Source organism: Chitinophaga sp. RCC_12, assembly GCF_041360695.1.
Taxonomy (GTDB): Bacteria; Bacteroidota; Bacteroidia; order Chitinophagales; family Chitinophagaceae; genus Chitinophaga.
This window is the reverse complement of record NZ_JBFUPS010000002.1, coordinates 807401-922743: the sequence shown is the minus strand read 5'-3', so window position 1 is coordinate 922743 and position 115343 is coordinate 807401. Positions and strand designations below refer to the sequence as shown.

Here is a 115343-nt window from a genome sequence, read left to right as displayed (position 1 = left end):
GTCTAACCCTTACAACTGTATGAAAAAGACACTGCTGTTAATATGGTTATCCTGTTCGTTTATTTTATCATCCTCTGCCCAGGATGGTAAAACACAATTGAGCAAAAACACCTTTCTTAAAGTAAATCCCACCACCTTAATTAATGAACTCGATATTTACCTGGAACAGGAAATAACTGATAAATTCAGCCTGGAGGTAGGTATCAGTGGTATCTATACCGATTATCCGGATTATGTGCTGGCGAAAAAGATTGATATCGGCCAGAAAAAACCAGACATCAGTACGGAACAATTTGTGGACGGCCGGGGCCTCGGCTTCCGCGTGGGTGCACGCCTGTACCTTATTTCACAGGAAATGTCGCCCTCCCGCGCAGCCGGCACTTACTTTGAACCTGTATTATTCGTTAAAAAGGTGTTCTATCCTAATGAAGACAATACCTTCAGTAATATTACCTACACCAACTCCGGAGATAAAACCGTAATTGGCCTGCAGCTTTTAATAGGCCGGCAGTTCAAAAAAGACCGCTTTATCCTGGATCCCTTCATCGGCGTAGGTATCCGCAGTAAAATCTATAAATACAGTACCTATCATTTCGACGACGACAAAGTATCACTGAACGATGGTAAAATGGTCAGCATACTGCCAAGTCTCCAGATAGGTATTAAAATGGGACTTAAACTATGGTAATCTTCCCTAAAACGGTACAATCACTTTAGCGCTGAAATTTCTGCCCATGTTATATATGCCCAGCCGCCCATTGGGGGAGGAGCTGTAGTATTCAAAATATTTCAACCGGTTCATATTGGCCTGGTAGGCTACGTTGGCCACATTATCCAGCTGCAGGAATACTTCACACACCGTTTTCCCTTTTTTGTTAAGAATACCCGAACCGGCGCCTATATTGAAAAGAGTATATCCCGGCGTAAATGTTTCAGTATCATCCACCCCGTAAAAATGGGGCTGGTCAGCGATAATATCAGCCTCCACACGGGCATAGGCTTTGGTGAATATCCCATAATTGCGTTGGGTGGTTGCCTTCAGCTCGCTGCGTATATGCGTGGGGGGTATAAACGGCAGATACCGTGCCTCGTCGCCATGCGTACTAATCAGTTCCATATTCCGGTTACGCCCCTGCGTGTAGGCGATACTGTTATTCATAGTCAGCCAGGCAATACTCCGCGGATGGAGATTCACACTCACTTCCGCTCCAAATAACCTCGCGGCAGATTGCTGGTACTTGTAAGTAGCGTTACCTGGCACAATTACCACCGGGTTGCCGGTATTATCATATAGCTTTGCCTGGTAGATATAGTTCTCAATATTATTGTTAAACAACTCCACACTGATATCCGCATCCGGCAACCAGGCCTGAATGCCAATATCTTCCTGCAAACTGAACTCCGGCTTAAATCCACGGTTTCCCAGGTATACAATATGCGCCCCCGGATCAAGACCGTTGGAGCCAATCTCTGTGATATTCGGCGCACGGTAGCCCCGTGCAATGTTAGCCTTTACCAGCACCCGCTCGCTGATGTTCCAGGTAGCGCCCAGGCTGCCGGAAATACCGGTATACTGATGACTGAAAGAAGGGAACTGCAGATGGGCTCCCGCGGTATCCGGCAACTGCGCATGCTGCTCAAAGCCATTCTGTTTATTGGGTCCCACGTAGAAATCATTCCAGCGGATAGAGCGGTTATCGTAGCGGATACCACCCGATACATCTACCTTACCAAAAGACTTCCTGGCAAAAATAAATCCGCCTATGTCAAACAGGTTATAATCCGGAATGGGGAAATCGGTGCCGTTCTTACTTTTATTCGACTGGTACATACCGTTTACCCCTATGGTTGTTTCCAATCCGTTCATTACCGGCAAATTGTAGCGCACATCATAGTTCAATGTATTCAGTACCACGTACAGCCCAGGCTGCTCAGGCATCTCCGGGTGATTATACTCCCGCCGGATACTTTGCTGCACGCCAATCATAGTATTAATATCGCCGGTACCCACATTCCATTTGGAATGGTTATACACGCGGTAATGCTGGATACGCTGATGCAACGGGTTAATGGTGTAAGTGCGCAGCTCATTTTCCGGCACCAGTGGCCGGTCTTTTATATCATCCCCACTGTCTTTCACCTGCTTTGTAAACTTGCGGGTCAGGGAATCACGGCTGCCATCAGGAATTTCCTGTGTATTGTCATAAAGTGTAGCGCCGAACTGGGAATGCCCCCACGATTTATCTACCCTTGCCAATGCCGTGAGATTATACTCCCGGAAGGCGGTGCCGTATACAAACCCATCCACGCTGTTGCGGTAATTATGCGCTGCCTTTACAGTGCCCCGCAATACATATTTCCAGTCGTTTTGCCGGTAAGCCAATCCAAGTGAAGAACCTATCATCCCGTTATTACTGTGGTAATCAGTGAGAAAGCTGCCCTGTAATTTTCCGGGTGTCAGTTCCGGGATGTCGGGGATCATGTTGATCACGCCGGCCAGGGCATCGGAGCCATAGGTAAGACTGGCAGGGCCTTTCACCACTTCCGCCCGTGCAATGCCGTATTGGTCTATTTCAATGCCATGTTCATCCCCCCATTGTTGTCCTTCCTGCCGTACGCCATCGAACAGCGTCAGTACACGGTTGTAGCCCAGCCCACGGATAAATGGTTTTGAAATATTAGGGCCGGTTGTTACCGCGCTTACACCCGGTACTCCTTTAATAATAGCATCGATGATGTTATTATTTACGTTCATATTCATTTCCCTCTTACCAATAACGGCAATGGGTATAGGATTTTTCCGGACAGCCGTGGCGCGGGATACACCGGTTACTACTACTTCATCTAACTTCGACAGATCTTCTTCCAGTGAAACATTCAATACCGTTGTCTGACCTGCGGTAATTTGTTTCTTCAGCTTAACCGTTTGGTATCCTACCATTGATATTTTGATATCATAAGTACCTGCTGCCAGGTTTTTTATATTGAAAATACCCTGCTGGTCGGCTGTAGCGCCGGTACGCAGGGCAGGAATGGCAATGTTGGCAAATTGCACCGGCTTCCCCTCTTTATTCACCACCGAGCCTTTCACCATGCCTTGCTGGGCATATGCTGTAGTAATGATTAATAAGAAGAATAGTAATGTAGATACTTGTTTCATGCGTATAAGTAATGTAGGTTTTAAACTTTAGTACAGTGTTTTCACGGATAGTAACAATGGATCACACTTCCAATTTAATTTTCAACAAAACTATCTTCTATTTTTATACTTGTCTTAATTATTTTTTAGATTAGCCTAAATACCAGGAAAAGGATCTTTAAAAAGATGACCATCCCGGAAGTTTGTAATCTCGGATTCTGTGCACAGGCAGCTGTCGAGATCAATGATGATATCATGCGTATCCAGCTCCTGGCCTATGATTACCAGTTCATTATACCTGTCTGCAAAGCGGGTATCCCAGCGGTTGGTGATGAGTTCATAGGTTTCGGGATCCATTTGCCATTGCGCCCGGGGAATGGCACACCACCAGTAGCCCGCCTTTTCTGCGCGCAGTGATCCGCCGGCCTGGCTCCAGTTCACCGCTATATCCGGCCGCGAAGCCAGCCAAAACAATCCTTTACTGCGGATAATATTGCCAGGCCAGCGTTCATTGATATACTGCCAGAAGCGTTCCGGGTGAAAGGGTTTGCGACTGCGGTATACAAAAGAAGAGATGCCGTATTCTTCTGTTTCAGGGGTATGCTCATTTTCCAGTTCGGCCTGCCAACCGGCACTTTGGGAAGTGGTGTCAAAGTCAAAAAGACCGGTGTGCAGTATTTCTTTCAACGGTACCTGGCCTTTGATTGATTCCACGATGCGGGCAGTGGCATTTAGTTTACGCAGTACGGCTTTCAGGTTGCCCAGTTGGTCTTTTGTTACCAGGTCGCATTTATTCAACACAATCACATTGGCAAACTCCACCTGGTCGGTCAGCAGGTTCACAATAGTGCGCCGGTCAGCCGCATCATCCGTTAAGCTTCTGTCCTGCAGTAACGACATGCTACTGTAGTCGCCGATAAAATTATACGCATCCACTACCGTCACCATTGTATCCAGCTGGCTTACCGTAGTAAGGTCAATGTTGTTGGCTTCATCCTGGTAGCAAAAAGTTTGCGCCACAGGTATTGGTTCCGAGATGCCGGTGGATTCTATCAGCAGGTAATCAAACCGTTTCTCTGCGGCTAGTGCAGCTACTTCCTTCAGCAGGTCTTCCCGCAGGGTACAACAAATACAGCCATTGCTCATTTCCACCAGGCGCTCTTCTGTTTTGTGCAGTATATTTTCATTCTTTACCAGTTGCGCGTCGATATTCACTTCGCTCATGTCGTTAACAATAACGGCTACACGAAGATTTTCGCGGTTGTGCAGCACGTGATTAAGCAGCGTAGTTTTCCCCGCGCCGAGAAAACCACTCAGCACCGTAACAGGTAATTTTTCCATATGTGATAAGTTATATTGCTATAGGACTATGTATTTTAGTTGTGGCACTGTTATAAGTCCCTTGTGATACGACCCTGCTGTTTTACAATCAAACTGCTATAATCCCTCTGCTGTCAAATGCTGTTTGCCGTGTGATGCCCCCAGGTGATTATGAACCCGGTGTTTCCCGTTGGTGCATTGCTTACAACGCTTCAGGTTTAATATATGCGCAGTCGTTACTCCTGCCGCGCCGGTAAAGATGATAGCGGGTGTCCAGAAACCACCAGCCACTCCGAAGTGTCCTCCCACTAACAAGGCAAACCCCGCGGTGAAGATCAGCAGTGGTGTTATCCGCCGGTGAAGTCTGAAATACCCGCGCCCCAGTGATAAACAACCCACGCCAAAGGAGAAAGACAACAAGCCATACTCCAGCATTTCATTTTCCAGTACATGCGATCCTACCAGTGGTAATACCGTGAGCAGCAAAGGGAGTAAGGCACAGTGCACGGCACACAACAGGGAAGCCCCTATTCCAATAGTGTCCAAACTCATCTTCTTTAAAATATTCACTTCCATGTTCCCATTTTTCTATCCGGACAAAACTACGTAAATTTGCAACAATGTTGCAAATTAAAATATCTCTTATCTTCAGATAATTTATTTTTTCAACTGTAAAATGTTGCAGGTGTGTTAAAATAATAAGAGATGGGTAGCACTGATGGGCATCTGTCAACTATGTGCTACCTTTGTATATCGAATAAAACAAGGAATCATACCTATGTCGAAGAAAGCAATTATACTGATTTCGTTTTTTGTGTTGCTGAGCGCAGGCTTCCTGACCTATGCGGGTTATATTATTAAGGGAGAAACAGGCACCTTCTTTGGAAAAGATAAATTGCCTCACCTGGGGGCGCCTGGACATACCATTCCCGGATTTTCCTTTACCGACCAGGACGGCCGCACAAAAGCGAAGGCAGATGTTGAAGGCAAGATCTATGTATCTGAGTTCTTTTTTACCACCTGCACCGGTATTTGTCCGAAGATGAATGCCAACATGGATAGGGTATATGCGAAGTATAAAAACAATCCCAACTTCCTGATCCTTTCCCATACGGTAGATCCCGAACACGACAGTGTACCGGTACTAAAGGCATATGCTGCCAAACATGGCGCTGATTCCAAAAACTGGTGGTTCCTTACCGGCGATAAGAAACAGCTTTACCGGTTGGCCAGGCAGGGCTACCTGGTAGACGATGGCGTATATACCGGGGAAGAAGATTTTGTACACACCCAGTGGTTCGCGTTGGTCGACAAAGCAGGACAAATCCGCGGTTTGTATGAAGGCACTAAAAAACAGGATGTAGATAAATTGATTGAAGACATAGACCGTTTAATGGAAGAATAAAGTTTTTTTTCATCATGGGCACCAAACAACAAATAACAGAACGAATTGGCAGTATACTGCGCGAAAGCAAGCTGAGTGTAACAGAAACCCGGACAAGGATCCTGGAACTGTTCATGAAAAGCAACGGTGCACTGGAACATAGCGATTTCGAAAAGCTGGCCGGTCAGTCGTTCGACCGTGTAACCGTATACCGTACATTACAAACATTCCTCGACAAAGGAATCATTCATAAAATACCCACTACGGATACATCTGTACGCTACGCTTTATGTAAGTCGGAGTGTTCAGAGCACCATCATCACGATCATCATATTCATTTCAAGTGCGAAGAGTGTGGCAATACCATTTGTTTAGATGAAACTGATGTGCCGCAGATACAGCTTCCCAAAGGTTATGCAGCGCATAATGTGGAAGTAGTGGTGAGTGGGGTTTGTAAATCCTGTAAATAAAAAAATGCCTTTGCTAATGCCGTTATACGGAACATTAACAAAGGCATCCTTACTATATTTTTTCTATTTCTTCTTTCACGAAATCGGCCAGTTCCTTCACATAGGCCGGAGAAAAATCAAATTTAATTCCCGCGGCTTTATACAATTCAGGCAACGTTTTGGTGTTACCTAAACTTAACGCCTGTACGTAGTTATCCAGCGCCTGCGCTTTGTTTTCCTTGAATTGCTTCCACATGGCAATTGCGCCTAGCTGTGCAATACCGTATTCTATATAATAGAAAGGTACTTCAAACAGGTGGAGTTGCTTTTGCCAGGTGATGGCGCGGTAATCTTCATGACCACTCCAGTCAACCACGGCAGGGGAGAACTCATTCAGTATTTCGAGCCATTTGGCGGTACGTTCTTCTGTAGTGTGCTGCGGATGTTCGTAGATCCAGTGCTGGAACTTATCGATGGTGGCAATCCATGGGAAAATGGTGATAGCCCTTTCCAGTTGCTGCAAACGTGCACGGCGGAGCTGTGTTTCATCATCAAAGAAAATGTTCCAGTAGTCCATGGTAAATAATTCCATGCTCATGCTCGCAACTTCCGCAATCTCCATCGGGTATTCCTTGAAGGCGCTGAGTGCGAGGTGATGACTGAGGAAAGAGTGTACCGCGTGCCCACCTTCGTGAACCATGGTGGTGAGGTCTTTCATTTGCCCGGCGGCATTCATAAAAATGAAAGGCACGCCTGTTTCTGCCAGCGGGCAGTTATAGCCTCCCGGCGCTTTACCGTTGCGGCTTTCCAGGTCGAAGCGGCCCATTTGTTTCATCACCCGGAGGCAATTGCCAAAGAAGGGGCCCAGTTTATCAAAAGTAGCAATGGCTTTATTCACCAGCTCTTCGCCTGTGTGGAATGGCTCCAGTGGCTTCACGCCCGCTGGTTCTGCTTCTGTGTCCCAGGGGCGCAGGGTGTCCAATTGCAGTTTGGCTTTTTGCTTTTCCAGGATCTGTTGTACCAGCGGAACAATGTGCGCTTTGATGGCTTCATGGAACTGGAAGGCATCTTCTTTTGTATAGTCGAAGCGACCGAGTTCTTCGAATTTATAATCACGGTAATTAGCGAAGCCGGCATTCTTTGCTACCTGGTCGCGTTTTAAAATCAATCCGGTGTACAGGTCATCCAGTGCTTTCCTGTCTTCCAGGCGGCGGGCGCCGGTTTTGGTGAACACTTCTTCCCGCAGGGAGCGGTCGCTGTTTTCCAGGAATTTAGCAGCCTGTTGCAGCGTATATTCCTGGTCTTTTACTTTGATGGTCATTTTACCTGCAATAACGCCGTACTGTTGCGCCATTACGCTCAGTTCCGCCTGGATAGGAATGTTTTCCTCCCGGAACAGTTTCACCTGTTTCTCTACATTGCGGAGATAGGTTTTATACAGGTCGGGGTCCAGTTCCTTTACAAACGGGCTTTCCAGCAGTTTTTTATTGAGCGCATCTGCATAGGGTTGCAGTTTGGGCTGAATTTCCATGCAGAAGTAGGCAAAGGCTTCTTCGAGCGATTTATCGGTGATGTCGCAGGTCATGCGGATTTGGCGCCAGCAAGCGTCTTCACTGATCACTGCTTCCAGTTCACTCATATCTTTCAGCCATTTTTCCAGGTCCTGCACGCTGCTGATTTTTCTTTCCTTCAGCGCTTCAAAGTAAGGCTGCAAGGTATCCCAGGTGGTTACTTTAAAATCTTCCGGGAGAAATGTACGCGGTAGTTTCTTTATATCTGCACTTAGTTTATCCATGCTATCTGTTATTTTTAAATTTTCGGATGTAGAAATTTAGGCAATTTTACGCTAATGCCCGGTGTTTCCGGCTAAAAGAATCGTTAAATATCGGGAGCTAAAACGATTCAGGCTTCTATTTACAGAAAATGATCTCTGTAAATAGAAGCCTGAAATATTTTGCCGGCAGATGATTGTTTCGATCATCAAACCGCCTGGATCCTTACTATTCTTCTGTTTTCTTCTTGCGTGGCTTAGCAGCTTTTTTAGGCTCTTCGCCTTCTGCAGCCGGTGCGTCATCTTTCTTGGCTTTGGCTTTCTTAGGTGCTTTTTCTTCAGCGCCTGTTTCGCCTTCTTCTTTTTCAGCGGCCTTTTTAGCACGTGGCTTCTTAGGCTTTTCTTCTGTAGCTGCTTCTTCAGAAGCTTCAGGAGCTGCTTTCTTCTTTTTCTCCGGAGCAGCGGTTTCTTCTACTGCCACTTCTTCCACTTCTCCTTCACCTTCGGCGAGGATCTCATCAAATTTCAACAGATCATTTGCTTTGAGGATACCAAACCATTTTACCATCTTCTTCATATCACTCACATACACTCTGTCTTCATCGAATTCAGGGAATACGCTTTTGAAATAAGCTTTGATAGCATTGTTGTCTGCTTTACCGGCTACAGGCGGGTGCGCCGCTGCCTTTTCCTCCATGGCTTTGAATACCTCAGCCAGGTTTACGTTTTCGCCGGTAGTGAATACTTCAATACTTTCCAGTGGAGTAAAATTATGCACGCGGGAAGATACAAACCTTGTACTTTTATCTTCCAGTGACCTTACGATGGCGCCATCTTGTTTACTGGCTACTAACTGAAACAAACCGCCCAATCCGGTTACTGCAACAATTTCTCTGTACTGCATGTTCAAATTTTTAGGAAGCGCAAATATAAATAATTATAATAGATTGCCCGCGGCTATTTTTAGCTTACAAAAAGCGGGCAACGGGGGCGTGCGTCAATTCAACTTTCGTGCCATGACCACCGTGCGTTTACAGCGTTTCACGTAGCCCTGAAGATTAAATATCTCTATAAAAAATATATAAATCCCTGACGGTAAAACTACTGCATTTTCTCCAATTCCATCCCACGGCAAATATCCGGTATTTCCCATCAAAATATTGCGGGCCAGGTATCTCACCGGTTTGCCCTGCAAATCATACACGGTAACATTGCCCATGAAGCCCGGGCCGGGCAGTTGCCAGGAAAGCTGTGTTACATCCGCTGTTCCGTCGTGATCGGGTGAAAACACTTCCGGCAACAATACAATATTCAACGAATCGCCTGCATTGCCCCGGCGCTGGGAATTGGGCCATCCCGGGGTGCCATATCCTGCTGAAGCAGCGGCAGAGTGCCAGTTAGCCGCATCGGAAGCGGGAAGCTGGTACGCCAGCCGCTCCAGCGAAACACCCTGCAACTCACTGGCCAGCGGAAAGTGTTGTCCGCTGGTATATGGCAATTCATCAATCACTGTACTATCGGCCCACAGCAGCACAACATCCCCACCGTCAAGCGGCATGGAGGGCAGGCTGCTTACTTCCTGGATATTTTCCGGCGACCGGCAATTATAATAACTGCAAAGCAAATCCTTGTTGGTGGTAAATGCCAGCAGTTGCCCGGGCATCAGCAGACGGCCACTGGTGGTTATCTTTTTAAAAGTACCTAATCCGCCACTGGCGGTACGTGCGCAAAGGCGTAGCTCATTTAAGTTCACCACTTTGTGGCCGGCGTTATACAGTTCAATAAATTCGGGGATACCGGTGGGCGGGTAAAACAATACTTCATTAATTAATACGTCGTTGCCGGCCGGTGGTTGTGATATGCCAAGTGTTGCACTGTTGTAGATACTGCCGGTAGTCCCATTGCAATCTGCCAGTCCGCTGGTATTAATAGTATATACCTCTCCTGGGCGGATGACAGCATCCAGTTGCAGTTCCACGCTGCTAAACAGCGGAGGCAGCACCCGGCAAACCGTTATGTGTATCCCACCGGTAATCTGATAGCGCGCAGGATCTGCTGCCAGCACACTATCCAGCGTTTTACTGAACTGTAACAACACCCGCATGCTATCTGCAATGGCAGCAAACAGCAGGTCTGGTTTGGAAAGATCCGGGGTGTTCGCGGCCACAGCATTTACGGAACCGGGCGTGCCGCCGGCAGGGGCAGTACTGGCCATCCAGTTTACTTTTCCGCTGCATGGAAATGCCGTATTGATCATTTCCAGGCTGATTCCGCCCTTGCCGGCCTTTCCGCCTGCGTACCATCCTTGATGATAATCTACCGCATGTATCACCCTTTTGAATGCGTCATATAAAATAATCAGCGCGCTGTCGTCTGCCACTGCCGGAAAACGGTCTATTCCTCTGATATTGGGAATGTTATAACTGCTCACTGCTGCCTGAGCGCATAGCACCAGCAAACTGTCGGGTTGCAGCAAATACGCCGGCAGCAACACTTCCCGCTTATTTACCGCTAAACGCCAATTGCTAAGTTGCACAGGCGCAGTGCTGATATTCCGCAGTTCTATGTATTCATACGGTGGCAAGCCTGCTACAGGAGTGGGCTTGGGCATCACTTCGTGGATAATCACGTCATAAATAGCCGGCGCCTGGGTAAAACCGGTGAGGGCCTGCAGTAGCAGCAGGCAAGAACAAACAATGGGTAACCGCATTTACAATTATTTTATAGCTTTCAAACTTAGCATTATGTTGATCGTCTGGTGTTAATGCCATGTAAATGGTAAAAAAAAATCTTAATGTTATGAAAAGCGGGGGCTATATGTTAATTTTGGGCTTCCAAAATTAAAAATGTAAAACAAAATGAAAGTTGCCGTAGTTGGAGCGACCGGACTGGTAGGCTCAAAAATGTTACAGGTGTTAACGGAAAGGAATTTTCCCGTTACTGAATTGATTCCCGTGGCTTCTGAGAAGTCCGTTGGTAAGGAAGTAACATTTAAGGGCAAGACCTGGAAGGTGGTGAGTGCGGATACGGCGATTTCAATGCAACCAAATGTGGCTATCTTTTCTGCCGGTGGCAGTACCTCCCTGGAGTGGGCGCCTAAATTTGCAGCGGCAGGTATTACCGTAATTGATAATTCCAGCGCGTGGAGAATGGACCCTACCAAGAAACTGGTAGTACCGGAAGTAAATGGCGATGCTATTACGCAGGAAGATAAAATTATTGCCAATCCTAACTGTTCTACGATTCAGATGGTGCTGGTATTGAAACCCCTCCACGAAAAATATAAAATCAAAAGGGTAGTGGTATCTACCTACCAGTCGGTAACCGGCACCGGTGTAAAGGCAGTGACGCAGTTAATGAATGAAAGACAAGGTATTACCGGTGAAATGGCGTATGCTTACCCGATAGATCTGAATGTTATTCCGCAGATAGACGTGTTTCTCGATAACGGCTATACGAAAGAAGAGATGAAGATGGTAAATGAAACCAAAAAGATTATGAGGGACGACAGCATCCTGGTAACGGCTACGACTGTACGTATTCCGGTAATGGGTGGTCATAGTGAAGCGGTGAACATAGAGTTTGAAAATGAATACGATGTGGCGGAACTGAGGGCATTGCTTGAAAAAACGCCTGGAGTAATCGTTGTAGACGATCCATCGAAGGCTTTATACCCGATGCCAAAGGATGCACACGATAAGGACGAAGTGTTTGTGGGCCGTATCCGCAGGGATGAAACTCAGCCTAAAACAGTGAATATGTGGATAGTAGCAGACAACCTTCGCAAGGGGGCCGCTACCAATGCCGTGCAGATAGCAGAATACCTTACCGGTAAAAACTGGCTGTAATCATACTGTTGTGCTATGTAATTTAGGAGTATACCACTCTTAATAGCACCTCCCGTATATGACTATACGAAAATATATTTATAACTCGTTAAGAGCAAGCATTTTACCGCTTGCTCTTTTTTACGCGTGTTACAAAAGCATAACACACAAACCTTAAAAATTACACGGAAGTAGTATTGATTTGTGCGGGATAAAATCCAATTTTGGTAGTAATAATCCTATGCCAACTTAACTCTTTGAAAAAGAAGAGAAGTCCAATTTTAGAGATGCCGGTATTTTTCGTTATTTTCTAATCAGAAAACACCCTTAAGTCCTATGAAAACCAACACCAATCGAGAGCTTCTGTTAATGCACAAGTTCACCGAAGAGTGGAGCACTAATTTCTCTTCACAAGTATCCAGGATCATGAACATCGTTGATCAGCAGGATACGCTTGACGGAATTATACCGATTATTGAAGTGGCCAATGTTTACAATCAACGTTTTGCTCACGCGCGCACGGACAAGGAAAATCTTTTAAAGAATCGCAAAGCGCGGCCGTTCGAATTCCTGATTCACAAGAATTAAACCGGGGTAAGCCGGAGAAGTATTTATTAGTTTATCAGGTAGTCCGCTATCATGAAATTACCAGGAGAACATAAAGAACCATTTGCATATCTGTTGGTTTGGATACTGGGTATTGGCTGTGGTGCACTTTTTTTAATGATGTTTGCAGCCACTGTTTACATGTTAGTAACAGGCAACTATTAAAAGGTTAACTACCTGATAAGCTAATAAACTACTTTACATTAGTCCATGGCGCGGTTAATGAACTGCAATAAGGGTTGCATCAGTGCAAATGTCTTCAGAATTTCCTTTACCATAGCAGGTTGTATACACGCCTCATCCGTAAACGGGTGAGACACAATCACACTTTTCAGTTTTAGATACGCGATAGCCGGGTTATCTGGCTGATATCCCTGCGGAGCTGTTTTAAGGGCATCGCCCTCTACCTTCCCAAAGTGTTTGATAAATTCCTTATTAGAGATGATTTGTTCAAATTCCCGGAAATTATAGTCGATTTCCTGGCGGAGCTTTTTCAGTTCGGGCGCTGCCGGCATCCAGATACCGCCGCCGGCAAAACTGTTGCCTCCCGGTTCAAGCTGAAAATAATAACCGGCAAACGCCGATTTTTTGCCACCTGCCTGGAAAGAAGCACCGAGATTGGTTTTATAAGGAGTTTTGTCTTTTGAAAATCTGACATCTTTGTAAATACGAAACACACAGTCTTTCACCTGGAGCCCCTGCATGGTGGCATCCTGTCTTGCCAAACCATCTATCAGCTGCTGTACCATGCTTTCAAAATCGGCCTTGGCCGCTATGTACTCGGGTTTGTGTTCATCGAACCAGACTTTATTATTATTCAGCCTGAGTGACTTAAGAAATTTTAACGTGGACGGCTGCAACATTACTTCTTTTTGCCAGCAAGATAATACAAATCATTTATGGTTTTTTGAATTTTGAGGGGCCATTGGGAGGGGTTTTAAAAAAACAGATGCAGGATGTATGCCGGAAGGCGATCTCTTCCCGTGGCAAACTCCTGCACCTGTTTGAATGCAACTTTTAGAAGTGGTAGGTGGCGGCTAATAAAACATTGGATGTGATATCAGCAGGTTTACCATCCGACTTGCTGAAAATATCTGCGGAGGCCTTATCCAGCCTGAACTCCGGCATAATAGTAAGGTTTCCTACCTTATAGTTAAAGGTGAGTGTACCAGCAACTACATTACCTCCATCCGGTACGGCTCCAAAAACTTTAAGCCCGTCTTTATCACTGAAATATTCTCCACGAACTGTTAATCCGATCTTGTCAGTGAAATCGAGGTTCACGTACAGTGCATTGCCCCACCATTTTGCGTTTTCGCGGGTGCTTTTAGGTGCACGTGTGTCGGTATAGGTGCTGTAGGTAGCGTTATATCCCAAACCGAATACAGTGTTGATCTGGTAAGTGGCTACCAGGTCTACCTGGTGATTCTGGATACCGAAAGTATCTTTTCCTTCCAGGTAATTCAGGTATAATTTGATGGGTGTTTCTGCCGGAGCAAAGCCCAGCTGGGCACCAATATATTTGTGGCTGTTAAGGGTAACTGATTTCAGATCGGTAGGATTAAATACGCCTACCATAGCGCTTAAAGAAGAGGTGATGGCAATGTCGGCCTTCACACCTGTATTAAAGAAAGGGCCGTAGCTGAACATATAGCTCATGCTATAGTTCCTGTTGGCGTAGGCATCTACCAGTTCGTAACCAATGTGGGTGGCGAAGCTACCGAGACTTACTTTTACTTTCTCAGCTACCTGGTAAGATACATACAATTGTTTGATAGCCATTGACAGGCCATTAGCGGAGCCGGGTACATCGTTATAGGAAAACTCTCCGGCTCTTTTACCGAAGCCGAGGTCGGCAACGATGCTACCATTTTTAAATCCGTGTTCTACTTTCAGCGATACCATTCCCAATTCGAAAGAGTTGTGGGAGTTGGTAAAACTGGTTTTATTATCAGTATAATTTCCGTTGAGATTGTATTTATAATACACATCTGCAGATCCTGATAATTTAAACGCGGGAGCAGATGTACTATCTGTCGTGGATTGTGCCATGGCAACGAGGGTGCTGCCCATGGCAAATAAGGTCGTTAACATTCTTTTCATACTTATAAATTTGGTTGATAAAATGGTAAGTACTAATGCGGCCTTTTCTCACGGATTGTTTCGGGGGTGCGTGCTACAGTATCTTCTGATGCTACATTCAGAAAAATAGAAGGAATGGATAATCAGTAATCAATGATTGGTGCGAGTTTCACTTATTTACAGCAAGTTTAACTACCAATTATCCATTCCAGGTTCTTACAACGTAAAGTATATGCGTTTAATAAAGTTGATAAAGATCGTACTCAAAGAACTGTAACTCATTTTTGATACCTCTGAAAGGAATTGTTTTTCAGGAGTGAATCAGTTCGTCTTCTTCTTTCAGTGAACCGTTGTCGGAGATACTGATCATAGAAGGATGATAGTTCTCGTTGTGCTGTGTAACATCCAGACCCAGTTCTTCTTCTTCTTCAGATACACGCAGCGGGTGAATCAGGTTGATGAGTTTGAAGATACCGTAAGATACGGTGAAGCTGTAACCTACTACCAGTAACAGACCGAGTACCTGGTTTTTGAACAGCTCAAAGTTGCCGTAAAACCAGCCATCAGTACCAGCTGAATTCACAGCCTTGGTAGCGAAGATACCGGTGAGCAGCATACCTACCATACCACCTAAACCATGGCAAGGGAATACATCGAGTGTATCATCAATGCTGGTTTTAGATTTCCAGTGTACTGCAACGTTAGAAATGAGAGAGGCAATGAAACCGATGAATATACTTTGTGGAATAGCAACAAAACCGGCAGCAGGAGTGATGGCCACCAGACCAACTACCGCACCGATGCAGAAGCCGAGGGCAGATGGTTTGCGTCCGCGGATTACATCGAAGAACACCCATGCTAAACCGGCAGCAGCAGTAGCTGTGTTAGTAGTAGCAAAAGCGGAAGCTGCGAGGGCGTTGGCGCTCAAAGCAGAACCTGCGTTGAAACCGAACCAGCCGAACCAGAGTAAACCGGTACCCAGTAATACAAAAGGAATATTTGCAGGTTGTAATTCTTTCTTTTCGATATGATCCTTTCTTCTTTTCAGTACCAGGGCGCCTGCCAATGCAGCGCAACCTGCAGAAATATGTACCACTGTACCACCGGCAAAATCCAGTACGCCTAATTTAAACAGGATACCATCAGGATGCCAGGTCCAGTGTGCAATTGGTGCATATATCAGCAAACTGAATAACACCATGAACAATACATAGGAAGTGAAACGGATCCTTCCCGCTACTGCTCCAACCACCAGTGCAGGAGTGATGATTGCAAACTTCATCTGGAAAAGTGCAAACAGTAACAGCGGAATAGTAGGCGCCAGGCTCCATGGAGCTCCTGAACCTACATTCTGAAACATAAAGAATGTACTGGGATCTCCAATAATGCCATTAACAGATTTACCAAACGCCAGGCTAAATCCAACTACTAACCAAACGATGCTGATTAAGCCGGTAGCAATGAAACTTTGCATCATGGTAGAAATCACGTTCTTCTTATTTACCATGCCTCCATAAAAGAAGGACAAACCGGGAGTCATCAAAAATACCAGGGACGATGCTACAAGAATCCAGGCGATATCAGCGGAATTATATTTGCTGGCATCAGCAAAACTTGGGAGGGCAGGCATAAAAATTCCAACTATTGCGATGAGCGCAAGGAAAATGAAGGGGAGATAGTCCTGAAAAGATATTTTCTTCATAGCGTTTGATTTTTAAATTTCTTAAATAAAAGTAGGTCCGAAATTTAAAACATCAAATAGAAGGGTCTAAAAATAGAAATATTTGAATAAGAGGTACGATAATTAGGATTAAATCAATGATATTATAATTTATAATAATATTAATTATTATTTTTTAGGATATAGTGGCTTTCAGAGAGATAAAATAGTGATCTAAATTATTGAATATCAATAGTATTAGAAGAATATTAAGGAAAGGTTAACAATTTTCAAATTTGCCAGGTGCACGCGCTACTGTAATAAGGGAACAAGCCACGCAAGCACCTGGTAAACAAAACTATATAAATTAGTAATTTATCACTTTAATTGCTGGAACAACTAATTTATATTATAAATAATTGCATATAATGTTCTGAATTTGCGAAGCCGATTATTGTTTCATTTCTAGTAATTCGCGCTCCATTGCAAACATCTGATCCCTCAAACGGGCGGCTTCCATGAAATCAAGATCGCGGGCAGCCTTCTCCATATCCTTCTTCACTTTGGCAATCGACTTCTCCATCTGTGGGATGGTTTTTACACTGGCTGCAGAGGATTTTGCATAAGCCATCGCATCTTCCGCTACCAACAGCACTTCATCATGGATAGCCATCGGTGAGTTTTCGTCGAAGTGCTTGATTTCCAACACGGAAGTTTGTCCCATGATCTGTTCCTTGCTTTTACGGACAGTGCGGGGCGTAATATTATGTTCTATATTAAATGCCACCTGCTTCTCACGGCGGCGATCCGTTTCATCAATAGTCCGCTGCATACTCTCTGTGATCTTATCAGCATAAAAGATCACCAGCCCGTCCACATTACGTGCCGCACGACCCGCCGTTTGCGTAAGAGAGCGCTCATCGCGCAGAAACCCTTCCTTATCGGCATCCAGGATAGCCACCAATGATACTTCCGGCAAATCCAATCCCTCCCTCAGCAGGTTTACCCCAACCAATACATCTATATTACCTAACCGCAGGTCACGCAATATTTCAATACGCTCCAGGGTATCTACCTCAGAATGGATATAACGCGACTTAATATTAATACGTCCAAGATATTTGTCCATTTCTTCGGCCATGCGCTTTGTCAGGGTAGTTACCAGCACGCGGTCGCCTTTTTGCACCCGCTTGTCTATTTCTTCCAGCAGATCATCCACCTGGTTCACACTGGGTCTCACTTCAATAGGAGGTTCCAGCAAGCCTGTAGGCCGCACTACCTGTTCTACCACTACCCCTTCTGTTTTCTTCAGCTCATAATCACCGGGGGTAGCGCTCACAAATATGGCCTGGTTCACCATATTCTCAAATTCATAAAAGTTAAGCGGGCGGTTGTCCAGTGCGGAAGGCAACCGGAAGCCAAATTCCACCAGGTTCAGTTTACGGGATCTGTCGCCGCCGTACATCGCCCCGATCTGCGGAATGGTCACATGGCTTTCATCCACTACCAGCAGGAAATCTTTCGGGAAATAATCCAGCAGGCAGAAAGGCCGGGCACCGGGCTTACGACGGTCCAGGAACCTGGAATAGTTTTCAATACCACTGCAATAACCCAGTTCACGGATCATTTCCACATCATAGTTTACCCGGTCCGACAGGCGCTGTGCTTCTATCAGCTTTCCGTTAGCTTTAAAATATTCCACCTGTGCTTTCAGCTCATCCTGTATTTCATATATGATCTGCTGCATCATATCCTTTGGAGCCAGGTACATGTTCGCCGGGAAAATGGCCGCGTTGTCTACCACTGTGATCCGCTTACTGTTTTGCACATCAATGGTTTCTATCTCTTCTATCTCATCTCCAAAAAAAGTAATCCGGTAACCATAATCCACATAAGGGAGGTTAATATCAAGGGTATCGCCCTTTACCCGGAAGTTACCCCGGTTAAAATCGCCGGTAGTACGGCTGTACAGGGAGTTTACCAGGCTATGCAGCAAGGTATTGCGACTCACCGTTTGTCCTTTCTGAATGCGGATAATACCATTTTCATAGTCCGTAGGATTACCGATACCATAAATACAGGAAACGCTGGCTACCACAATAATATCCCGTCTGCCAGAAAGCAGGTTGGACGTAGCCTTCAGCCGGAGCTTATCCAGTTCCTCGTTAATGGCCAGGTCCTTTTCTATATAGGTATCACTTACCGGCATATACGCCTCTGGCTGGTAATAATCGTAATAGGAAACATAATATTCTACGGCATTTTCCGGGAAAAACTGTCTGAGTTCGCCGTAAAGTTGCGCCACCAGCGTTTTGTTATGGGTCAGCACCAGGGTAGGGCGCTGCACCTGCTGGATAACATTAGCGACTGTAAAAGTTTTACCCGAACCCGTTACCCCGAGCAGCGTCTGAAACGGTTCGCCCTCTTCGATTCCTTTTGTTAATTGTTTGATCGCTTCCGGCTGATCACCAGCTGGAGCGTATGGAGCATGTATATTAAAAGACATATTGAAATTGTATTTGAGCAGTATCTGTAAAAATACTAAAGAATATGGAAGTGAAAGTGTTAAAAAAGAAGCTTTAATTTGCTGCCACAATCAAGAAAGGACTTATGAGAAAAAAATTTTTAACAGGGCTGATACTGGCCTTCCTGTTACCCATTGCCACCTTTGCCTGGGGCCCCAACGGGCACCGTATTACCGCCGAAATAGCCTGGCTTCATCTTACCCCCAAGGCCCGTAAAGCCATTACGAATATCCTGGGCCGTGAAAGCCTGGCGATGATTGCCAACTGGCCTGATTTTATCAAATCAGACACCACACACCAGTACGATCATACCAGTAAGTGGCACTACCTCGATTTTCCCGGTAATATTGACCGGGCAAAATTTGATCAGCTACTGAGCGCAGCCAGCGGCGAAAACCTGTACACGGAAACACAGGCCATGATAAAGGATCTGAAAAACCGTAACCTGCCGAAAGACAAACAACGGTTTGCACTCACCTTCCTGGTTCATATGATGGGCGATATGCATCAGCCACTCCACGTAGGCCGTGATGAAGATTTAGGCGGCAACAAAATCGCAGTTATGTGGTTTGATAAACCTTCCAATCTGCATAAGGTATGGGATGAACAACTGATCGATTTCCAACAACTGAGTTATACAGAATACACCAAAGCGCTGGACATTGCGTCTGCTGCGGAAATTAAGGCCATACAGCAGGGTTCTATCGCCGACTGGATGTTTGACTCACACCAGCTTTCCGACAGGGTATATGCCTATACGCAACCCGATGCCAAGCTCAGCTACCGGTACAATTACGTTTTTGTAAATGACTTGAATCAGCAGCTGCTGAAGGGGGGGCTACGGTTGGCGGCTGTTCTTAATAGTATTTACAAGTAGGCGCGCCTTCGGCGCTTATAAATTGTCTTGGGCGCTGATTACGCTGATTATACTGATTTTTTGGATTTTATTATAATTAATAAGGGAGATATAAGCGGATAAGTCCTCATATATCTCCCTTAATCTTATAAAATCAAAACTGATCAAATCCAAAAAATCAGTATAATCAGCGTAATCAGCGCCCAAGACAATTTCCATCGCCGAAGGCGATCCTCCACTACACCAGGTCGATATCGAAGTTCACCAGCTGAACAAACTGCTCCAGGCGGGCCGCAATATCTTCATGGGTAATTTCGCGGATGCGTTCTGTTCCGAACTTTTCCACGCAGAAAGAGGCCATAGCAGAACCTACGATGATAGCGGTTTTCATGTTTTCAAAGGAGATGTCCTTTGTTTTAGCGAGGTGGCCAATGAAACCTCCTGCGAAAGTATCGCCTGCGCCGGTTGGATCATATACATCATCCAGTGGCATCGCAGGAGCGAAGAACACATGATTTTCGTAAAACAACAATGCGCCATGTTCGCCTTTCTTGATGATCAGGTAACGGGGACCCATAGACATAATTTTACGGGCAGCCTTTACAAGAGAGTATTCACCACTCAACTGGCGGGCTTCTCCATCGTTTACCATCAGCACATCCACTCTTTTCAGTACTTTCAATAAATCGTCCAGTGCAACCTCCATCCAGAAGTTCATGGTGTCCATCACGATCAGCTTAGGACGTTCCTTCAACTGATCCAGTACACTCATCTGCACCTGTGGGGTAAGGTTACCAAGAATGAGGAACTCACTTCCCTGGTAGCTTTCCGGGATAACAGGCTGGAAATCGGCCAGTACATTCAGTTCTGTTGCCAGTGAATCGCGGGTATTCATATCCATATGGTACTTGCCGGACCAGTAGAACGACTTTTCACCCTTCTTCACCTGCACGCCATCCAAAGCCACGCCTTTAGCAGTCAACGCATCCAGCTCTGAAGCGGGAAAGTCTTCGCCTATTACAGACACCTGGTTAATAGGCTGCACGAAATTAGACGCTGCCCATGCGATGTAGGTGGCAGACCCACCAATGATTTTACCTGACTTTCCAAAGGGGGTTTCGATTTCATCGAACGCCATAGTGCCTACGACTGTGAGTGACATGCTTATTGAGTTATTTTTATTATGTAAAAATTTAATGCAAACCTCGCAAAGGTAACTACTTATACAGAAAGCAGGAAGCTAAATCTTCACCTGCTTCCAGGTACCCCGGCGAAACAGCCATATAGCCACCAAAGCGGAAGTAGACTCCGATATGGCCATAGCCCAGAAAACCCCTACAGGACCCATTTTAAGCCATATAGCCAGTGTATAGGCCAACGGCATCTGGAATAACCACATAATAAACATATTGATCAACATAGGCGTGCGCGTATCACCGGCGCCATTGAAAGATTGGGTAAGCACCATACCATAGGCAAAGAAGACATAACCGGCGCTCATTAACCGGATACACTGCACGCCATAGTTGATTACCACCGGATCGGTGGTAAAGAAACCAATAATAGCAGGCGCCCATGCCATAAATACTACTGCCACCACACCCAGGAAGATCATATTGAAGAAGGCAGCCCTCCAGGCAGATTTTTCGGCACGCTCCGGCTGCTGTGCCCCCAGGTTTTGCCCCACCAATGCAGCAGCAGCATTCGCCATTCCCCAGGCTGGCAATATGGTAAAGATCACCACCCTGATAGCAATCGTATATCCAGCTACCGCATCTTTCCCAAAATATGAAATGATCCGCACCAGGAAAATCCAGCTTGCAGAAGCAATCAGCATTTGCGCAGTAGCACCGGCGGCAATTTTAAGAATGGCGCCAATCAATGGAAATGCCGGAGCCAGGTGTTTTTTCGTAATGCGGATCAGGTCTTTTCCTTTTACCAGGTGATATAACTGGTACATCACGCCTGTTCCCCTTCCAATAAAGGTGGCTATAGCTGCACCTTTCAGGCCTAATGCAGGAACCGGACCCCATCCCGAAATTAACAGCGGGCATAATATAATATTCAGGCCATTCGCAATCCATAAAGAGCGCATCGCCAGCGCCGCATCACCCGCACCACGAAAAATACCATTGATCAGGAATAATAAAATGATGACGATATTACCACCGAGTATTATCTGCGTATACTCGTAGCCGTAGTCAGCCACTTCTTTGGCGGCCCCCATTACCAGCAATATATCTTTCGCAAAAAATATTCCTGCTACACTGATGAGTACAGAAACAAGCAATCCCGGGTATAAGGATTGCATGGCTGCATGCGCTGCGGCATCAGGATCCTTCTCACCGGTTCTGCGGGCAATCATGGCGGTTGCCGCCATACTCAATCCCATAGCGCCGGTATATACCAGCGTGAGCACAGATTCCGTAAGTCCTACCGTGGTAATAGCATTCACACCCAAATGACTTACGAAATAAATATCGACTACCGCAAACAATGACTCCATGGCCATTTCAAGGATCATCGGAATCGAGAGCAGGAATATTGCACGGTCTATACTTCCAGTGGTGAATTCCTTTTCACTACCGGTAACGGCTATCTTAAATAACTGAAAAAAACGACGTATACGCTGCGGTGCGTTCGTTAAAAGAGGCATAACTTACTTTTGAAAAATAACAATGAGGAACAGTGCGCCATTGGCACTGCAAACTAAAACAGGAAAAGTGGGAGGGCGACAAACGGAAGTACCGTGGTCTGATTAAATTTTCATATGCTATCAGTTCTGGCATCTTATGATGCTTCGCAAATGTAATTTAATTTTTCAATCATCAAAAACCATCTTTTCAAATAGGCGGATCAACATCAGTTATAACAGGTATTTTCTTCCAAAGGAAAAATGCGATCGCTACGATCCACAATAGGTAAAGGTTACAGGCAGGCGAAAAAAAATATTTAAAAAATACTTTACCTATAGCTGTAACTTTTTATTTCCACCTCCGTTTAACATTCCTAGTAAGCGCTGAAGACCTATATTAAAACAAGATCACAAATCACAAACATTACAATTACAAAACCACAATCGTAAAACCTTCATAAAAACTGAAATCATGCTTATGTTCAACAAAAACACACTCCTGACGGGAGTAGTGATCGCTACTGTATTGGGTATTACTGTAAGTTCCTGCAAAGATGATGATAATCCAACGCCACCTCCACCAACACCACGTTCCAAGACGTTTGAACTGAAAGGAGCCGGCGCAGACAGAGATAAAAAGGTAGGTGATATTACCATCACCGAGAACACAGATAGCAGTGTGAATGTTGTACTGAATCTCACCAAAAATGTTAAGGATGCGGATCACGGCGTTTACCTGATAGCCGGTACTGCTGCGGCTCCCAAAACAGATACCCTGCTGAAAGGAACGTTCAAAGGAACTGGTGCTGCACTGAAAATAGATCTTTTAACGAAAGTGAAATCTATCAAGGTTTCAAAACCAGGCGGTATTCAGAAAGATACTGCATTCAAGTATAACAATGCGATAGAACTGAGTTCTCATCTGAAAGTGATGAAAGCTGCTGATACCATTGCTATTGGTCTCTTTGGCAAAAGCAACTAATCCTGAAGTTAAAAATTTACATTAAAACTATTGAAAGCATGTTCATTTTGTGAACATGCTTTCTCCTGTGTTATATTTAAGAAGGAGTCCTAATAATAATAAAATACTGCAACATCATCAAACAAAAAGCCGACCATGGAGGCCGGCTTTCTAAATGGTTATTACAGGATATGGAAGGATCCGGCTACCAACAGCCGGTTTAAGGGAAAACTTTATTGACTACTACTGTTACCATCTTCCACCTTTACCTGGACCTGTCTTTTTAACACCTTGAATTCAGTTCTGCGGTTAAGCTGACGTCCTTCAGGGTTGTCTTTGTGATTAGGCAGGGAGTTTGGTGCAATTGGCCTGGATTTACCGTAGCCTTTAGCAATGAGCCTTTCCGCGGAAATACCTTTACTGATCAGGTAATCCACACAGGATTGGGCCCTTGCCTGCGACAGTTTCTCATTGAATTTCACGGAGCCTACGCTATCGGTATGTGCGCTCATCTCGATAGTTAACTTCGGATTGTCGTTCAGCATATCAACCACGGTATCCAATACTACTTTAGATTCTTCACGGAGGGTTGCCTTTCCGAAATCGTAGTAGATATTATTAAGAACAATTGGTTTTTCTATTTCGTAATGCTTGAGGCAAAGTGTGGGATTATCCATTGAATCTATCCGCACTAAAGAATCTGTATTAAAATAGAGTGCTTTGGTGAAGTAGTTATCTTTTTCAGCAATTACCTTGTAAAAGCGCTGTGGGTCTACTTCAAAAGTATACCTTCCGGTGGCGTCCAGGGTAACTTTACGGATTGTTTTCTTCCTCACAGTATCAAGCAGGGTAACAGTAGCCCCTTCCAGCGGAAGATGGGTATCGCAGTCGATGATCAACCCGCTTGCTATTTTACGGATGCGGTTAATACTGAATACTTCCAGGCAGCAGATAGATTCCCTGTCGGAGCTGATGAAGCCGGCTGCAAAGGGATGTGTATTATCCAATGCCGTATAATAGATATCGTCCTTAGGGGAGTTCAATGGCTTGCCCATATTAACAGGAGCAGACCAGGTACCGAAATCGCCCTCGCTCTGAAAGAAATCGAGTCCTCCCAAACCTACGCGGCCATCGCTGCTAAACACGAGCAGGTTTTTCTCTGCATCGTAAAATGGCGCCTGTTCTTCATCTTTCGTATTGATGGCAGTGCCCATGTTGCGCGCGCCACCGGGTGTGCCATTGGTCATGATGCAATACCACAAATCATTTTTACCCATGCCTCCGGGCCTGTTGGATGCAAACAGCAGGTACTTCCCATCGGCGGTGATATAAGGCTGCATAGAATTATACCCAGCAACATTCACGTTCTCGCCTAATATTTTCGGTTCCGACCATACTCCGTTCTGGCGACTGCTAAAATAGATAGCGGATTGTTTCACGCCATCTTTCACAGACCAACGGGTGATATAAAGTGAATTACCATCTGGGGTAATGGCAGATACTCCCTGGTCGAGTCCTTTGGCGACAGGGATTTTTACCTTCTGGCTGTTGTCGAAAGTATTGCCGCTTCCGGTGGCTGTGTAAAGGTCATTTACATATGGGGTTCCTTTTTTTGCTTGTTTTTTTGTTGTGGGTTGCTTAACGGTGGTTGGCAACGGTGGATTCTCAGCACGGGAAGAGGTAAACATTAAAGTGCCGGGATCCAGGATCACCGGCGCGTAGTTTGCTCCGCCTTCATTAACATTGCCGGCAGTTTTCACGATCGTAAATCTCGGTTCCTTATTGGATTCGGAAAGTGCGAATTCGCAGCAGGCAATTTCAAGCGGGGTTCTTACAGACAGTTCATCAGCGACGGTGTAGCTTTGTTTGAATTTTTTAAATTCATCCAGTGCTTCCTGGTACTTTCCATTGTACCGGAGGCAGATGGCATACCAGTATCGTGCCTGGGGATATGCCGGGTTATTAAACCCAACCAGCTGTGCATACCAGGTTTCAGCATTTCCATAGTCGTAGAAGAGACGGTAGGATTCGGCCAACCGGGCTACTACCTGTTGATAATCTTTTAGTTTACCACTGGGAGGAGCGCCTGCAACTGTATAGGGCAATACCTGTTCTGGCTTGATTTTGAAAGTGCCCAGTGCCTTATTGTAGTACTGTGCAGCGGAATAATAATCCCGTGAGCTATAAAAAACATCCGCAGTATGTTTAAAATCATAAACATATTGCGCTTGTATAGAGCTAATTATTCCTGCAAAAATCACCAGCCAACAGAGAGTAATTTTTTTCATGAGGGTTCCATTTCTTTTTTCTGTATAAGTTTTTGCCTCCATTCTGATCCGGTTTTTGATAGATTATAACCTGGGACAAATAAAGTATTCTTCGTTAAGCATTCTTCTTTTGCGGCTGATAAAAGAAAGTGATATTTCAAAGCTCTGGCTGCCATTTACGAGGCGGCGCATGTTGGAGGTATTGGCATCATAGCTTAATCCCAGTACAAAGCTTTTGAAATGGAAACCGGCAAAAGGAATCACCGCATCATTGAAGCGGTAGTTACCTCCTACCAGGAAGTCGAATTCAGGATTTACCATTAGCTGCGCATACATACCTGCCACGATTTCCTCGGCATTGCCTTGTCTCATGTAAAGACCGGTAGGAGTCAGGGTCACGGCGTCATTCAACCTGATCTTGGTACCACCGTGAACAAGATATCTCACTGGCAGTTTTCTTTCAGTGCCATCGGAGGAAAACGGATCTTTCGGTTGTGTGAGGTGTTGCGCTGCAAATCCTGCGAATGGGTTCAGGATATGATTTGGATTACCATCAAAAAACACAACCCCTGCGCCGGCGTCAAATTGATTGGAGGTTGTATTACTTACATTTTCTCCGTTAAATATGCTTGGATCGAAACCGGTTACCGGCTGATACTGGCTGCCTGTCTGGAATTTGGCAGGGTCGAGTCTTCTGTTGATCAATCCCGCATTAATCCCAAACACCAGCTGACTGGTTTTGGTACGGCCAAATTTCACACCGGTATAAGAAACGCTGGCCATTGCATTAAAAAAGTTATAGCCTGCGTCACCTGCCGACATGTTCATTACATTGATACCTACACCGATGTTCTTATCTGTGGCGGCATCTGCAGAAATGCCCACTGTTGAGAATGGCTTCCCATAATTGGCCCACTGATTACGGTAATCAGCGCTAATCCGGTAGTCGCCATCTATTACACCTGTCAGAGCAGGGTTAAGCCATAACGGGTACGCATAGTACTGCGAAAAGTGCGGATCAACCTGGGCAACAGTAGTGCGGGGCAATAGGCTGCTCCATAAAATCATTGCAACTATAAAAATCCTTTTCATAGGAACATTTTTAAGTATTTCTGGATAAACCGGGATGCCTTGAAGCACCCCGGTTTTATTTTTGATTTGATCTTGCTGATGAATCATCATTATCTCATGAGGGTTACGTTACCTTTCTTCGTGATCACGGTGCCATCCTGCATAGTAGCCTTCACTATCCATACATACACACCTACAGGTTGTTTCTGTCCGCTCATGGTACCATCCCATCCCTGGCGCTGGTCTTTCGATGTGAATACCAACTGACCCCACTGGTTGTAGATCCTGAATTCAAGTTGTGCAATGGCGGTTCCATATACATACTCGATATCATTTATACCGTCACCATTCGGGCTGAAGAGGTTTGGTACATAGATGTTGTTGCCTTGCGGGTTCTTCGTTTTGTCCGTAACTGCGGCAGACAGTGCACTGTTCTGGCAGGTGGATGCCCCGATGGCACGTACCTGGATCGTAGCACTCTGGTTCGGCTGCAGGCCGGAGATAGTATGTGTGGTACCTGTTGCTCCTGAGCTTGGCGCTGTGAATGTGACGCCGTTGTCTACTGTTACTTCGTAGCGTTGTGCTCCTGTAACCGGTGACCAGCGGAAGGTGATAGCGGTAGCCGTCGTGTTATCCACTGTTACAACTGGTGCAGGCAGCGGTTGTGCCAGGCTGACATCCACCCTTGTTCTGGCGGAGCTGGTGCAACCACCCGCTGTAAATGCTTCTACATAATAAGTAGTATTGGCATTCAGCGCCGGTGTAACAAATGTTGCACCTGTGGTTATCGGCGTGCCGCCAGTGGCCACTGAGTACCAGCGGAAATCAACATCCGTAGTGGTGGAAGTAGCCATCAGTATGGCTGTGCTGCCCGGGCATACCGGATCGTTTCCGGTTACACGTGGTCCGGCTGGCGGAAGTGTTACTTCAACGCTTACCGCGGTGCGTGTTGGACTTGAACAACCATTATTGCTGGACGCTTCCAGGTAGTACATCTGATTTGCGGTTACCGCAGGTGTTGTATAAGAAGCACCTGTGGAGATAGCTGTACCACCACTTGGGACAGTATACCATTTGTAAGTGAGCGTATTATCCGGATTCAGCGCATTCAGCGTAGCTGTGAGGCCGGTACAAACTTTAATGCTTGCACTGGCTACTGCAGGAGCAGCTGGCGACGGATTCACGGTTACTTCCACCCTGGTTCTGCTTGCACTGATGCAACCGCCACTGGTAGATGCTTCCAGGTAGTATACGGTACTTACTGTTGGTGTGATAGTGAAATCTGCACCGGTAAATACTTCTATTCCGCCACGTAATACGGTGAACCATTTGTAAATGACGCCCGGCTGTCTGCCTTTCACAGAAAGTACCGCTGTGTGTCCGCTACATACTGTCAGCGGATCTGCCAATGGTGCGTCTATATCGTTGCGGACATTTGCTGTTACGGCTTTGCGTCCGCTGCTGCAACCCTGGCTGTTCAATGCTTCCACATAGAATGTGGTATTTGCGGCCAGCGGTTTGGTTGCGTATGAAGTACCGCTTGCGAGGAATACGCCGTTATTCTGCGCATCATACCAGCGATAAGTCAATGAAGCGTCTGCACCCTTGATACTGAATGTTACGGTACCGCCTATGCAGGTTGTCAGGTTATCCGCATTTACTTCCGGTATTGGCGGAGTTGGATCAACGGTTACTACTACCGCTGTTCTGCTGCTGGAGCAGCTTCCCAAATTCGCCTGTACATAGAAGGTAGTATTCTGGGTAACCACCGGTACGCTGTATACTGCATCAGAAGAAAGCAGGTTGCCACCCGTTGCAGCATCGTACCACTGATAGGTAACTCCTGGTTTGATAGTTTTCACTGATACAGTGATACCTGTGCCGGCGCATGTTTTAAGTGCGGAGGCTACTACATCCGGAGCTGTTGGCGGAGCCACTACTGTTACAGTAGCTTTCACCCTCGCAGATGGATTACCGCATTGACCCGTAGTTCCGGTTGCTCCCACATAATAATCCATGCTGGCATTGAGCGGTCCTGTCTGGAATACCGGTCCTACACCTACAGAATCATTACCTGCGGCAGAAGTATACCATTTATAGATTATTCCGTTGGTAGCTGAGGTTACACGGAGTGTTCCGGAAGTTCCCATACAGATAGTGAGTGCGTTGCTTTCCAGGATTGGCGTTGGTGCTTGTCCTACGCCTACGGAAACTTTCGCTCTTACACTATTGCTGCAATTACCATTATTCGCTTCTGCATAGAAATCAGTACTTGTATTTAATGCACCGGTTGTGTAGCTGTTGCCTGTAGCAAGCAACGTACCACCAGATGCGGCGCTGTACCAACGGTAGGTAACACCAGCCACAGGATTCTGGATAGAAAGTGTTACGCTGCCACCCTGACAAACGAACAGGGAAGTGGATGCAATTACAGGTGTTGCCGGTACGCTCTTCACGGTGATGGTGGCCTTCGTTCTGCTTGCGCTTGGGCAGCCTCCATTTACCAGTGCCTGTACGTAGTAGCTCACTGTAGAATCCAGTGCTGTGATATTAAACGTTGGTCCTTCGTTCACTTTATTGCCGCCTGTTGCTGCATCAAACCATTCGTAGGTAACTCCCGCTGCAGGACTTTGTATCTGCAGTGTTACATCCTGGCCTTTACAAACTTCCGCACTGTTGCTTACCAGTACAGGAGCCGGTGGTACCGGTACTACGTTGATCTTCGCGGCTGCTCTTACAGAAGGTTTACCACAATTTGAAGTGTCACCGGTTGCTTCCACATAATAGGTTGCATTAGCGGTCACATTATTCACGGTAAAGATTGGACCTGTAAACACAGCTACTCCGCCGGTTAATGTGGTGTACCACCTGTATGTGATATTATTCACAGAAGAGGTCACTTTCAGTACGGCTGTTCCGCCCTGACATGCTGTTACATTATTACTTTCCAGTATTGGCGTTGGAGCAACACCCACACCGATGGACACCTTCGTTCTGGCAGCACTGCTACATCCACCCAGAGAAGCTTCTGCATAGAAGTCTTTCGAAGCGGTAAGGCCTGTTACCTTGTACACCGGACCGGTGAACAGTAATGTGCCGCCTGTTGCTGCACTATACCAGCGGTAGGTCAATGTATTATCCACATTCTGAATGCTCAGTGTTGCGGTGTCGCCTACACAGATGCTGATGGCAGATGCGGTAATAATCGGAGCCGGTATATCACTTACTGTCACTTTCACTTCTTTCGCGCTGCCGGCTGCATTTGCGCATCTGTTGCTTCCTTCTACTGTTACATAGTAAGAAGTGGTTGCGCTCAATGCACTGGTAGTATATGTTGCGCCTGATGCAAGGAATGTGGTCAGGGCAGCATCTGCATACCATTTAAATATTGGGTTTGTTACGGTAGTTGAAGCAGCTGTGAGTTTAACCGTAGTGTTTGCACAGATAGTTGTATCTGCCGCTACAATGTCTGACGGTGTGGCGGTATTATTCACGGTTACTTTTACTGCTTTCAAATCACCTGCTTTATTCTCACACTTGCCGGCGTTGCTTACACTTACATAGTAGGTGTATGTTCCCGGCATTAATCCTGTGATACTTAATACACCAGTGCTGCTTACACCCTGCGTGATCGGACCGGTTCTGTCGGCATTAGCGTACCATTTGAATACAGGGTTCTGTACGGTAGTGGTAGTTGGTGTTAATACCGCAGTATCACCGGCACAGATTACTTTATCTGTGATCTGAATGTCGGCCGCTGTTGAGGCGCTGTCTACAGTGAGTGTAATTCTGGTGCGGCCGCTGTCGTTAGCGCAGTTACCTGCATTCACGGCTTCCACATAGAAGTTATAGGTACCTGCCTGCAGACTGGCCGGCGTAGTATATTCATTACTGTTAGTTACCAATGTTGCTCCGCCTGTTGCTGCGTCGTACCAGTTGTAGCGAACACCTGCCACAGCTTTTACCCTGAGGGTAGTTGGTGTATTCAGACAGGTAGATACATTATTGGCTTCCGGAACCGGAGCTGATGGTGATCCCTGAACGGTTACTGTTATCGCTGCAGATGCGGCGCCCGGACAACCGTTCCTGGTTGGTACTACTGTATAAGTATGTACTCCGGAATCGAGTGTGGTTGGCGTTACATAAGCAATGCTATCCAGCAAATGATTACCCTGACTGTTGTACCAGCTGTAAGTGATACCTGGTGCAGGATTTATTACGCTGAGAGTAGCTTGATTACCCTTACAGATAGTAGCGTTGTTCACCTGTACTTTCGGTTGGGCAATAGCGCGTTGTGCGTAGTTGAAGTCAACATCGAGTAAGGCTCCCAGGATACCTGATCTGAGTTTCACTTGCACACCGTCAAACTGCTTGGTTGGTACAAGCCACAGAATAGCGCTTCTGCTACCGCTCAGCAGATCCAGGTGCAGGATCGGATTGGATGTTAATACGGAATCACCTGGTGTGTTACCGTTATAGGTAGTGAGTTGTATACTGCCGAGCACCGCTGCAGAAAGGATCTGGCTTGGGTTAGACAGTTTCACTCTTACAGTATCACCCGGGGTAGATAGTCCGTTAAAGGTTGCTTTCTGGAATACCGTTGCATTGATGGCTCCGAGGTTTATCACCAGGGAAGATCCTGTGCTTGTAAAGGCATCCACAGCCAGTTGCGGGTTATATACGTTACCCAGCACCAGCAAGCCGGATCCGCCAATTGTTTGTCCGGTAGCGGCTTCACATGGCACCTGACCTGAAGGAGTTACGGTAATTGCATTCACCGCTATCCTTGCAGACTTACAGGTTGCTGCACCCGGCAGGGCTGCTTCCACCCAGTAGGTAACGGTTCCCAGGGCGGTAGACGCAGGACCTTCGAAGGAAGCACCTTTAAATAAGGTGTCTGTTGCTGTTTGTGTTCTGAACCAATAGAATTCTGCGTTAGCTGCATCTGCTTTGGCAATGAACAGCGGACGCTGGCCAATCACAACGGTGTCGTTTACAGGTGTTACTGTTGGCGGCGCCAATGATGTACCTGTTTTAACGGTAACCGCTGTTCTAGTGGCAGATATGGTATTACAGCTATCATTGATCGCTTCTACATAATAGATTGCCTGTGCAGTTACGTTGGTCACAGTAAATGTTAAGCCGCTGTCCGGAACCGGATTCAGTCTGGTTCCACCAGTAGCCACATTGTACCATGCGTAGCTGTATCCACTTACCGGGTTGTTAATGGCAAGTTGGGCATCAGATCCGGCACATACTTCCACATTCGCGGAACGTACTACCGGAGGCGCAGGTGCTGCCACCACTTTTACATCCACCCTTGTGCGACCACTGCTGGCGCAATTGTTCCTGAATGCTTCTACCAGGAAGGCAGTATCTGTAGTCAGGATGCCGGTGGTGAAGGATACACCATCTTTACCTGTGAGATAAACACCTTTGCTGGTGTACCAGCGATAAGTAACGCCTGCTGCAGGATTCTGTACATCCAGTTTAGCAGTACCGCCTGCGCATACTGTTACCTGTGCTGACTGAACTTTCGGAGCTGCCAGTGCACGTTGCGCGTAATTGAAGTCTACGGTCGTTAATGCACCGAGTATGCCTGATTTCAGTTTTACTTCCACTGCATCAAATGCTTTGGTCGGTACAAATTCGAGGATAGCTTGTCTCTTGCTGCTCAGTATAATGAGTTTAATGAGCGGGTTATTTACCAGGAGAGAATCTCCGGGAGTGGTACCATTATAAGTGGTTAACTGCACACCACCCAGCAGTGCTGCAGAAAGCACCTGGCTTGGGTTCGACAGCCATACCCTTACGGTATCTCCAGGAGCAGATACTCCGTTGAATTTAGTTCTTTGCCATACCTGTGCGTTCAATGCGCCCAGGTTAATTACCAGTGAAGATCCGGTGCTTAAGCTGCCATCTACTGCCAGGGCAGGATTGTATACATTACCCAGTATGAGTAATCCGCTGCCGCCAATTGTTTGCGTAGAAGCGCCTTCACATGGACCAGGATCCGGACCTGGTTCAGGTCCGTAAACTATTACTGCAGGTACCCTGATAGATTTGCAGGAAGCACCGCCTGTTAACCTGGCTTCCACCCAATAGGTAACGGTTCCTATTACATTGGATACAGGAGGAGTGTATACTGGTCCTGTAAACAGACTATCATTACCGGCCTGACTTGCATACCATACAAACTGAACATTTGCTGTATTGGAAGTTGCTGTCAGTGCAGTTTGTCTGCCTACTACAGTTGAATCAGGATTTGGCGTTACCACCGGTGCGCTCAATGAAGCAGATATCACAATGCTGATAGCTTGTCTGCCTGATGCAGCACCACAACTGCTAACCGCTTCTACATAGAAGGTAGTATCCCTGTTAACCGCTGTTACATTAAATACAAAGCCGCTGTCGGTATTCAGTTTGGTACCGCCGGTTGGCACATTGTACCAGTTGTAGGTCAGTTGATGATCCGGGTTAGAAACCTGCAGAGACGCATTTGAACCAGGGCAAATATTCACGGTAGCCGGAGCGCCTGGTACAGGAGGAGCAGGTGTAACGGTAACGGTTACAGGTATACGATCCGGGTTAGGACAATTGTCTGGTCCGCCCAGTACCGCTACATAGTAGGTTACTTTACCTGCTACTTTCAGCGTATCAGTAGTGTAACTGTTTTGTGTGCTTAATACGGTGCTGCTGGTTGAATCAGCATACCACCGAACAGATGTGCCGGCCGCAGGAGTTACAGAAAGCGTAGCCTTGCTGTTGATACAAGCGGTAGCATTTGTAGTATTTACAGTTGGTTTAGGATATATGATCCTTGCACCATAAATATCAATTGAATTCAGGAGATTCAGTACACCTTTCATTCTTACTTCTACCCGGTTGTAAGTAGCAGGAGCTACTACGGTAGCCAGGAATTGCTGGCCATTGAGTAACCGCAGAGTAAGCAATCTTGACAGGGTGTCTGTTTTAACCAGTACGTTATTGTTATAGAGAGAAATCAGTGTACCTCCCAGCAGACTTACATCCGCCAGTCCTACTGAATTACCAAGGCGTACCTGAACACTGTCTGCTGCAGATCCTGCATGCGGGAAGATCAGCTGTTGATATACTGAGCCTCCGAGCGCACCAACAGGTACTGACAGCGTAGTGAAGTTGGTTTTGCTACTGTCTATATCATTAGTAGGATTATTTACACTACACAGGATACAACCCAGGGTAGTACCTGAGGTCTGACTGGTTGGAACATTACAATCCGGAGAAGGAATCACAACTCCTGTTACTTTTACATTTACAGTTGCACGGGCAGATTCACAGGCGCCTGAAATTCTTACCGCCGCATAATAAGTATAAGTGCCTGGTGTGTTAAATGGTCCTACCTGGATGGTGTCGCCCATACCTTGAACAGTAGTCGCATCTCTATACCATACGATAGTAGCCCCTGGTACCGGTTGAGCGCTTAATACCGCTTTTACACCGGTGGTTACCACCACATCGCCGGTTACAACCGGAGCAGCTGGAGCTGGCACCACACGTACTGTTGCTGCCTTCAATGTACCGGCTGCATTTTCACACTGACTGGTTCCGGACACACTTACATAGTAAGTATAGGCGCCGGCAGTCAAGCCAGTAATGGTCAGATTGCCCGTACTATCCAGTGCATAGCTTACCGCGCCTTCTACCAGGCCGTTGGTAATCGGAGATGTTTTGTTTGCATTTTTATACCACTTGAATACAGGAGCGGTAACACCTGCTGCAGTTGGAGTTAATACTGCTGGTCCGCTGGTGCAGGCAGTAGTAGTATCTGCGATAGTGATATCACCTGACTGGCTGATCGGGTTAACGGTTACCCTAACCGGCACCCGGTTTGGATTCGCGCAACCATTTGCACCAACTGCCTGAACATAGTAGGTAAATGTACCTGCTGTTTTCAGCGTGTCGGTGATGTATGTATTTAAAGTGCTCTTTATAATAGTGGTAGTAGAATCGGTATACCAGCGTACAGTTGTACCTGCTGCCGGTGTTACTGTTAATGTGGCAGGTTGACCAGCACATACCACCACGTTTTGTGTGGTAACTGTGGGATCCGGAACAACTGCACGTACATCATAGATGTCCAGTGAATTGAGCAGATTAGCAACACCTGTCAGTTTTACTTCCACGCGATCATAAGCGCCGCCTGCCGGAACAGTGGCAAAGTAGCGGGTACCGCTCAATATTCTCAGCGTGAGCAGCTGGGATAATGTTTGAGTGCTTACAACGGTTGATCCGTTATAAACAGTTACTACTGCACCACCGAGCAGGCTAACATCTGCCAGTCCGCCTGGTGAAGCCAGTTCAAAGCGGATACTGTCTGATGCCGCACGCACTGCAGGGAAGATGAGGCGTTGGTAAACAGAACCTCCCAATAAACCTACCGGTATATTGAGGCGGGTGAAATTAGTAGGAATAGAATCAATGTCGTTGTTTGGATCAACAACGCTACACAGCACGCAACCAAGCGTAGTTCCGGTTACCTGGCTGGTAGGCACGTTACAGCTGGCAGGTATAACCGGACCAGTTACTGTAATCACGATTGGCAAACGGTTGGATAAACAACCACCTGCCAGGCTATCGCCTACATAATAAGTATATACTCCCGGACTTGCGAACGGAGGCAAAGTAATAGAATTGCCGGTAGCAATTGGCGCCAGCGTGGTATCGCTATACCACAGCACAGTAGTGCCCGGAGCAGGCGTTGCGGTGATGGTTAACGGCAACCCGGTGCTGATAGTATAATTCTGTACCACTGTTGGCGGAGCCGGAGCGCTGACAACTTTGATGGTAGCAGCCTTCAAAGTTCCGGCTGCATTTTCACAACGGTTAGCACCGGATACACTTACATAATAAGTGTGGTTACCTGGTGTAAGGCCGCTAACACTAAGCTGACCGCCCGCCGTGATAGTAAAGGTAGCGCCGCCAATAACAGCACCATTTACAATCGGTGTAGTTTTATTGGCATCTGTATACCATGTAAATACAGGTGTAGTAACACCGGCTGCAGTTGGTGTCAACACTGCCGGTCCGCTACCACAACTGGTTGTGGTATCTGCTATGGTAATATCTGCCGCAGTAGCCAATGGATTTACAGTGGCAGTAACCGGGATACGGTTTGGATTAGGGCAGGTGCCGTCCATTACCTGTACATAGTAGGTATAGGTACCGGCAGTTCTCAGCGTGTCTGTTGTGAATGTAGGTTGATTACCCAGGGAAACACCGCCGGTTGAATCAGCATACCACTGAACGGTGGTACCAGCGGCCGGAGTGGCGGTGAATACGGCACGCTGACCAGCACATACTGCCACATTTTTGGCGGTAATAACCGGATCCGGAACAACAGAACGCACGCCATAGATATCCAGGGAGTTAAGCAGGTTCGCTAACCCGGTTAATTTTATTTCAACGCGGTCATATACGCCACCAGCAGGTACTGTAGCATAGTAACGGTTACCGCTTAATAATCTTAAAGTAAGTAATTGTGATAAATTCTGAGTACTTACCACAGTAGTGCCATTATACACAGTAACTACTGCGCCACCCAGCAAACTTACATCTGCCAATCCGCCTGGTGAAGCCAGGTCGAAGCGGATGCTGTCGGTTGCATCGCCAGCAGCAGGGAAGATGAGCTGTTGATAAACAGCGCCTCCCAACAAACCTACCGGTATATTGAGGCGGGTGAAATTAGTACTAACGGTGTCGATGTCGTTGGTTGGGTTTACAACACTACACAGCACGCAGCCAAAAGTTGTTCCGGTTACCTGGCTGGTAGGCACGTTACAACTGGTGGTAGTAACAGGACCTGTTACCGTGATGGTGATCAGCACGCGGCTGGAAACACAACCACCTGGCAGACTGTCGCCGGCGAAGTAGCTATATACACCAGGCGTAGTAAATGGCGGCAAGGTAATAGAGTTGCCGCTGCCGATGGATGCCTGCGTTGTATCGCGGTACCAAACTATCGTTGATCCCGGAGCCGGTGAAGCTACCAGGGTTAATGGTAAGCCGGTGGATACTGTGTATGACTGAACCAGGGTAGGAGGTGCAGGAGGGGTAGTTACTTTTATAGTAGCAGATTTCAGGCTGCCGGCTGCATTTTCGCAACGGTTGGCACCTGATACGCTTACATAATAAGTATGATTACCCAGTGAAAGGCCAGTGACAGACAGGCTGCCGGCTGCATTTATAGTAAAGGTGGCGCCACCAATAACAGTGCCGTTGGTAATGGGCGTTGTTTTATTGGCGTCTGCATACCATTTAAATACGGGAGTTGTTACGCCTGCGGCTGTTGGTGTGAGTGTGGCAGCACCACTTCCGCAAACGTTGGTAGTATCTGCAACGGTAATATCAGCTGCAGTGCCCAATGCGTTCACGGTAACGGTAACCGGTATACGATTTGGATTCGCGCAGGTACCATCCATTGCCTGTACATAATAAGTAAAGGTACCGGCGGTTCTTAACGTATCGGTCGTAAATGTCGGCTGATTGCCCAGGGAGATATTGGTGGTTGAATCAGCATACCACTGAACAGTAGTACCAGCAGCCGGAGTGACTGTAAATACAGCGCGCTCGCCGACGCATACGGTCGCGTTGCCGGCTGTAATAACAGGATCCGGTACAAGAGAGCGTACACCATAAATATCCAGGGAAGTAAGCAGATTGGCTACGCCTGTAAGTTTCACTTCCACACGGTCGTATACACCACCAGCGGCCACTGTAGCATAGTAGCGGGTTCCGCTCAGTAATCTTAAAGTGAGCAACTGGGATAAAGTGTGTGTACTTACAACCGTTGTTCCATTATAAATGGTAACTACAGCGCCACCAAGTAAGCTTACATCTGCCAGTCCGCCTGGTGAAGCCAGATCAAGACGAATGCTGTCTGTTGCATCGCCTGCAGCAGGGAAGATAAGTTGTTGATAAACGGATCCTCCTAATAAACCTACCGGTATATTGAGACGGGTGAAATTCGTAGAAACCGTATCTATATCAAATCCAGGATTTACAACACTACACAACACACAACCCAGTGTGGTTCCGGTTACCTGGCTGGTGGGCACGTTACAACTGGTAGTGGTAACAGGGCCGGTTACGGTAATGACCACAGGAACACGGAAGGACGTACAACCGCCGGTAGTTTTTACACCTGCGTAATAAGTAAATACACCAGGACTGGTAAACGGAGGCAGGGTGATGGAGTTGCCTACTGCAACCGGCGCCTGCGTGGTATCGCTGTACCATTCAATAGTAGCGCCGGATACCGGTGTGGCTGTTAACACCAATGGTATTCCGGTTGTTACCGCGTACGTTTGGGAAAGTACCGGTGGCGCAATTTGCGCGGATACAGTTACCGGAGCCGCCTTCAGGGCGTTAGCTGCATTTTCACAATGATCGCTGTCCGATACGCTTACATAATAGGTGTATGATCCTGCAGCAAGACCGGTAATACTTAATTTTCCGGTAGTATCGATGCTGTATTTAACGGCTCCTTCTATCAGGCCATTTGTAATAGGACCGGTTTTATCAGCATTTTTATACCAGCTGAATACCGGTTTATTATTAACAGTTGCAGAAGTAGGGGTAATTGTTACGGTATCCGCGATGCAGCCCTGCGTAGTGGCAGGAACAGTAATATCTGCAGCGGTAGAGAAATTATTAACCTTTACAGTCACCAAAGTTTTAGCTGATTCGGTTGAACAGCCGATCCTGGTGGCGGAAACATAATAACGGAAACTTCCGGCAACACCTACAGGAGGACTGTAACTGGTGCTGTTGGAAGCTACCACAGTGGTTTGGGTAGAGTCGTACCAGGTATAAGTTAACCCTGCTTCCGGACTACTTACATTCAATGTAAGCGGTGAATTCAGGCAGGTAGTTCTCAATATCCCACCCGCTGTTGACGGACCCGCCGGGAAACGTTGTATTTCATGTACTCTCAGGGAGGCGAGTGCGCCTGCCAGCCCGGAGCCTATCTGCACTGTTACATGATCGAAAGGTGCTGTAGGCTTGAAAGTTAACGCCTGTAAATTTCCTCCACCTGAAAGAAGATTGAGGCGTAATAAATTGCCATCGGCCTGAATATTATCAACTACAGTACCACCATTATAAGTAATAATTCTAACAGAACTAAATAGCTGTAGGGTAAGCAGCGAAGCAGGATCTGACACTACCACACGGATAGAATCACCTGCTTTAGAGAGACCAGGGAATACTGCAGTCACCTGGGCACTGCTGCCTAACGCACCAACAACGCTGCTCAGCGTTGCATAATTGGCTGCAGTAACAATACCATCACCTGCAGCAGCAGGATTGGTTACCACTCCGAGTGAAGCTGCCTGCCCGGTAACGCCGTACAACACATCTATTGCAGCGCCACAGTTTATTGTACCTGAAGCAGGTATATCATAATATGCTGAGAATACCTGTATGCTACCGGCTACTCCTGCTAATCCGCCATCTACTGTTACTCTTACACGGTCGTATGTGCCGCCCGGAGCAGGTAAAAATATTTCCGCCTGGTTGCCGCTTGCCAACAGGGTCAATACTGAGTTATTGGCAAAGACAGTACCACCTACCGGCGTACTGCCATTGTAGGCCTGTACATAAACGCCGCCAAGCAGGTTTAAATTTACCAGCGTGCCGAGTGTGCCGGCAGTACCTATTTTAACTACCGCAGGGGTATTATTGGTAACGGCTGCCGGAAAAATCAGGTCCTGTGAGGCCGTAGCGCCCAGTAATGTAACCAACGTAGAAATAGTGGAGGCTGTAGTAAGGGAGCCATCCACTGCCTGTGTACCATTTGTTACACCACAACCAATGCAAAGTCCGGAGGCTCTGCCTACTTGTGTATTGGCATATACCCTCGTGGTATAGGTTTGCGCCTGGCTGTCCCGCGCGCCTATACCGAATAGTAATAATAGTAGCAGAAGACTTTTCCAAGCTATTGACCCGGCTTTATGAAAAAAGTGGGCAACGCTGGTTTTCACAGCTTCCTTCCCTGCAGAGCGAGGGAAACAGAAAAGGGCAGTAAAAGGGCTATTAGGAGTAGCTTTTGAATGCATAGCATCAAATATTTGAATAAAAATTGTTCAGTTTCATTGCATTACAACAAAACTCTAAGGGCGGCAGGCAGGTTAGGAATAGCTCGGGGAAGGGATACCGGTTGATAAAAAAGTATACTTCCTTGCGGTCATTTGTTAAAATAATGTTACAAGAACGCTACGAATGTATACTGAAGGGCTGATTTCTGGATGTGTCTTTCTTGTTCATTTCCGGCTGACAATTCAGTTTGTTCAATTTTCATTTTTACTGTTCATTTTGTTCATTCAGAAGGTAGGATTTGGAGAAAAACAGGCAGGAAAATAAGGGATCATTCCATTTAAAACAGGGAAAAGAAAAATTTCGGGGCCGGTCAATAAAGTTATTTGGACGTTTTCATTATGGTTGGAATAGTGAAAAATAATATATAATATATCCTCATATAGAGACATTAGGCTGTACTTCATCATATTTATATATGATATCCAGATGACAACTAATAATAAAGTTAATTTTATTACTTATTTTCATATATATAATTCAATTTAATATTTTCTGTTCATTTTGTTCATTCGGTCTTCCGAAAATCTAAACGCAAATACGATACGTAATTAAACAGGTACCGACAATTCGAAAATCCATTTATTGTCCCCTATGATTGATCTATCCTATGACTTTATCATTACCCTGCAGAATGAAGTTCTCCGCAGGTTCGGTGTTGAAGTCATGTTGCCAGGAGATTGCAAACATCTCTCTCAGTCCATATTGGATAACACCACGAAACTGGTAAGCGAAACTACGCTTAAAAGGGTGTTCGGATTTGCTGTTGCTCAACACAGCTTCTCCAGATATACCCTGAATACCCTTTCGCAATATTGTCAATATAAAGACTGGGAAGATTTTCAGCAACATCACTACCGGAAGATGAACACCGCTTCCACTGCCACCAATGCGTCTACTTCGGCCGTAGCATTGGATAATGGAAAATGGTCTGACCTGAAAAACAAGGCAGACGCAGTTTCCCATTACACGATGTTAACCCTTAAAAACCGCTCTGGCATTGCTTTTCCGTATACCGTTCACCGGCCCTTCTGTAATGCCCACATCGAAAAATTCCTGGAAAGCGACTACGCCGCTACCGCGTTAATAGCGCCATCAGGATGGGGTAAGTCGCTGGCATTGGTACACCTCGCAGAACATTGCTGGTTTGGCAAAGAAGCCCGTTATAAACAAGACGTTTGCTGGTTCATCCATGCTCATGCGGCCGGCAGCCTCCTGCTGAAAGGATTCTCCCTTTCCTCCTGGCTCGATAACCAGATGAACCTCGGTAATGGTGAAAACTTCCGCGAATATTTCTCCAGCCACTTCGATAAAAAAGGCGGACGCCTTATATTAATAATAGACGGCTTCGATGAAATCGCCGTAGCCGGCGAGAAACTCCGCCTACTATATTCCAAACTGGAAGACTTTGTGTATTCCAACGACTTATACCCCTGGGTGAAAGTGATCCTTTCCATCCGGAGCAGTACCTGGGCCGAAATATTCCAGCACTCCCAGCAATACCCCGCCTTCCGGCGCTATTGGTACCTGGGCGCTGAAATGGATGAGGAAACCAATATCAATATGCCCCGGCTTACGGAACAGGAAGTGAAGTCTATTCTTTATAACCACCAGTTTGATCCCGCTACCGTACGGCTGTTTTCTGAAAACTTCCTGCAAAAACTGCGTTATCCTTATTACCTGCAACTATTTTGTCAGCTCAACAGCGGCCCGGATCAAACCTTTGTAGATGAACACCTTAGCCTGTTCGAAATTGTATCGCGCTTTATTCAGAACCGCGTGTTCAATTCGCAAAGCAATTCTTTCAAAATAAAAATTATTGAAAAATTACTTACCCTTCTCGACCTCGGCAGAACAGGTATCTACGCAGATAAAAATTTGCTGCTCACCCAGAATGCCGATCTGTTCCCTGCCTACAAAGAATTGCTGGCCGATAATATATTGGTGGAAGAAAACCTGAGCCAGGAAATTATGTTCAATGTGAAGGTGCGCTTTGCCCATACCATGTTGCTCGAATATTTTGTGGCCATGCACTACCTGAAAGAAAACGGCCAGGAAATAAACGAGCCCCTGCTGATGGCAATACTCGAACACCTGCCACAGTCGCCTTACCGCATCGGCGTATTCAGATGGCTGCTCCGCTACGCTATCAACCATGCGCAGATCGATGGCATCATCAAAATGTTGCATTTACCATTATCCAACATAGAAAAATCCCACCTGCTGGAATACCTCGTATTACACTACCAGCATGATGGCAACAACCAGGGTGAACTCAAATCCATCTTCCCCGCGGGCTTCTTCAAGAAGAACCCTATTGGCCCTTTTATCAGTGACGAATTTATTCATTTCAGGAAACGCAAAGTACTTAACGCTTTGCTGGGACTTGCTGAAGCCCGGGAAGACAAGCTCAAAATCAGGAGCAAATTATTTACAATGGCCCTGCTGCAACTCGATGCAGAACAGTGCGAAATAGAACTCAATAATATTAAGAAAATCTACGCAGCCGATGAATTCGAAGATGAACTTTGGGTAACACCTTATGAAATCCAGCTCTTCATCTATGAATTCCTCAAATTTGGTATTATAAACGAAGATATCCGGGAGAAGATTTATAACTATTTCCGCTACTGGACCGGCACCAGCGGTGGCAAGAAACCCATCAGTGAACCCCAGGAAATCGTATTCCGTAATATGGGGATCGTGTTCACCCTGCTGGGAGATAACGAACACCTCCTCAGCTTTACTACCCGGATTTTTGAAACATATCCTTCTTTACAACACCGTAAAACAGATTCACTGCGCCTCATGCTGCTCTGCTGGCAGGCACAAGCCTACCTCGGCCTGGGCCAAACAGCTTCCGCTGCACGGATCTGCCGGCACACCGACCAGGTGATCAAGAAATATTCAGCTGATTATTTCGGCGGAAAATACCTGGAGTCTGTGCAGAAATTACTATACGCGGGCGTATATTTTAATGAACACGAATTCAATAAAGCTATCCGCACCGCAGAAACAGCTGTGGAAAACGCACAAAAACTGGATTTCAAAGTATTAGCGCTGATGAATTTCGGATTGCTGAACAAAATCTATCAGCAACTGCAAATGGATAAACAGAAAAATGATACCGTTCAGCAAATAGAACTCATCCGGAAAAGTACTTCCTTTAAACAGGCCGTTTCAAACTTTGCGAGGTGATTATGGCATAATTTTGCTTTATTGCGTAGCATAATGGCCATAGACGAAAGCAAATATACCGTAGCACAGAATATATTGTTCAACACATTGAGTTTGTTGACCTTATTATTGCTGGCACCCTATATCAACAGCTTTACGCCTCCGATCGTGGCGAATGGCTGGCACATCGATCTGTTATTGGCCGTGGTAGCGGGTTTCATAGTTGTCTATTTGCTCCGCTGGGTGTTCAGACCGCTGATTATTCCCATCTTCTTACTGGTATGCAGTGTAATGGTCATCAATAAAGTTACTGACCGCTATACCTTTTATAATGTGCTCAACGATTATAAAGGTATGGTACAGGGCAACCTCAATACCAAAGGCAGCAAACAACTGGATATCCTCAGTCTTTATCCGAGGAGGGTAGAGAGCTACCGCGATAAAACCGTACGTGGCATGCGGGAAAAGATCAACTTCCAGGACTCGGTGGTCCGCAACTTCTCCGTAAAACACTCCCTCGATTATTACGACGAATATTTTTATAAATACGGGAAAATAACCCGGTTCCTTTCCCTGTTCCGTTATATCAATGGCCAGTTTAAATATGTGCTGGATTCCCGCCGCGACGAATACTTCGCCACTGCACAGGAAACCATTCAAAATGGTTTGGGGGGCGATTGCGACGACCACTCCATCCTCATGACTTCCTGCCTGCAATCGATCGGGGCACGATGCCGTATTGTACTGGTGAAAGGCCATGCCTACCCCGAGCTTTACTGCGGTGATAAACAAGAGTTTGAAATCATGAAGCAGGCTATCATCACACTTTTTCCGAAGCCAGCCGTGAAAGAAATATACTATCACGAGCTGAAAGGAGAGTACTGGATTAACCTGGATTACACGGCCCGTCGCCCTGGCGGTCCTTATATGAATGATAAAGTTTATGCACTGATTGAGCTTTGATCCTTAAATTTGCCGCATGAGTCAATTTAACCGCCTGCGGAAATACCATAGCTTTTTTCGATTCAAAAAGGATTTTGAACAATACAGTTTAAAGAGTGCCAAAAGCTATGAGCTCATATTACATTGGTTACACAGCAAAATGAGCCGCAGCCAGTTCCTCCTGCTTTCAGGTATACTGGTAGGCTGTTCGGCAGGGTTAGCAGGCGTTGTCTTAAAAAGCCTCGTCCATTACATCCATTATGTAATCACCTATAAAGTACATTTCAGCACACAGGTTATTTTTTATGTAGTGTTCCCGTTCCTCGGAATTGTGCTCACTACCCTCATGGTCATCTGGTTTTTCAAGGGACAATCGAGGAAAGGGATTCCCGCTATCCTGCACGAAATAGCCCGGAACTCCAGCCTGATCCCGCCCGTAAAAATGTATTCACAGATATTACAGAGCGCTATCACCGTGGGGCTTGGCGGATCGGCCGGATTGGAAAGTCCCATTGCGGTTACCGGTGCGGCACTTGGCTCCAATTATGCACGTACCTATAAATTAGGTTATAAAGAACGCACGCTGTTACTGGCCGCCGGCGCAACTGCCGGGATAGCGGCAGCATTCAATGCACCGATTGCCGGGATGATGTTTGCTTTTGAAATATTACTCACGGGCGTGGTGTTTTCTGATTTCATGCCACTCATTGTGGCAGCCGTTTGCGGCAGCTTGCTCTCTAAAATTATTTTACAGGAAGAAGCGCTGTTTCATTTCGAGTCAAGGGTTGCCTTTAACTATCATAACGTACCTTATTATATAGCCCTGGGCATACTCAGCGGATTTTATGCAAGATATTACGTGGTCATCTCACAAAAAATAGAACATTTTTTCCACTCGCTCAACTGGACAGCGATACAACGCGCGCTCCTGGGCGGTGTGTTGGTATCTGCCCTCTGCGTGGCGCTGCCTCCTTTATTCGGCGAAGGCTATTCCAGCGTGAAATCACTTGCCTCGGGCAATGGCGAAGCCATTCTTCAAAACAGTTTCTTCCGGTATCTTCCCCTGCAAAGCTGGATGATAGTGGTGTTTACCGGCTGCGTGTGCCTGCTGAAAGCATTGGCGGCTTCTGTCACCATACAAAGCGGTGGTAACGGCGGGAACTTCGCACCATCACTGTTTGCCGGCGGATTCCTGGGATTTTTTTATGCCATGGTTTGTCAGCAGATGGGATTCACCGATATCCCGGTTACCAACCTCGTGATTGTTGGTATGGCCGGCGTAATGGCCGGTGTGATGTATGCCCCGCTGACAGCCATCTTCCTGATTGCCGAATCCAGCTCCGGGTACGATCTTTTTATTCCGCTGATGATTGTTTCTACCATCTCTTTCCTGATGGCAAAATGGTTTTCACCTATCTCGCCGGAAATCAAAGAACTGGCAAAAGATGGCAAAGTATTTACGCATGCCCATGATAAAAACATCCTGCTGCTCCTGAAAATGGAGGACCTTCTTGAAAAAGATGTGCAAACAATTTCTATTGACGCCACCCTGCGGGATATTATAGAACTGGTAAAAGAAGGCAGCCGGAATATTATTGCGGTAGTGAACCACGAACAACTGTTTGAAGGCGTTATTACGCTGGATGAAATCCGGCCGATTATGTTTAATCCTGAACTGTACGATACGGTTACCGTAAAGAAGCTGATGCACGCCCCGCCGGCGGTGGTTAATTTAAAAGATAACATTAACGTGGTGATCAAAAAATTTGATACCGCCCAGGCCTGGAACCTGCCGGTAATACAGGATCAACAACTGGTGGGCTTTATCTCCAAATCCAGTATCCTCAATAAATACCGGCTGCTTTTACAGGAGTATTCGGAAGGCTGATACGGAATTGGTTATCACAGAAGGACTATGTTTGAAACAAAATACCTAAATTCCTTTATACGAAAATCCAATAATGGCGAGAGTTCTGATAAATTTTGCACATCCCGCCCTGGAGAAATCCAGGGTACATTCCCAGTTGCTGCGGGTGGTTAAAAATATCCCGGGGATTACTTTCAACGACCTGTATGAACAATACCCTGATCTGGATGTGGATGTAGCCCGTGAGCAAAAGTTGCTGGAGCAGCATGATATTATTTTTATGCAGCATCCTTTTTACTGGTACAGTGCACCAGCTATTGTAAAGCAGTGGATCGACCTGGTGCTGGAGCACGGCTGGGCATATGGACATACCGGCAAAGCCTTACAGGGAAAGTATTTCAGCAATATTATCACAGCTGGAGGCGCCGAACAGTCCTATCAACCGGATGGTCACCATGGCCATACCGTGCATGAATTCCTGCTGCCTTTTATACAAACCGCCAAATTATGCAATATGCATTATGCGGCTCCTTTTGTGATATACGGTGTTCACCGGCAGGATATTTCAGATATCCAGGAAGATACGGTCCAGCTGAAACAGGTGCTGGAACGTCTCCGCGACGATAAGTTTGATCTTACTCCTTTGCCTGGCCTGGAAAACCTCCGTCAAATACTTCAACTACCCGCTCAAACCAGATAATATGGACCAACATTCTTTACTATTTCAGTCGATGGTATACCTGGCTGCCGCCATTGTGTTTGTGCCGCTGGCCAAAAAGATGGGACTGGGAGCTGTTTTAGGCTACCTGATCGCAGGTATTATCATAGGCCCTTCTTTACTGGGTTTTATAGGAAGAGAGGGAGAAGATATTATGCATTTTGCGGAATTCGGTGTAGTGATGATGCTGTTCCTCATAGGGATAGAGCTGGAACCGGCGCTGTTGTGGCGGCTGCGGTCCTCCATTCTCGGGCTGGGAGGGTTGCAGGTGATAATCAGTGCAGCCGCCATTGCGGGCATTGCCTACCTGGTAGGACAACCCATCAACACATCGCTGGCACTGGGCATGATCCTTTCGCTATCGTCCACCGCCATTGTGTTGCAAACGCTGAATGAAAAAGGGTGGATGGGCACATCTGCCGGGCAGAGCGCCTTTTCGGTGTTGCTGTTCCAGGATATTGCCGTAATTCCGATGCTGGCCATATTTCCATTGCTGGCGGGTAACGCCGCAGCAGATGCCGCTCCGCACAGCGCTTCCCTGAGGGATAATTTACCCGGATGGGCGCAAACACTGGTAGTGCTGGGCGCTGTAGCCATCATCATTATTGCAGGCAGGTACCTGGTGCGGCCGCTGATGCGTATCATTGCCCGCACCCGTGTACGCGAATTATTTACCGCCACAGCCTTGCTGATGGTGGTTGGCATTGCTGTGCTGATGAACCTGGTGGGACTCAGCTCTGCGCTGGGAGCATTTTTGGGCGGCGTGGTACTTGCCAACAGTGAATACCGTCATGAACTGGAAAGTGATATTGAACCTTTCAAGGGATTGTTACTCGGCTTATTTTTTATCGCTGTTGGAGCATCTATTGATTTCAGGCTGATAATGGAACAGCCCTGGCTGATCATGGGTTTAGTAGTGGGTATCATGGCCCTGAAAGGTATTGTGTTGTTGCTGCTGGGAAAAATATTCAGGCTGAGCACCGACCAGAACCTGCTGTTTGCTTTTGCCCTCGCAGACATCGGGGAGTTTGCATTTGTGTTGTTGTCGTTCACCAGTCAAACGCGGCTGATGAGTAAGGAAATGACCGCCATGATAACAGCGGTAGTAGCCATCAGCATGGCGCTTACCCCGCTGATTATGCTGCTATATGAAAAAGTGATTCAACCGTATTATACCCGCTCAGAAGTAAAAGCGGAAAGGGAAGCGGATGAGATCAATGAAAAGAACCCGGTGATCATTGCGGGCTTTGGCCGCTTTGGCAGCATGACCGGGCGTTTCCTGCGGGCCAATGGTATTAATGCTACTATCCTGGACCTGGATTCCGACCGGGTAGATGCACTGCACAACCTGGGTATTAAGGTATATTATGGAGATGCATCCCGTTATGACCTGCTGGTTGCCGCTGGCGCTAAAGATGCAAAAATGCTGATCATTGCTACTGATCATGCGGAACAAACACTGGAAATAGTGAGAATGGCCCAACGGTATTTTCCTCATCTGCAATTATTGGTAAGAGCAGAAAATAATGAAGATACTTTTGAACTGATGGACCTCGGCGTACTGCATATTTACCGCGAAACGGTAGACACTTCCCTGCGTGTTGGCGTGGATGCCCTTCGCATGCTGGGCGGAAGGGCTTACCGGAGTGAACGTGCCGCACGGACTTTCTTCCGCCAGGATGAGCGCACCCTGAAAGGCTTATCCGCATTGCGCGATGATAAAAAACAATACATCAGTTCCATGAAGGAACGTATCGATGAAATGGAAAAACTCATTTCATCCGACCGTGTAAAAACCTGGCTGGATGAAGGGCAGGGATGGGACCCTGAATCATTGCGTGACGAGATCCGGGGAGAAAAAATTGATGAGGAATAATTTATTGCTGAATATGCTGGATAATGAGTTCTGCCACATGGTGTAACAATCCTACGTCTACAGGATTTAAATGATCGTGCATAGGCTTGCTGGAAACAGCGCGTACGTAGCCTTCTTCATCAGGCTCAAAAGTAATTTCATGTTCCTGAACGGCTACCTTATAAACCGTTTTGAATTGCTGATGAGCGGTTTGCACATCCAGGATGTGCGGATGCCCGTTGTATTCAAATTTAAGTGTGAAGAAGTCAGACATATCGTTATTACCGTTGTGCAGTATTCACTTCGCTTTCATCGTGCTGGCGATGATAGTAACGTTTTATCCTGTTTTTTTCATCACGGGAAAACTGATGAATCAACCACAGGCAAAAACAAGCAAGACCGCTGATGATCAATATGTAGCCTATAAATCCCAGGGTGTGGAACACTTTGAACCACATCCAGTCGTTGACTAAGGCGTACTGCGCTAAGATAGCTAAAATCAATCCTGCTGACGCTAATACAATTGCAATTTTTTTCATGGGGGGAACTTTGGGATGCAAAATCTGTTTACATGAATGAAAGGGGCAAACGAAATGCCACAACTATTTACGCGCTATACCCGTTTACGGATGTATTTCACGTAGATATTTTTCTACATTACGAGAGTTATAACGAAGCAGTGTGTAAGATTGTTACAGTTGCAGGCGAATTCCCAGCTTGTTTAATCCCTTTACGAGGAAGAGCATGATTACTGCAAAAAAAGCGCACCAGGCAATACCCAGAAGTCCTTCTCCCAATACAGCCGGCAGGCTGATCCCCGCGAGCAACATGCCATAAAAAACAATGTCCGGCAGGATATAAGTGAGCAAAGGATTGGAACCCGCCGGGCGAAAGAAAGCCGTCCACTTACTGACCTGTTTTACATCTATCAGAAAATACAATAGGGAAAATACAGCCACACATATAGCACTGCAATAGAGGCACCAGCTGGGTGTAGCCTGGATCTTGGATAGTTTATAAGCAGGTCTTAACAAAACACCGGCTATCAACAGTAAAATAAGGTATCCCGTTACCCGCGATACCAGCTTACTTCCTTTCAGGCCCAGGTCTTCATCAAAATAAAATAATGTCAGCAACATTCCCGACAACACAATGGAAGTATGTGCAGCATGGCCCGCCTGCGAAGTAAGCCAGCTCCATTCTCCCATAAACGGCTGTTTACATAAAATATAATACCCGATACATACCGCTATCATCAGCATAATGGCGCCGGCCGCACCTTTAAACACCTGGTAAATGATACATGCATACAGGTATGCCCAGCCTATCAACCCCAAAATACCCCACCAATCCGGGGTTAATCGCTCCGTTCCATCTTCACCTCCACGGAAAATGAATGCCAGGATGATCAATCCTATCATGCCCGCGCCCTTGAAGCACCATGCGAGCCACGCGTTTTTAAACTTATAAACATTCCAAACCAGTATAGCGCATACATAAAATAAAAGTGACCACGCAGCGCCACTCATACCGGTAGCAGCTGCATTCACCTTCTCGGCATTTACCATAAAAATACCCAGCACCCACAAACCCAATGTACGCCAGGCAATATGCCGCTGCAACTGCCAGAAAGTATCTCCCTTTGCCAGCCGGCTATTGATGGCAAAAGGTACCGACATACCCACTATAAACAGGAAAGCCGGGAACACCACATCTACAAAGGTCATCCGGTCTTCATTACCATGCGCATGCTGCATCCAGGAAGGAATACCGCTCACTCCCGCCACACTGTTAACGAAAATCATGACAAGAATAGTAATCCCGCGGAAAGCATCGATAGATAAAATGCGGCCAGTCTTTAAATTGTTAATCATAAGCGTTGCAGGTAAGGAAATGACTTTGTACCAAAATACATTATTTACTTTATATTCTCCTGCTGCCGTTAAGCCCATTTTAATAATCAGGGTGATAAAAAATAATTACCTTTCTTCCGATAACAAAATCTCAACAGCTTATGATAAAATCCATCCTCACCGGAACCGGTCTGGCTGCCATTACCTGCTTCGCTGCATGTAACCAGGGACAGAAACAACCCGGCGCCGGCGCATCTTCCACCCCCGACGCAGTAGCCGCCAATGTAGACAGCACCGTAAATCCCACTCAAGACTTTTTTGATTATGCCAACGGCGGCTGGATAAAACGCAATCCCATACCAGCAGAATACAGTTCATGGGGCATCGGTAACCTGGTACAGGAAGAACTGTACAAACGCCTGCGTATCATCAATGAAAAAGCGGTGGAAAATCCTACCGATCCTATCTCAAAAAAAATTGCCGCCTTCTGGACCAGCGGAATGGATTCCGTGCGCATCAACCAGGAAGGTATAAAGCCTATTGAAGCGGAGCTGAAAGCCATTGATGCCATTACCAGCATCCCGCAGCTGGTGCAAATGGCCTCCAAGCTGAACGTCAACACCGGCGCCTTCTGCAGCCTGTACATCGGGCAGGACGCCAAAAACAGTGACGTCATTGCTGTGCAGCTGGGACAAGGCGGGCTGGGTCTTCCCAACCGCGACTACTACTTCAACACCGACGCACGCACCACCAACATCCGGAACGCCTATCCCGGTCACGTTGCTAAAATGCTGCAATTTGTTGGCTACGACAGCACCGCCGCTAAAAAGGCCGCTGCCGGCATCGTACAACTGGAAACAAACCTGGCTAAGAACAGCCGCAAACTGGAAGCACTCCGCGATCCGGAAGCCAACTATCATAAGATGGCTGTCACCCAGCTAAATAAAATTGCCGGCAACATCGACTGGAATGAGTTCATCAAACAACAAGGCATCAGCAAATTCGCCGATACCATTATTGTTGGCCAGCCCGAATTTTGTTCCAACCTGAGCAACGCCGTTAAATCACAACCACTTCAAACCTGGAAGGACTATCTCAAGTGGAACCTGATCAACGCGGCCTCCCAACACCTCAGCGATACCATCGCCAATACCGACTTCGCATTTTATGGCACCCTCCTCAAAGGACAAGACAAGCAGAAACCGCGCTGGAAACGAGTGCTGGACGCAGAGGAAAGCGCAATGGGAGAGGCCCTGGGCCAGCTGTTTGTAAAAGAGTTCTTTAATACCACCGCCAAAAAAAGATATGAAAACCTGGTGGAAGAAATCCGTGCGGAACTGAAAATTCGCATTGAACACCTCGACTGGATGAGCGACAGCACCAAGCAAAAAGCATTATACAAACTCTCCAAGATCACCAAGAAAGTAGGGTATCCTGATAAGTGGAAAGATTTTACTGCGATGGATATCAAGGAACAATCGTACCATCAAAACATCGAAGCAGCCCACCAGTGGTGGCAAAACTACCAGATCAACAAACTCGGCAAACCGGTTGATCGCAATGAATGGGATATGACGCCGCAAACATACAACGCCTACTATAACCCCAGCAACAATGAAATTGTGCTGCCTGCCGGTATCTTCACCGTGCCCGGTAAGCGCGACGAAGAGCTGGACGACGCCGTTGTATACGGCTATGCCGGCGGCTCCACCATTGGCCACGAAATCACACACGGGTTTGATGATGAAGGCCGGCAGTTTGATGCCGCCGGTAACCTGAAAAGCTGGTGGACCAAAGACGACGAGAAAAAATTCAATGACCGTGCCGCCGTTATGGTTAACCAGTTCAACAACTACGTAGTAGTGGATACCTTACGCATCAACGGCAAAGCCACTCTTGGTGAAAATATCGCGGATCTCGGCGGTATCCTGCTGGGATGGGAAGCGTTCAAAAAAACAGCACAATATAAGAAGAACGAAAAGATCGCCGGATACACGCCATCACAGCGGTACTTCATGGGCTACTCCCTGGGCTGGCTGGGCCACACCAAAAAAGAATCCCTCGCCAGGCAGGTGCTGACCGATGTACACTCTCCCGCCAAATTCAGGGTGAACGGTCCTTTTAGCGACGTAGACGCTTTCTACGAAGTGTATGGCGTGAAGCCAGGGGATGGCATGTACCGGGCGGATAGTGCGCGCGTACGCATATGGTAACGCGCGCGGAGGTTGTCTTACTCAGGATTACGCTGATTTTGTTGATTACCGTGATTTTGTTCTTTGTGATTTTATTACTGATTTTATTTTTTGATTTTACTTTTTGATTGATTTATTTTTTGATTGATTTATTTTTTTAGGGCCGGATAGATTATCCGGCTCTTTTTTTATTGGAATGATTAAATTAGTGTCATTGTTTGTTTAACCTTAATACATAATGCATGATTAACCCAATTTATAAGCATTCTGAGCTTACCGGAAAAATTATTGGTTGCGCTATGCAAGTACATCGGATACTGGGGTCCGGATTTCAGGAAGTAATTTACCAGCGTGCATTGGCCATCGAAATGAGTGAAAAACAAATTCCATTTGAAAGAGAAAAAGACATGCCTATATACTATAAGGGTGAAGTAGTGGGAAGCAGGCGAGCTGATTTCCTGGTGGAAAACGTTGTTGCTGTAGAACTAAAGGCTTTATCATTAATGGAGCAATCAAACATCTTACAAGCCAAAAGCTATATCGAAGCATATAACGTAGAAACCGGATTACTTATTAACTTTGGCCGGCCAAGCTTAGAATTTAAAAGACTCATTAACGGAAAATATAAATGACAATAAATCCTTCCATCACAAAAAAAATTATCAGCGCAATCATTATAATCAGCGTAATCCTGAGTAAGACAACCTCCGCTCAAACCGGGCTGGAATTGTATAAACCCGCACACGAAACACCCCGCCACTACGTATGCCAGGAAACGAAAAACAAAGTAGTGATCGACGGTAAACTCGATGAAGCCGCCTGGCAACAAGCCGCCTGGACGGAAGATTTCAAAGATATTGAAGGCGATGCCAAACCCGCGCCGGCACTGCGCACCAGGGTGAAGATGATGTGGAACCAGCAATATCTTTATATCGCAGCTACGCTGCAGGAGCCACATATATGGGGAACGCTGGTGGAGCATGACGCCATTATTTTCCGGGACAATGATTTTGAAGTATTTATAGATCCCGATGGAGATACCCACCAATATTACGAGATAGAAATCAATGCTTTAAATACCGTGATGGACTTGTTTATGGGCAAGCCTTACCGCAACATGGGAGAGGCACTGATCAACTGGGACACCAAAGGAATTATCACTGCCATACATATTGATGGCACTATTAATAATCCGTCGGATACCGATAAAGAGTGGACAGTGGAGATGGCCGTGCCTTTCAGCGCCCTCAGCTTCTTCAATAAAAACCAACGGCCCGCAGAGAATAGCCTGTGGCGCATCAATTTTTCGCGGGTGGAGTGGGACACTGATATTAAAAACGGCAAGTACGTAAAACAACAGCAGCCAGAACACAACTGGGTTTGGTCGCCACAAGGAATTGTGAATATGCATGCACCGGAACGGTGGGGTTACCTGCTGTTTACCAGCAAAGCCAATACTACTTTCCAGCTACCTCCGGCGGAGGAAGCCAAACAATATCTCTGGCAGATTTACAGCGCCCAACTACAATTTAGGCAAGCCAATGGCCGTTATGCTAAAAACTTAAAAGAGCTGAAGATCTCTGAAAAACAAACCGGTACTAATAAAGAAGGATATACGTTATCAATGGAAGGCATTTCATTACAGTATAACGCCAGCGTTACCGGCAGTAGTTTTGCTGGTTCCGTAAATATCAACCAGGAAGGTAAAGTGTATAGTAACAGAAAATAAGCGCTATGGATAAACGTCTTTTTATAAAATCATTGGGCATCGGTGGATTGGCACTGGCGAAATCTACACTGCCAGCGAGCGCCGCTACTGCAAAAGAAACAGCGCCCACGCTGGAAAAGAATGCCGTGCAACACCGCGTGTGGATCAATCCGGATCATAAAGATACTCCCGCTATCTTAAAAGCAAGATACGCTGCTTACAGAAAAGCAGGGATCACGGATATCATGTTTGAGGAAGATAGCGAACTGCATTTTAAAACCGCTAAAGCCAACGGCATCAACGCTCACCGCTGGATGTGGACAATGAATCGCGGGGAAAAAGAATTGCTTGCCAGTCACCCGGAATGGTATGCGCAAAACCGCAAAGGTGAATCCTGCGCCAACCATCCTCCCTATGTGGATTACTACCGCTGGCTATGTCCCAGCAAACCGGAGGTGGTGAATTATCTGAAAGACCAGGTAGAAAAAATCCTTTCACTGGATTATGTCGATGGCATCCATCTCGACTATGTCCGTTACTGCGATGTGATATTACCCGTGAACCTTTGGAGTAATTATGGTATTGATCAGTCGAAGGAATTGCCCGAATACGATTTCTGCTATTGCGAACAATGCCGCAATGCCTATAAAGAAAAACATGGCGTAGATCCTTTACAAATAGAACATCCCGATCAAAGTCCTTCCTGGCGCAAGTTCCGCTACGACCGGATCACCAATGTGGTGAGCAATCTCGCACAGGTAGCCCGGCAACATAAAAAGCCAATTTCCGCGGCAGTATTCCCCACTCCGGAAATCGCCAAACGCATCGTACGCCAGGATTGGACCAACTGGCCTTTGAACGCCATCTGCCCAATGATTTATCATGGCTTTTACAGGGAAAACGTAAGCTGGATCGGCGATGCGGTAGCAGAAGGCGTGAAGGGGCTCCATGGCGCCTTCCCCTTATACGCAGGCCTATACCTTCCGGACTTCCACGGCAACTACGCCGACCTGGCCGAAGCCGTAAAACTAGCCATCCAGAACGGCGCGGCAGGCGTTTCCATCTTCGGCAACGTAACACCAGAGGTGTTGCGCGTGCTGGGCGAAAATGCTTAACGCGTAGGTTGTCTTTCTCGCTGATTACGCTGATTATGCTGATTACTTTGATTTTTACTTTTGGATTTTATAAAGCATTAAGGGAGATAGAAGCGGATATTTCGCTCTTATCTCCCTTAACTATTAAATCAAAAAAAATCAAAAAGTAAAAATCAAAGTAATCAGCATAATCAGCGTAATCAGCGAGAAAGACAAAATCCGCTTAAAGCGCGTTCGATGGCCTGTCCGCTGCGGCCTTACCAAAGCTGAGGTTGGGTTTGTTGCCCATTTTAACTACCAGCGTTCCGCCGGCTACCACATCCTGGTGAGTGATAAAACTTTTCGTATATGGTTTGCCGTTAAGGGTAGCGCTTTGGATATAGATGTTCTCTGCGCTATTGCCGATGGTTTGTACTGTGAACGTTTTACCGGCGCCTACTTTAATAGTTGCTTTGTCGAACAGCGGGCTGCCTAATACATAGGTGCCGCTGGCAGAGTTTTCAGGGTAGAAGCCAAGGGAGGAGAATACGTACCAGGACGACATTGCGCCACAATCTTCGTTACCTGCAAGACCTTCCGGCTGATCGAAGTAAAATTCTTTCATTACCTGTCTTACTTTTTCAGCGGTTTTCCATTGATAACCGGAGAAAGCGTACATGTAGGTGACGTGATGACTTGGCTCATTACCATGTGCATACATACCTATCAGGCCGGAGATATCACTGGAAGCTTCTGCGCCCATATCGCCTTTGGCGGTGAAGAGGCTGTCGAGTTTGTTGGTGAAGGCATCGTCGCCGCCCATGAGTTGAATCAGCCCTTCTACGTCCTGTGGTACCAGCCAGGTATATTGCCAGCCGTTACCTTCGGTGAAGTCGCCTTTTTCGTGGACAGAGTTAAACGGATCGTAAGGTGTTTTGAAACTGCCATCGCTCATACGCGGACGAACAAAACGGATGGTGCTATCGAAATAATTGCGGTAGTAAGCTGCGCGTTTTTTGTAGTATTCAAAGTCGGCAGTTTTGCCTAACTTCTTTGCCATGGCGGCAATGCACCAGTCGTCGATGGCGTATTCCATGGCTTTGGAAACGGATTCGTATTCTTTATCTGCCGGGATGTAACCCAATTCCTTTACGTATTTCAGGCCCAGGTCGTCGCGGTTAGCGGTAACTTTCATGGCTTCAAAAGCCTCTTCTGCGTTGAATCCTTTGAATCCTTTCAGGTAAGCGTCCACAATAGGCGGTACGGCGTGATAGCCTACCATACAGTTGGTTTCATTACCCATCAGCGGCCATACCGGCAATTTGCCTTGTTGTTTGTGGATGGTGAGCATGGAGTTCACGAAACTGTTCACCTTTTCAGGATGCAGGATGGTGGCGAGTGGCGCGCAGGAACGATAAATATCCCAGAGAGAAAATACGGAGTAGTTATCGAAGCCTGGATTGGTATATACTTTTTTATCGGTACCACGATAGCTGCCGTCATGATCATTGAACAATGCCGGATCAATCATGGTGTGATACATGGCAGTATAAAATACGCGGCGTGCGGCTTCGTCTTTTGTTTCAATGTTTACTTTAGCCAGTTCCTTGTCCCATTTAGCGTTAGCGCTGTTAATGGTTTTGATGAAGTCCCAGCCTGGTATTTCTGCTTTTATATTCGCCAGTGCGTTTTCGCTGCTTACGGGCGAAACGCCTACTTTCAGCATAACTTGTCCGGGTGATTTATCGAATACGATCACCCCTTTCGCTTCTTTCGATTTTACTTCTTTACCGGTTTGTTTATTATCTCCATCAAATACCAGGAATTGTTTCACCGGTACATTTGATTTAATGGCAAACCAGAGGCGTTGGTCTTCCGCCCATCCTTTGGAGTAGCGGTATCCTTCGAGGGTATATTCATCCACCTGGCGGATAAATGTTTCTACCGGCGCATCCCAGCCGATACCTTCTTTCAGGTCGATGATAATATTGGCAGGTTGATCTTTCGGGAAGGTGTACTTATGAAAAGCAACTCTTTCTGAAGCGGTTAATTCTGCTTTAATATTATAGTCGTCCAGTTGAACGGCGTAGTAACCTGGACGTGCAGTTTCGCGATCGTGGGAGTAGTGGGAACCGTATCCTGAAGTTGGATCTTCCTGTGTGCCGCGGTTGGTTCTCACCTTGCCGGTGTAGGGCATAATGAGCACGTCGCCCAGGTCGCCGATACCAGTTCCGCTGAGGTGCATCTGGGAAAAGCCTATTAATACGCTGTCTGAATAATGATATCCGGAGCACCAATCCCAACCTTTTACGATGTTGGTAGGACCTGTTTGTACTGCGCCGTATGGAACGCTGGCGCCAACAAATACGTGTCCATGGCCGCCGGAGCCGATATAAGGATCTACCGAAGCAACTGATTTACTCTCAACAAAGCCTGGCAATGGTGCTGACTTCTTCTGTGCACTTGTTTGAATGCCGTGAAACAGCATAGCAGATAACGCAAATGCACTACCTATCTTGAATCCCGTGTTCATAATCAAAAACCTTTAATAATGCGGCAATTTACGCCCGGATTATTACTTTTTTCGTTAATTTTTTCACAATACGGCAACGGGTTCCAATTCCTTGACAGGCGCGGGAGAAACATCTTTTTTCAATAAATATTTCCGGGTGTAGATCTGATAGACGATCACCAGCCACAATACCAGGCATGGCAAGGCTTTCACGGCATATGGCATCGCAATATTTCTCCTGAACCAGGGAGTAAGAATATCTGAATGGGAAAAACTGATCAGGAAGATGAGGAAAAACATAAATATGTTATTCCTTCTGGTGGATGGCTGCATAACATACCAAGTACATACCGCCGGTATAGCGATGATGTAGGTAGGCGACTCCGAACTGGTGCTGAAAAGTACCGGGAATATCAGCGTAGAGCAGAGTATATACAGCCGGTAACGGGAATTGTAGCGATCTGCTAACCGGGTATATTGTAAAAAGAAAAGTATTACCGCAGGAATGAGTACTACATTATTACTCAGGTCCGGCAAATGAAATACCCTTTTTATAAAGCCTCCGGCAGATATATCCTGGAACAGGATATTCGCGCCTTCATTCAGTTCGTTTTTGTGTACCAGTGCAGCATACCAATCAAAGTAACATTGAATAATATATTGGGGAGAAGATATGATCATGGGCAGTGCAAACATGACCGCGCCCCATAAAAACAGGTACCCGATAAACCGTTTGGGATTGGGGGTAAAGAAGAAGAATGCAAGTCCTACGATACCATAAAACTTTGTCAGCGTTCCCAGTGCAATAAAGAAAGCCGCCCAAAGTTCTTTCCCTTTAACCGTATGGGCAAAAGTGAGGATAATGAAAGCACCGATAAACTGGTTCATCTGGAACCAGCTGCTGGCGCCCATGAGCTCCATTGAACATAGCAGCAGGATAATATTCTGTTGCATGCGTAAGAGTGGCAGTTGCCGGATGGCATAAAATAAAACAGCGGAACCGGTGAGCGACCACAACATCGCTCCGAGGTGAATCTCCAAACCTGCAAAGGGAGCAATTACGAGGCTGAATAAGGGGCCATAAAGATTTACATCATAATAATCGGCCGGGTAGGGGATGTATAGTGGTTGCTGGTGAATGACGTGAAAGAATACATCTTTAAATATGCGGTAATTATTAAAATTATTCCGGGATACTTCCATGAAGGCGCCGATAAAGGACAGGCCAAACCATAAACTCATGATCAGCCATTCCTTTTCTGCCAGGTAAGTCAGCACATTCCTTTTTTCACGCATATCGATAATTGCTAATTAAATAAAAGCTATAGTACGCAGGTATAACGCACCTGGGAGGGGTATCCCTCTATTGTAGTTTTTATTTATTCAGCCCGGATATCCGGTACTCAACTGAAGTGCAGTACTAGTTTTCTGATGCCGCCCATTGTTTGGATTGCTCATTTACAGCGTATACAACGCCGGCAACAATCACACAACAAGCTATCAGCAAGGAAACGATCAATAATAACATAGCATTCTGGTTTATTCACATGAACTCAAATTTAAAACAAATCCTTTTAGATAATGCGCTTATGTTTGGAGAAGCAATTTTCGTAAATTACCGGTATGAGTGCAATGGCAACGCCCCGGAAAAAACGCCCGGGGAAAGACGAGAAATTAACCTTCAAAGAGCGGCTGGCGGCCCTTCGCAACCTGCCGGCATTTTTCAGGATGGTATGGCAAACCAGTCCGGGGCTCGCTATAGCGAACACTGTTCTCAGGGTGGCGCAATCTGCCATGCCGTTATCGTTGTTATATGTGGGCAAGCTGATCATCGACCAGGTGGTACATCTCACCAAAGATGCAGGGCACTCTACCACCTGGCTATGGCAACTGGTGGCGCTGGAATTCGGACTGGCCATATTATCCGATGCGCTAAGTCGCGCTATTTCCTTGCTGGATGGCCTTTTAGGCGATCTCTTTGCCAACCATACCTCCGTAAAGATCATGGAACATGCCGCCAAGCTGGACCTCGACCAATTTGAGGATGCTGAATTTTATGATAAGCTGGAACGTGCCCGGCAGCAAACCTCCGGCAGAACCGTGCTGCTGGCGCAGGTACTCAGCCAGGTACAGGATATCATCACGATTGTTTTCCTGGCGGCAGGACTGGTATTCTTCAATCCCTGGCTGATATTATTATTGTTGCTGGCGGTAATCCCGGCCTTCCTGAATGAATCGCACTTCAACGACCTGTATTATAAACTGGCCTGGGGCCAAACGTCCGACCGGCGTGAGCTGGATTATATCCGCTATCTCGGAGCAAGTGATGAAACGGCCAAAGAGGTAAAGGTGTTTGATCTTTCCAATTTCCTGATCAACCGCTTTAAGGTCATCTCCAATAAATTTTATACCGATAAAAAAGTACTGCAGATCAGGGACTCTATCTGGGGAACTGTTTTCGCGGTAGTTGGCGCCGCAGGATATTATGCCGCCTATGTGATCATCATCCTGCAAACGATCCAGGGGCATCTTACCATTGGCGACCTGGCTTTCCTGGCGGGGTCTTTCAGGCAGTTGCGTACCACCTTCCAGGGTATCCTTATCCGGTTTTCCAGTGTTACACAGGGCGCCCTTTACCTGCGCGACCTGTTTGAATATTTTGAGATACAGCCTAAAATGGTTCCGGTGCTTCATCCCCGGGCATTTCCGCGGCCTATTCAACAGGGATTTACTTTTGAAGATGTAGGCTTTAAATACATTAACTCCGACAAATGGGCCATCCGGCACCTTAACTTCACCCTGCATCCCGGCGAGAAATTAGCGCTGGTAGGGGAGAACGGCGCCGGCAAAACTACGTTGGTAAAGCTACTATCCCGCCTCTACGACCCGGTAGAAGGACGCATTTTGCTGGATGGCATAGATCTCCGTGAATATGATCTTAAAGAACTGCGTACGCAGGTAGGCGTTATATTCCAGGACTACCAGCGCTACCAGATGACGGTTTCCCAGAACATCGCCGTGGGAAACATTGCGCAAAGCAACAACCTTCCCATGATTGAGGACGCGGCCAGGCAAAGTCTTGCTTTCCCGCTCATAGAAAAAATGCCGCTCGGCTACGAACAGATGCTTGGGCGCCGCTTTAACCAGGGCATAGAACTCTCTGGTGGCGAGTGGCAAAAGATAGCACTGGCAAGGGCTTACATGAAAGATGCTCAACTCCTTATACTGGACGAGCCCACCTCCGCCCTCGACGCCCGGGCAGAATACAACGTATTTCTCCGGTTCGCTGATCTTACCCGTGATAAAACCGCCGTGTTAATATCCCACCGGTTTTCCACGGTACGCATGGCTAACCGCATCTTAGTGCTGGAACGCGGTACGCTGGTGGAAATCGGGAGCCATGAGGAACTGCTGGCCCGTAAAGGACGTTACGCCGAATTATTTGAATTGCAGGCTGCCGGATACAAATAAAGCGCCTCCCGGAGGGAGACGCTTCATAAAAACCTATGGCGGAAAGAAGAGGAAATCCCTCTTTCACTACAGGACGCAGCTCAACGGCTGGTACCCCTATTCTCTATCTTTTTATCGACGGGTAACGCCTCGCGGAGATAACACCACTTCAACGTAATGGCCAGCAGCAACATGATTAACGTAGCAACCACTCCTGCCCAAGGCACCTGTTTTCTTTCCTTTCTTGCGGCTTGCACCTTCTTCCAGGCCTGCTGCGGATAATAGTTGCCCATCTGTTTCAACTCCTCCTTCAAAGTAGCTTCCTTGCTTAACTCCGCAAACAACAACTGGTTCTCCTCACTGGCATCTATCCACGCCTCCAGCTCCTCACTTTCCGCTGCTGAAAGTGTGTTTTCCCAATACTTTATTATTAACCGGGACCGGTGGTAATATGATTCCAGATTATTCTGCAATGGATAAGAAGAAGTTTAATACGAGAAAAGTTTCCGGCTTCAGTCGCCAGTGCAATAACTCCTGCGCCCTTGCTTTCTGGGTTTTCACCCAGCTTACCGGCATCGACATCTCTGCCGCAATCTCTTCATTTTTCAGTTCCTCCACATAGCTAAGCTTGAAAACTTTACTGCAGCCCTCCGGCAGTGCAGCGATAGCCCGGTTTATTTCCCCGCCTACTTCCGCCCTTATAAAGGCAGCTTTTATACCCGCTTTATGCGCGTGGCAGGCATTCAGCACTTCTTTGTACAGGAACATTTTGATGGCCGGGAAATCATCGTCTTCATGCTCATAATTTATAAACACTTTTTGCACGATATCCTCTGCCATGGCGGAATCCGCGATCAAAAGATCAGCAAACCGGCAAAGGCGCAGGTATAGCAGGTCAAATAATGACTTCAGTTGGAGGTGAGATTGTTTTGGTAGGTGCGTGGACATTATAGTAAAAATAGGGAGAAAAGAGGGGATTAGCAAAGGGGGGATAAGTATTCTATATTTATAAAACACTAGTTGTTCTTTAGGGAAACTTTATGTATCCTTACAGTCGTGGAAACAAAGAAATATCGAAAAGTAGCTTTCTACAAGACCTATTTTGAAACATTTTTCAATGGTCAGAAAAAAGATGTTCAGGATAAAATACTCTGGACTTTAAAAGCAATTGAAGAATTAGAGAGGGTGCCAGAATCATATTTGAAACATCTTGAAGGAACGGAGGATTATATGAATAAAGCATGGTACTGACATTTTCCGCATTTTTTGTTTCTTTGATAAAGGGAAATTAATTGTACTGGCGAATGGTTTTCAAAAGAAAACACAGAAAACACCGAAGAATGAAATTACAAGAGCCTTGAAAATAAAAAGTGAATATGAAAAAGATCAAAAATAATAGTCTCACATCCCTTGATGACTTCATAAGTAAACATCATGGTAAACGAGGAACCGAAAAACGCGAAGAATTCGAAGCTGGATATGAAGTTTTTAAACTTGGTGCTTTATTACATGACGCAAGAATCGCTAAGGGTTTAACACAAGAACAACTTGGTGCAAAAGTGGGGAAGAATAAATCTTATATATCAAAAATTGAGAACGACATTAAAGAAATTAGACTTTCCACTTTACAGGAAATTGTAACGGTTGGATTAGGCGGAAGAGTTAATTTAACAATTGATCTTTGATTGATTTAAATTTACTAAGGTCCCTAACATCTCTGCTATCAACCATGCCAAAGCTATACTAATAATGCCATTGAACATCCCACAGCTTATTCTGCAGTTTATCGAAAACCAAACAGAGACGCGCACTATGTTATTGCCCTTTCATTACCCCAAAAAGGAGGAATGGGAGGAGTTTCAAAGCGGTTTCAGGTATCACGGTCTTTCGGGGGAAGATCTGACTTCAACTAAAGAAGGTGAATGGCAGCCCGGCTGGTACGTTATAGCTCTCAACGAAATGGATGATCCTTTTTTTATTGACCTGAACGAAGAAGCGTCGGGCTTTCCGGTTTATTATGCGTTGCATGGAGCGGGGCGATGGGATGCCATTGACCTTGGTTTCGATATTGTTTCTTTGGGCTACTTTTTAGAAAAGATGGAAAAGGCTGGTAAAGATAAAATAGCCTGCCTTCAGCTTGTAGAACTTTCTACAGATATCCAGAATCCTTTCTGGTTGGAACTTCACACGACCATACAGGAATGGGACGATGAAGAAGCGGAAAGCACAGAAATAGACCCCGCATTGCTCAGGTACGGAAAACTGGTCGTTACAGACGCCGGCCCCAACAAAGTAAAGGTGGCCAAATACCTCATGAAGATCTGGGATATTGGTCCGCAGGAAGCATTAGTCAGACTGACCCAACAGGATGTACTGGTAGCAAATGGCTTTCTTCTACACTTACAAAAGCATATTGATAATTTGCAGCAGCTTGGAGCTACAGTTGCCTGGTCTGATTTACCAATGTAAAATTCCAGGTCTGATAGGTTTAGGGAAACAATCCAATATTATCCACCACCACATTGTACAACCGGTCAACAATCAGCGATCTTCCGGCCACAAATCCTGACTCGTGCTGAGAAAACTCCGCATCTACAGCCACCTTATTGGCAATTACCGATTCTGTTTGTCCTTTATATTGCTGATGAATTTCATCGCTACGTTTCCTTGCAGCGCGTAAATGACCGGCAACCTGTGCCAGGTTAAGCACCGTTTCCAGCTGCGAAACAACTATATCCGGATGGAAATAAATAGCGCTGCTAAAGCCTTCCCAATCTTCATAACTTAAAAAGTCGTGCAGTACTAACAAACAATATACAGGAGGAGGTAAATATCCCAGTTCTTCTAAAGGCAGCCAAAATTTCCGCTGGATATTCTCTGTGGATTCAATGCTTTGTACAATGAGGGTCAAGGCTTCTTCTTTATTATTCTTTGTTTTTTTTAAGATGCGCTGGGATAGGGTAAAGCGCTCCCCGTCGATACTGGAGATCGTTTCGGCAATATCATAATTATGGATTGTCAAATGTTTCCTGGCTATTTCCGGCGAAACAGCCGTTTTATTTATGATAACCTGGACCATTTCGGCTTCAAATAAACGCCTTGCTTGCTCCACATTTCCATTTGTATGATTAAGCAGGTTAAGACCGTGGCGGGCGCCAATGGGGATTTGTTGACGAAGGAGGGCAAGACTTTCTTTATGTAACATTTAATGCGATCACTTGGGTCAGGAGTAGATTATTTAGCCTTTCTTAATACCAGCAATTCTCTTGCTTCAACGTCCAATGCTTCTGCAATCTTAAAAAGAGTTTCCACTGTCGGTTGCATTTGATTCGTGCACCATTTAGAAACGGTATTCCGATTCATATCTAAAGTTTCTGCTAACCAGTTATTTGTTTTGCCTTTTTCAGCGAGCACTGCTTTTATTCTATTGAATACTTTATCACCCATATTACTGCCTTATAAGCATATTTTTCATCAATATAAGCAGAAATACAATCATTCTGACAGCATAAAAATCACACAAATAAGCAGATTATCACAATAAATAATACGCATAATCACATTTATTATTACATTTTTACTATCTTAGCGCATAATAAAAATCTATTGTTATGCAAACCTCCCAATCCTTTTTTCATTATACACACTTATCCGGGCAGGAATCTGCTGATCCCATGCTCGCCATTAACCGCTTCTGCGAACTGTTTCCTCCTGCCGCAGCGCGACAAACACTGTGGCTCTGGCTTTCGGAAACACTCGCTGCGGAGGACACCCAATACGAGGACGCCCAACACAGAGCTGATCTGCTTTTACTTTACAACGAGCTGCTGAGACTATTGGACGCCAATTATCTTTTAAGCCTGTCAAAGGCGCCAAATAATAACGAGGCGCTGATTATATCCCTCTGATATCAACTCCATTTCAAATGAGCAGCATTGACCCCAAAGCGGGCTGCATAGGGGTATGCAGCTGGCTTGCAAACATCTGGATCTGGGCGCAAATGACAAGATCCGGTTGCCGGGGTCAATGCTTATTTGTAAAATTGTCGAAATTTACCGGTAAGCCAAATGCAGGATTTAAGAAAACAGGTGTAAACCTATTTCAGGATTATCTCACTAAGGTGTAAACCTATTTCAGGACGAGACATAGTGTATTGGGAGTGTATGGGAAGTGTATCATGAGTGTATGAGGAGTGTATAGGAAGTGTATGGGAACTATATGGGAACTATATAGGGACTATATAGGGACTATATGGGGAGTACGACACATACGCTACTCCTAAGTAACTGAGAAGTATCCAAGAAGTATCCGAGAAGTATAGCAGCAGTATTAAGCAGTTCAGCTTGCTGTTGACCTCCACAAAAAAGCCCGGCATCGCTGCCAGGCCAGTTCCATAAACCCATTATCTTCAGAGGTTATACAATTTTATACCACGGCAAGCCGTCACAGCCTTTCGGGTGGTGAATGGATGGCCGGATACTGGTACCATTGATTTCAAACCAGGGAAAAGAACTCCAGCCATGTGGATGGTGTATTGTAGGATATAGTTTATCCTCCCGCACCTCGTACCAGGGTAGGGAACGGGAGCCACCCGCGTGGTGGATAGTAGTAAAAACATTATTGTCTCTTATTTCATATTCTGCTAATGAACGCCCACCATCAGGATGATGCAATGTTCTGTGGAGTTTCATGGTTAATAATTTTGTAGTAAATAAATTTGGTTAACGGTTATACTTTGGGTTTACTAAACAGTAACGAATATAATAAAATATCTGGTTAGGAAAACATACCAATAGCACAAAAAATATTGGGATAAACAGGCAAAATTTCCCGCCGCATCCGGAAGTTATGGCACAATTAATTTATACCCTTTACCACGTACATTATGAATTCTTGAACCCGGGTGATCTTTAATAATGCGCTTGAGCCTGGATATGTATACGTACAATTTATTAATATCGTGATGCTCCTTTCCGAAAACCGTATCCATAATTGCTTCCATGCTTATTAGTTCATTGCGGTTATCATACAGGCATCTGTAAACCTTCTTCACTCCTGGTGCAACTTTTCTTGGCCTTCCGTGGGAGCCGTAAAACTCATTATCTCCGGGAGAATAATAAGGCACCCTTATAGTTCCTTTCATAAGATGTAATTATTGGTGTAGATAAGAGACGCCTGCAATCTGCCTGTCAACTCGCGCAGGTTAAAAGTTTTAGGGAAATAACCATTTGCACCTCCTCTGCCAAATACTTCTGCTGATACCAGTGCCAGATCTTCACCGGATAAATAAAAGATAGGTATCTGGCTATCCCTGCTACGTATACGTTCACCAAGATCAATCCCATTCATGCGGGGCATCACAATATCCAACAAACAGGAGTGAAATGACATTTCATTAAACAGCATCCATGCGTGCTCTCCGTCAAAAGCGCTGTAAACTTCAAGTCCTTGCTGATGGAGGATTTTTTTTACAATGCCGGAAAATATAGTGTCGTCATCGGCATGTAGAATGCAGTGTTTCATAGAAGGTTAAATGGATTACAGGTGATAATAAATTAGCTAAGAGTGCTGAATGGCAAGGCGCCAGCATAATCGTATATGCTTTCCGTTTACCTGAAATATATTTATGATAATCTCTCATACACTCCGATTAATAACCCAAAGAAAAAAACTATTCATCACTAAACCCGAAATCTTAACGGAAAAATTTAATTCTAAAAATCAAAGTGAAGTTCAAACTATCAAAACAACAAAATCTACTACAATAAAGGGTTTCGTAAGTATACATGATCTTCATTTGTTAATCAGCATTAACAAACATTTGATAAAGTTAGCAGTCCGAAATATTTGTTAATGCACCAGGTATTTACATTTCATTAATAAACGCCAAAGTATACGCATAAACGAAGTTCTCCCTGCTTATAAATGCTGTCTTATTTATCTATCCAAAAAATATTTTTAAAATTTATTTGGAGATATTAAAAAAATATCCTCACCTTTGCATCAACAAAAAAAACAACAAACATGTACCGCTCAATTTTTAACATACAATCAAAACACCAGTTTAGTCTGATACCAGGCTATACCAGTGGCGGGGCATGTTATGCTGATGAATAAGTTGAAATAACGAATTCGATATAACACAGGCCCCGCAAGAGATTGCGGGGCTTTTTATTTGTACTAAAAACTAAAAATGCGCATGCAAATGCATATTGATAACATACAATTTAGTAACGATCATAACAAACCATTGTTATCGGTTTGCTATCGCTATGAAATATTTCATCAACGACACCGGTGTCGACGAACATAAGTAACGCTTATGTATATACGTAGAAACCGGTCGTGCTGAACGCCCGGTTTTTTTATGCCTGATAAGAGCCGCCGCAGAAGCACAGACACAAAACAGTCCGGTAGCTCAACGGTCAGAGCACCTGCCTTATACGCAGCCGGCTATTGGTTCAAATCCAATCCGGACTACATAAAAAGCCCTGTAGCACAATTGGTTAGCGCGTCTGCATTTGGAGCAGAAGGTTATTGGTTCGAGTCCAATCAGGGTTACAAAATAGGTGAGTAAGCAACATAGCTATTCACTAACCGGATGAATAGCTCCAATGGTAGAGCAGCGGTTTGAAGCACCGCCTGTGCAGGTTCGACTCCTGCTTCATCCACCCCGCAAATGAAAAGCATTTGCTAAAAAAGCTTCCTCAACAGGAAGACGGGAACAGATGTTCTTCAAAGCAACCCAGGCAGGGGTATCACACTACTCCGCAGTGCAGCCGTAATAACGAACTGTATGCTGTTGCCGCAAAACACTGTTCCCGCCATAGAATCTATGGGTAGAAGGTTCGAATCCTTCCCGTCCTTGAAAAACGGTAGCTCATCGGTTAGAGCAATAGACAATCACAGAAGGACTGTAAATCCTTTACAACAACAAACAAAGCCAGGGCTCACCGCCCCGCCGCCTCATCAAAAGGATGATGCCGCAGGAGGGTAAACACCTGCAAACAAGGACTACATCAGCCCCTTATCATCACTTAGCACTTCCGCCCTAACTGATGAATAAGCACTGATCAACACCTGGTTTCCGTGTTCATCATCCGGGCAACAGCACTGGCTTTTTTATCAACACCCCCAAAATGAAAGAAAATGAAAAGAGTAACCATCAACGCCTACGAAAGAGGCCTGGTTTTTAAAAACGGCGTTTACCAGCGAATGCTGCAGGTAGGCCGCCACTGGCTGATCAACGAAGATGTAACCATCTACGATATCAACAAGCCATTCATCGCGCCGGTAGAACTGAACATCCTCCTGCAGGATGCAGACATAGTCAACGCATTGCAGGTAGTGGAAGTAAAAGAAACTGAAATTGTGCTGCACTATGAAAATGGATTACTGAAGCAGGTATTGACCGCCGGCAGATATGCCTTCTGGAAAAATATCATCGACAACAAATTCGTTCGCGCAGATATCTCCAAAATAGCGATCACTGAAAATATAGACAGGTCCACGCTGTGCCACCGGCTGGTAGCACCTTACGTAAGAACCTTCAGCGTGGAAAACTACGAACAGGCCGTGATGCTGGTAGATGGTAAGTATGCCATGACCCTGTACCCAGGCGTTTATTGCTGGTGGAAGAATAACATCACTATCACCGTTAGTAAAATAGATACCCGGCAGTTGCAGGTGGAAGTAAATGGACAGGAAATCCTGACCAAAGACAAAGCAGCACTGCGAATCAACGCATGGGCACAGTATCGGGTTACAGACATCAATAAAGCCGTGTTGCAAAACAAGGAATACGAACGGCAGCTGTATGTACAGCTGCAGCTGGCTTTGCGGGAATACATCGCCGTCCTGAACTTCGATGAATTGCTGGAAAAGAAAGATACCCTGGCGCCGGCTATACTGAAAGCAGTAAGCACAAAGGCGGAAGTTCTCGGCATTAACGTGACCAGCTTCGGTATCCGGGATATCATCTTGCCAGGTGATGTGAAAGACATCATGAACCAGGTACTGGTAGCCGAAAAGAAAGCACAGGCCAATATCATCATGCGAAGGGAAGAAACTGCCAGCACCAGGAGCCTGCTCAATACCGCCAAACTCATGGAAGACAATCCCATGCTGTTTAAATTGAAGGAAATGGAGTATGTGGAAAAAATCGCGGAAAAGATCAACAGCATCAGCGTCAGCGGAAACGGTGTACTGATAGATCAGCTGCGGCAAATCTTCATCCCTAAATAAAAAAAGGTGGGTCATATGATGATCCACCGTTTTTATAAAATCTGTAGCTTTGCAATTATGGACGGACAATATAGAAAAGATATCTACCCTGGCCTGGAAGTGGCCATCATCCTGAAGAAAGATCAACGCAGCGGTAAAAAAACCTATGGCATTGTAAAAGATCTCCTCACCTCTGCCGCTTATCATTCCCGCGGTATCAAAGTACGGCTGGAAGACGGACAGGTAGGCAGGGTGGTAGAAACGGATGTGGTAGGAGACGAAGACTAAAGCAACTTCAGATCCTTCGTGATCCGGTCTATCTCCTCATTTGAATTAGGCCCGATGGCACAACAGGTTTTGGTGGGCACACCACCAAATTCTGTTAACCCCGAATCCGTAATCAACGTGGCATTCAGACCATCTTCCACCGCCTGCTGGTACACCCTTTCCAGGTCTTCTTCAGAATCTACCGACAAACAAATCTTTGTAAACCCTTTCGTCATCCACTCCGATACCTCTTCCGGATTCCTGATACTGGTTTGCAACGTATGCCCGTCGATGGTGGCATGGCGCGTCAAAAAAGCAATGGAAGCATGGGCGCCCTGTGCAATCATTTTTCCCTTGCGCATATTCAAATCTTTGCGCATCACTATTACCTGCTTAACTATCCTGGATGACATATCTCACTGTTTAAGCAGCTAATTTACAAAATTACATAGCCAAAGTTAATGCGTACACTGGGATACACCGTATTACTATAACTATCGTCCGACACAAAAGAAACACCGAAGCGGCTTTCAAAACTAAAATGACGGCCCCAACTGCGCTGCATTCCCCAGGCGGGTGTAAAAACAGCCGTGCCACGGGGAGAATAATCGTCCGTAGCCGTAATAGGACGGCCCTGGTAGCCTCCCGTAAAACTGAAAAAATTTCCGGCATTGTTATCTATCCGTTTATTCCGCTCAGCCCGCCGGGCAATACCATAGTACTGCCTGAACTCTGCCGAAAAAACCGGGTAAAGCGCAAACTCCCATTCTTCTCCTAAATAACTGCTGTTGGAATAGGAAACGCCCATCTCAATTCCCGCTTCCAGGTTAAGGGTGGCATATTTTAACAAACGTAATTCGTAATTTACATTAGCACCCACCAGGGAAATATTTGCTTTCAGCTGACCTGGTTTTCTCCAGAGATCTTCCTGAGCGCTGGCATGCAAACAAATAAATAAAAAAATGAAGCTAAGGGTTAGCAATTTCTTTGTCATAGTGTATAGAAATAGGTTTAGAATCCCCACAATATATAGTGTTTCAGGGGAAGCAGAAAAAGTTGTACTTTAATCTTTTCAAGTGTCCAGATAAGAATGCGAAACATACCCACCCTAAACGATGTACACCAGCAATTTGCCGAGTATTTTGATATACCGGCGCTGAAACCGTACGCTTATCTGTTATCAAAGAAAGGCAGCGAAGGACATATCTGTCTTCATCTCGATAAAATAGCCGCAGAAAAAGAAAATCTCCCGGAATCCTACCAGAAAATAGAAACCAGCAATCAATTGCTGGAAAGCATTCCACTGGTAGGCACGGAGGGCAACGATAAACAGCCCTTTGTAATTTACCAGAACCGGCTGTACCTGCAACGCTATTTCCGGTATGAAACAGCGTTCCTTCAAAGTATCCGGCAATTCCTGGTAAAGGAAAAAACACAATTGCCTGAAAGGATTGCCCTGTTGCAACAACAGCAACCACTGATCAGTAAACTGTTTGCCGCCACCGGCAGTAATGATAATAACGATCCGGCCGATTGGCAGCTGGCTGCCGCCATCACCGGGGTACTGAATAATTTTACCATCATCACCGGCGGCCCGGGTACCGGGAAAACCACTACCGTAGCTAAAATACTGGCCATCCTGTTTGCCACTGATCCGGCGTTGAAAGTAGCGCTGGCAGCGCCTACCGGTAAAGCCGCCGCCCGTATGGCGGAAAGCCTGCGCAATACTACACTCGAAGTAGATGCGCCCATCTTTGAAAAGTTCCGGCAGCTGCAACCCGCTACCATACACCGTTTGCTGAAGTCTGTTAACGGCAGCCCGTATTTCAGGCACAATAAAGATAATCCGCTTAACTACGATGTGGTGATCATCGATGAGTGCTCCATGATAGATGTGGCGCTGTTTGCCAAGCTGCTGGACGCCATCCATCCGGATACGCGCCTTATTTTGCTGGGCGACAAAGACCAGCTGGCCTCCGTGGAAGCCGGCAGTCTGTTCGGTGACCTCTGCCAGGCACAGGAACACCTGAACCGCTTTAGCTCCGTCCGCCGCCAGCTGATCAATAGTTTTATACCGGAAGAAAACCGGCAGATTCCCGCCGTAGCAGAACAAAACGATGACCATCACCCGTTGTTCCAACATCTCGTGGAATTGCGGCGCAGCCACCGTTTCACCGGCGACAAAGGCATTGGTAAATTCAGTAAGGCCATCATCAGTAATAATGTACCGGTAATAACTTCTTTTTTTCCGCCTTCGGCAGATGAACAGGTAATCGTTGACCCGGACGCTTCGGTACAGCTGTTCGAAGACTTCATTGCCGGCTACGCCGCTTTCATCGCAGAAAAGGATATCGCTACCGCGCTCAAACTCCTGAACGCGCAGCGTGTACTCACCGCCGTAAGGGAGGGCCCGCAGGGGCTTTACGCCGTAAACAAACAAATAGAAAAATATTTATTCGATAAAAAACTGATCACCGCCAATGGGGAATTCTATGAAAACCGGCCGGTGATCCTTACCCGTAACTATTATGAACATGGTTTGTTCAATGGCGATACCGGCATCATTCGTGCAGATGAAAACGGGGTGCTCATGGCCTGGTTTGAAGACAGCACCGGCGCCTTAAAAGCCGTGCTGCCCGGCTATTTAACCCAGGCGGAAACCGCCTTTGCCATGACCATCCATAAAAGCCAGGGTTCTGAATTCGGAGAAGTACTGGTACTGTTGCCGGATACCACCGATGTACCCATTCTCACCAGGGAACTGTTGTACACCGCTGTAAGCCGTGCAAAAAACAAAGTGTATGTACAGGGAACGCCGGAGGTAATACTCATGGCGGCAGAACGCTTCGTGGAAAGGGCCTCCGGCATCGCCTCGAGGTTCAGGGAAGTGAATGCAGCTGCAAATTAAATCACCTGCTTCGGGAATGGCGGAGTGCAAACAAAGGACTTATCAATGGCATTGTTTTTAAAAGTTTCGAACTCACTGAACAGTTTATCATCCGGGCTGGCGCAAAACCTCCGCGATGCAGGCAACAGTGTGTTCCAACCTCACTATATCATTACCCAAACGGAAGGGATGAACAACTGGCTGAAACTCCAGCTGGCCGATCACCTGGGCATTGCAGCCAACTGCCGCTTCATGAAGCCCAACGACCTGCTCTACCAACTGTACGTAGTGCTGGGAGGACCGCATTCAGAAGTGCTGTCGCCGCAAAACCTCAGCTGGCTGGTGTTTAAACTGCTCGGCCAGGAAGAGTTCATCGCCAAATACTCGAAAGTTGCCGCCTACTATACGGCCGATGAAACGGAAAGTGACCTGAAACGGATGGCCCTCGCGGAAAAAGTAGCCGATCTGTTTGACCAGTACCAGGTATACCGCCCGGAAATGATCCAGGCATGGACCTTTACCGATACCCCGGAACTGGCTACCGCCGGATGGCAACACTGGCTGTGGGTAAAAGTAAAACAACTCTCCGGCGGCTCGCTCCCGGATAAAACCATCGTAGGGAATTTTATCCTCGACGCCCTCCGCAGCAACAGCCCGAAAACAGGATTACTCACCCGCATGCCGGTGGTACACCTGTTTGGCTTATCCATCATCACCGCTTATCACGTAAAAATCCTGCATGAACTATCGTCTTTTATAGACGTGTATTTTCATATCATCAACCCTTCCCCGGTGGTGTTCTGGTTCGACGACCGCAACGAAAAACAACTGGCCCGCTGGCGGCAAAAAGGTCTCAAAGATATCCAGGACTCCAAAGCAGGCAACGCCCTCCTCACCGGCTGGGGACGGGTAATACAGGACAGCTTCGGCCTCTTCTTTGCCTACGATGCCTTCATCAACGCCTATGAAGAAATTGATACCGTGGAACCAGAACCGGATAGCCTCCTGCATAAAATACAATACGATATTTTCACCGCAGCAGCCACTACGGCCGACCGGCAGCTGATCACACCGCAGGATATCCGCGACGGCTCCATTACCATCAATGCCTGCTACACGGTAGCCCGCGAAGTAGAAGTGCTCTACAACTACCTGGTACACCTGGTAGCACAACGGAAAGAAGCATTATCGCCCCGCGACATCGTGGTAATGGTAAGCGATATAGATGCCTATGCGCCTTATATCAAAGCCGTTTTCAACAACGCGCCTTATACCTTCCGGTATACGATTGCGGATGAAAGTTACACCGACAACGACAATCTCTTTAACGCCCTGCACGCCGTCCTCACCATGAATGAGGAAAACTTCAAATCGGAAGCGGTGATGCAGCTGCTGGACTTCTCCTATATCCGCAAACGCTTTAACCTCCAGGACCCGGTGCTGATCCGCCGGATCATTGAGGCCGCCAATATCCGCTTTGGTATCAACGGCAGCAAAAAGGAAGAAACGCATTTCGTGAGCTGGCAATACGGTATCCAACGCATTATGTTTGGCATTTGTATGAGTGGGGAAGAAGAATACGGCCTCGGGGAAGACAGCTTCTTCCCGCTGGATATCACCGAAGGCAGCGACGCGCACGATGTGATCCGCTTCTGCCATTTTGCGGAAGTGCTGATGTCATCTATCCTCGACAGGCGGCGCCCACGCACTATTGTGGAGTGGGTAGCCTATACCGAAAGAGTATTGCATAATATCGTGTACGAACCGGTAGATGATATCGACGAAGATTATAACACCCTCATCAAACAACTCACCGCCTACAACGCGCTGAACGAATTTATGAGCGAAAAAGTAACCTTTGAAGTGTTTAGCCATAGCTTCCTGGATACCCTTACCGGCAGCACCCGCGCAGGATTGTTTGTAAACGGCGGCGTTACTTTCTGCTCCCTCATACCGATGCGCAGTATTCCCTTCAAAGTGGTGGCGCTGATGGGACTGAACTACAATAAGTTTCCACGTCGCGAGAATAAGTCGAGCTTTAACCTCATGGAAAAAGACCGGCAAAAAGGCGACCGTAATGTGAAGGAGAATGATAAACACCTGTTCCTCGAAACCCTGCTTTCAGCAAGGGAATACCTGTACATCAGTTATATCGGGAAAGATGCAAAGGATAATACCGATCTCCCGCCATCCGTGCTGGTAGATGAACTGGTAGACTATATAGAAGCCGGTACAGCCGCGCCGGAAGCCGTGCGCAGCGAACTGGTTACCTTGCAACCTTTACAAAGCTTCAGCAGGAAATATGCCGGTACAGATAGCCGTCTTTTTTCCTATCTGAGCAATAAGGATACCGGCAAAAAAACATATCTCAACGAAAATAAAATTACTACTCCCTTAACCTTCGAAGAAATTACCCTGGAAGAACTGATCAGCTTCTTTAAAAATCCTTTCCGGGCTTATTACAATAAAGTACTGGGCATCCGGTATAACGACAGCCAGCTGCTGCTCAGCGAAACAGAGATCTTTGGCCTCAACAGGCTGCAGCAATGGTCTGTTAAAAATGAACTGCTGCCGGCTGCCGGCGATAAAAAAAATACGCTGCAAACCACGCTGGTAAAGAAAGGTAAACTACCACTCCGCAATATGGCTACCGTTGCTATTCAAAAAATGGAAGAAATGGTAGTACCCGTGCGCAGCCTGTACGAAGCCGTTACCAAAGGCGCGGAAGAAAAGCGCATTACCGTTGAATTACCTGTGGATAACAGCATGCTGAAAGGAAACCTGCGGATCTTTGATCAAACCCTGGTGCAGGTGTCGTGGTCGAAGAAAGAGAGCAAATACCTGGTAGAAGCCTATCTCCGTTATCTCGCAGGAAAAGCAGCAGGCGTGGTAACAGACCTCTGCTATATTTCCGGCGCTAAAAAAGAAGATGCTTTCCAGGCGATCCCGTTAACATCTGAAGAGGCATTAAGGAGATTAACAGAAATTGTAAAAGTTTATAAGACCGGCTTCAGCAAAATAATATCCTTTTATCCTGACCTGGAAATCACGGAAAAAGATTGGCTTTCCATGGACCTTAAAAAGTTCAGGGATAAAATATCCGGGATGATCGACCGGCAGGAATCGCCCGATCCGTATCTCGTGCAGGTATATGAGCAGGGATTTTTTGAGAAAGAAGAAGCATTAACCGGCTACCTCGATATTTATGAGCTGCTGATATTGCCGTTAACAACCCTGCTGCCGGCTTATTTAGAAACACCCGATAAAGAGAAATGATCGATAGCGTTATATATAAACAGTTTGACGCAGGCACCGTTCCGCTGGAAGGCAGCAACCTCATTGAGGCCAGCGCCGGCACCGGTAAAACGTACTCCATCGCCATACTGGTTTTACGGTTGATATTGGAACAAAAGCTGTCTGTCAAAGAAATTCTGATGGTTACCTTTACCCGCGCCGCCGTAGCGGAGCTGGAAGAAAGGATCCGGCTGTTTATCCGGCAGGCGTACAAAGTAAGCCGTGGACAGGAAATCAGCGATCAGAAAATCATGGACCTGGTGTTCAGCGTAATCGACTTCGATGATCCGCGCCCTGTGCAACAATTGTTGCGCGACGCCATCCTGTTGCTCGATGAAACGGCGGTACTTACCATTCATGGCTTCTGCCAGCAAACACTGAATGAATTTGCGTTTGAAACCAACCAGCTGTTTGGCGCCACCATGGTACCCGATCTTACGCCGGTTATTGAAAACGAACTGAATAAATTCTGGCGCCGGAATGTAACCACGCTCAACGCTGCCCTGCTGGAACAGATCTGGGATGAGGATATGAAAACGGAGATGCTCAACGTGATCAAAGAACATCTCAGCGGAAAGAAATTCCTGGGCTACCGGGAAGATACCCCCGACGATATCAGCGAAACCCTGCAGGAACAGTGGATGCAGGAGCTGCAGCAGTTAATGGCAAAAGAACAGGCCGCCAACGAAGCGTTGTATGCATACATTACCGCCAACAGCGTGCATCTTACCGCAGCCTGCGCCGCCAATCATAATACCCGGAAAGAATGGCCTGAACTGATTTCCCAGCCGGAGCTGCTGGTAAAAAGGATCAGGAGTAAAAGAAGCAGCGCCAAATATATTGAGAAAGTTTTTGCAGACTTATTACCGGCCATTGACCAGGCAGATGAAATCAGCAAACAACTGCTGGAGCATCAACAATTGATCCGCCGGCAGGTGTACTACGCCGCCATCAAGGAAATCAGCGAACAGGTACGCGCCTTCAAAGAGCGCAGCAACATGATGGGCTATGATGACCTGATCAACAACCTGCATACCGCTTTAGTAAAGAATAACAACGAAGAACTGATTGCTTCCCTGCAAAATAAATACAAGGCCGTTTTTGTGGATGAGTTCCAGGACACCGATAAAGAACAGTTTGAAATATTCGATCGGGCCTTCGGCCAGAACACCATCCTGTTCTACATCGGCGATCCCAAGCAAAGTATTTATGCCTGGCGCAAAGCGGACATATTTACCTATTTCAATGCGCGCAACGGGGTACAACATGTTTACGACATGAACCAGAATTTCCGTTCGTCGGAAAATATGATCCGTGCTATGAACGTATTCTTTAAACCCACCCGGGACTTTCCAACATTTGATTTCGCGGAGGAGAGCGACAGCATTGACTATATAGAAGTACACAGTCCTGATAATAATAAGAAAGGCTACCTCTATAAAGGCAATACACCGGATACACCTATTGAAGTAATTGCCTGCGATAAAAAAGAAACCATCTGCAACAGCGTAGCCGCGCAAATTGCGCAGCTGCTGCTGAATAAGGACTACCGCATAGAAAATAAAGAGGGTTCCCGCTCCATCGTTCCGTCAGACATTGGTATCCTCGTGCGCACCGGGCAGGAGGGCAGGGACATTAAACATGCACTGGCGAAACTGGGCATCCCGGCCGTTACCATCGACGAAGCCAGGGTGCTGAGATCCGCGGAAGCGCAGCAATTACTGTACCTGCTGGAAGCGATGGAAACACCAGACCGCTCGTCTATTAACCGCGCATTACTTGGCTCATTTACCGGCTACAACAGTCAAACCATCCTGCAACTGGACGATGAAACTATGCTGGACCTGTTTGCCAAGTACCGCACCTTATGGCAGCGCGATGGCGCCTACACTGCGCTCATGGAGTTTATTGCAGACTTCAGCGTGCGCCAGGTATTGCTCGATGGCCACACCGAAAATGGCGAACGGATCATCACCAACCTGTACCAGCTATCAGAACTGGTACACCAGGTGCAAAGCCGAAAAAACCTTTCCATGCGCGATCTTATCTCCTGGCTCAAACGCGGCATCGACGGCATGACCACCGATGGAGATGAATATGCACAGCGCGTGGAAAGTGATGAAGACGCCGTGAACATAGTAACCATCCATAAAAGTAAAGGGCTGGAATACAAAATAGTGATGGCGCCTTTCCTGGATTTTGTAGAGAAGACCAAAATTGAATTCGTGAGCTTCCGTGATCCGGCAACCGGCGATTACCTGGGCACGCAGAAAGCGCTGCTCACTGAAGAGCAGTTAAAAGCCTACCAGCATCAGCAGGAACAGGAAAACCGCCGCCTGATATACGTAGCCATTACCCGCGCAGTATATAAATGTTATCTCTTTAAAAACTGTTATCATGCTTTTAAAGATTCGTCGCTGTCGGTTTTCCTGAAAGCACTGGCGGCCGAAGCACCGGATGCCTCCCTGATACAGCTGCAAGGTCCGGTACCCGAAGCGCCTGCAGAAAGCTATCGCCAGCAGCTCAACAAAGGCCAGCTGGCAGTAAGCCGGGCGCCGGTATCCTTTCAATTGAAGGAGCAAAACTGGCGGAAGATGAGCTATACCATGCTGGCGGCAAAGCCGGAACACCAGCCACGGGTGCGCTCCTTCCAGCAAGCCGACCCTTACGATAACTTTATATTTACCACCCTGCGCAGAGGCGCTAAAACCGGTAACCTATTGCACTTCATCTTTGAAAGCATCAACTTCTCCGATAGCAGTAAATGGGAACACTGGCTGGAAGAGGCCATCCGGAAATTTGTACCCGGCCAGCGGGAGGTATATCTCGAACGGCTGCACGAAATGCTGCAACATGTGATGTACTCTACAATACATATCGATGGCGTCAGCTTCCAGCTGGCATCGGTAGGGCGGCAGCAGCGACTGGCAGAATTTGAATTTGATTTCCCCGTGCCGGTGTTTAAGTCGAACCTGCTCAATAATCTTTCCGACGACCAGGTAAGCGTGAGTGTAAAACGGTTTTCAGAATACAGCAGCCAGGAGCTGGAAGGCATCATGAATGGGAAAATAGATCTGTTCTTTGAGCACCAGGGGAAGTATTATATCCTCGACTGGAAATCGAATTACCTGGGCAACAGTGTGGCCGACTATGATGCGGCAGGTTTAGCGGCAGCGATGAACGAAAACAATTATCATCTCCAGTATTTTATTTATACGGTAGCGGTAAAAAAATACCTGGAAAGCCGGATTCCTGGCTTTAATTATGAGAAGCAGTTTGGAGGCGTTATCTATTGCTTTGTACGCGGGGTCAGGAATGTGAGCGGGCAGGGAATATTTACTACGAAGCCGGATCTTAAAAAGATAAAGTTGCTGGAATCATTACTTACAAAATAAGAAAGGCTGGTCCGCAAAGACCAGCCTTTTACTTTTTATGGTTTCTTGAAGATGCTTTCATCCACTGGTACATTATTTTCCAGTTTGGTAATGTTGATCTTTATACCCACTGGTTCCTGTGAAATAGCGGTACCATAGTTATAGCCATCCGCTGTTTTCAGGAAATTGCTGATGTCTGTTACCAGGTCCATCTGTTGCCCCTGGATTTCCAGCGAATTGGATGTTCTCAGCACATTACCTGTTACAGGATCTATAAAGCAAGTAGTGGCGTTGCCGTTGGTGTAGGTAACTTTCACTTTGGCAAGTTTAGCGCCATTCACGGTGTCGGCGGGCAGCAGTTCCAGTTTGTTGCCTTTCTCATTATAGTGGTAAAAATCACCGGTCAGATCCAGTTGCTTGCCCAACGCCTTAATGGTGGCGGAGTCCATGTCTTCCGGATTGGTTTTACCCATTACCGGCATCTGCATCCAACCGCCGGCATCGGTTAATACCTGGATATTGGTGGTACCCATTGCTGTAAATTCCAGGCGCATGGCTTTGTCCTGCAACACCCACCTTTTGAAAGGAAAATTCATTCCCTGCATTTCCATGGTACCCTCTGCATACTGGGTTCTCAGTGTTTTTAACTTATCGGCGCCGCCGAGTGCCGCCACGTTTTTATTAACGATATCCTCCAGGGATTGCGCCTGTGTGATGATGCCTGAAAATATTACGAGCAGCAGCAGTGCGATTCTTTTTGTGTTCATCATAACCGTTAGATATAGGTTTATTTCACACAAATTAATTATCTCCCGGAATAAAAACAAAAGCGGGGGAATTAAAACAGCCAGACGCCATTCATCATAGCCACGCCGCAAGTGGTTTCAAACGAGTTCACGTAGTTATCCGGGGTTCTGTGCCACCACTGCCCCCACATAAGACCATTGGAGTTACGGTAGTTCCAGGCTTCCGCAGCGTTGTAGTTGAGCCAGGAGGCATAAGTACCCTGGTAGCTATGGTCCTTTACAAACCTGCAGGCCCAGCGGGCAAAGATGGCTTTGAAGCCCTGGCAGTCTTCGTTGTCATATTCATCCGGCAGCAGGCCCTGTGCGTTGCACATACTGATTTTCGTATAGTCCATGGCTTTAGCCCCCATTGCCTTGTAGTTGTTGGAGGGGTAGGAGCTGTGGAGCATACCACAGGCGCCGATAAAAGTGCCCTGGGTATAGGTACGGGCGCCTTCGGTGATCACGCCGGCAGCGTTCATGGCACCTTTCACCTCGCCTGTGCCGGGTACATACAGCTTAGTGACCATCCAGTCGACAATTTGTTTGGCTTTGGTTTTATAAGCCGCGTCGCCGGTAGCCTGGTAGAGATACATAGCGCAAATGGCGGCGGGCGCATTTACACAGGCATTCTTGGTATTGTTGGCGGTGGTCCACCACAGGCCGCCACCCAGGTTGGTATCCCATGCGCGGTTCCACACCATATCGAAATTGTTTTTGGCCATATCTTTCATGCCGCCGTCGTTGGTAATCTGGAAGGCGCGGATGCACATTAATGCGCCCCAGATCACGTCGTCATTGTAGATGTTGGAAGTCCAGAGCAGGCCATAGGCATCGCGCATACCGTTGTACAGGTACACCATTTTGTTTTTGAGGTCTGCATCGTTGTTGATATTGTAAGCATCAATCAGGGTTTCGATGGCCTCTGCCTGCCGCCAGAAATCCATCCGGCCAGTATGGTTTACATCTGAATAGTAATAGGCTTTAAACGACGAGCCATAGGTGCCGTACTGGTGATAAAATGCGTTGTTGTAGCACTGCATTGCCAGCAGCGCTTCGGATTTTACGGGTTGAACGGAGTTAATTGCCACCAGGCTGGAAGCAGTGCCTTCGGGGGTATTTTCGGAAGATTTGATCATTTCCGGTTTCTTACAGCCGGTAACCATAAATGCCAGGAGGAGCACTGCCATGCAGGTGCTGCGGAAAAGTGTTTGAGTTTTCATTTTTTTCAGTTTTGTGGAATAAAAAGATATCAGGTTTTCAATGTGCTCAGCCAGTCGTATATAAAGCCGTATAACGCAATAGGGGATGAGCCTGCGCGCTCATAACAGTGGAACCGGGTTTTGCGCAGGTGCTCACATACGAGGACAGGTATACAACCGGTAATTACTTACAACCGGTAAAAATATTTTTTGGGAGATGCTAGCGGGGATGGCTACACGAAATGAGGGATCTTATAACTGCACCTGACTGTTGACCAGCTGAATAATTTCTTCGTGAATTTCCCGTATCGGGCGCATTTGTGCCGCTTCATTATAGCAGGTGATCCTGTTAATGGTTTTATCGGCCACCAACAGCGCATCATATTCCTTTTTCACGGCCAGCTGCAGGGAGAAGTCCGCTTCGTGGATATCATCTTTGCCCTGGAGATATTCCCGGTCTTCGTTTGCCCGTCTTTTAGTCAGCGCCGACTCAGTGAATGAAAACGGTACATCGAGGTAAATGGAGAAATGGGGCTTGGGGATTTTATTATAGTTGTATTCAAACTCATTGATCCAGTTGCGCAGGTATTGTTTTTCTTCGTTGGTATGGAGTTTAGCGCACTGGAAAGCAATGTTTGACAGCACGTACCTGTCTACCAGTACAAAATAACCATCGTTCAGCCATTGATTGATGGTGTTGGCAAATTCTTTACGGTCTTCTGCAAACAACAGGGCTACCAGCTGTGGGTGCACGTTTTTCACGTCGCCAAATTCACCGCGCAGGAATTTAGCGATGAGCTCCCCAAATATACCCTGGTTGCTCCGCGGGAAATGTACAAACCTCGTCTTCTCATTTTTAGACTCGAGGTATTTCGTCAGCAGGTCTATCTGCGTTGACTTCCCTGCGCCATCTAAACCTTCTACCGCTATAAATTTGCTGCTTTTATCCATTATGGAACGATTGTTAATCCGGAAGTTAAAGAAAATCCTTCGTGAGTGGGTGTGCGATGGCACTGCTTCCAATAAAAAAAGCCTGGTAAAATTACCAGGCTTTTTTTGCTCCCCCTGCTGGACTTGAACCAGCGACCCTCTGATTAACAGTCAGATGCTCTAACCAACTGAGCTAAGGAGGAATATGACTATAAGCCCATTCAGATGAAGATGTCTTATAGATGTTCACCTTTTTGTGAACATCGGCGGCAAATCTAGTTAAATATTTGATTAAATGTGCAGGTTATATTGATTTTTATTGGGTGATGTATAAATTGCCCGCGGAGGAAGGCGGCTGCCCGGATAGCAGTTTCGGTCAACTTACCATCTTTCTTTGCTAAAATTGCATATGGAAATATTATATGAAATACTTAATATTGTCTTACTCCCTTTTTTGCCTGAAAAATATCAACCAATTCTGTAAATAAAATCATGGGGTTAAAAAGTATCGACAATGAAGAAGAAATACTGACGCAAATCGCCGGCGGCAGCCAGCAAGCATTTGCCAGGCTTTTTCACGGCTATGTAAATCAGGCCGGGCGTATTGTTTATACGATTGTTGGCTCCAGGGAACAAACAGAAGAAATTTTGCAGGACATCTTTGTAAAGCTGTGGAAAGACCGGGAAAAACTCACTTCGATAAAGCAGTTCAACGCTTACTTTTTTATTCTCCTTCGAAATCATACCCTTAATTACCTGACAAGCCTGGTGGCGGAAAGAAAGAAGCAGGAGCAGTATGCGCTCTTTGCCCAAAAGCAGGAAGATAAGGCGCCGGGATATCCTGATAACCGCCTCGATATGCTGGATAAGGCTATTGACGCGCTACCCATGCAGCAGAAAACAGTTTTCCTGTTGCGGGCGCAGGGGTACCGGAACCCTGAAATTGCCCACCGGATGAATTTGTCCACCGATTCTGTAAAGAAATATAACCAGCTTGCGATTAAATTTATTTACCGGTACATGAAAGTGAGGGAAACAATTTTCTTATCCCTGCTGGCTATCCGGCTGTTTAAATAAATTTTTCATCTTCGTATCTCCTTTTACCCCCCTTTTACTGTCTTATATATTGAGCACCTACTTTAAGCCGCCATTATGCAGGAAGACAGGTTAATATACTTATACCAAAAAGCCGTTAATAACAGCATTTCCGAAGAAGAACGGGAAGAGCTGCTTGTTTTACTGGCAGATCCTGAGGCAAAGGAGCTTTATCATCAACTGTTTGACTGGGGCACCAGGCAAACAACCCCGCAGGAGGATTTGTTTTCACCACAGCAGGCCGGCGCCTTACTGGATCGCATTAACAAGGTGAATGAGCCCGGTAACCGCAATAGTATATTTAAGTTGAGGCCAACCCTTACATGGACAGCCGCCGCGGCTGTAACGTTGTTATTAGGGCTGGCTTCCTACCATTTATTTTACAGGCCCGCGCCACCGGCAAAGGCCAACAGGGAAATGGCGCAAATAACACCGCAACCACCTGCGAAGGCACATGTAATGCTTACTTTGTCTGACGGCAGACAGGTAGCCCTCGACAGTGCCGCAACAGAGCAAATAATTGAGCAAAAGGGCATCCACGCAGTGAACAGTGGAAAAGGAGCGCTTACCTATGCCAGGCCAACAGAAAACGATGCAGCGCAGCCGGAGATTGTATTTAATACCCTTACCACGCCGCGGGGAAAGTACTATAAGATCATACTTCCGGACGGTACACAGGTTTCTTTAAATGCCGCTTCGTCCCTTCGCTATCCTACCATTTTCAGCGATGGCCAGCGAAAGGTGGAACTAACCGGTGAGGCATATTTTGATATCGCCAAAGATGCCGGCCAACCATTTGTAGTAGTAACGGGAAAGCAGGTTATTGCTGTACTGGGCACAGCTTTCAACGTGAAAGCATATGCCGATGAATCTTATATTAAAACTACCCTGGTAGAAGGCCGCATAAAGATTGATCCCAGGAATGGAACGGAAGCAAAGCTGCTTAATCCGGGAGAACAGGCCATACTGGAAAATAACCAGCTGCAAATCAGGAAAACAGATACCAGGGAAGATGTTTCCTGGATGTCCGACATGTTTTATTTTTCAGACACCGACCTTCACGCTGTTGCACACCAACTGCAGCGCTGGTATGATATTGAAGTGGATTATTCATCCCTTCCGAACGCAAAACTATATGGGCAGCTGCCCCGCAGTACACCGCTGTTGCAATTACTGAGAGCTATAGAGAAAACAAGTGACATAAAACTAAAAATGAGCAATAACAGGGTATTAACCGCGCATTAATACCGTTTTTTTTATCAACCAACAGTCAATCCTTTAAAATCACATTTATGGAAATTAAACGTGGCCACTTTGTGGGCCATTGGAAGCGTTATGCCTGCAGCCTAATGCTTGCGGCCTTCTATTCCCTGGCAACAGCCGCTGCTGTTTTCTCACAGCAGGTAAGCCTGCGGGTTACCGATGCCAGGCTTGAACAGGTGCTCGCTTCCATCAGGGCCCAAACGAATTATTCCTTTGTTTTCGATGCCCGGTTTAACCGCAATGCCCTACCGGTAACCGTTAATATTAAAGAAGCGCCGCTTCAGAAAGCACTGGAAGAAGTATTTAAAGACCAGCCGTTCACTTTTGAAATAACCGATAAAATTGTAACGGTACTCTCTTCCCGCCAGGGACAGGCCGCCGTTGTATCGTTGTCAGGAAAGATCCTGAGCCCCGACAACCAGCCTATCATTGGCGCCACCGTGATAGTACAGGGCTCCCGCCAAGGTGCTACCGCAGATGAAAATGGTAAGTTTACACTCAACGGTGTTCCTGAAGATGCCACCATCGTTATTTCATCAATTGGTTTCAACACCCTGTTGCTCCGTTTGAACGACGGCGTGCTCACCACTGCCGGTAAAGAGTTTAAAAGTCAGCTGGTGAGAAACACCCCGCAAAACCTGCTGATCACACTGCAGCCTTCTGCCTCCCAGCTCCAGGAAGTGAATGTAACCGTTGGATACGGAACGCAGAAAAGAAGGGAAACAACTTCCGCGATATCTACCATCAAAGGATCGCAGCTGCAAAATAAACCCTCCGGCTCCATAGAAGGACTGCTGCAGGGTTTGGCTCCCGGGCTGGTGGTGCAAAATAATTCCGGTATGCCCGGCGGCAGAAGTATGGTGCAGATCAGGGGACTTGCGTCATTTTCCAACTCCGCCAATTCCGGCGTAGTAAGTACACCGCTCTTTATTATTGACGGCGTGCCGCTTGAACAGGATGTTTTCAATCCTTCCGATCCGCGCCAGGCTATTACCAGCGTACTGGCTGGTTTCAGCCCCTTCGACCTCGAATCCGTGGATGTATTAAAAGATGCTTCTGCCACCGCTATCTATGGATCAAGAGGCGCCAACGGCGTTATCATCATCAATACCAAACGCGGAAAAATCGGTAAGCCTATTGTATCCTTAAATACACAATATGGCCTGAGCTATTATCCGTCCCTTCGTAAAACATTGGGTGGTAAAGCAGAACGCGATTTTAAGATTGCGCTGTACAATCAATACAAATCCTCTAAAGTAGGCGGCGGTTATACCGATCTGCCCATTGAATTATCAGATAGTCTGAACAGCTTTTATAACAACTCCACCGACTGGCAGAAGTTATATTTCCGGGATGCGGATCTGAAAAATATTAACCTCGGTATCAGCGGAGCCACGGAGAATGCCAGCTACCGCTTAGGTGTGGATTATTATAAAGAGAAAGGTATTGTTCTCGGTTCGGACTTCTCCCGTTTTTCACTGACGTACAACGGCATATTTAAGCCAACGTCCAAACTAACCGTAACCGGCCGGGCCAACCTGAGCCAAACAGATGCGAGCCAGAAAAGAGGTGATACCTATAATGCCGCCGTAGTAGGCAATAACTTTTCGTCGTCCTTTCGTCCGGGCCCCAGCAGCGGATTTTTTGATGCCTTCCTCGAATCCTACAACAAAGGAGTGAACATCGACCTCACCAGGAGAGCCCTGGCGCAACTGGAAGTGAGTTATGATGTTTTCAAATTCCTCAACATTACTTCCCGCGCATCCGGCAACTATGAATTTTACCGCACGCGGACATTTGAGCCTTCTGCCACCAGGAACGATCTGAAAGCAGCCGCCTCTTATTATTCACAGGAAAAAGTAAATCTGCTTAGCGAAACATTTCTCCGTTTATACCATACGTTTGAATCAAAACATTCCTTTGACCTTGTATTAGGTAACACCATTAACACCAGCGAAAACAATAACATTTACGGTGCTGCCACCGGCGGTCCCAGTGATGCGCAACAGGTGATACTCGGCTACCCGCAGGCAAATCTTAAACTCGAAACGCATAATCTTCAATACGGTTTGCTGTCGTATTACTCCAGGCTGTCTTATAACTACAACAGGAAATACCTGCTCCAGGCAGTGGTACGTGCCGATGGTTCTTCCAAGTTCGGCAAGGATAACCAATGGGGTTATTTCCCTTCTGCTTCGGCAGGATGGGTATTTACAGAAGAGAAATTTGTCCGCAATAATATCGGCCGCTGGTTAAATTTCGGAAAGATCCGTGCCAGCATGGGAAAATCCGGTACGCAGTATGAAGACAACTACCTCGCTGTAGGCGCTTATCTTACTAAAAGCGGCGACAATGCCACCTATAATGGCATTCCATTGCTGTCGCCCAACTATGGCGGCGGTAACGGTATTGCATTACCTAACCTCACCTGGCAAACTACAAAGGACCGTGGCATAGGGCTGGATCTTGAATTCCTGAATAGCCGCATCACCATGGTACTGGATTATTACGATAAAAAAACCGATGGTTTCCTGTTCCCCGATGCATTGAACGGCACCAGCGGATACGCATCACGGTATATCAATAGCGGCGCCGTACGTAACTATGGCTATGAAGCAGCTATCACCGGGTACATCACCAAACCCGGCAAAAACTTCCAGTATTCAGTAACCTTTATTGGCGCCATCAACAAAAATGAGCTGACCAAACTTCCTGATTTCGGCAGAAGCGTGTCCAGGAGCAATTATGCTGTTGGCCAGCCTTACCTGCAAATTGGTCGCCCCCTGAATGGCTTCTACCTGATGAAATACCTGGGCGTGTATCCCGATGATGCATCCGTTCCGGTTAATAAATATACCGGCAAAAAATTGTTCCCGAACGTTAGCGGTTTCTCCTCACAAGACCCTTACCACGCCGGCGACATCCGGATACTGGATGTAAACGGGGATGGCAGGATAGGCGTGCTGGATAACTCAGACAGGGTATACAGCGGCGATCCGAATCCTAAGTTTACCGGAAGTTTCTCCCATAGCTTCAGCTATAAATTTAAAAACAACTCCAACCTCCAGCTGGATGTATTTTTCAACTATTCTGTCGGCAACAAGGTATTCAATAAAGTTAAAGCCGACCGTATCCGCGGAGTAAGCTGGACCGCCAGTGAAAACGTAAACTATCCCGGCGGACAAAGAAACCTGCTGGATGTTTCCGACCTGGATTTCTGGACGCCGGAACACACCAATGCCAAATATCCAGTGCTAAATCCCTGGAGATATTATGGTACGTCGAGTTATGATTTTATAGGCAACTACGAAATCAATACCGACATGTTCCTGGAAGATGGAAGCTTTATCCGGTTGAATAATGTGAACCTCAGCTACGACTTCTCTACTGCACTGCTCAACCGGATAAACATCCGCCGGCTGCGCGTATACGGAGGCATGAGCAATGTGTTCATTCTTACAAAATATACCGGCGTGGATCCGGAAAACGTGGATCCATATGGATATGACCTGGGCAACGGTTATCCAATCCCCTACAAATTCAACTGCGGCTTAAACTTTGAATTCTAAGCATATGAAAATAATAACTACCCGGAAAAACAAAATTGTGTGCGTGCTACTGGCCTCCTTCGCATTATTATTTTCCTGCAAAAAAATACTCGACCCGGAGATCATAGAACTTCCTACTGCTGCCAATGCCATCACCTCCTCTTCCGATGTTGAGAAAGGCATCGCCAGCGCTTACTCGCTGCTTCGCACAGTAGTGCCGGATAAAATCTTCCTCATGGGCGATGTGCGTGCAGATGTATTTTCCAGTTACTCGCAAAGTTCGAACGTACGCGTAGAAACCAACATCGCTACCAATACGGCATCCGCTTTATTCAATAACGGTGGTGGCAACTGGAACCAGTTCTATACTGCTATTGCACAATGTAACCTGCTGCTGGAAAAGATCCCGGCCATTACATCCTATGATGAATCACTGCGGAAAAGACATATTGGAGAAGCCAGCTTTATAAGGGCGCTCACTTACTTTTACCTGGCTCGTTTTTGGGGAGATGTACCGCTGAACCTGAAAAGCGTGAACACGGATAATTTATCCAGAACACCGCAGGCAGATGTATTTAACCAGATCAAAGCAGACCTCGATGTAGCCATCAGCAACCTGGAACTGGACTATGGCGACGGCGACAAGGCCGTAAGAGCTACCAGGGGAGCGGCCTGGGCTATCAAGGCGCATGTATTGGGCTGGTTACAGGATTTTGCCGGCTGCGAGAAATTATGCGACAGCGTAATCACCAAAGGCCCCTACAGCCTTGTTACAGATACCACCAATCTCCTCAGCATTTTTATTGGCAAATCGACGGAAGGCATCTTTGAGTTTAACTTCGATGCCAATTTAAGAGAAGTACAAAAGAACCGCGTATACAACAGAACGCTGGGAAGGCCCTGGTACAAAGATCAATCCGATGGCGGCGGCGGAAGCGACCGTTACTTACTGTGCCCTACCAGGCAACAGATCAATGTGATGTTCACACCCGGTGCGCGGGATGCACGGTTATTCACCTGGTTTATCCGCGAAACCTATCTGCAGGGCGTGAACGAAGACCGCATCTTCCTGGGAAAATACAGAACCTTACAGTTAAAAGGCGATACTTCTACCCAGAACATCAATGAGTCTAACATTATTATTACCCGCCTGCCGGATATTATGCTGCTGCGTGCGGAAGCCCTGGCCAGCCCGGCAGTTGGCAGAACAGCAGAAGCGATTGTGCTCCTTAACAAAGTGCGGGAGCGCGCATTTGCCACTCCTTATACCGGTGGAGGAAACCTGCAGGACACCATCCTGCTCGAACGTAAAAAAGAGCTGCTTGGAGAAGGACAATATTTCTTTGACCTGGTAAGAACAAGAAAGCTGGATAAGGATTCGAAAATTACGGATGGCGACTGGTTCAAAAAAGGCGCATGGCTGCTACCAATCGATCAGGGTATCATTGCCAAAAGCAATTTCATGATTACACAGAATGAGTTCTGGAAATAATTACTCCCATTTCTTGATAAAGATATAGTATGAACAAACTTACTTCGTTAAAAACAGCTATACTCCTTGCAGCAGGCGCCGTGCTTGTACTGGCGTCGTGCAGGAAAAATGACTACTACGTGGATGGTGGCCTCTCACAGCAATCTGAAGCCGAAAAGAACATGCCCGTATACGATTTCCTGAAAAGCAGGTCCAATCACATGTTCGACTCCCTGGTTAAAATCATTGACCTCACAGATGCCAAGTCGATCGTAAACCAGTCCAACATCACTTTTTTCGCAGCGCCTAACAACGCCGTGATGCGGCTGCAAATGAACTTCAACCCCGACGACCGGCAGGCGCTGAGACCACTGGAAAACATCGGGAAAGATACCTTGCTGAAATTACTCGGCAGGTTTATCATCCCCAATGTAAAAATAACGCTGGAACAAGCCTTAAAAGATAAATCGAAATACTACAAAGCCCTCAACGGCGACAGCCTGTTTATTTACGGCAGGGGAGGCGGTGTAAGTGCCGGCAGTTCTTTACAAACATCCGCGTTCTATGTGGAGTATGAGCATTTAAAAATACCGGGTATGGACTCTATCAAATATACCGGTGGTATCCAAACACACAACATGATTACTGCCAATGCTGTAGTACATGTATTAACCTACGGCTCCAGTTTCGCTGCGGGATTGAAGCAGAAATATTTCAGATAATCCTAACTACTTTTTATCATGAAAATATCAATAAAAATAACGTGTATACTATGGCTGGCTGTCACCCTATTCGCCATATCATGCACTAAAGACAGCAGCGATGGCTTTTTAAGTCCGGCGCTGAAATATACCAATCCTTCCATTAAAGTAGCCGTAGGGGCTTCGCTGATTCAATCCGGCGCCATGGTAACCGATGAATCCACCAAGCCGCTGGAATTCACCATCGACGGCATTTACACGGAAGATGGCAAACGCGCCGATAAAGTATTGGGCTACAAAGTAGATACCTACTTCTGGCAGGCGGAATACACCGGGAAGGAAAAAACGGTGCAGGAACTGGATACCAAACGTCAAAAGGTAAACCGCCCGGCAATAGACATTAACCCGGAGAATGGCAACATTGTGATATACCCCGAAGCCACCGATTCTTTACTGCTTACAAAAGGGAAATACACCATAGATGTGAAAGTAAAGAACAGCTCCGGCGAACGGGTGATAAAGGCCGCGCTGACAATAGACGTGAGCTACGCATTGCCTTATACCTACCGCTTCTCCGGCATCGACGGCAAACTCACCGGCATCGATGTAACATTTGAGCGCCAGGTAAATACCGGCAACAAAATACTGGTGTACGTATTGAAAAAAGATGGCACCGCAGTTGACCCGAAATTATTATTCGGATACGATTATTCCAGTACCCCCGGCGTAACAGATTTAAAAGACTGGCACAACCTGGGCCTGAACAATCCTACTAAATACACGGAATTCCCGGATCACCTGGAGCTTGAAATAGCGGGGTTCCCGCTGCCTTTCGTAGCAGGGCAGGTGCTGAGAATTGATATGTATAACAACGGTGAAATCAACGGCGACTATTTCAACTATTGGTTTGATATGTCTATTCTGAAAGAAGGGATTTGGAAGGTGACAATTAAGCTGAAGTATAATTAGGGTGATGTGCGTAAAAATGGGCTGGCCGGAGAGCGAAGGTGCTTTCGGGTCAGCCTGTTTCATTTTATGATGCTTCGTTGCTGGAATAATTGATGGCCTACTTTGTCTTTAGCTTATCTACCAGGTCTTTAAAATATTGGGGACTCCAAATATCAAGTGCAGAAGCATCCGGTATAAACCTTACAATATCTTCCCGGATACGATCAAAGGAAACAGCATCGATTTTTGTTTTTAATAATTCGATCAACTGATCTTGTGTAATGGTGTCTTCCATCCAATCGCCGGTATCCTGCGCGCGAAGCAGAAAGTGATGCAGGTCGAGCACTATTCCCTTCTTGATATACCATTCGAGATCATACCAATCCCTACCTTTTACCCGTGTTCCCCATTTGCGAAAGAGCAATGCATGCATTTTTCCTGCAAAGAGATTCGGCAACGTAAAGCATTTCACATAAAAGGAAAACGGTCGTAATAGAAGCTTCTCTTCTGTTTCAAAACCGAGAGGAGGCTCACGATCTATTTCTATTTTAATCCTTATACTTGGAGAAGCTTGTACCCCTGCCTGCGGTATAATTCCGTCAAGGATCAGCTCTTTCCAAACGGTCTCGGATTTTAAAAATGCGGAGTCTATATTGGTTTGATTGGTTTTCTTTTTCTCTCTAATGCTTACTTTCATTCCAATAGCCTCAAACTCCTTAATGATCCCTTCAAAATATGCCTCAAGAGAAAAGTCCGGGTTCACTTCAAGCAGGGAAAAATCCAGGTCTTCAGAGAACCTGTTAAGACCGTAAAATATTCTGAGAGCTGTACCACCATAAAAAGCTGCTTTCTCAAAAAAGCCTGTTCTTTGTAAACCTGCCAGGGCAACTTCCTGCATGATTTCCCGCAATGCGGATTCCGCTTGTTCTTTATTTTGAGGATTATATTCCTGAATCCATTCCTTAATCATAAGCTCTTAATTATTTTTACCAACATAGATAAACTTTCTTTCTTGGGAGCATCCTTGATCCAGGAACTAATGGCCTCCAGGTCAAGTTCGCGCAATTTCTCATCATCTATTCTTAGATCATCAACCAAATATTCCCGTGCTTGCCTGGAGCTACGTAGAATTATACCAGATGTTGTAATTATTTTATCACAAATCGCTTTTTCCGGAGAGGCGATTAAAGCAACCTGCTTGGGAGTAAGTTGAACACTTTTAATCCCGAAGGAGTAATAAGGTAACGGGGCATTCGCGTAACTAAATCTACCAATTGAAGTTTTATACGTCTTCGATATTTTGGTAGTAAGGGAGCTAATTTCAAATACCTTTTCGGGAATCAGTCCCCAGTATGAAAGGGCTGCATCCATGGATACATAGCTTGGCCCCCAGAGGTGATTGGCTATCAGAAAAGGTTCAGGCTTGGCAATATTGATTTTAGGTCCGGTCACATACAGCCCTTTCTTTATGCTTGTTAATTCTCCTTTTTTGATCAACTCATTTATTTTATCGTTTGGACGCTTGAAATCCTTTAGCAGATCTAACATGATTTGCCTGGTGAGTGGCTCTCCCGCGTATTCATATACTGCATCCCTGAAACTCATATTGTAAGAATTTGATGCAAAAATCGGATTATTTCCGATTATAGGCTAAAAAATTAACAGAAACATGTCATAAAAACGCTATTAAATCGGATATTAACCGATTTTCACACAAATTTTTTACAAGCCCCGCAATGAATACGCTGTAAAAAAAACGATTTGAAGAAAAGGTGAAGGCCTACTTGTAAGGATATAAAATTTACAGCCTTAGAAAAACAAGGTAAAAATTGCAGAGTATTACCAAATACTGTTTTGTTCCAGCAACAAGTTATTCAGATTAATGATAATAAATTGATTCAATCTTCTTATAATTGGAGTAATCAAAGCGAGTTTAGTAAATTGACAAAAAAGGCCAAGAGCAAAAAATAACTAGTGTTATGCCAATACCGGACTATCAAACAATAATGTTGCCCCTATTGAAGCAGTTATCTGATCGAAAAGAATACTTGTTTAAGGATGTAATAGCTTTATTAGGCAAACAATTCAAGTTAACTGAAGAAGAAATGAGTGAACTTCTTCCCAGCGGCCAATCCCTATTGTTTGCGAACCGGGTTGGCTGGGCGAGAACTTATTTGAAAAAGGCTGGTTTGTTAGACGCTCCTAAAAGAGGAGTGGTTTGTATAACCGAGCGGGGCTTGCAGGTACTAATAGGAAATCCGAAGAAGATCGACAACAATTTACTCAAACAATTTCCTGAGTTTGTAGAGTTCCAGAACATAAAAAAAGAAGAGTCCGGATCATTGGAGCAGACCGATCTTACTCAGGTAGAAAAACAAACTCCTGAAGAAACAATCGATTTAGCCTACCAAAGTATACGTCAATCCCTGGCACAAGAACTTATCGATACAGTTCGTCGATTAAGTCCGGCTTTCTTTGAGCGTTTGGTTGTAGAGTTATTAGTGAAAATGGGTTATGGTGGTTCTATGAAGGACGCAGGTAAGGCGATCGGAAAAACTGGAGATGAGGGGATTGATGGGACCATTAAGGAGGATAAATTAGGGTTGGATATTATCTATATTCAGGCAAAAAGATGGCAGGCAGGCAACGTTGTCGGCAGGCCGGAGTTGCACAAGTTTGTTGGGGCTTTAGCAGGACAAGGAGCGAAGAAAGGGATCTTTATCACTACTTCTACTTTCTCAAAGGATGCACTGAACTATGCCCCTAAAAACGAAACAAAGATTGTATTGATAGATGGCGTGCAACTAGCACAGTTAATGATTGATTACAATCTTGGCGTATCGGTGCAGAGATCTTATGATATTAAACGTCTGGACAATGATTATTTTGAAGAATAATCAACTTGATCCAGTAAGAATTTCAACCTCCACTTCTATAACGACAGAAGCCTTACTAAGTAAGGCTTCTACTTTTTGCTCCCCCTGCTTTACGGATTTCGAACACATTTTTAGAGGACTTACGCCGCATTTATGAACTAGAGCCAGTTTTGCGCCGATATGCTACTGACTTATGTTGATTTCAGTAACTGGGGAATCTCTTTGCATCATCCTTTATTATCCCTTAGTATACTTGAACAATGACCTATTTACATTTTACTGGTTTACACTGTGTCCTACATTTTGGGGCAAGACATCTTTTGGGCTTTGCTGGCTTTGCCAGATACTCGACATGGAAGGTTTCAGCATAGAGATGCTTTGTTTCCTCAAATGCGTTAATCAAATTTTGTTCATCTTCCGGCCCATTCATTCCGAAATAAGGATAATGATGCAACAAAAATCCAAATACTGCCTTGCAATCTTCTGCATATTTCTCTGTATCAAGAATGTGCTGATGCCAAAAAAGATCAACATCTCTGTGCGGCACAATATCTTTTTCTGGATATTTCCTTTTCAGCGCCAGAAATCTCTTATACTCAATTTCTGCAATGTCCGCTTGTGATGCAGACCAACCATATCCCTCATAGGGGGGTTCTTGCAACTTCTGTTTTACCATCGTAAAATCAATTCCATTAATATCCTCCATAAACGAAGCAACTGGTGGATTCGAAGAAATCATTATTCCCATTGTTAAATAGATTGGAGAGTTAATAAAATAATACGTTGTATTCAATGCTAAAATAAAAAGTCCTTACCAGTAACTTTTACGGTAAGCCGTAATGAGGCGGGCTCAGTGTTTTAAATGGGGGATTAAACGATCGCCTTGAAGATGGTAAAAAGGAAAAGATAAATTGAAGTCACCAAATATATGGTGGTGTAATCGCTAAGTATAAAACGAAAAAGGCCTGCATCACTGCAAGCCTTTCTCTTTTGCTCCCCCTTCTGGACTTGAACCAGAGACCCTCTGATTAACAGTCAGATGCTCTAACCAACTGAGCTAAGGAGGAGTGTTTCCCGTATCGTTTGCACGATTTGGGATTGCAAAAATAGGTAAATTTTCATTTTTGCAAAATCTTATTTCATTTTTTTTAGAAAAAAATTAGAAACCAGCCGCCATAGCGGGTTGAACAAGCCTATTTTTTCACTGCCACCAGCAGCCTTTCCCCTAAAGCGCCCGCCCGTGTCGCCTTGCGGACAAATGGCAAATCCAGTTTGCTCACATAAAAATGCGGGAACGACCGGATCACCGTGCAGGTATATCCCTGCTGTTGCAGGGAAGCCATGGCGTCGGGAGTGGTAAAAACGAGTGCTGTAGCGGAATCGGGACGTAATACCGGCGCCTGCAAATAAAAGTCAAAGGCATAGGAATTTGCCTGATATAGCCCGATGCTTTTACCGGGAAGATGAGCATTAGCATAGGCTGCCGCTGTACTTCCGCTCTGGTATTGCATCATATCGGGATATAAAATAGTGTTCAGGTAAAGATTCAGCAGAATACTGATGGAAATGGTGCGGTAAAATACGGCCTGCCGGGTAGATTTATCCAGCCAGTAGTGCAGCAGCAGGTAGAGGAGAAGCAGGGCTGCGGCCAGCAGCAGCCACGCATAATGCATGGCCGGCTTGTACAGGAGGTCAATTACTACGCCTGCAACGGCTACCAGGATGATGATAGTATACTGTGTAACCCGGAAAAACTTCAGCCCTTTTTCTGTTTGCAGCGATAAAATATAATGGGCGGTAAGGATGGCAAAAAATGGAAAGATGATGTTCAGGTAGTGCGGCAGCTGGAAGCGGGAGAGTGAAAACAAGGCAAAAGTGGCCAGGGCTGCGCAAATACAGTAGTACTCCTTTTGCTGTTTCCATTTTTTTATAAAGATGATGACCGCTGCATACAGCATCACCGACCAGGGAAGGAAAGCCCACAGGAGTGTATGAAAAAAGAAGAATGGATCGCCGGAACCCTTGATGGGACCGGTGTTCATAAAGCGCCCGAACTGGCTGTCCCAGAAGAAAAAGCGGATGCCTGATACGCCGGTGGCGCCGAATACAGTTTTCTCCGGGTGCTGGTCGAATTGCTGGTACAGGGCGTATAGCTCCGGTGTAATGAAAAGCGCTATCAGTAGTGCTGCCAGCGCCCAACGCCAGGGGAACAGCTCTTTCCAGTTGCGTGTAAACAGCAAATGGCCGCCAATAGCAGCGCAAACCGGCACCAGGGCGAACAACCCCTTCGTCATGATGGCAAAGGCCGTAAAAAGGGCGCCCAGGAAGATGCCACGGCGGTAGAAATGATACACTGCCGCAATAATCAGCCCGGTGAGATAAGGCTCTGCCCGTACATCGTTGTTGGAAATAACAAGATGTTCGGCCGTAAGTAAGATACACACGGCCCAGCGGGCTATTTTTTCATCATATAAATGAAGTGCAAAACGGTAGGTGTACCAGGCGCCCATCAGCAAAAAAAGGATGGCGGGCAATTTATACGACCAGGTGTGAATACCAAAAAGCTGGAAGCTGATAGCGGCCATCCAGAAAGGGAAGTGGGGCTTGTCGAGCCAGTCGTGACCATCGGCATAAAGATTCCAGTAGTCGTGTTTAACCACCATGGTTTTGGCGATACCGGCATACAGCGCGCCGTCGGGTTCCAGGATGGGTACAAAAAGGGCACTAAACTGCAATAGTACCAGCATAGCGGTGATGAGCAGCCATACTTGTTTTTCAGAGAGAACAAATGAGCGTGTAACAGTTGTAGTCAGCATAACGAAAAGTTACAGGCATATACCGGTTACTTCAAATACGACGATCACTCTTAACAAAAAGATAATTATTTTACCAGAACCACCCGCTTTTCTCCATGCCCAGCCATGGCCCGTCTTCACGTTGCTCTATGGGATACGTTTTCAGGTAGTATCCTTCTCCGCTGCTATTGTAACCATTTTTAAGACTGAACTTATAACGGTGCAGCGGGCATACCACATTACCGGCGGCATCTATCATTCCATCGGCCATAATGCCACCGGCATGCGGACATTTATATGCAAAGGCAAAAAGCTGCCCCTGGTGCAGGGTACAGCAAATTTTCTTGCCATTTACCTCCATTACGCTGATCTCTTTCTCTGCAAAGGGCAAACGGCCTTCTTCTAATTTATACCAGGAATATTCTTTGGCCATTAGTAGAAGAATTCGGTTTTATACGGGAAGCGCTCCTTGTACAATTGGGTTACCTTGTCCAGGATGGTTTTGCGCAGTTCCTCGATGTTCCTTTTTTCCAATGCGGAAATGAATACACAATTCCCCTGGGTTTTTGTTTCCCAGTCCTGTTTCAGGGTGTTCAGGATATCCTGTTTGATTTCCGGCTCCAGCCATTTATCAAAGGTGTTAGCCTCGTACAGGTCCATCTTGTTAAAGATCATGATGGTGGGCTTCTCAAAGGCTTTCAGTTCCTGCAGCGTGCGGTTCACCACTTCAATCTGCTCTTCATACTGCGGATGGGAAATATCTACCACATGGATCAGGATATCGCTTTCACGTACCTCATCCAGCGTGGATTTGAAGCTTTCCACCAGGTGATGGGGAAGTTTACGGATAAACCCTACCGTATCGCTGAGCAGGAAAGGCGTTTGATCGAATACCACCTTACGGGTGGTGGTATCCAGGGTAGCAAACAGTTTGTTTTCTGCAAACACCTCACTTTTGCTGAGCAGGTTCATGAGGGTGCTTTTGCCAACGTTGGTATAACCCACCAGCGCCACACGGATAAATTCGCCGCGTTCCTTACGCTGGGTAAGGGATTGGCGGTCGATATCCTCCAGGCGTTTACGCAGGAGCGATATTTTATCTTTTACAATACGACGATCCGTTTCAATTTCCGTTTCACCAGGGCCCCTGCTGCCAATACCGCCTCCCTGTCTTTCCAGGTGACTCCACATACCGCGCAAACGTGGCAGGATATACTGGTACTGCGCCAGCTCTACCTGCACCCTTGCCTGCGCCGTGCGGGCACGGTGGGCGAAGATATCCAATATCAGGTCACTGCGGTCGATCACTTTCACTTTCAGCACCTTTTCAATATTGGCGATCTGTGAGCCGGTAAGCTCATCATCAAATATAACCAGTGATATATCCCTGCCTGCAATAAACTGCTGGATTTCTTCCAGCTTACCTTTTCCAACAAAGGTGGCCCTGTCGGGATGGGCCAGTCGCTGGGTAAAGCGCTTAACAGCCGTGGCCCCCGCAGTTTCCGCCAGGAACATCAGCTCATCCAGGAACTCATTCACCTGGCGCTCTGTCTGGTCTTTGGTAATAACACCAACTATGACGGCTCTTTCCTCTTTTTGTACTACTTGTTTTTTCTCAATCAAGTTATTTCAGAATTTGAAGCAAATTTACAGAGAATTTAATCGCTACGCCATTTCTTCCTACATTTACCCGATCCAAAACAACCTTTCGATATCATGTTTAAACCTTTTTTACTGACAGGACTATTAATATCAACTATGGCAGTAGCCCAGGATAAGATGACACCCGAATTGCTATGGCAACTTGGACGGGTGAGTGGAGAGGCGTTGAGTGCTGACGGCAAAACCGTTATCTATGGCGTATCTCAGATCAATATGGCAGAGAACAAAAGCGAGAAGAACCTCTATGCTATCCCGCTGGCGGGCGGCGCCGCAAAGCAACTCACGCAAACACCCGGCGCAGAAGGAGATGTAGCCGTATTACCCGGCAACAAAATTGGTTTCTCCCTCAAAGGACAGTGGTATGAAATGAATGCCGATGGATCTGACCCGGTGCAAAAAACCAACGTGGACGGCGGAATGCAGAACATCCGCATTTCTCCCGACGGGAAGCATATCTTGTTTTCGAAAGAAGTAAAAATAAAGAAGATATCCGGTAGCGATCACTACGCGGATCTTCCGAAATCCAATGTGCAGATCTATGATAACCTGAACTACCGCCATTGGGATACCTGGGAAGATGGCAATTTCTCCCACGTTTTTTATGCCACTTACAATAATGGCGAAGTAGGTACGCCCGTAGATATTATGGCGGAAGAACCTCACGATTGCCCACAAATGCCCTCCGGTGGCCCTGAAGACATGATCTGGAGCCATGATGGGAAAAGTGTGATTTATGTTTGTAAGAAAAAATTCGGAAAAGATTACGCCATCAGCACCAATACGGATATCTACGAATATAACCTGGATACCAAAGCCACCCGCAACCTTTCCGAAGGAATGATGGGCTACGATGTGGCGCCTACCTTCAGCCAGGACGGCAAATACCTCACCTGGTTAAGCATGGCCCGCGATGGCTATGAAGCAGATAAAAATGATGTGATCATCATGGATCGCGCTACCGGCGTTATCACCAACCTTACCAAGGGCTGGGATGGCACCGCTGCCTCCTCCCGCTTCAGCAACGACGGTAAAAAAATATACTTCCTGGCCGTAATAAAAGGCACAGAGCAACTGCTGGAAATTACCTTGCAGAAAAATATCGCCCAAACAACGGAAAAGCATATACGCCAGGTAACCACCGGCGACTTCGATATCAACGATATGCTGGCACAATCCGGTAACACCCTGGTTGTGTCCCGCACAGATATGAACCATGCAGCGGAACTGTTTACCGTAGACCTGCAGAAAGGCGCCGTTACCCCGCTTACCAGCGTAAACAAAGCCGCTTACGATAAAATAGGCATGTGCAAAATTGAAAAGCGCTGGGTTAAAACCACCGATGGTAAGGATATGCTTACCTGGGTGATTTTCCCGCCGGATTTTGATCCTGCTAAAAAATATCCGACCCTGCTGTATTGCCAGGGAGGACCACAATCGGCCGTATCACAGTTTTATTCCTACCGCTGGAATTTCCAATTGATGGCATCCCAGGGTTACATCGTGGTGGCTCCCAACAGAAGAGGGATGCCGGGTCACGGCGTGGAATGGAACGCGTCTATCAGCAAGGACTGGGGCGGGCAGCCGATCAAAGATTACCTGAATGCCATTGATGATGTGAGCAAGGAGAGCTATGTGGATAAAGCCCGCTTAGGCGCTGTAGGCGCCAGTTACGGCGGCTATTCCGTGTACATGCTGGCAGGCGTACACGAAAACCGCTTCAAAAGCTTTATTGCCCACGATGGCTTATTCGACCTGAAAAGCTGGTACGGTACTACTGAAGAACTGTGGTTTGCCAACTGGGATATCGGTGCTTACTGGGATGCCGCTAACGCCAACGGATACAAACATTTCAACCCAAGTGAATACGCCAATAAATGGAATACGCCCATTCTGATCATACAGGGTGGTATCGACTTCCGCGTTCCTATTGAACAGGGCCTGCAGGCCTTCCAGCTGGCACAGCTGAAAGGAATTAAAAGCAAACTGCTGTATTTCCCGGAAGAAAACCACTGGGTGCTGAAACCGCAAAACGCCATTGTATGGCAGCGCGAGTTTTTTAACTGGCTGAAAGAAACCCTGTAAATCACTTATTAACCATATTATCATGGCTGCTTTATTACTGGATATTCAGGATGGTATTGCCACCATCACGTTAAACAGACCTGAAGTATACAACGCGTTCAATGATCCGCTCAGCTATGAGCTGCAGGACGCATTAAAGAAAGCAGAAAAAGATCCGGCAGTGAGAGTGATAGTGTTAACAGGCGCCGGCAAGGCTTTCAGCAGTGGGCAGGACCTCAAGGCTTCTATGGAGTCGGGAAAGCGCGACCTGAGCGAATCGCTGCGCAAACGCTATAACCCGATCATACGCGCCATCCGCAATATGCCAAAGCCGGTTATCTGCCGGCTTAATGGCGTGGCCGCCGGCGCCGGATGTTCCATTGCACTGGCCTGCGATGTGATCATTGCCAGCGAAGAAGCCACCATGATAGAAATTTTTGTGAACATCGCCCTGGTGCTGGATTCCGGCTCCTCGTATTTCCTGCCCCGCACCGTGGGCTACCACCGGGCGTTTGAACTGGCTACCAAAGCCAGTAAAATCAGCGCAGCGGAAGCATTAAAACTGGGCCTGGTAAACAAAGTGGTGCCGGCTGCCGAACTGGATGCCGCCATACAGGCGGAAACCGCTTACTACGCTGCCGCCCCTACGAAAGCCATTGCACTCATGAAAAAAATGCTCACCAAAGGCATGACGGAAAACCTCGATGAAGTGCTCGAGTATGAAGCCTATTGCCAGGAAATTGCCGGTAACTCCGCCGATAACGCGGAGGGGATCCAGGCTTTCCTCGAAAAAAGAAAGCCCGTATTCAAAGGTGAGTAACCGGTAAAAGACAAGAGATCGCGCTGATTATCTCCCAATAAAAAACGGCCCAGGTGGTAAACCCGGGCCGTTTTCTCTATATAAAAGCCCGAAGGCTGTTACAATCCGCTTAAACAAATACCGATCTGGTAAGGTCTGATATCCAGGTTATTGCTGGCGTTGTCTTTCAGCATCGGATTCAGGGAATATGCGCCAAACAAGGCAAAGTTACCATAACCTACACGGGCAGTTGCTGCAAAGCGCCATGGGTTAAAGAATCCCCTGTTGGCATCTTTATCAATATCCTTGCTGCCATTGGCGCCGGTATATTTTACTTTGGTATGAGCATCTACCAGGGCGCCTACTTTTACGCCAATTGCTGCTTTGAAGCCTTTGTTGGCATTGTCCGGCACACTGCGGTACCTTAATTCAATCGGAATTTCCAGGTAAGTGGTCGCTACTTTATTCTTTTTAGCCGAAGAAGTAGGGAAAGATACCTGGTTAGGATTCAGTTTTCCCTGGATATCCATTGTATGATCTTTCAGGTAAACACCACTGGTGCTGATACCTAAACCCGCTGCCATACTCAGTTTGGATTTCTTGAACGGGAAGTCGTACATCAGGGCAATATTAAAACCCCTGTTAAGGCCGCTCTTAATACTGTCAGGCGCACCCGCCCAGCCATCGTATGACAACTGTACCATTAAAAAGTCGTTGGAATGGGTAACCTTATTAACCGCCTTATTCATCGGTGAGCCACCATCCTGTGCAAAAACTCCAATAGAAACAGCTATCAGACCCAGGGTAAAAATTATTTTCTTCATATAATATACATACTTAGGAAAAAGAATATTAGGCAAATATAATGGAATGATTGTAAAGACAATCCGTTAAAGTATTGCTAAAACATTCACCCGGTCCTACATTCGCACGCCGAAAGTAACAGAAAAAGAAATACAGACCGCCATAATCTTTTCCTGGTCCATACGTTGAATTGAACAAGATGAACAACAATATTGCCGCAAAATATCCTATTTTGAATAAATAATCCATCACCAACCTCATAACCCCTGCCAATGCTATTAAAGAGCCGTTGAAAAACTTCGCATGAAAAAAATTGTGAATACAGTGCTGGTACTTATCCTGGCAGTATTTATGGCGCTCATGGGCTTTGTTTATTATGCCTGGATCGTTAAAAACAGGAGCAGGAGCGCAGCGGAAGACATAATACAAACCAACCTGCTGATAGATAAGGTAAGATCCGTAGCCATGCTGGATAACAACTATACCAACAGCATCCGCGACATGCTGCTGAGGGGACAATCCACCATACCCGCCGCCAATTATGCCCTGCCAGACAGCATGCTGCACATCCTGAAGTCTGTTGCCGCCAGCATGCCCGGTGATACGCTCTCTCAAAAAATACTGGATAATTTCAGTACCCTTCTCCAACAAAAAATCAGTTATCATCAACGGATACTGGCAATAGCAGCCACCCAACCGGCGTTGGCCAAACAATTGATCACCGCCCCCGAAAACACCCGGTTCCGGGAAAACGTAAGAGCCGCCGTGAATAATTTCCTGCAGGAAAACCGGCGTAAACTGATTGCACGGATCGATAAAGACAATCGCTATACCCTGTACTCCTTCTGGACCACCATTATCATCAGCCTGTTCACCCTGGTGCTGCTGCTGGGCGAATCGCGGTACTTATACCGGATGTTCAGGAAACTGAAGCAGAAAACCAACCAGCTGCATAAACGGGAACAATCCTTCCTGCGACTGGCGGAAGAAACAGAACTTATCCTCTATAAAGCCCGGCTGGATGGCACCTTCACCTACGTGAGCAAAGGGGCCACCGAAATGACCGGCTACAGCAATACAGAACTGGTAGGCAAACATTACTCCCTGTTCCTGGAAGAAGATACCTGGAAACGGCTCGAAGCTTTTTACACCAACCAGGTGAAAACAGGCGACGACTATACCTCCCAGGAATTTGAAATCATTACCAAATCAGGCGCAAAAAAATGGGTGGAACAAATGGTAGCACTGGTATATGGCGAAGATGGCCGCGTGAAGGAATTTCAATGCGTTGTAAGGGATATTGATAAGAAAAAGAGGAACGAAGACCAGGTAATGTATCTCCAGGAACGGTTAGACGCTATCCTCGACTTTATGCCATCCATGATGTTCATAAAAGATATGCCCGGGAAATACCTGCTCGTAAATAACCGGTTTACCGAAATACATGGCGCAGATAAAAAAGATATTATCGGCAAAACAGATGCAGAGTTGCCATACGACTGGGTGCAACGCTATACCAGCCTGGATCGCGAGGTAAGAGCAACAGGCGCCAGGATAAAATCAGAACAGACCTTTGCCGTGAACGATAAGACCTATCACTTTCTCATTACCAAATTCCCGCTCCGGAATGCGGAAGGTGAAATGATCGGCATCTGCGGCATAGGACAGGACTTCACCGAAAAAAACAACTATATCGCTGCCATTGAAAATGCAAACAACCTCGCACAGGAAGCGGTCAGCGCGCAGGAAATGTTCCTCGCCAATATGAGCCACGAAATTCGTACGCCCATGAACGGTATCATCGGTATGACCAACCTCCTGATGCAGCAAAGCCAGTTATCTCCCATACAAATGGAGTATACCGGCGCCATCAAAACATCCGCCAACCGGCTGCTGGTGATCATCAACGAAATCCTCGACTTCTCAAAAATAAAAGCCGGCAAACTATTGCTCCTCCATGAACCGCTGGATATTTACGAAGTAGTAGACAATGCCCTCTTTCCCCTGAAACTACAGGCACAACAAAAGGAACTATTGTTTTTTGATGAGATAGATACCGCCATACCAACCTGTCTTTTAGGAGATGAAGTGCGTCTCAACCAGATCCTGACCAACCTCGTGGAAAACGCTATTAAATTTACTCCCGCGGGGAAAGTAACCGTGAAAGTATCGCTGGTGGAGGAAAATAAAGAACAATCCTCCCTCCGGCTGGGTTTTGAAATAACGGATACCGGCATAGGCATTGATCCGGAACAACATGAACTGATCTTTAAAAGCTTCTCCCAAACACATGCAAACAATGCCCGCAAATTTGGCGGTACCGGCCTGGGATTAGCCATCACCAAAGAACTCATCACCCTACAACATGGATTCATCCGGGTAAACAGCCGCCTGAACGAAGGCGCTACTTTTTATTTTGAACTGCCTTTTACCCGCAATAACAAAGAAATGACCAGTAAAGAAGAAAAAGGACACCTGCATCATGCGGAAAAACCACTACAGGGAAAAACGATATTGGTGGTAGAAGACGACGACATCAATCAACAGGTGGTATTTCATACACTGCGGAATGCCGGCGCCAGAACAGATGTGGTTAACAGCGGGAAATCGGCCCTTGAAATGCTGGACTACAAAACGTACGATTGCATCATTATGGATATACAGATGCCGGGAATGGACGGCTACCAAACCACACAGGCCATACGCCGGAAAGGCATCCGGACCTATATGATTGCCATGACCGCCTCCGCACTGAAAGGAGAAAAAGAACGCTGCCTGGCCGCCGGGATGAACGAATATGTGTCCAAACCATTTGACCGCGCTGACCTGTTTCATAAAATCCTGAAAGGACTCGGGGAACAAGTGCCGGAAGCAGCCACTGACAAAGAAAAAACTACTGAAATGCCCCACAGCGAACTAAATTTATCCGCCGCATATGGCATGATGTCCGGCGAAAAAGAACATGTAAAAATAATGCTGGAGGAACTGCTGGATAGCATCCCGCAAAAGCTTACAGAAATGCACCAGCTGCTGGCAGAAAAAAACTGGCAACCACTTTATATGCTGGCGCATCAGATGAAATTTAACCTGAACATGGTTGGGATGCAATACGCATCGGATATAGCCTTGTCTGTTGAGAGAGATGCCCGGCTGGAGGAAAACCTCGACAGTATTCCCGCCAGGCTGGAGGAACTTACTACCTTCTATTATCAGCATGTGCCCCTGGTAAAAGCGCACATTGAACAACCCTGACAGCGCTATGCTTCGGGTAAGGTGAAATAAAACTGGCTGCCTTTCCCTTCTTCGCTATTTACGCCAATGATGCCGCCCTGGGCTTCAATAAACTCCTTTGAAATGGCCAGTCCGAGCCCGTTTCCCTGGCCTTTCATACCAGGCACCTGGAAAAATCTTTCAAAAATTTTACCACGGAAAGCTTCCGGGATACCTTTCCCGTAGTCCTGTACCACAAACGATACCATTTCTGTTCCTGTAGGCGTTACCGTTAGTTCTATGGCGGCGCCGTGGGCAGAGTAGCGGATTGCATTGGTTAAGAGGTTCACCAATACCCAGGCGGTTTTTTCCACGTCTGCCAATACTTTTGGCAAGGTGTCCGGCACCTGTGTGCGGATAGTGATTTCGCGTTGGGCAGCCTGTTTCTGCACCGTATCCATGGCGTATTGTACAATGCTCATGGCGGTAACCGGCTGCGGCTGTAATTGTATATTGCCGCTTTCTACCTGCGACAAATCCAGCAATTCGCTTACAATTTTTATCATGCGCCGGTTGTCCTGTTTCAGGCTGTCGAGCAGCTCTTTTTGTTCTGCACTGAGTACGCCTGTCCTTTCATCTTCCAGCAATTTAATACTGAAATCAGAGGCCGCCAGCGGCGTTTTCAGCTCATGGGAGATGGTGGCAATAAAATGCGTTTTGGCAATATCCTGCTCTTTGAAAGTAGTAATATTCCGGAGGATCACTACATAGCCTATACGATTTTCCTCGTGCCTGATATCTGTTGTTTCGCGGGTAAAGAAACATTCTTTTCCATCCACCACTATTTTAAGCGGTGCATTTTCCTTTGTATTCACGAGGAAACGCAGCAGGTCGTTGCGTTTGGATATTTCTTCCGCCGGCTGCCCGATCAGATCCTTCTCGGGGATGTTCAGTAACTGCAGCGCTGGGGTGTTGGCAAACAGGATCACATTATTTACATCAAACCCGATGGTGGCATCTTTCAGGCTGCTGATCACAGCTTCCGCCCGTTGCTTTTCAAATACAATGCGCGCCAGGTTACTGTGCTCGTATTCATCCAGCCGCTGGGCCATGGTATTGAAGGCAGTGGCCAGATCGCCAAACTCGTCGCCGGATTTAAAGTAGAGTCTTTTACCGTATTGTTTATTGGCAATGTCTTTAATCCCCTGGGTAAGCGCACCAATAGGGTTGGCAATGTACCCGGGGAAATTATACACAAAAGTAAAGCCCAGTACAAAGCAAAGCCCGCTGATGATGGCAATGTAAAGCAGTGCATTGTCTGCGGTTTTCTTTACCCTTTCATTTTTTCCTACGATAGCCGCCATATTGAGATCCATGATGGTGTAGATATTTTTCTTTATGGCGCCTGTTTCTACTGTGGAATCTTTTTGTAACAGTTCAAAAATGCGGGCCACTGCTGCCGTTGCATCTTTCTCGCCTCTTTCTGTTACGTTGGCCTGTTGCTTTTTGAGATTATCGGAAAAAGTTTGCATCGCAGTAACACGATGAGCCGGCAGATCTTCCAAAGCTACCAGCATATTTTTCGAATACTCCAGTGATTCATAGTTATCCTTGAGTATGAACTTCGCCTTTTCGTTCAGGCGGTTCAGATAGTAATAGCCCAGTATGCTCACCACCAGCAGCATGATGTACAGGAACAATACCCCAAGCGTAATCTTTGTTTTTAATCTGAACGTACTCATGATAATATGATAATATCGATATCGTTGGAAGAAAGCGTTTTCAACAACTGGTTAAACAGGTTGGTGCGCAAAATGATACGGAAAAGACTGATATGCGGTTTTCCCATACAAATAGTGGTAACATGTTTTTCCAATGCAATGTTAATGATAGCTTCCGATACATTAGCGTTATGTTCCTGTATAACTTCCGCACCGAGTTCTGTAGCCAGTTTCAGGTTATTAATAAGATGACGTTGGGCAGCGAGCGCAATTTTGTCCGCACTTTCGCCCGGGGTTTGCACATACAATACAAACCAGTCGGCGTGATAATAGGCTGCCAGTCGCGCTGTTTTGCGGATTACTTTCCGGGCCACTTCATCGTTGGTAGAAATGCATGCCAGGAAGCTCTCATGGCGCATCTGTAAGTTACGCGGGATCTGGATTTCCACTTTCCGCTCCACCTGTGTGGTTACTTCTTTCAGTGCCAGCTCACGCAGTTGCAGGATTTTATCTGCCTGAAAAAAATTGCTCAGGGCGCTCTCCACTTTAGAGCGATCATAAATTTTACCTTCTTTCAAACGGGTGATCAGCTCATCCGCGGTGAGGTCGATGTTCACCACTTCATCGGCCATTTGCAGCACCAGGTCGGGAACGCGCTCCTGTACTTCCACACCGGTAATGGATTTCACCTCCTGGTTAATGCTTTCGATGTGTTGTATGTTCACGGCAGAAATAACATTGATCCCTGCATTCAGGAGGTCTACCACGTCCTGCCAGCGCTTTTCATTCTTGGAGCCAGGGATATTGCTGTGCGCCAGTTCATCTACCACTACCCAGTCGGGCGACAGGAGCAGGATGGTGGAAAGATCCATCTCTTCCAGCATTTTCCCTTTGTAAAATACCTGTCTGCGGGGTATTTGCGGTAATCCATCCAGCAGGGCATGCGTTTCCGCACGCCCATGTGTTTCGATGTAACCGATCTGGATATTCACCCCATTTCTTAACATGGCATGCGCTTCCTGCAACATGCGGTATGTTTTTCCTACGCCGGCGCTCATGCCGATGTAGATCTTAAACTTCCCTCTGCCGGCGCGGTTAGCCAGGTTAAGAAATTGCTGTACGGAGTGTTCTTTATCTGTCATTATTTATTTAGTTAGAACCATACGGCCAGTGATGCTGTAATCGCTGTATTGGTGTTCTTCAATTCCGTTCCTTTCATAAATGTGTTGTCTTTCCCGTTAAACGTTCTGCCTTCCAGCCGGAACATCACGTTATTCACCGGGGTAAAATCCAGGTTAAGCGAATAGCCGGTGGTTTGGAAGCCATCCGGTGTACCGGTGCTGATGATAACGCCATTCTTATCGTTGTACTGCTCCACGCGTCCTGCCATCGCAAATTTATCTGTAAAGGCGTACCGGGCAATTACAACAGGGCTGTACCAGCTATTGAAACCGGATGATCCTTTTGCTTTTTGCTGTAATCCATAGTCGAATCCTGCAATGACACTGAATTTATCCGTTATGCTAAAGGTACCATAAACATTATTAAAGTAGCGCATCTGGCGTACACTATCCGGGAGATCATTACCGATATAAGTACTCCAGTTGAGCAATATTTTTGTTGTTGGCTTAAAGGTGATCTGTGTACCAAAAGCAGGGGTTTGATTGCCATCCACTTTTTTAATCCTTTGCCATCCGTTGAGATACATAGCGGCAAACGACCATTTGTCGTTGGGCGTCCACGTTACTTTGGCGCCGGTTTCATAATAGGGGGAATTTTCTGCGAGGATGCTCCGGGTAAGCGTAGGGCAATCTTTTCCGATGGCGCTTTCAAAACCGATGTGCGCCGGCATCACCCCTGCATCGATCCAAACGTTCTTGCCTACACGTATACCGACGTTTGCCTCGTATACATACTGCATCAGGGTGGGTTCTGCTGCCAGGTTATATTGCGGATAGGTACCGGCCATCAGTCCTACGTTAGCACGGATACGGTTTGATGTGTAATTTGCTTTTACCATCGCCAGGTTGAGGTTTAATTCATTGTGGCGATTGTAATTATACAGGAACCCGGGCTTGGTATGATTGGCCGGGTTGTTCAGATCGTAACTGTAATACGCCTCTGCATAGCCGGAAAAGGTTACTTTTCCTTTTTCTTTCTCTTGTGGCGGTGCGTCCTGCGCAAACATAGTAATAGCAGCTGCCAGTGCACCGGCCAGTAATAAAAGTTTCTTCATTTTAAATATATAGGTTCGTGTTGGTAGATCTGCGCGCTACTTCATATCGTCGAGCGCTATGTTTAATTTTAACACATTAACAGTAGATAGTCCAAACAGTCCCATCAAAGGGCCTTTGGTATTGGCATCGATCAGTTGTTGCAGTTTATCTGCAGGAATGCCTCTTAACTTCGCCACACGCGGCACCTGTACATAAGCCGCAGCGGGAGTGAGGTGCGGGTCTAAACCGCTGGCAGAAGCGGTGACCAGTTCCGCGGGGATGTTTTCTTTTTTTACATCCGGGTTGTGTACCATAAACGAATCAATTCTTTCCTGTACCGTTTTCAGGTAATCCGGGTTACCTGCTGCTTTATTGGAACCACCGGAACCGGCAGCGTTATAATCAACCGTAGAAGGGCGTGGCTGGAAATACTTATCATCACTGAATTTCTGTGCTATGTTTTCATAGCCCACTACTTTCCCGTTGTGCATTACTTTGATACCATCGCCTTTACCGGGAGCCATTTTAGCCACACCGGCAATGAACAGCGGATATATTCCTCCTAATAATACCACCAGTAACAGTGTGAGTTTTACAGAAGGCCAAAGATATTTTTTCATCTCTTTAAAAATTTATCAGTTTACAATTACATGAAAAGCGCTATCAGCATATCAATCAGCTTGATACCAATGAAAGGCGCTACAATACCGCCTACACCGTAGATCAGCAGGTTGCGGCGAAGCAATGCGCTGGCGCCGATAGGCTTATAAGCCACCCCACGAAGGGCCAGCGGTATCAGCATCGGGATAATGATGGCGTTGAAAATAACCGCACTCAGGATCGCTGTTTCAGGACTGTGCAGTTTCATGATGTTGATACCCTGCAAGGCTGGTATGGAAGCCACAAACAGCGCAGGCACAATAGCAAAATATTTTGCCACGTCGTTGGCGATGGAGAAGGTGGTAAGGGTACCGCGCGTCATTAACAGCTGCTTACCGATTTCCACAATTTCAATCAGCTTGGTAGGGTCATTATCGAGATCCACCATGTTACCGGCTTCTTTTGCAGCCTGGGTACCGCTATTCATGGCTACGCCTACATCGGCCTGTGCCAGGGCGGGCGCATCGTTGGTACCATCGCCCATCATGGCTACGAGGCGGCCTTCGTTTTGCTCTTTGCGGATATAGCTCATTTTATCTTCCGGTTTGGCTTCGGCGATGAAATCGTCCACACCGGCTTTGGTGGCAATATATTTGGCTGTAAGTGGGTTATCACCGGTCACCATCACCGTTTTTACGCCCATTTTACGCAGGCGGTCGAAACGCTCGCTGATACCCGGCTTAATAATATCCTGCAATTCAATAACGCCCTGCACCTTGCTGTTGAGCGCTACTACCAGCGGTGTACCGCCGTCGTTGGAAATAGATTCTACTTTCGCCAGTGTTTCTGCGGGGAAAGAAAACCCTTCTTTTTCCGCGAGCCGCCTGATGGCATCATAGGCGCCTTTGCGGATACGGCTGCCATCGGGCAGGTCTATACCACTGCTACGGGTTTCGGCGGTGAACTTCACCAGGCTGGCGCCACTCACCGATAATTTACTCACCACATCTTTGCCCGCCAGCTCCACGATGGATTTACCTTCCGGTGTTTCATCAGATAAAGAACTGAGTGCGCAGAGACGGATAAAATCCGCCGTGGGTATACCATTGGTAGCGTAGAAGTTAGTGGCCTTGCGGTTACCGATGGTGATGGTACCGGTTTTATCCAGCAGCAGCACATCAATATCGCCGGCAGTTTCCACGGCTTTACCCGATTTGGTGATCACATTGGCACGCAGGGCACGGTCCATTCCCGCAATACCGATAGCCGATAATAAACCACCGATCGTAGTAGGGATGAGGCATACAAACAGGGAGATGAAGGCCGCAATGGTGATCGGTGTTTGTGCGTAGTCGGCAAATGGTTTCAGCGTTACGCATACAATGATAAATACCAGGGTGAAACTGGCCAGCAGGATGGTGAGCGCAATTTCATTAGGCGTTTTCTGCCTGCTGGCGCCTTCTACGAGGGCAATCATTTTATCCAGGAAAGATTCACCTGGTTCAGTGCTTACCCGTACTTTAATATGATCGGACAACACCTTGGTACCGCCTACTACACTGGATTTATCACCGCCGGCTTCCCGGATAACCGGTGCACTTTCACCGGTGATGGCAGATTCGTCGATGCTGGCCAGGCCCTGTACTATTTCACCGTCGGCGGGAATAATATCGCCTGGTTCACATACGAAGATATCGCCTTTGCGCAGGGAAGAAGAGGAGACGATTTTGATTTCGTTGGTGAAGATTTCACCTATCAGTTCTACTTTCTTTGCTGGTGTTTCTTCTCTTGTTTTACGTAAACTTTCGGCCTGTGCTTTGCCACGCGCTTCCGCAATGGCTTCCGCGAAGTTGGCAAACAAGACGGTAAGGAAGAGTACTATAAAGATGGCGACATTATACGCCGCACTGCCCTGTTCCTTATTACCGGTAAAGAGTGCATACAGCGCTACTATCAGCATTACGGCAGTACCTATTTCCACGGTGAACATCACCGGGTTTTTGATCATTAATTTCGGATTCAGTTTTACGAAAGACTGCTTCAGGCTCTCCATCACCAATTCTTTCGGAAACAATTTATTATCATGCTTCATGGTAGTCAGTCATTAAAAAAATTACAGGGAAAAATACTCTGCGATCGGACCCAGTGCCAGCGCCGGGAAATAAGACAAGGCAGTGAGGATAACGATCACCGCGAAGGTCATGGCGCCAAAAGTGAGTGAATCTGTTTTCAGCGTACCGGCGGATTCAGGTATATATTTTTTAGATGCCATCAAACCCGCAATGGCCACTGGTCCTATGATAGGCAGGAACCTGCCGAGGATCAGTATAAAGCCGGTAGATACATTCCAGAAAACATTTCCATCTCCCAAACCTTCAAAACCGGAACCGTTGTTGGCATTGGCAGAAGTATATTCGTACAGCATTTCGGAGAAGCCGTGATAACCGGGGTTATTTAACCAGGCCGATGGCTTCACTGCCCAGTTGGCATCCGGATGGTGCGACAATACCCACGATGATAAAGCAGTACCGGCCAGTATCAGGAACGGCGACAACAGCGTAATGATAGCGGCGATCTTTACTTCCCGCGCTTCCAGCTTATGCCCCATAAATTCAGGCGTACGACCTACCATAAGTCCGGATATAAACACCGCGATAATGATAAAGATGTAATAGTTGAGGATACCCACGCCACAACCGCCATAGAAGCAGTTCAGCATCATACCCAGCAGCTGCATCAACCCGGTCATAGGCATGGTGCTATCGTGCCAGCCGCATACAGAACCGGTAGAAATAATAGTGGTTACCGTACTCCAGTACCCTGTGGCGGCGGCTCCAAACCGCACTTCCTTGCCTTCCATGGCCCCCGTAGCCTGTTGGATACCCATGTGGGCAATGGCAGGATTACCGGCCATTTCCTGCTGCATGGAAGGAATCAGCAGGCATATCATACCGATGGTCATGATCCCGAAGATGACCATCGCAAATTTTTTCCGTTGTATAAACATCCCCAGTGCAAATACCATTGCGATGGGAATGAGTACCTGCGCCACCATTTCTGTCATCCAGGTAACGTAGTTGGGATTTTCCAGCGGATGTGCGGAGTTGGCGCCAAACCATCCACCACCATTGGTGCCGAGGTGCTTGATCGCCACAAACCCTGCTACCGGGCCATGAGACACATTCACTGTGTCGCCCTGCATGGTAACAATCGCCTCTTTGCCGGCGTAACTGGCAGGCATGCCATTGAAAACAAAGATCAGTGCAATCACGATGCTTATTGGCAGCAGGATACGGGTAATTGTTTTCAGGAAAATATCCCAGAAGTTCCCCAGCTTAGTGGTTGTTTTTTCTTTCATGGCTTTGAACACCACGATCAGCGCTGCAATACCGGTAGCAGCGCTCACAAACTGCAGAAAGGCCAGTACAAATAATTGGGTGAAATAAGTAACGCCTGTTTCACCGGAATAGTGCTGCAGGTTACAGTTTACCACGAAGCTGATGGCGGTATTAAACGCCAGGTCGGCCGACTGGCCGGGGTTTCCATCCGGGTTCAGTGGCAGCTTATCCTGGAAGAACAGCGCAAAAAAGGCATATACAAACCATACCAGGTTGATGGTCAGTAATGCCTTCAGATGCTCTTTCCAGTTCATTTCCTCGTTGGGATTGATACCGGAAATTTTAAAGAAGAGGCGTTCCAGCGGCGCCATAAAATCGGACCAGGTCCGGTCGCCCCTGAATACCTTTACAATGTACCTGGACAAGGGCCAGGCCAATAAAAGCGTGATGCCGTAGGTGGCGATTACGCCTAAGATTTCTGTTGTCATTTAAGTAAGCTTTTTGCGTATAGGCGTGAGAGTAATATCTCCAATCAGAATTTTTCAGGTTTCAACAGTACATAGATCATGTAGCCGAAAACGAAAAGTGACAAAACAAATAATGCAGTCATGATAACAAGTGTTTTAGTTAGATCTTTTCGAAATAGTCGACCGATTTAAAGAATACGGCGAAGCAGGCTAATCCTGCCAGCACGAGGAGAATAGTCATCATCATAAAAGTGTTTAAATAGCTATAGTTTGTAAATGTTGAATCCTTACGTTCTTCAGTGATATAGGAAGCAGTTCCTTATGCTTTCCGCAGAGCAGGGGAGAGAGGGTATACATAAACGCGCTTTCGATGGCGTTACGCAGGGCATTGCTCCCATTGTGATACAATACAGCGGCCACGTTAAAACAACGTTTCACCTCATGAAGTTGTTCACTCCGGATCATCCTGCCGGTATAATCAGCAAAAGTGTGGATCACTTTACTGATGGAACCCTTTACAGGCTGTTGTTGTGCTGCGGGAAATGTTAACCCCGGAATCTGTAAACCTATCAGTTGAGAGATTTTTGAGTCTGGTAGCATATGAATCAATTGTTTTGATACAAATGGGGTAATGCCAGCGGAGTGCCATCATTGGGAATGAGTGCTTTAAAAGGGAATAAACGGTTATTAATCAGTGTATTAAATAATTTTCAGGGGAGATAGGGAGAAGATGTTCATTGGCCAAACCATGCAGAAATGGTAGGGTGTATGCAAAAATGAAAGAGTTTTGATATCTTTAATTTATATACCATATAACCCAATCCCTTACCTAAATCATGTGTATAAATGGATGAACTAAACGAAGAAGCTCCCAGAAATGGTTGTCATAATTGTTCCAACCCCGAAATAGAACCCGGATATCAAGCGCCACTTTGCCGGGACTGCAGGAAAAAGTTGAGCCGTTACCCTGTACTAACCAGTGTAAAACTTGCCGCCGCAGGAGTACTTGTGCTTTTTTTAATTTCGGGTTATAACTTCCCAAAGTATTTTAAAGCAGGCATTATCTATGAAAAGGCAATAAAAGCAGAAGCGACTCATCATTATGTAACGGAAAAAAGATTGTTAGAAAAGGTATTACAGCAGTTCCCCGACAATTTTGAGGCCAGTGAGCATTATATTATAGCCGCTTTTAATAACGTGGAATTGGAGGAAGCAGATAGCGTAATAAGACTGGTAGCCGGCAGAAAGAGTGACAACGTGGAGTTAATTGACAAGACAAACAACGCTATAGCAGATTTCCGTTATTATATGATTGCGGATACTGCATTTGCTGCGTCCCTAAGCCGCATACCCATTGACTCACCTTTGTATGAACAGACATTGGAGAAATATTGCAATAATCATCCTGAAGATGCCTGTGCCAACTATATCCTGGCTAAACATACATACAATAATGATAATTTCTCCCGGGCCGACAGTTTACTTAATAAGCTGTTAAAAAGCAATCCCGATTTTCAAGTCGCTAAGATCATGCTCTCTCATAGCTACAGGAAAGAGAAAAAATTTGAAAAAGCACTGCAATTGTGTGAAGAGGTACTGCAACAAAATGCAGAATCTTACTATGCACTGGCCAGCTATGCAAAGATTTTGCTGGCGCAACAACGCAATAAAGAAGCCTTGCAAAGGGCACAACAGGCTTATGAACTAAATCCGCATGAAGTAATGACATTAGGCACGTTGACGCTTGCCAATCATTTTAACGACAATATTAA

The 115343-nt window shown here is 46.4% G+C and carries 84 protein-coding genes and 5 tRNA genes (1 of these 89 cut by a window edge); 41 read left to right on the top strand and 48 right to left on the bottom strand.

The annotated features are described in order from the left end of the window. Positions 1-19: 19 nt before the first annotated feature. Positions 20-688 (top strand): hypothetical protein, encoded by a 669-nt coding sequence (locus AB6805_RS09075; RefSeq protein WP_370909110.1) that lies wholly within the window; start codon positions 20-22, stop codon positions 686-688. A gap of 6 nt (positions 689-694) precedes the next feature. Here AB6805_RS09075 and AB6805_RS09070 read toward each other — a convergent pair whose 3' ends face one another. From AB6805_RS09070 to AB6805_RS09060, 3 genes are all read right to left on the bottom strand, one after another. Continuing rightward, entirely contained in the window at positions 695-3160 is a 2466-nt protein-coding gene (locus AB6805_RS09070) for a TonB-dependent receptor (RefSeq protein ID WP_370909109.1), read from the bottom strand. A gap of 135 nt (positions 3161-3295) precedes the next feature. Then, the gene (locus AB6805_RS09065; protein ID WP_370909108.1) at positions 3296-4480 is read right to left on the bottom strand and encodes a GTP-binding protein; all 1185 of its coding nucleotides are present in this window, start codon (positions 4478-4480) and stop codon (positions 3296-3298) included. Between the two features lie 96 nt (positions 4481-4576). Beyond that, complete coding sequence (locus tag AB6805_RS09060; RefSeq protein ID WP_370909107.1) at positions 4577-5035, bottom strand: MerC domain-containing protein; 459 nt, start codon at positions 5033-5035, stop codon at positions 4577-4579. Positions 5036-5237: 202 nt separating this feature from the next. On the opposite strand from AB6805_RS09060, the gene AB6805_RS09055 reads away from it, so the two are divergent. Beyond that, on the top strand, positions 5238-5864 hold the full coding sequence (locus AB6805_RS09055) for an SCO family protein (protein WP_370909106.1): 627 nt from the start codon (positions 5238-5240) through the stop codon (positions 5862-5864). Positions 5865-5878: 14 nt separating this feature from the next. Next, on the top strand, positions 5879-6313 hold the full coding sequence (locus AB6805_RS09050) for a Fur family transcriptional regulator (RefSeq protein ID WP_079471705.1): 435 nt from the start codon (positions 5879-5881) through the stop codon (positions 6311-6313). A gap of 52 nt (positions 6314-6365) precedes the next feature. Here AB6805_RS09050 and AB6805_RS09045 read toward each other — a convergent pair whose 3' ends face one another. The 3 genes from AB6805_RS09045 to AB6805_RS09035 form a co-directional block, all read right to left on the bottom strand. Then, entirely contained in the window at positions 6366-8087 is a 1722-nt protein-coding gene (locus tag AB6805_RS09045) for a M3 family oligoendopeptidase (protein ID WP_370909105.1), read from the bottom strand. A gap of 205 nt (positions 8088-8292) precedes the next feature. Further along, positions 8293-8967 (bottom strand): DUF5606 domain-containing protein, encoded by a 675-nt coding sequence (locus tag AB6805_RS09040; protein WP_370909104.1) that lies wholly within the window; start codon positions 8965-8967, stop codon positions 8293-8295. A 93-nt stretch (positions 8968-9060) separates the two neighbouring features. Continuing rightward, positions 9061-10773, bottom strand: a complete 1713-nt coding sequence (locus AB6805_RS09035; RefSeq protein ID WP_370909103.1) for a lamin tail domain-containing protein — start codon at positions 10771-10773, stop codon at positions 9061-9063. A 148-nt stretch (positions 10774-10921) separates the two neighbouring features. On the opposite strand from AB6805_RS09035, the gene AB6805_RS09030 reads away from it, so the two are divergent. Further along, complete coding sequence (locus AB6805_RS09030; RefSeq protein ID WP_370909102.1) at positions 10922-11911, top strand: aspartate-semialdehyde dehydrogenase; 990 nt, start codon at positions 10922-10924, stop codon at positions 11909-11911. 315 nt (positions 11912-12226) lie between these two features. Then, the gene (locus AB6805_RS09025; protein ID WP_079471700.1) at positions 12227-12478 is read left to right on the top strand and encodes a hypothetical protein; all 252 of its coding nucleotides are present in this window, start codon (positions 12227-12229) and stop codon (positions 12476-12478) included. Positions 12479-12699: 221 nt separating this feature from the next. On the opposite strand, the gene AB6805_RS09020 is transcribed toward AB6805_RS09025, so the two are convergent. The 4 genes from AB6805_RS09020 to uvrB form a co-directional block, all read right to left on the bottom strand. Then, on the bottom strand, positions 12700-13359 hold the full coding sequence (locus tag AB6805_RS09020) for a DUF2461 domain-containing protein (RefSeq protein ID WP_370909101.1): 660 nt from the start codon (positions 13357-13359) through the stop codon (positions 12700-12702). A gap of 154 nt (positions 13360-13513) precedes the next feature. After that, a complete protein-coding gene (locus AB6805_RS09015) occupies positions 13514-14599 on the bottom strand; it encodes a porin (RefSeq protein ID WP_370909100.1) in 1086 nt (361 codons plus the stop codon). Between the two features lie 289 nt (positions 14600-14888). Then, positions 14889-16280, bottom strand: coding sequence for an ammonium transporter (locus AB6805_RS09010; protein WP_370909099.1), 1392 nt, complete (start codon positions 16278-16280; stop codon positions 14889-14891). Positions 16281-16689: 409 nt separating this feature from the next. Then, entirely contained in the window at positions 16690-18744 is a 2055-nt protein-coding gene (uvrB, locus tag AB6805_RS09005; protein WP_370909098.1) for an excinuclease ABC subunit UvrB, read from the bottom strand. A 104-nt stretch (positions 18745-18848) separates the two neighbouring features. Between uvrB and AB6805_RS09000 the strand changes: the two genes are divergently transcribed. After that, positions 18849-19640, top strand: a complete 792-nt coding sequence (locus AB6805_RS09000; protein WP_370909097.1) for a S1/P1 nuclease — start codon at positions 18849-18851, stop codon at positions 19638-19640. Between the two features lie 217 nt (positions 19641-19857). On the opposite strand, the gene AB6805_RS08995 is transcribed toward AB6805_RS09000, so the two are convergent. Together AB6805_RS08995 and AB6805_RS08990 are read right to left on the bottom strand one after the other, a co-directional pair. Then, positions 19858-20781, bottom strand: a complete 924-nt coding sequence (locus AB6805_RS08995; protein WP_370909096.1) for a PfkB family carbohydrate kinase — start codon at positions 20779-20781, stop codon at positions 19858-19860. 78 nt (positions 20782-20859) lie between these two features. Further along, positions 20860-22275 carry an MATE family efflux transporter gene (locus tag AB6805_RS08990; protein WP_370909095.1) on the bottom strand — a complete coding sequence of 472 codons (1416 nt, stop codon included), beginning with the start codon at positions 22273-22275 and terminating at the stop codon, positions 20860-20862. Positions 22276-22726: 451 nt separating this feature from the next. On the opposite strand from AB6805_RS08990, the gene AB6805_RS08985 reads away from it, so the two are divergent. Beyond that, positions 22727-23236: a hypothetical protein gene (locus AB6805_RS08985; protein WP_370909094.1), complete on the top strand. Its 510-nt coding sequence runs from the start codon at positions 22727-22729 to the stop codon at positions 23234-23236. A 212-nt stretch (positions 23237-23448) separates the two neighbouring features. On the opposite strand, the gene AB6805_RS08980 is transcribed toward AB6805_RS08985, so the two are convergent. The 3 genes from AB6805_RS08980 to AB6805_RS08970 form a co-directional block, all read right to left on the bottom strand. After that, entirely contained in the window at positions 23449-25503 is a 2055-nt protein-coding gene (locus tag AB6805_RS08980; RefSeq protein WP_370909093.1) for an OmpA family protein, read from the bottom strand. Positions 25504-25566: 63 nt separating this feature from the next. Then, a complete protein-coding gene (locus AB6805_RS08975) occupies positions 25567-26574 on the bottom strand; it encodes a PorP/SprF family type IX secretion system membrane protein (RefSeq protein ID WP_370909092.1) in 1008 nt (335 codons plus the stop codon). 89 nt (positions 26575-26663) lie between these two features. Continuing rightward, positions 26664-39650: a gliding motility-associated C-terminal domain-containing protein gene (locus tag AB6805_RS08970; protein ID WP_370909091.1), complete on the bottom strand. Its 12987-nt coding sequence runs from the start codon at positions 39648-39650 to the stop codon at positions 26664-26666. A gap of 631 nt (positions 39651-40281) precedes the next feature. Here AB6805_RS08970 and AB6805_RS08965 point away from each other — a divergent pair. The 5 genes from AB6805_RS08965 to AB6805_RS08945 all read left to right on the top strand — a co-directional run bounded on the left by AB6805_RS08965 (position 40282) and on the right by AB6805_RS08945 (position 48267). Beyond that, positions 40282-42885: a hypothetical protein gene (locus tag AB6805_RS08965; protein ID WP_370909090.1), complete on the top strand. Its 2604-nt coding sequence runs from the start codon at positions 40282-40284 to the stop codon at positions 42883-42885. Positions 42886-42918: 33 nt separating this feature from the next. Next, positions 42919-43827, top strand: a complete 909-nt coding sequence (locus AB6805_RS08960; protein WP_370909089.1) for a transglutaminase domain-containing protein — start codon at positions 42919-42921, stop codon at positions 43825-43827. A 16-nt stretch (positions 43828-43843) separates the two neighbouring features. Continuing rightward, a complete protein-coding gene (locus tag AB6805_RS08955; RefSeq protein WP_370909088.1) occupies positions 43844-45694 on the top strand; it encodes a chloride channel protein in 1851 nt (616 codons plus the stop codon). A 73-nt stretch (positions 45695-45767) separates the two neighbouring features. After that, complete coding sequence (locus AB6805_RS08950) at positions 45768-46373, top strand: NAD(P)H-dependent oxidoreductase (protein WP_370909087.1); 606 nt, start codon at positions 45768-45770, stop codon at positions 46371-46373. Between the two features lies 1 nt (position 46374). After that, positions 46375-48267, top strand: a complete 1893-nt coding sequence (locus AB6805_RS08945) for a monovalent cation:proton antiporter-2 (CPA2) family protein (RefSeq protein ID WP_370909086.1) — start codon at positions 46375-46377, stop codon at positions 48265-48267. 1 nt (position 48268) lies between these two features. Here AB6805_RS08945 and AB6805_RS08940 read toward each other — a convergent pair whose 3' ends face one another. From AB6805_RS08940 to AB6805_RS08930, 3 genes are all read right to left on the bottom strand, one after another. Next, positions 48269-48520 (bottom strand): hypothetical protein, encoded by a 252-nt coding sequence (locus AB6805_RS08940; RefSeq protein ID WP_370909085.1) that lies wholly within the window; start codon positions 48518-48520, stop codon positions 48269-48271. A gap of 7 nt (positions 48521-48527) precedes the next feature. Further along, complete coding sequence (locus tag AB6805_RS08935) at positions 48528-48785, bottom strand: hypothetical protein (protein WP_370909084.1); 258 nt, start codon at positions 48783-48785, stop codon at positions 48528-48530. A 153-nt stretch (positions 48786-48938) separates the two neighbouring features. Next, positions 48939-50120, bottom strand: a complete 1182-nt coding sequence (locus AB6805_RS08930) for a DUF5009 domain-containing protein (protein WP_370909083.1) — start codon at positions 50118-50120, stop codon at positions 48939-48941. 140 nt (positions 50121-50260) lie between these two features. On the opposite strand from AB6805_RS08930, the gene AB6805_RS08925 reads away from it, so the two are divergent. From AB6805_RS08925 to AB6805_RS08910, 4 genes are all read left to right on the top strand, one after another. Continuing rightward, entirely contained in the window at positions 50261-52312 is a 2052-nt protein-coding gene (locus tag AB6805_RS08925) for a M13 family metallopeptidase (protein ID WP_370909082.1), read from the top strand. 221 nt (positions 52313-52533) lie between these two features. Continuing rightward, positions 52534-52923, top strand: coding sequence for a GxxExxY protein (locus AB6805_RS08920; protein ID WP_370909081.1), 390 nt, complete (start codon positions 52534-52536; stop codon positions 52921-52923). Further along, positions 52920-54020: a carbohydrate-binding family 9-like protein gene (locus tag AB6805_RS08915; RefSeq protein ID WP_370909080.1), complete on the top strand. Its 1101-nt coding sequence runs from the start codon at positions 52920-52922 to the stop codon at positions 54018-54020. The genes AB6805_RS08920 and AB6805_RS08915 overlap by 4 nt, the downstream gene beginning before the upstream one ends. A 5-nt stretch (positions 54021-54025) precedes the next feature. Next, the gene (locus AB6805_RS08910) at positions 54026-55114 is read left to right on the top strand and encodes a family 10 glycosylhydrolase (protein WP_370909079.1); all 1089 of its coding nucleotides are present in this window, start codon (positions 54026-54028) and stop codon (positions 55112-55114) included. A 202-nt stretch (positions 55115-55316) separates the two neighbouring features. Here the strand turns inward: AB6805_RS08910 and AB6805_RS08905 are convergent, their stop codons facing one another. Both AB6805_RS08905 and AB6805_RS08900 read right to left on the bottom strand, forming a co-directional pair. After that, a complete protein-coding gene (locus AB6805_RS08905; protein ID WP_370909078.1) occupies positions 55317-57605 on the bottom strand; it encodes a GH92 family glycosyl hydrolase in 2289 nt (762 codons plus the stop codon). Positions 57606-57668: 63 nt separating this feature from the next. After that, positions 57669-58880 carry a glycosyltransferase family 87 protein gene (locus AB6805_RS08900; RefSeq protein WP_370909077.1) on the bottom strand — a complete coding sequence of 404 codons (1212 nt, stop codon included), beginning with the start codon at positions 58878-58880 and terminating at the stop codon, positions 57669-57671. A gap of 327 nt (positions 58881-59207) precedes the next feature. On the opposite strand from AB6805_RS08900, the gene AB6805_RS08895 reads away from it, so the two are divergent. Then, positions 59208-61055, top strand: coding sequence for an ABC transporter ATP-binding protein (locus AB6805_RS08895; RefSeq protein WP_370909076.1), 1848 nt, complete (start codon positions 59208-59210; stop codon positions 61053-61055). Positions 61056-61135: 80 nt separating this feature from the next. On the opposite strand, the gene AB6805_RS08890 is transcribed toward AB6805_RS08895, so the two are convergent. Continuing rightward, the gene (locus tag AB6805_RS08890) at positions 61136-61507 is read right to left on the bottom strand and encodes a hypothetical protein (RefSeq protein WP_370909075.1); all 372 of its coding nucleotides are present in this window, start codon (positions 61505-61507) and stop codon (positions 61136-61138) included. Then, positions 61497-61982 carry a sigma factor-like helix-turn-helix DNA-binding protein gene (locus tag AB6805_RS08885; RefSeq protein ID WP_370909074.1) on the bottom strand — a complete coding sequence of 162 codons (486 nt, stop codon included), beginning with the start codon at positions 61980-61982 and terminating at the stop codon, positions 61497-61499. The genes AB6805_RS08890 and AB6805_RS08885 overlap by 11 nt, the downstream gene beginning before the upstream one ends. A gap of 108 nt (positions 61983-62090) precedes the next feature. On the opposite strand from AB6805_RS08885, the gene AB6805_RS08880 reads away from it, so the two are divergent. The 4 genes from AB6805_RS08880 to AB6805_RS08865 all read left to right on the top strand — a co-directional run bounded on the left by AB6805_RS08880 (position 62091) and on the right by AB6805_RS08865 (position 63503). Further along, the gene (locus AB6805_RS08880; protein WP_370909073.1) at positions 62091-62285 is read left to right on the top strand and encodes a hypothetical protein; all 195 of its coding nucleotides are present in this window, start codon (positions 62091-62093) and stop codon (positions 62283-62285) included. Beyond that, positions 62269-62430, top strand: a complete 162-nt coding sequence (locus AB6805_RS08875) for a type II toxin-antitoxin system RelE/ParE family toxin (RefSeq protein WP_370909247.1) — start codon at positions 62269-62271, stop codon at positions 62428-62430. Before AB6805_RS08880 ends, AB6805_RS08875 begins: the two co-directional genes overlap by 17 nt. Next, positions 62411-62719 carry a helix-turn-helix domain-containing protein gene (locus tag AB6805_RS08870; protein WP_370909072.1) on the top strand — a complete coding sequence of 103 codons (309 nt, stop codon included), beginning with the start codon at positions 62411-62413 and terminating at the stop codon, positions 62717-62719. The genes AB6805_RS08875 and AB6805_RS08870 overlap by 20 nt, the downstream gene beginning before the upstream one ends. A gap of 64 nt (positions 62720-62783) precedes the next feature. Next, positions 62784-63503 (top strand): hypothetical protein, encoded by a 720-nt coding sequence (locus AB6805_RS08865; protein WP_370909071.1) that lies wholly within the window; start codon positions 62784-62786, stop codon positions 63501-63503. A 19-nt stretch (positions 63504-63522) separates the two neighbouring features. Here AB6805_RS08865 and AB6805_RS08860 read toward each other — a convergent pair whose 3' ends face one another. Then, entirely contained in the window at positions 63523-64239 is a 717-nt protein-coding gene (locus AB6805_RS08860; protein ID WP_370909070.1) for a hypothetical protein, read from the bottom strand. A gap of 29 nt (positions 64240-64268) precedes the next feature. Further along, positions 64269-64481 carry a helix-turn-helix transcriptional regulator gene (locus tag AB6805_RS08855; protein ID WP_370909069.1) on the bottom strand — a complete coding sequence of 71 codons (213 nt, stop codon included), beginning with the start codon at positions 64479-64481 and terminating at the stop codon, positions 64269-64271. 164 nt (positions 64482-64645) lie between these two features. Here AB6805_RS08855 and AB6805_RS08850 point away from each other — a divergent pair, with 164 nt between their 5' ends. After that, positions 64646-64942, top strand: coding sequence for a hypothetical protein (locus AB6805_RS08850; protein ID WP_370909068.1), 297 nt, complete (start codon positions 64646-64648; stop codon positions 64940-64942). A gap of 507 nt (positions 64943-65449) precedes the next feature. On the opposite strand, the gene AB6805_RS08845 is transcribed toward AB6805_RS08850, so the two are convergent. From AB6805_RS08845 to AB6805_RS08835, 3 genes are all read right to left on the bottom strand, one after another. Continuing rightward, entirely contained in the window at positions 65450-65725 is a 276-nt protein-coding gene (locus AB6805_RS08845) for a hypothetical protein (RefSeq protein WP_370909067.1), read from the bottom strand. 155 nt (positions 65726-65880) lie between these two features. After that, positions 65881-66177 carry a transcriptional regulator gene (locus tag AB6805_RS08840; protein ID WP_370909066.1) on the bottom strand — a complete coding sequence of 99 codons (297 nt, stop codon included), beginning with the start codon at positions 66175-66177 and terminating at the stop codon, positions 65881-65883. After that, positions 66174-66557: a PleD family two-component system response regulator gene (locus tag AB6805_RS08835; protein ID WP_370909065.1), complete on the bottom strand. Its 384-nt coding sequence runs from the start codon at positions 66555-66557 to the stop codon at positions 66174-66176. The genes AB6805_RS08840 and AB6805_RS08835 overlap by 4 nt, the downstream gene beginning before the upstream one ends. An 884-nt stretch (positions 66558-67441) precedes the next feature. On the opposite strand from AB6805_RS08835, the gene AB6805_RS08830 reads away from it, so the two are divergent. The 5 genes from AB6805_RS08830 (at position 67442) to AB6805_RS08810 (ending at position 69545) form a co-directional block, all read left to right on the top strand. After that, a tRNA-Ile gene (locus AB6805_RS08830) sits at positions 67442-67514 on the top strand. 7 nt (positions 67515-67521) lie between these two features. After that, a tRNA-Gln gene (locus AB6805_RS08825) sits at positions 67522-67595 on the top strand. Positions 67596-67633: 38 nt separating this feature from the next. Further along, positions 67634-67705, top strand: a tRNA-Phe gene (locus AB6805_RS08820). A 478-nt stretch (positions 67706-68183) separates the two neighbouring features. Then, positions 68184-69278, top strand: a complete 1095-nt coding sequence (locus AB6805_RS08815) for a slipin family protein (protein WP_370909064.1) — start codon at positions 68184-68186, stop codon at positions 69276-69278. Positions 69279-69335: 57 nt separating this feature from the next. Beyond that, entirely contained in the window at positions 69336-69545 is a 210-nt protein-coding gene (locus AB6805_RS08810) for a YwbE family protein (RefSeq protein WP_079471660.1), read from the top strand. Here AB6805_RS08810 and pth2 read toward each other — a convergent pair. Next, on the bottom strand, positions 69542-69937 hold the full coding sequence (gene pth2, locus AB6805_RS08805) for an aminoacyl-tRNA hydrolase (RefSeq protein ID WP_370909063.1): 396 nt from the start codon (positions 69935-69937) through the stop codon (positions 69542-69544). The two genes, AB6805_RS08810 and pth2, sit on opposite strands and share 4 nt — an antisense overlap. Before the next feature lie 23 nt (positions 69938-69960). Next, positions 69961-70518: a hypothetical protein gene (locus tag AB6805_RS08800; protein WP_370909062.1), complete on the bottom strand. Its 558-nt coding sequence runs from the start codon at positions 70516-70518 to the stop codon at positions 69961-69963. Positions 70519-70614: 96 nt separating this feature from the next. Here AB6805_RS08800 and recD point away from each other — a divergent pair, with 96 nt between their 5' ends. From recD to recB, 3 genes are read left to right on the top strand one after another with little or no spacing between them, the layout of a single operon-like run. Continuing rightward, entirely contained in the window at positions 70615-72432 is a 1818-nt protein-coding gene (recD, locus tag AB6805_RS08795) for an exodeoxyribonuclease V subunit alpha (protein ID WP_370909061.1), read from the top strand. A 45-nt stretch (positions 72433-72477) separates the two neighbouring features. Then, the gene (gene recC / locus AB6805_RS08790) at positions 72478-75687 is read left to right on the top strand and encodes an exodeoxyribonuclease V subunit gamma (RefSeq protein WP_370909060.1); all 3210 of its coding nucleotides are present in this window, start codon (positions 72478-72480) and stop codon (positions 75685-75687) included. After that, positions 75684-79100: an exodeoxyribonuclease V subunit beta gene (gene recB / locus AB6805_RS08785; protein WP_370909059.1), complete on the top strand. Its 3417-nt coding sequence runs from the start codon at positions 75684-75686 to the stop codon at positions 79098-79100. The genes recC and recB overlap by 4 nt, the downstream gene beginning before the upstream one ends. A 35-nt stretch (positions 79101-79135) precedes the next feature. On the opposite strand, the gene AB6805_RS08780 is transcribed toward recB, so the two are convergent. From AB6805_RS08780 to AB6805_RS08765, 4 genes are all read right to left on the bottom strand, one after another. Next, positions 79136-79849 carry an outer membrane lipoprotein carrier protein LolA gene (locus AB6805_RS08780; RefSeq protein ID WP_370909058.1) on the bottom strand — a complete coding sequence of 238 codons (714 nt, stop codon included), beginning with the start codon at positions 79847-79849 and terminating at the stop codon, positions 79136-79138. Positions 79850-79917: 68 nt separating this feature from the next. Next, entirely contained in the window at positions 79918-81087 is a 1170-nt protein-coding gene (locus AB6805_RS08775) for a glycoside hydrolase family 76 protein (RefSeq protein ID WP_370909057.1), read from the bottom strand. A gap of 231 nt (positions 81088-81318) precedes the next feature. Next, positions 81319-82017, bottom strand: a complete 699-nt coding sequence (gene tmk, locus AB6805_RS08770; protein ID WP_370909056.1) for a dTMP kinase — start codon at positions 82015-82017, stop codon at positions 81319-81321. Between the two features lie 108 nt (positions 82018-82125). After that, positions 82126-82199, bottom strand: a tRNA-Asn gene (locus tag AB6805_RS08765). A gap of 289 nt (positions 82200-82488) precedes the next feature. Here AB6805_RS08765 and AB6805_RS08760 point away from each other — a divergent pair. From AB6805_RS08760 to AB6805_RS08735, 6 genes are all read left to right on the top strand, one after another. Then, complete coding sequence (locus AB6805_RS08760; RefSeq protein ID WP_370909055.1) at positions 82489-83073, top strand: sigma-70 family RNA polymerase sigma factor; 585 nt, start codon at positions 82489-82491, stop codon at positions 83071-83073. 75 nt (positions 83074-83148) lie between these two features. Next, the gene (locus AB6805_RS08755) at positions 83149-84336 is read left to right on the top strand and encodes a FecR family protein (protein WP_370909054.1); all 1188 of its coding nucleotides are present in this window, start codon (positions 83149-83151) and stop codon (positions 84334-84336) included. A 47-nt stretch (positions 84337-84383) separates the two neighbouring features. Beyond that, the gene (locus tag AB6805_RS08750; protein ID WP_370909053.1) at positions 84384-87923 is read left to right on the top strand and encodes a SusC/RagA family TonB-linked outer membrane protein; all 3540 of its coding nucleotides are present in this window, start codon (positions 84384-84386) and stop codon (positions 87921-87923) included. Between the two features lie 4 nt (positions 87924-87927). Further along, positions 87928-89394 (top strand): RagB/SusD family nutrient uptake outer membrane protein, encoded by a 1467-nt coding sequence (locus tag AB6805_RS08745; protein ID WP_370909052.1) that lies wholly within the window; start codon positions 87928-87930, stop codon positions 89392-89394. Positions 89395-89423: 29 nt separating this feature from the next. After that, positions 89424-90095 carry a hypothetical protein gene (locus tag AB6805_RS08740; protein WP_370909051.1) on the top strand — a complete coding sequence of 224 codons (672 nt, stop codon included), beginning with the start codon at positions 89424-89426 and terminating at the stop codon, positions 90093-90095. Between the two features lie 18 nt (positions 90096-90113). Then, positions 90114-91043, top strand: coding sequence for a DUF5007 domain-containing protein (locus AB6805_RS08735; RefSeq protein WP_370909050.1), 930 nt, complete (start codon positions 90114-90116; stop codon positions 91041-91043). Between the two features lie 97 nt (positions 91044-91140). On the opposite strand, the gene AB6805_RS08730 is transcribed toward AB6805_RS08735, so the two are convergent. Next, positions 91141-91992 carry a nucleotidyl transferase AbiEii/AbiGii toxin family protein gene (locus tag AB6805_RS08730; RefSeq protein WP_370909049.1) on the bottom strand — a complete coding sequence of 284 codons (852 nt, stop codon included), beginning with the start codon at positions 91990-91992 and terminating at the stop codon, positions 91141-91143. Then, complete coding sequence (locus AB6805_RS08725) at positions 91989-92627, bottom strand: hypothetical protein (RefSeq protein ID WP_370909048.1); 639 nt, start codon at positions 92625-92627, stop codon at positions 91989-91991. Before AB6805_RS08725 ends, AB6805_RS08730 begins: the two co-directional genes overlap by 4 nt. Before the next feature lie 374 nt (positions 92628-93001). Here AB6805_RS08725 and AB6805_RS08720 point away from each other — a divergent pair, with 374 nt between their 5' ends. Further along, positions 93002-93919: a restriction endonuclease gene (locus tag AB6805_RS08720; RefSeq protein WP_370909047.1), complete on the top strand. Its 918-nt coding sequence runs from the start codon at positions 93002-93004 to the stop codon at positions 93917-93919. A 244-nt stretch (positions 93920-94163) separates the two neighbouring features. Here the strand turns inward: AB6805_RS08720 and AB6805_RS08715 are convergent, their stop codons facing one another. The 5 genes from AB6805_RS08715 to hflX form a co-directional block, all read right to left on the bottom strand. Further along, entirely contained in the window at positions 94164-94646 is a 483-nt protein-coding gene (locus AB6805_RS08715) for a glycine-rich domain-containing protein-like (RefSeq protein ID WP_370909046.1), read from the bottom strand. A 245-nt stretch (positions 94647-94891) separates the two neighbouring features. After that, positions 94892-94965 (bottom strand) — tRNA-Asn (locus AB6805_RS08710). Positions 94966-95091: 126 nt separating this feature from the next. After that, a complete protein-coding gene (locus AB6805_RS08705) occupies positions 95092-96714 on the bottom strand; it encodes an ArnT family glycosyltransferase (protein ID WP_370909045.1) in 1623 nt (540 codons plus the stop codon). Positions 96715-96784: 70 nt separating this feature from the next. Next, the gene (locus AB6805_RS08700; RefSeq protein ID WP_370909044.1) at positions 96785-97126 is read right to left on the bottom strand and encodes a Rieske (2Fe-2S) protein; all 342 of its coding nucleotides are present in this window, start codon (positions 97124-97126) and stop codon (positions 96785-96787) included. Then, positions 97126-98316 (bottom strand): GTPase HflX, encoded by a 1191-nt coding sequence (hflX, locus tag AB6805_RS08695; protein WP_370909043.1) that lies wholly within the window; start codon positions 98314-98316, stop codon positions 97126-97128. The genes AB6805_RS08700 and hflX overlap by 1 nt, the downstream gene beginning before the upstream one ends. A 135-nt stretch (positions 98317-98451) precedes the next feature. Here hflX and AB6805_RS08690 point away from each other — a divergent pair, with 135 nt between their 5' ends. Next, entirely contained in the window at positions 98452-100437 is a 1986-nt protein-coding gene (locus AB6805_RS08690) for a prolyl oligopeptidase family serine peptidase (RefSeq protein ID WP_370909042.1), read from the top strand. 22 nt (positions 100438-100459) lie between these two features. Further along, positions 100460-101236, top strand: a complete 777-nt coding sequence (locus tag AB6805_RS08685; protein ID WP_370909041.1) for an enoyl-CoA hydratase-related protein — start codon at positions 100460-100462, stop codon at positions 101234-101236. A 98-nt stretch (positions 101237-101334) separates the two neighbouring features. Here AB6805_RS08685 and AB6805_RS08680 read toward each other — a convergent pair whose 3' ends face one another. After that, complete coding sequence (locus AB6805_RS08680) at positions 101335-102039, bottom strand: porin family protein (protein WP_370909040.1); 705 nt, start codon at positions 102037-102039, stop codon at positions 101335-101337. A gap of 283 nt (positions 102040-102322) precedes the next feature. Here AB6805_RS08680 and AB6805_RS08675 point away from each other — a divergent pair, with 283 nt between their 5' ends. Further along, positions 102323-105271, top strand: a complete 2949-nt coding sequence (locus tag AB6805_RS08675) for a PAS domain S-box protein (RefSeq protein ID WP_370909039.1) — start codon at positions 102323-102325, stop codon at positions 105269-105271. A 5-nt stretch (positions 105272-105276) separates the two neighbouring features. Here AB6805_RS08675 and AB6805_RS08670 read toward each other — a convergent pair whose 3' ends face one another. The 7 genes from AB6805_RS08670 to AB6805_RS08640 form a co-directional block, all read right to left on the bottom strand. Next, complete coding sequence (locus AB6805_RS08670) at positions 105277-106971, bottom strand: ATP-binding protein (protein WP_370909038.1); 1695 nt, start codon at positions 106969-106971, stop codon at positions 105277-105279. After that, positions 106968-108092 carry a sensor protein KdpD gene (locus tag AB6805_RS08665; RefSeq protein ID WP_370909037.1) on the bottom strand — a complete coding sequence of 375 codons (1125 nt, stop codon included), beginning with the start codon at positions 108090-108092 and terminating at the stop codon, positions 106968-106970. Before AB6805_RS08665 ends, AB6805_RS08670 begins: the two co-directional genes overlap by 4 nt. 11 nt (positions 108093-108103) lie before the next feature. After that, positions 108104-109186, bottom strand: a complete 1083-nt coding sequence (locus AB6805_RS08660) for a porin (protein WP_370909036.1) — start codon at positions 109184-109186, stop codon at positions 108104-108106. A gap of 36 nt (positions 109187-109222) precedes the next feature. Further along, positions 109223-109786 carry a potassium-transporting ATPase subunit KdpC gene (gene kdpC / locus AB6805_RS08655; protein ID WP_370909035.1) on the bottom strand — a complete coding sequence of 188 codons (564 nt, stop codon included), beginning with the start codon at positions 109784-109786 and terminating at the stop codon, positions 109223-109225. Positions 109787-109812: 26 nt separating this feature from the next. Beyond that, complete coding sequence (gene kdpB / locus AB6805_RS08650) at positions 109813-111858, bottom strand: potassium-transporting ATPase subunit KdpB (RefSeq protein ID WP_370909034.1); 2046 nt, start codon at positions 111856-111858, stop codon at positions 109813-109815. 21 nt (positions 111859-111879) lie between these two features. Next, positions 111880-113592 carry a potassium-transporting ATPase subunit KdpA gene (gene kdpA / locus AB6805_RS08645; protein ID WP_370909033.1) on the bottom strand — a complete coding sequence of 571 codons (1713 nt, stop codon included), beginning with the start codon at positions 113590-113592 and terminating at the stop codon, positions 111880-111882. Between the two features lie 234 nt (positions 113593-113826). Continuing rightward, entirely contained in the window at positions 113827-114171 is a 345-nt protein-coding gene (locus AB6805_RS08640; RefSeq protein ID WP_370909032.1) for a hypothetical protein, read from the bottom strand. 246 nt (positions 114172-114417) lie between these two features. On the opposite strand from AB6805_RS08640, the gene AB6805_RS08635 reads away from it, so the two are divergent. Then, positions 114418-115343, top strand: partial view of a tetratricopeptide repeat protein gene (locus AB6805_RS08635; protein WP_370909031.1) — the 5' portion only. 106 nt of this gene lie beyond the right edge of the window; 926 of the gene's 1032 nt are visible here — the first part of the coding sequence; its start codon is at positions 114418-114420; the stop codon falls past the right edge of the window.

What these genes read in the sequence shown, in the direction of transcription:
- AB6805_RS08865 (WP_370909071.1), top strand. Translation starts at nt 62,784, where the DNA reads ATGCCATTGAACATCCCACAGCTTATTCTGCAGTTTATCGAAAACCAA.
- AB6805_RS08975 (WP_370909092.1), bottom strand. Translation starts at nt 26,574, where the DNA reads ATGAAAAGGATTTTTATAGTTGCAATGATTTTATGGAGCAGCCTATTG.
- AB6805_RS08740 (WP_370909051.1), top strand. Translation starts at nt 89,424, where the DNA reads ATGAACAAACTTACTTCGTTAAAAACAGCTATACTCCTTGCAGCAGGC.
- AB6805_RS08640 (WP_370909032.1), bottom strand. Translation starts at nt 114,171, where the DNA reads ATGCTACCAGACTCAAAAATCTCTCAACTGATAGGTTTACAGATTCCG.
- AB6805_RS08745 (WP_370909052.1), top strand. Translation starts at nt 87,928, where the DNA reads ATGAAAATAATAACTACCCGGAAAAACAAAATTGTGTGCGTGCTACTG.
- AB6805_RS08940 (WP_370909085.1), bottom strand. Translation starts at nt 48,520, where the DNA reads ATGTCTGACTTCTTCACACTTAAATTTGAATACAACGGGCATCCGCAC.
- kdpC (WP_370909035.1), bottom strand. Translation starts at nt 109,786, where the DNA reads ATGAAAAAATATCTTTGGCCTTCTGTAAAACTCACACTGTTACTGGTG.
- AB6805_RS08910 (WP_370909079.1), top strand. Translation starts at nt 54,026, where the DNA reads ATGGATAAACGTCTTTTTATAAAATCATTGGGCATCGGTGGATTGGCA.
- AB6805_RS08965 (WP_370909090.1), top strand. Translation starts at nt 40,282, where the DNA reads ATGATTGATCTATCCTATGACTTTATCATTACCCTGCAGAATGAAGTT.
- AB6805_RS09025 (WP_079471700.1), top strand. Translation starts at nt 12,227, where the DNA reads ATGAAAACCAACACCAATCGAGAGCTTCTGTTAATGCACAAGTTCACC.
- AB6805_RS09055 (WP_370909106.1), top strand. Translation starts at nt 5,238, where the DNA reads ATGTCGAAGAAAGCAATTATACTGATTTCGTTTTTTGTGTTGCTGAGC.
- AB6805_RS09040 (WP_370909104.1), bottom strand. Translation starts at nt 8,967, where the DNA reads ATGCAGTACAGAGAAATTGTTGCAGTAACCGGATTGGGCGGTTTGTTT.
- AB6805_RS09065 (WP_370909108.1), bottom strand. Translation starts at nt 4,480, where the DNA reads ATGGAAAAATTACCTGTTACGGTGCTGAGTGGTTTTCTCGGCGCGGGG.
- AB6805_RS08780 (WP_370909058.1), bottom strand. Translation starts at nt 79,849, where the DNA reads ATGATGAACACAAAAAGAATCGCACTGCTGCTGCTCGTAATATTTTCA.
- AB6805_RS08945 (WP_370909086.1), top strand. Translation starts at nt 46,375, where the DNA reads ATGGACCAACATTCTTTACTATTTCAGTCGATGGTATACCTGGCTGCC.
- AB6805_RS08935 (WP_370909084.1), bottom strand. Translation starts at nt 48,785, where the DNA reads ATGAAAAAAATTGCAATTGTATTAGCGTCAGCAGGATTGATTTTAGCT.
- AB6805_RS08920 (WP_370909081.1), top strand. Translation starts at nt 52,534, where the DNA reads ATGATTAACCCAATTTATAAGCATTCTGAGCTTACCGGAAAAATTATT.
- kdpA (WP_370909033.1), bottom strand. Translation starts at nt 113,592, where the DNA reads ATGACAACAGAAATCTTAGGCGTAATCGCCACCTACGGCATCACGCTT.
- AB6805_RS08690 (WP_370909042.1), top strand. Translation starts at nt 98,452, where the DNA reads ATGGCAGTAGCCCAGGATAAGATGACACCCGAATTGCTATGGCAACTT.
- AB6805_RS08835 (WP_370909065.1), bottom strand. Translation starts at nt 66,557, where the DNA reads ATGAAACACTGCATTCTACATGCCGATGACGACACTATATTTTCCGGC.
- AB6805_RS08925 (WP_370909082.1), top strand. Translation starts at nt 50,261, where the DNA reads ATGATAAAATCCATCCTCACCGGAACCGGTCTGGCTGCCATTACCTGC.
- AB6805_RS09015 (WP_370909100.1), bottom strand. Translation starts at nt 14,599, where the DNA reads ATGAAAAGAATGTTAACGACCTTATTTGCCATGGGCAGCACCCTCGTT.
- AB6805_RS08680 (WP_370909040.1), bottom strand. Translation starts at nt 102,039, where the DNA reads ATGAAGAAAATAATTTTTACCCTGGGTCTGATAGCTGTTTCTATTGGA.
- AB6805_RS08850 (WP_370909068.1), top strand. Translation starts at nt 64,646, where the DNA reads ATGCAAACCTCCCAATCCTTTTTTCATTATACACACTTATCCGGGCAG.
- AB6805_RS08860 (WP_370909070.1), bottom strand. Translation starts at nt 64,239, where the DNA reads ATGTTACATAAAGAAAGTCTTGCCCTCCTTCGTCAACAAATCCCCATT.
- AB6805_RS08800 (WP_370909062.1), bottom strand. Translation starts at nt 70,518, where the DNA reads ATGACAAAGAAATTGCTAACCCTTAGCTTCATTTTTTTATTTATTTGT.
- AB6805_RS08685 (WP_370909041.1), top strand. Translation starts at nt 100,460, where the DNA reads ATGGCTGCTTTATTACTGGATATTCAGGATGGTATTGCCACCATCACG.
- AB6805_RS08815 (WP_370909064.1), top strand. Translation starts at nt 68,184, where the DNA reads ATGAAAAGAGTAACCATCAACGCCTACGAAAGAGGCCTGGTTTTTAAA.
- AB6805_RS08715 (WP_370909046.1), bottom strand. Translation starts at nt 94,646, where the DNA reads ATGGGAATAATGATTTCTTCGAATCCACCAGTTGCTTCGTTTATGGAG.
- tmk (WP_370909056.1), bottom strand. Translation starts at nt 82,017, where the DNA reads ATGGATAAAAGCAGCAAATTTATAGCGGTAGAAGGTTTAGATGGCGCA.
- AB6805_RS08725 (WP_370909048.1), bottom strand. Translation starts at nt 92,627, where the DNA reads ATGAGTTTCAGGGATGCAGTATATGAATACGCGGGAGAGCCACTCACC.
- AB6805_RS09010 (WP_370909099.1), bottom strand. Translation starts at nt 16,280, where the DNA reads ATGAAGAAAATATCTTTTCAGGACTATCTCCCCTTCATTTTCCTTGCG.
- kdpB (WP_370909034.1), bottom strand. Translation starts at nt 111,858, where the DNA reads ATGAAGCATGATAATAAATTGTTTCCGAAAGAATTGGTGATGGAGAGC.
- recC (WP_370909060.1), top strand. Translation starts at nt 72,478, where the DNA reads ATGGCATTGTTTTTAAAAGTTTCGAACTCACTGAACAGTTTATCATCC.
- AB6805_RS09035 (WP_370909103.1), bottom strand. Translation starts at nt 10,773, where the DNA reads ATGCGGTTACCCATTGTTTGTTCTTGCCTGCTGCTACTGCAGGCCCTC.
- AB6805_RS09070 (WP_370909109.1), bottom strand. Translation starts at nt 3,160, where the DNA reads ATGAAACAAGTATCTACATTACTATTCTTCTTATTAATCATTACTACA.
- AB6805_RS09020 (WP_370909101.1), bottom strand. Translation starts at nt 13,359, where the DNA reads ATGTTGCAGCCGTCCACGTTAAAATTTCTTAAGTCACTCAGGCTGAAT.
- AB6805_RS08675 (WP_370909039.1), top strand. Translation starts at nt 102,323, where the DNA reads ATGAAAAAAATTGTGAATACAGTGCTGGTACTTATCCTGGCAGTATTT.
- AB6805_RS08700 (WP_370909044.1), bottom strand. Translation starts at nt 97,126, where the DNA reads ATGGCCAAAGAATATTCCTGGTATAAATTAGAAGAAGGCCGTTTGCCC.
- AB6805_RS08720 (WP_370909047.1), top strand. Translation starts at nt 93,002, where the DNA reads ATGCCAATACCGGACTATCAAACAATAATGTTGCCCCTATTGAAGCAG.
- AB6805_RS08870 (WP_370909072.1), top strand. Translation starts at nt 62,411, where the DNA reads ATGAAAAAGATCAAAAATAATAGTCTCACATCCCTTGATGACTTCATA.
- AB6805_RS08730 (WP_370909049.1), bottom strand. Translation starts at nt 91,992, where the DNA reads ATGATTAAGGAATGGATTCAGGAATATAATCCTCAAAATAAAGAACAA.
- AB6805_RS09060 (WP_370909107.1), bottom strand. Translation starts at nt 5,035, where the DNA reads ATGGAAGTGAATATTTTAAAGAAGATGAGTTTGGACACTATTGGAATA.
- AB6805_RS08885 (WP_370909074.1), bottom strand. Translation starts at nt 61,982, where the DNA reads ATGTCCACGCACCTACCAAAACAATCTCACCTCCAACTGAAGTCATTA.
- AB6805_RS08755 (WP_370909054.1), top strand. Translation starts at nt 83,149, where the DNA reads ATGCAGGAAGACAGGTTAATATACTTATACCAAAAAGCCGTTAATAAC.
- AB6805_RS08980 (WP_370909093.1), bottom strand. Translation starts at nt 25,503, where the DNA reads ATGAAAAAAATTACTCTCTGTTGGCTGGTGATTTTTGCAGGAATAATT.
- AB6805_RS08960 (WP_370909089.1), top strand. Translation starts at nt 42,919, where the DNA reads ATGGCCATAGACGAAAGCAAATATACCGTAGCACAGAATATATTGTTC.
- AB6805_RS08705 (WP_370909045.1), bottom strand. Translation starts at nt 96,714, where the DNA reads ATGCTGACTACAACTGTTACACGCTCATTTGTTCTCTCTGAAAAACAA.
- AB6805_RS08995 (WP_370909096.1), bottom strand. Translation starts at nt 20,781, where the DNA reads ATGTCACTCACAGTCGTAGGCACTATGGCGTTCGATGAAATCGAAACC.
- AB6805_RS09030 (WP_370909102.1), top strand. Translation starts at nt 10,922, where the DNA reads ATGAAAGTTGCCGTAGTTGGAGCGACCGGACTGGTAGGCTCAAAAATG.
- AB6805_RS08915 (WP_370909080.1), top strand. Translation starts at nt 52,920, where the DNA reads ATGACAATAAATCCTTCCATCACAAAAAAAATTATCAGCGCAATCATT.
- AB6805_RS08670 (WP_370909038.1), bottom strand. Translation starts at nt 106,971, where the DNA reads ATGAGTACGTTCAGATTAAAAACAAAGATTACGCTTGGGGTATTGTTC.
- AB6805_RS08930 (WP_370909083.1), bottom strand. Translation starts at nt 50,120, where the DNA reads ATGATTAACAATTTAAAGACTGGCCGCATTTTATCTATCGATGCTTTC.
- AB6805_RS09075 (WP_370909110.1), top strand. Translation starts at nt 20, where the DNA reads ATGAAAAAGACACTGCTGTTAATATGGTTATCCTGTTCGTTTATTTTA.
- uvrB (WP_370909098.1), bottom strand. Translation starts at nt 18,744, where the DNA reads ATGTCTTTTAATATACATGCTCCATACGCTCCAGCTGGTGATCAGCCG.
- AB6805_RS08665 (WP_370909037.1), bottom strand. Translation starts at nt 108,092, where the DNA reads ATGACAGATAAAGAACACTCCGTACAGCAATTTCTTAACCTGGCTAAC.
- AB6805_RS09045 (WP_370909105.1), bottom strand. Translation starts at nt 8,087, where the DNA reads ATGGATAAACTAAGTGCAGATATAAAGAAACTACCGCGTACATTTCTC.
- AB6805_RS08735 (WP_370909050.1), top strand. Translation starts at nt 90,114, where the DNA reads ATGAAAATATCAATAAAAATAACGTGTATACTATGGCTGGCTGTCACC.
- AB6805_RS08905 (WP_370909078.1), bottom strand. Translation starts at nt 57,605, where the DNA reads ATGAACACGGGATTCAAGATAGGTAGTGCATTTGCGTTATCTGCTATG.
- AB6805_RS09000 (WP_370909097.1), top strand. Translation starts at nt 18,849, where the DNA reads ATGAGAAAAAAATTTTTAACAGGGCTGATACTGGCCTTCCTGTTACCC.
- AB6805_RS08970 (WP_370909091.1), bottom strand. Translation starts at nt 39,650, where the DNA reads ATGCATTCAAAAGCTACTCCTAATAGCCCTTTTACTGCCCTTTTCTGT.
- AB6805_RS08750 (WP_370909053.1), top strand. Translation starts at nt 84,384, where the DNA reads ATGGAAATTAAACGTGGCCACTTTGTGGGCCATTGGAAGCGTTATGCC.
- AB6805_RS08810 (WP_079471660.1), top strand. Translation starts at nt 69,336, where the DNA reads ATGGACGGACAATATAGAAAAGATATCTACCCTGGCCTGGAAGTGGCC.
- AB6805_RS08950 (WP_370909087.1), top strand. Translation starts at nt 45,768, where the DNA reads ATGGCGAGAGTTCTGATAAATTTTGCACATCCCGCCCTGGAGAAATCC.
- AB6805_RS08855 (WP_370909069.1), bottom strand. Translation starts at nt 64,481, where the DNA reads ATGGGTGATAAAGTATTCAATAGAATAAAAGCAGTGCTCGCTGAAAAA.
- AB6805_RS08895 (WP_370909076.1), top strand. Translation starts at nt 59,208, where the DNA reads ATGAGTGCAATGGCAACGCCCCGGAAAAAACGCCCGGGGAAAGACGAG.
- AB6805_RS08990 (WP_370909095.1), bottom strand. Translation starts at nt 22,275, where the DNA reads ATGCCTCTTTTAACGAACGCACCGCAGCGTATACGTCGTTTTTTTCAG.
- AB6805_RS08845 (WP_370909067.1), bottom strand. Translation starts at nt 65,725, where the DNA reads ATGAAACTCCACAGAACATTGCATCATCCTGATGGTGGGCGTTCATTA.
- AB6805_RS09050 (WP_079471705.1), top strand. Translation starts at nt 5,879, where the DNA reads ATGGGCACCAAACAACAAATAACAGAACGAATTGGCAGTATACTGCGC.
- AB6805_RS08985 (WP_370909094.1), top strand. Translation starts at nt 22,727, where the DNA reads ATGCTTATGTTCAACAAAAACACACTCCTGACGGGAGTAGTGATCGCT.
- AB6805_RS08660 (WP_370909036.1), bottom strand. Translation starts at nt 109,186, where the DNA reads ATGAAGAAACTTTTATTACTGGCCGGTGCACTGGCAGCTGCTATTACT.
- AB6805_RS08955 (WP_370909088.1), top strand. Translation starts at nt 43,844, where the DNA reads ATGAGTCAATTTAACCGCCTGCGGAAATACCATAGCTTTTTTCGATTC.
- AB6805_RS08760 (WP_370909055.1), top strand. Translation starts at nt 82,489, where the DNA reads ATGGGGTTAAAAAGTATCGACAATGAAGAAGAAATACTGACGCAAATC.
- recD (WP_370909061.1), top strand. Translation starts at nt 70,615, where the DNA reads ATGCGAAACATACCCACCCTAAACGATGTACACCAGCAATTTGCCGAG.
- AB6805_RS08840 (WP_370909066.1), bottom strand. Translation starts at nt 66,177, where the DNA reads ATGAAAGGAACTATAAGGGTGCCTTATTATTCTCCCGGAGATAATGAG.
- pth2 (WP_370909063.1), bottom strand. Translation starts at nt 69,937, where the DNA reads ATGTCATCCAGGATAGTTAAGCAGGTAATAGTGATGCGCAAAGATTTG.
- AB6805_RS08775 (WP_370909057.1), bottom strand. Translation starts at nt 81,087, where the DNA reads ATGAAAACTCAAACACTTTTCCGCAGCACCTGCATGGCAGTGCTCCTC.
- recB (WP_370909059.1), top strand. Translation starts at nt 75,684, where the DNA reads ATGATCGATAGCGTTATATATAAACAGTTTGACGCAGGCACCGTTCCG.
- AB6805_RS08900 (WP_370909077.1), bottom strand. Translation starts at nt 58,880, where the DNA reads ATGCGTGAAAAAAGGAATGTGCTGACTTACCTGGCAGAAAAGGAATGG.